Raw genomic sequence first — 114687 nt, forward strand, 5'->3', positions numbered from 1 at the left:
ATGCGCGACGCAATTCAGATCAACCAGCGGGTCCGCGAGAATGCGGAGAACCTCTCCGCCGCGCTCGAAAGCCATATGCTGAGCGTCTTCGCGCCCGACGCGCGCAAGGAGTTGCGGCGCTTCTCCGCCGGCGAGGCGGCCGAACTCCTCGGCATTTCCGCGAGCTTCCTGCGCAAGCTGCATTTCGACGGCAAGGTGCCCGAGGTGCATACCTCCCCCGGCGGCCGCCGGCATTACACCGCCTCCGACATCCGCGACATCCGGCGGGTGCTGGAGGCCTCGGCCAAGACGCCCGGCGCCTATCTCAAGGGCCGGCGCGCGGGTGACAAGGTGCAGGTCCTGTCCTTCCTCAACTTCAAGGGCGGCTCCGGCAAGACCACGAGCGCGGTCCATACCGCACAGCGCCTCGCGCTGAAAGGCTATCGCGTGCTCTGCGTCGACATCGACCCGCAAGCGTCCCTGACCACGCTCTTCGGCTATCGGCCGGAGGTGGATTTCCTCGAAAGCGGCACGATCTACGACGCGATCCGCTATGAGGATCCGGTGCCCTTCTCCGCCATCGTGCAGGAAACCTTCTTCACCGGGATCGACCTCGCCCCCGCCGGGCTGATGCTCCAGGAATTCGAACACGAAACCCCCCGCGCGCTGATGCACAACATCCAGCCGCCGTTCTTTTCGCGCATGGCCGCGGCGCTCCAGGAGGTCGAGTCGCATTACGACGTGATCATCTTCGATTGTCCGCCGCAACTGGGCTACCTGACCATGTCCGCGCTCTGCGCCTCGACCGGCGTGCTGATCACCATCGTGCCGAACATGCTCGACGTCGCCTCGATGTCGCAATTCCTGCAAATGAGCGCCGACCTGCTCGATGTCGTGTCAAATGCGGGCGCGGGGATGGATTTCGACTTCCTGCGCTTCCTGATCAACCGTTACGAACCCAACGACGGGCCGCAGCAACAGGTCGTCGCCTTCCTGCGCCAGCTGTTCAGCCAGGAAGTCATGGTCTCCGCCATGCTCAAATCCACCGCGATCTCCGACGCGGGGCTCACGCATCAGACCGTCTATGAAGTGGATCGCAGCCAGTTCAACCGCAACACCTATGACCGCGCGGTCGATTCACTAAATGCTGTCAATGATGAAATAGAATCCTTGCTCCAGACATCTTGGAGACGCTAATGGCACGCAAAGGCATACTTTCGACCCAGATCCCGCAGAAAGCGGATGCGAAACCGCAGGTGAAACCGCGCATGATGCCGCAGGGCGCCGTCGGTGCGCTGCAAAGCTCGCTGTCGCGGCTTCAGGAAAACGCGGTGCAGGACATCGACCCGACGCTGATCGACGAGGCCGGGCTCGAGGACCGGCTCGGCCTCGACTGGACGGCGCAACGGCAGCTCGAGGACTCGATTCGCACCTACGGGCAACAGGTGCCGGTGCTCCTGCGCCCCAATCCGGCCAGGCCGGGCCGCTATGAAATCGTCTACGGCCGCCGCCGGCTCATCGCGCTCAAGGCGATCGGCCAGCCGGTGAAGGCGATGATCCGGCAGCTCGACGATCAGGCGCTGGTGATGGCGCAGGGGCAGGAAAACACCGCGCGGCAGGACCTGAGCTTCATCGAGAAGGCGAATTTCGCGGCCCAGCTCCAGGAGGCCGGCTATGACCGGCAGACAATCGCCGCCGCGCTGTCCATGGACCTGCCGATGGTGAGCCGGATGCTCAAGGTGGGCACGGCGTTCAAGACCGAATTCCTGCGCAAGATCGGCTCCGCCCCCTCCATCGGGCGGGAACGCTGGATGCTGCTGGTGAAATGTTTCGAGGAGGATCCCTCCGCCCGGACACGGGCGCGGACCGCCACGGCACAGCTCGAATTTTCCTCCCTTTCCTCGGACGATCGGTTCGAGACCGTGCTGGCACGCGCCCAGGGCGGCCCGGCCCCCTCCCCTGCCCCGTCGGACAGCGTCAAGCGGCAGGTCATCGCGGAGGACGGGCAGACCCTTGCCGAGGTGAAGGCGACCCGCCGCGGCACCGCCGTGACGTTTCCGGCGCGGGAGGACGAGGGATTCGCAACCTGGATCGCGGAGAATGCCGACGATCTGGTTCAGGAGCTTCACGCCCGCTGGCAACAAGGCCGGGCGGAAGATTGAGGACAAGAGAGCAACAAGGAGGCACGTAGACGGACACAAAAGAAAAGCCCCCCAGGACAAACCCGGAAGGCCCTTCTAGAACTTAAGCACCTCTGGAATATCCCTTCCCCGCCTCTCCTGTCAACTCCGCTCGCGCGAGTGGGGCGTGGATTTTGTTGTCTTTCGTGAAAATTTCATGCGACATGCGACCGATTTCTCCATCGGGCGGCCGGTTTCGGCTTGCCTGCCGACAGGTTCCGCCGGACAGGCACCGGCGGACAGCCCGGACAAATGGGCCCTGCTCACCACCTTCACCGCGGCGGTTCCCGAATACGGGCTGTCGCATCGCGCGGTGACGGTGCTGCGCGCGCTGCTGAGCTTCTTTCCGAAACGCGAATTGCCAGCCGGCAAGGGCGCCGCCATCGTCTTCCCCTCGAACACCACGCTCTCCGAACGTCTCGGCGGGATGCCCGAGAGCACGCTGCGCCGCCATCTTCGCCAGCTCGTCGACACCGGCTTCATCGCGCGGCACGACAGTCCGAACGGCAAGCGCTTCGCCCGCGCGCTCGGCACGGAGATCCGCGCCGCCTTCGGCTTCGACCTCTCGCCGCTGGCCCGCCGCGCCGGGGAGTTGGCCCAGGTCGCCGCACGGCTGACACGACGGGCGGAGGAGATCGCGCTGCTGCGGGCGGCGATCCTCGCGCACCGCAACGACCTTCTGACGCTCTGCGAGGTTCAGGGCAGGGATCCCGCCGCCTTCGCCGCGCTCCTCGACTTCACGCGGCTGATGTTGCGGCGCAAGGTCGGGCCGGAGGAGCTTCGCGCCCTCGACACCCGGCTGTCCGCCACGATCGCCACGCTGGCGGCCCCGCAGGACCCTGTGGAAACGGCCGGGGAAATACCGTCGGAAACACCGGAAACGAGCGTCAGCAACAGCGAAAATGAGCGGCACATACAGACAGAAAAAAAATCTGTTTCTGACTCTGAAGGCCGGGGCAGGGACCGGACCCGTTCCGAGAACGACACCGGACCGCACCGGGCACCCCCGCTCCAGCTCCAGGACATCCCGACCACCTTCCCGACGTTCAGCGAATTCTTTCCCGAGAAGATTGTCAGCTGGCAAATGCTGCGCGACCGCACCGAGCTTCTCATTCCGATGCTGGGGATCGACAGGCCCGTCCATGTCGAAGCACGGCGGGGAATGGGCGAGGACACGGCAAGTCTCGTGGTCCTCTGCATCCTCGAGAGGTTCGCGGAAATCGACGCACCCGGCGCCTACCTCCGCCGCCTGTCGCGCCTCGCCGCGCGGGGGCTGTTCGACGTCGTCCCGATGCTCGCCGCCCAAAGGGCCCGCGTCGCGCAGGCCGCGGGGAAAATTGTCAGCTGACAATTTTTCGTCCGGGGGAGGCGCGCGGCGGGAGGTGCTGCATCAATTGTCAGCTGACAATTTTGCGGAGCGGTTGCAAAGGCCGGCCCGCGACAGCCGCGCCGGGCGCCATCGCAGGCCCCTGCGCCACCGGCCGAGATCGCGATTGTCAGCTGACAATTTTCAGGATGGATGAGATCTATTTCCACCGCCACCCCCTCCCGGACGGCCCACGGCCGGCCGAAATTGTCAGCTGACAATTTCTGGCTCCGACGAAAAATGCCCACGATCGCGACGGGACGACGCCGATTGTCAGCTGACAATTTTTGCGCGCGGGTGGGCCGGCCTCCGGCGCTGAGAGCGGGACCGGAGCTTCGTCAACCGCCAGAGCGGCGCTGACCACCGTGGCGATTGTCAGCTGACAATTTCACGACCTGCTACGGACAAAAGCCCCGGCCTTCTCCCCGGATCCTCGATAGCCCTGCGCCCGGTTGCGACGATTGTCAGCTGACAATTTTTCCGAACGGCCCACCCGCGCGGTGCCAGAAAGACATGGAGGGCAGCGGGGCAGGGCGCTCACTCCGCGGCGCCGAGCGCGGCGAGCAGGTCCTCGATTTCGTCCAGAAGCGTTCCGATCCGCTCGCGTCCGACCGCCTCTTCGATCTCCGCGAGGATCCGCGCGTTCTGCGGTGCGAGCCTGTCGAGAAAGCTTTGGCCCTCCGCGGTAAGGCTGACAATCCGTCGCCGCCGGTCCTCCGCCTCCCGCCGCGTGTGGAGGAACCCGCGCGCCTCGAGCCGGCGCATGATGCGGGTGAGGGAGGGGGCGAGCAGCCCCGCGCGGGTCGCGAGAGGGCCGGCCTCCGTCTCCCCGAATTCCGCGAGCACCCGCAGGACGCGCCATTGCGGCTCGGTCACGTCATGGGCGGCGAGCATCGGGCGAAAGCGATCCATCACGCCCTCCCGTGCCCGCAGGAGCGCGACCGGAAGCGTCCCGGAGATCCGGGGGGCGGACTCCGGCGGGGCTGTCCCGTGTTTCGGCGGTTCCTGCATCGCGACTCCCGGCCGGCTGACAATGATGGTAATTAACATGTTAACTAAATACGCGCACAGAGTCATCCGTCCTCGCGCGCCCGGCCGGTGCAGGGGAGTGGGGCAGGGGGGCAGCCACGAAAAAGGGCGCGGGATTTCCCCCGCGCCCTCACGCGTTCTCCCCGCGATCAGCTCCGCGGTTTCAGGTTCTGCGGATCGTAGAGCGGCGCATAGCCGACGCCCGCCACCTCGACGGGATAGACCTCGTCGAAATAGGAGATCTCGAGCTTGCGCCCCACCTCGCAATAGTCCCAGGGCAGGTAGGCGAGCGCGATGTTCCTGCCGATGCTCGGCCCGAAGGCAATCGAGGTCGTGTAGGAGCGGCGGCCGAGCGCGTCGACCAGCGTCTCCCCCGTCGCCGGGTCGAGCACCGGCTGGGACCCGACCGGATAGCGCGCGACGCCGGTGCTGTCGATATTGTCGGTCATCACCAGCGTGCAGAGCATGGCCGGCTGATGCGCGCGGGCGCGGTATTCGAGATGTTTCTCCTTGCCGCGGAACTCCGCCTCCTTGACCTTCGGCCGGGCGAGATCCGCCTCGTAGAGGTTGTATTGCGTGATCAGGTCGGCGTTCTGGAGCCGCAGCGACTTCTCCAGCCGCCGCGAATTCGCATAGGTCTCGACCCCCACCGCAATGATGCCGGTTGCCCGCAGCGCATCCCAGACGGCCAGCCCGTCCTCATAGCGCATGTGCAGCTCCCAGCCCTGTTCGCCGACATAGGAAATGCGGAAGGCGGAGACCTTCCTGCCCGCGATCTCGATGGTGCGGATCGCCGCAAAGGGGAAATTCTCCACCTCGAGCCTCTCCGGCTCGGCCACGACCTTTTTCAGCGTCTCGCGCGCGTTCGGGCCCCAGATGCCGATGGTGGTGTAATCCTCCGTCACGTCGGTGATGGTGACGTCGAGCCCGCGGTCCTGCGCCATGCGCCGCATGTAGACGAGGTCGCGCGGCCCCGCATCGGCGCCGTTCACGAGCCGGCAGCGGTCCTCCATGCGGAACACCGTGAAATCGGCGCGGACATTGCCCTCGTCGTCGAGCATGTGGGTATAGATCCCCTTGCCGATAGTCGCCTCCCCGCCGATCTTCGCGGCGCAGAGATATTCCATCAGCGCGACATGGTCCGGCCCGGCGATGTCGGTCATGTGGAAATGCGACAGGTTGATCAGGCCGCAATCCGCGCTCATCTCGAGCTGTTCGGCATTCGACACGCGCCAGAAATGGCGGTTGTCCCATTCGTTCTCCCGCACCGGCACCTGGTCGGCGTATTTTTCCAGCAGGTGCTCGTTGGCGGCATAGCCATGCGCCCGTTCCCAGCCGCCCAGCTCCATGAAATAGCCGCCGAGCTCCACCTCGCGCTCATGGAACGGCGAGCGGCGGATGCCGCGGCCGTTGGCGAAGGGTTCGCGCGTGTGCACCGGCGGGTTGTAGATCTTCGCCGCCGTCTCCTCGCAGCGGCCCCGGATGAACTCGGGGTCGAGCTGGAAATCGTTGAAGCGCGCGTAGTCGATCGCGTGGTGGTCGATATGGGTGCGGCCGTGGGTCATCCAGTCGGCAATGAGCTTGCCCATGCCGGGGCCGTCCTTGACCCAGATCGCGACCGCGTACCACAGGCCCCGCAGCTTGCGGCTTTCGCCCATCGACGGGCCGCCGTCGGTGGTGGTTTGCAGCAACCCGTTGAAGGAATGGCTTTCGTTGAAGCCGAGATCGCCGAGGATCGGGGTCAGTTCCATGGCGCGTTCGAGCGGTTCGATGACGTCCTCGAGCTCGAGATCGCGCTGCGAGGGCGACAGGCGCGCCTGGTCCTTTTCGAGGATCTCGCGCGGATGCACGAGGCGCGGGTTCTTCTCGTAGTAATAGCCCCATTCGATCTGGCCGCCCTCGGTCGATTTCGGATCGCCGGTGTCGCGCAGATAGGCGGAGTTGCCCTGGTCGCGCAGCAGCGGATAGCCGATCTCCTTGCCGGTGCCGGCGAAGGCGTCATAGGGCCCGAAGAAGGTCAGCGGGTGGTCGACCGGCATCACCGGAAGGTCTTCGCCCGCCATCTCCGCGATCAGCCGGCCCCAGAGACCGGCACAGACGACGACGTGATCGGCCATGATCGTGCCGCGGGTGGTCTTCACCCCGGTGATGCGCCCGTCCTCGGAGATCAGCTCGAGCGCGGAGGTGTTGGCGAAGGCGGTGAGCTTGCCGGCCGCCACGCCCGCGTCCACGAGCTTGCCCGCCACGGTCTGCGACCGCGGGATGACGAGCCCGGCGTCCGGATCCCACATCGCGCCCTGGATCTGGTCCTCCTCGAGCAGGGGGAATTTCTCCTTCGCCTCGGCGGCGGAGATCATCCGCACATTGGTGCCGAAGGCCCGGCCGGAATCGACCCGGCGCTTCAGTTCGGCCATGCGTTCGTCATCGCCCACGCGCGCGACCTCGAGCCCGCCGATCCGGGCGTAATGGCCCATCTTCTCGTAGAAATCCATCGAATACATCGTGGACCAGGTCGAGAGCAGGTCATGGCTCGTCGCATAGCAGAAGTCCGAGGCATGGGCCGTGGAGCCGATGTCGGTCGGGATGCCGGACTTGTCGATGCCGACGATCCCGTCCCAGCCGTTTTCGATGAGGTGATGCGCGACGGAGGCACCGACGATGCCGCCGAGGCCGACGATGACGACGTTCGCCCTGTTGGGAAATGCGGACATTTCTCTCATTCCTTCTTTTCGAGATGTCTGTCTGTTGGTCTGCGTGGCGGCGCCACGCGCGGGAGGCCGGGTCCATCGCCCGGCCCCGGAACCGACGAGAGCCGCGCAGGGGGAATGTCCCCTGCGCGGCCGGTCCATGTGTCGCGGATCTGATCCCCGCGCATTGTCATCCGTCCAGGTCCGGCACCGGCAGCCCCCTGCGCCGGCAGGCGGCGACAAGCGTGTTGTGCATCAGGCTCATGATCGTCATCGGTCCGACGCCGCCCGGCACCGGGGTGATCGCGCGGGCGCGCTCGGCGGCGGCGGCGAAATCGACGTCGCCCACGAGCAGCGTCCGGCCGTCGCGCAGCACGCGGCTCGTGCCGACGTCGATCACGGTCGCGCCCGGCTTGATCCATTCGCCGCGGATCATCTCCGCCTGGCCGACGGCGGCGACGACGATATCGGCCCGCGCGACCTTTTCGGGCAGGTCGCGGCTGCGCGAATGCGCCATGGTCACGGTGCAGTTCTCCGCCAGCAGGAGCTGCGCCATCGGCTTGCCCACGAGGATCGACCGCCCGATGACGATGGCATCGAGCCCGGCGAGGGAGCCGAGCGTTTCCCGCAGCAGCATGAGACAGCCGAGCGGCGTGCAGGACACGAGGCCCGGCAGGCCGGCGACGAGGTGGCCCGCGCTCAGCGGGTGCAGCCCGTCCACGTCCTTGCCGGGGTCGATCGCCTCGATCACCGCGCGGCTGTCGAGGGGGGAGGGCAGGGGGAGCTGCACGAGGATCCCGTCCACCGCCGCGTCGGCATTGAGCCCGGCGACGAGGGCGAGGAGTTCCTCCTGCGTCGTGTCGGCGGGCAGGCGGTGCTCGAAACTCTCCATCCCGAGCTTGCGCGCCATGCGGCCCTTGCTGCGGACGTAGATCTCGCTCGCGGGGTCGGTGCCGACGAGCACCACGGCGAGGCCCGGCGCGCGGCCGGTCCGGGCGGCGAAATCCGACGCTCCGGCCGCGATGCGGTCCCCGAGACCGGCGGCGAAGGCCTTTCCGTCGATGAGATGTGCGGTCATGCGCGAGAATCCTTTGCGGTTGCGGCGGAGGGGCAGGGGGCCGCCCCTCTCGCGGGCCGGGATCAGGGGATGAAGACCACGGTGCGGTTGTCGTTGAGCATCACCCGGCCCTCGAGGTGGAATTTCACCGCGCGGGCGAGGACGCGGGATTCGATGTCGCGGCCGGTGGCGACGAAATCCTCGGCGGACATGGAATGGCTCACGCGCTCGGTCTCCTGTTCGATGATCGGCCCTTCGTCGAGATCCGGCGTCACGTAATGCGCCGTCGCGCCGATCAGCTTCACCCCGCGTTCATGCGCCTGGTGATAGGGCTTCGCCCCCTTGAAGGACGGCAGGAAGGAATGGTGGATGTTGATGATCATGCCATAGAAGCGGTTCGACAGCTCGTTCGTCAGCACCTGCATGTAGCGGGCGAGGATGATGAGCTCGGCCCCGGTCTCCTGCACGAGCGCGGCGAGCCTGTCTTCCTGCTCGGCCTTGTTGTCCTTGTTCACCGGCCAGTAATGGAAGGGGATGCCCTCCTGTTCGGCCACCTTGCGCGCGTCCTCGTGGTTCGACACGATCGCGGCGACCTCGGCATCGAGCCAGCCGACCTTGATCTGGTAGAGCAGGTGCAGCATCGCATGGTCGAATTTCGACACCATGATGACGATCCTCGGGCGGCGCGTCTGGTCCTCGACCTTGAGCTTCAGGTCAAAGCGGTCCACCGCCGGTTTCAGCGCCAGTTCGACGGCGTCCTTGCTGGTCTGCTCGGGAAAGAGGCAGGCCATGCGCAGGAAGAACTTGTTGGTCTGGCGGTCCCAGAACTGGTTCGATTCCGCGATATTCGCCCCCCGCGCGGACATGGCGGAGGTGACGGCGGCGACGATGCCGCGCTGGTCGTCGCAGGCGATGCGCAGGATGTAGGAAGAAGAGCTCATTGTCTGCCGGTCCGTGTGAAGACGTTGGAGGGGGATCGTCATAGCTGGCGCTCCAGTTCGGGGACGACCTCGAAGAGGTCGCCGACGAGGCCGTAATCGGCCACCTGAAAGATCGGGGCATCTTCGTCGGTATTGATCGCGACGATGATCCTGCTGTCCTTCATGCCCGCGAGGTGCTGGATCGCACCGGAGATGCCGCAGGCGATGTAGAGATCGGGGGCGACCACCTTGCCGGTCTGGCCGACCTGGAGGTCGTTCGGGGCATAGCCCGCGTCCACCGCCGCGCGCGAGGCGCCGATGGCGCCGCCGAGCCTGTCGGCAAGCGGGGTGATGACCTCCCGGAATTTTTCCTCCGACCCGAGGGCGCGGCCGCCGGAGACGATGATCTTCGCGGAGGTGAGCTCGGGCCGGTCGCTTTGCGACAGGATGTTCTCGACGAAGCGGGACAGGTCCGCGCCCTCCGCCGGCACGTCCACGGCGGCGACCGGGGCGGACCCGCCCTCTGCCGCGGCGGCGAAGCCTGCGGTGCGCAGGGTCAGCACCCGGATCCGGTCGGTGGATTGCACCACCTCGACCGCATTGCCCGCGTAGATCGGGCGCTTGAACGTGTCGGGCGCGACGATCTCGGTCACCTCCGACACCTGCATCACGTCGAGCAGGGCGGCGACACGCGGGAGCACGTTCTTGCCGGTGGTGGTCGCCGGGGCGAGGATCGTGTCGTAGTCGCCCGCGAGCGACACGATGAGCGCGGCGGAGGGCTCGGCAAGGCGGTGTTCGAGCGCGTCGCTCTCCGCCACGAGCACCTTGCGCACGCCGGCGAGCTTCGCGGCGGCCGCGGCCGCGGCGGCGGCGTCCTTGCCCGCGATCAGGATGTCGATCTCGCCACCGATCTGCGCGGCCGCGGTGAGCGTCCTGGCGGTCTGGTCCGACAGGGTCGCGTTGTCATGGTCTGCAAAAAGGAGAATGGCCATGGAGGGGGTCCTTTCGGTCAGATGACGCCGGCTTCGGCTCTGAGCTTTTCGATCAGCTCGGCGGGGGTGGCGAGCCTGATCCCCGCCTGGCGCTGCACCGGCTCCTCGACGCGCAGCACGGTCAGGCGGCGCTCGACGGTGACGCCGAATTCCTCGGGCGTCTTCGTCTCGAGCGGCTTCTTCTTGGCCTTCATGATGTTCGGCAGGGAGGCATAGCGCGGCTCGTTGAGGCGCAGGTCGGCGGTGACGACGGCGGGGAGCGTGACCTCGATGGCCTGAAGGCCGCCGTCCACCTCCCGCGTGACCTTCGCCGTGCCGTCGCCGAGCGCGATCTCGGAGGCGAAGGTCGCCTGCGGCCAGCCGAGCAGGGCGGAGAGCATCTGGCCCGTCTGGTTGGCATCGTCGTCGATTGCCTGCTTGCCGAGGATCACGAGGCCGGGCGCCTCGGCGGAGACCACGGCCCGGAGCAGCTTTGCCACGGCGAGCGGTTCGACCGGACCCTCCGCGGCGATCAGGATCGCACGATCGGCGCCCATGGCGAGCGCGGTGCGCAGCACGTCCTGCGCCTGTGCCGGGCCGATGGAGACGGCGACGACCTCGTCGGCCTTGCCCGCTTCCTTCAGGCGCACGGCCTCCTCGACGGCGATCTCGTCGAAGGGGTTCATCGACATTTTCACGTTGGAGAGATCGACACCCGTGCGGTCCGCCCGGACGCGGATCTTCACGTTGTAATCGACCACCCGCTTCACGGGCACGAGTACCTTCATCTTCATCCTCTCTCTGTCGGAGCCCGACGCCGATCCCGCGGTGCCGGACAGGTCCGCGCCATTGGCGGGACCGTTTTTTGTTTCGGGTCGCGGGGGACATCGCCGGGGCGAGGCCTTTGCGGTCCCACCGGTCGTATGCCGGTGTTGGTCGTCCGATCCCGCCGGGCCGCTTTCCGCGACCGTCGCATTGCGGTATCGTGACAGGGAGCGTGGCGACTTTTTGCGTCGCGAAATAGAACATTTGCGTCGAAGCGGGATTATCGCTACGACACATGCTGCTCATCGCCCTCGTGTTGGAGATGCACAATGGTCACGATTCCCGAGTCTCGCGACACGCTCGCCCCGGTGCGGCCCGGCAGCCTGCGCGCGATGAAGCCGCGCGCGGAGGGACCGCGCCTGTCGGTCGGATTCATCCTTGCCAAGCGCTTCACGCTCTGCGCCTTCGCGAATTTCGTCGATGTGCTGCGGCTCGCGGCCGACGAGGGCGACCGCAGCCGCCCGATCCTGTGCAGCTGGACGGTGCTGTCGGACACGATGGACCCGGTCGCCTCGAGCAGCGGCATCACCGTGCAGCCGAAGGAGCGCCTCGGCGATCCGCGCCGGTTCGATTACATCGTCGTGGTCGGCGGGCTGATGGACGAAACGCCCAGCCTCGGCCCGGCCTATCACCAGTTCCTGCACCGTGCCGCGGCGGCGGGGATCCCGCTGGTCGGGGTGTGCACGGGGGCGTTCTTCCTGCACCAGGCGGGGTTGCTCGATGGCTACCGCTGCTGCGTGAGCTGGTTCCATCACTCTGATTTCCTTGAGGAATTTGAAGGGCTCGATCCGGTGGCCGACCAGATCTTCGTCGTCGACCGCGACCGGCTCACCTGTTCGGGCGGGGCAAGTTCGGCCCATCTTGCCGCCTATCTGGTGGACAAGCATGTCGGGCGCGCCCAGGCCAGCAAGAGCCTGCATATCATGATCATCGACGACGCGCTCCAGGCGGAGAAGCCGCAGCCGGGCCTGCCGCTCGATCTCAAGACGCGGGATCCGATCGTGCAGCGCGCGCTCCTGCTGATGCAGCAGAATATCGACACGCCGATCTCGGTGCAGGACATCGCGCAGAAGATGGGCAACAGCAAACGCCAGATCGAACGCCATTTCCGCCTCGCGCTCGACACCTCGCCGCAGGCGGCCTTTCTCGACATGCGGCTCGATTTCGCGCGCCACCTCGTCGAGAACAGCCAGAAATCGGTGGCCCAGATCGCGGTGGACTGCGGATTCTGCGATTCGTCGCACCTGAGCCGGATGTTCCGGCGCCGCTACGGCTGTACGCCGCAGTCGTTCCGCCGTCCCGTGGCGGTGCAGGACTGAGGGCGGCGCCGGCGTCTCTCCGCCGAGCGGGGGCGCGGGGCCGGCGCGACGCAGATCTCCTGTCCGTTTGCCTCATCCCTTCTCGCGGCGGGAGGTGCGCCGGCCGATGCTCCTCCGGAGCGGGGTGCGATCCCGCCAGCCAAAAGGGAGGAGAAAACATGAGTTCCAACAGAGGTGTCGTCTATGTCGGACCCGGCAAGGTCGAGGTGCGGGACATTCCCGATCCGGTGATGTCCGCGCCCGATGACGGGCGCAAGCTCGACCATGCGGTGATCCTGAAGGTCGTTTCGACCAATATCTGCGGCTCCGACCAGCATATGGTGCGCGGGCGGACCACGGCGCCCGCGGGCCTCGTGCTCGGCCACGAGATCACCGGCGAGGTGATCGAGAAGGGCAGCGATGTGGAGATGCTCGAGATCGGGGATATCGTTTCGGTCCCGTTCAACGTCGCCTGCGGGCGCTGCCGCTGTTGCCGGGAACAGGACACGGGCGTCTGCCTCACCGTGAACCCGGCCCGCGCGGGCGGGGCCTATGGCTATGTCGACATGGGCGGCTGGGTCGGCGGGCAGGCGCGCTATGTGATGGTGCCCTATGCCGATTTCAACCTGCTGAAATTCCCGGATCGCGATCAGGCGCTCGAGAGGATCCGCGATCTGACGATGCTGTCGGACATCCTGCCGACCGGCTTTCACGGCGCGGTCTCCGCAGGCGTGGGGGTCGGCTCGGTGGTCTATGTCGCGGGGGCGGGGCCGGTTGGGCTTGCCGCCGCGGCCTCCGCGCAGATCCTCGGCGCGGCCGTGGTGATGGTCGGGGATTTCAACAGGGAACGGCTCGACCACGCGGAGAAGATGGGCTTTGCCCCCGTCGACCTGAACGCGGGCGACCGGCTCGGCGAGATGATCGCGGAGATCACCGGCAGCCCGGAGGTGGACGCGGCCATCGACGCCGTCGGCTTCGAGGCGCGCGGCCATGCGGGCGGGGAACAGCCCGCCATCGTGCTCAACCAGATGATGGAGATCACCCGTCCGGCGGGCGATATCGGCATTCCAGGCCTTTACGTGACCGAGGATCCCGGCGCGGTGGACGATGCCGCGAAGGTCGGCAGCCTGTCGCTGCGCTTCGGACTCGGCTGGGCGAAGGCGCAGAGCTTCCACACCGGACAGACGCCGGTGCTGCGGTACAACCGCCAGCTCATGCAGGCGATCCTGCACGGGCGCCTGCCGATCGCCGACATCGTGAATGCGCAGGTGATCTCGCTCGAGGATGCGGCGCAGGGCTATGAGGCCTTCGACCACGGGGCGGCGAAGAAATTCGTGCTCGATCCGCACGGGATGCTGAAGGCGGGGTGAGATCCGGCCGGGCGGCCGCGTGCTGCGGTCGTCCCATTGCGCCCGTCATGTCGCGGCGGGGCGCAGGTCGGTCCTGGCGGGGCGGGACGCAGCGGCGCCTGCCCTCATCCTGCCCCGCGCGCGGGACAGGCCGGCTGGCGTCGGCTCAGGCCTTGTGCGGCGCGGGCGCGGAGATGTGGAAAAGGCGGGCGAAGGCGTTCTTCAGGGCGGCGGCGCGCTCGGCCTTTGCATCGCTGACGATCTTCGCATATTCGGTGCGGGTCATGGCTGTGCTCCAGGTTTCGTTTTCTGTTGAACGGAACATAGGGGCAGGGGCCGGGAGGCAGTAGGTACAATGCTGCATGGCGGAATTGCTGCGGCTGCATAATGCCGCGGATGCAGCGTCGGGGGGCGCGGCACCCACGCCCCCCGGAGGGTCTAGTTCATCGTCGAGGGCAGCCAGAGCACGAGCTCGGGGAAGGCCACCAGCAGGGCGACGAGGATCAGGTGGGCGATGACATGCGGGAAGGCGCCCCGGAAGACCTCGCCCACGGGCAGCCGCGTGTATTTCGAGATGACGAACACGTTGATCCCCAATGGCGGGGTGAGCACCCCGATCTCGCCCATCACGATGGTGATCACCGCGAACCAGATCGGATCGTAGCCGAGCTGGAGCATCAGCGGCGTGACGATCGGCACGGTCAGGATCAGCATCGCGATGAGATCCATGAAACAGCCGAGGATCAGGTAGATCGCCAGGATCGCGATCAGGATCGCGAGCGAGGGGATCTGTGAGTCGACGAGCCAGCCGACGAGCGACTGGGTCGCCTGGGTCATCGTCAGGAAGTAGACGAAGACCTGCGCGCCGAGGAAGATCATCGCGATCATGCAGCTCGCCTCGAGCGTCGAGACGCCGGCCTGCACGAACTGCCTGAAGCTCGTGCCGCGCAGCAGCGCGAGCAGGAAGGCGCCGAGCGCCCCCATGGCGGAGGCTTCGGTCGGCGTGCCGACACCGGTGTAGATCACCACGGTCACCATCGAGAACAGCAGGATGAAGGACCAGGCATGCCGCAGCGAGGCGATCTTTTCCCACCAGCCGTAGCTTTGCGCGGCGGGCGCGTGCTCGGGGTTGCGCCAGACGAGGAAGAGGATGGTGAGCATGATCGCGAGCGTCACGAGAATGCCCGGAACCACCCCGGCGATCAGCAGTTTCGCGACGCTCATGTCGGCAAGCAGCGCGTAGATGATCATCGCCCCGCTCGGCGGGATCAGCATCGCGAGCGTGCCCGAGATCGCCACCACGCCGGAGGCGAGCCGGGTGTCGTAGCCCTGTTTCACCATGCCGGGGATGGTGGTGGAGGCGAGGGTGGCCGCGGCCGCCGTGCTCGAGCCGGAGATCGCGCCGAAGGCCGCGCCGGTGAGCGCGGTGGCATGGGCGAGCCCGCCCGGCGTGCGCCCCATCCATTTCTTCGCGATGTCGAACATCTCCTCGCTGATCCCGCTCGCGACGATGAAATTGGCCATGAGGATGAACATGGGGATCATCACGAATTCATAGCTGTGCACGGCGCCGAGCGGCGTCGTGGCGAGGATCCCGGTGGCGAGCTGGAGCCCCCCGACGAGGTAGAGCCCGACGCCGCCCGCGAGCGCGAGCGCGACGGAGACCGGCAGGCCGACGATCAGCAGGACCGCCAGGAGCAGAAAACCAACAGTAATTTCCATCAGACGGCCTCTTCCGAATGCTCGCGTGTGTCCCCGTCCGGCAGGATCGAGATCGCCTGCGCGCTGTCGCCCGTGACCGCGGCGACGAGCTGGCTCACCCCGATATGCAGGGCGCGCAGGGTGAAAAGCCCCATCGCCAGGGCAAAGATCGCCTGTTCGGCCCAGATCGGCCAGGGCACCATGCCGGTGGCGACGAGTTTCTGGGACAGGCTGTCGCTCGCCATGAGGGCGATGCGGTGCGTCATGATCCAGAAGATCGGCGCGGAGGCCAGGAGCCCCAGCCCGATCAGCGCGTGGTAGAGCCGCCGCGGCATCATCATCGCGAAGAGATCGACGCCGATATGTCCGCCGCGCCGCAGCACCAGCCCCGCCGGCAGCAGCATCGCCGCCGGCAGCAGGTACATGGTCACGAGGTCGACCGTGAAGGTCAGCGGCCTGTTCATCGAATAGCGGCCGAGCGCATCGGCGGCGATCAGCACCATCATGACGAACAGCACGAGGCAGAGAAGGTACAGCAGCACCGTCTCCACCTGCCTGACCGCCGTGTCGAGGACGCCGCCGGGTCCGAACGGTCCGCGCGGCGGGGATCCTTGTTTCTCACTCATGTTCCAGCCTCCCTGGAAGGGGGCGCGGCGCGCGCGAGAGGCGCCCGCGCCGTCTGCATCACTCCGCGTTCACTTCGGCGGTGAATGTCTCGAGCGTCTCGGCCGCGGGCTTGCCGCGCGCCTCGAGCTGGTCGACCCAGTCCTCGGAGATGCTGGCGAGCGTCTCCTCGAGCTGTGCGACATCCTCCTCGGACCAGGTGTAGATCTCCATCCGGCCCGACTCCTGGAGGTCGCGGATCGCGCGGGCCTCGTCCTCGACGGAGAAGCGGCAGAAATTCTCCTCCGCGCGCTTGCCGGCCTCGTCGACCGCGGCCTTCACCTCGTCGGGAAGCTGCTGGTAGCGCGCCTCCGACATCATCGCGAAGACGCCGGGCGTTCCCATCGAATAGCCGGTGCTGCCGTAATGGGCGAATTCGTCATAGCCATAGGTCTCGACCGCGGCGAAGGACATCATCACCGCGTCGAGCGTGCCGCGCTGGAGCGATTGCGTCACCTCGGGGGAGGTCAGTTTCACCGGCACCGCGCCGAGCTCACCGACGGTGAGCTCCATCAGCCCGCCCGCGTTGCGCATCTTCAGGCCCTGGAGATCCTCGACCGAGGTGATCTGCCGGCGCGAGGCGGCGGCGCCATAGGGCGCGTAGACGTAATAGCTGATGACGCGCAGGCCCGCGGGCTTCAGGTCGCTTTCATAGAGCGGGCCGCCCGGTTCGCCGATGGCGCGGCTCGCGCGCGTGCCGTCGCAGACGTCCTCGACGAGGCCGGGCACCTCGAGAACGCCGAGCAGCGGCAGCTCGCCGCTGCTGACATAGCCGGTCCCGATCTCGGCGATGTCGACCGCGCCCGCCTTGACGAGGTCGATGAGCTGGCGCGCCTTGCCGGCCTGTTCGGCGGGGTAGAATTCGATCTCGACGGCGCCGTCGGAAAGCTCCTCGACCTCGTCGATGAAGACCTGGCTGCCCTGGGTGACGCCGTAATGCGACGGCGGCAGGAAGGTCGCGAGCTTGAGCGTCACGCTGTCCTGGGCCGACAGCGGTGCGGCGGACAGGCAGAGTGCTGCCACGAGAGATGTCCGAAGTTTGTCCATGTTTTCCTCCTCAAACTCCAGGTTTCGGCTGCCCCTCTGGGGCTGCCCCGGAGAGAAAGCAATCGCCGTGCCAATGCGGCGCGGAGGCGGGTCATGGAATTATTTCGGGGGGTATTCAGTTTTGGCTCGCAAATTGCTTTGCTGCGGTCAAGATGCCGCAGGGCGCTGCGACGGCCGGCCTTCGGGCGCGGGCGGGGCGACGGCGCGGCGGCGGCACGAACGGCAGAAAGAAGGAAATCCAGGTGAGATTCGGTGTTCCGAGGGAAGTGATTGAGGGCGAGGCGCGTGTTGCGCTGACGCCTGCGAGCGCGGTGCAGGTTCAGAAGCTGGGCTATGAATGCCTTGTCGAGAGCGGCGCGGGTGTGCGTGCGGGGTTTGCGGATGCGGAGTATGCGGCTGCGGGTGTTGAGGTGGTGGAGAGCGCCTCGGACCTCTGGGCGCGGAGCGACGTCGTCGCGAAGGTGCGGGTGCCGACGGAGGCGGAGCTGGGGCTGCTGCGCGCGGGGCAGACGCTGATCTCCTTCTTCAACCCCGGCGGCAATGCGGCGGGTCTGGAGGCGGCGAAGGCGGCGGGCGCGACGGTGATCGCGATGGAGATGGTGCCGCGGATCAGCCGGGCGCAGAAGATGGACGCGCTGAGTTCCATGGCCAATATCGCGGGCTACCGGGCGGTGATCGAGGCGGGGAGCAATTTCGGTCGGTTCTTCACCGGGCAGGTGACGGCGGCGGGCAAGGTGCCGCCGGCGAAGGTGCTGGTGGTGGGCGCGGGCGTCGCGGGGCTTGCGGCGATCGGCACCTCGACCTCGCTGGGGGCGGTGACCCGTGCGTTCGACGTGCGGCCGGAGGTGGCCGAGCAGGTGGAGAGCATGGGGGCGGAATTCGTCTATCTCGACTTCGAGGAGGAGCAGGGCGACGGGGCGGCGACGGGGGGCTATGCCTCTGTGTCCTCGCCGGAATTCCGCGAGGCGCAGCTGAGGAAGTTCCGCGAGCTCGCGCCGGAGATGGACATCGTGATCACCACGGCGCTGATCCCGAACCGGGAGGCGCCGGAGCTCTGGACCGAGGAGATGGTGGCGGCGATGAAGCCGGGTTCGGTGATCGTGGACCTCGCCGCGGAGCGCGGCGGCAACTGCAAGCTGACGGTGCCGGACGAGAAGATCGTGACGCCCAACGGCGTGACGATCATCGGCTACACCGATTTCCCGAGCCGGATGGCGACCCAGGCCTCGACGCTCTATGCGACGAACATCCGCCACATGATGACCGACCTGACGCCCGGCAAGGACGGCCAGGTGGTGCAGGACATGGAGGACGACGTGATCCGGGGGGCGACGGTGACCCATGCGGGGGAGATCACCTTCCCGCCGCCGCCGCCGAAGGTGCAGGCGATCGCGGCGCAGAGGCGCGAGAAGCCGAAGGAGCCGACGGCGGAGGAGAAACGCGCGCAGGAGGCCGCGGCCTTCCGGCGGGAGACGCGGACGCAGGTCGGGCTGCTCGCGGCGGGGGCGGTGCTGCTGCTGGGTGTGGGGCTGGTGGCGCCGGCCTCCTTCATGCAGCATTTCATCGTCTTCGTGCTGGCGGTCTTCGTCGGCTTCCAGGTGATCTGGAACGTGAGCCACGCGCTGCACACGCCGCTGATGGCGGTGACGAACGCGATCAGCTCGATCATCATCCTGGGGGCGCTGATGCAGATCGGCTCGGGGAGCTGGCTCGTGGTGGTGCTGGCGGCGCTGTCGGTGTTCATGGCCGGGATCAACATCTTCGGCGGCTTCCTCGTCACCCGGCGCATGCTCGCCATGTTCCAGAAATCCTGAGGCGGGAGAGAGACAATGGACTTCGGATTCACGACGGCGGCCTATGTGGTCGCGGCAGTTCTCTTCATCCTCTCGCTCGGCGGCCTGTCGGGGCAGGAGAGCGCGAAACGCGCGGTGTGGTACGGGATCGCGGGCATGGCGCTGGCGGTGTTCGCGACGCTGATCGGGCCGGGCTCGGGCCTGTGGCTGCTCTCCGCGCTCCTGATCGCGGGCGGCGGGGTGATCGGCTGGTATGTGGCCGGGAAGGTCGAGATGACCGGGATGCCGCAGCTCGTGGCGGCGATGCATTCGCTGGTGGGGCTCGCGGCGGTGTTCGTGGGCTATAACGCGCATCTGGTGATGGGGCGCGTGGCCGGGATGGATGCGGCGGGGCTGGCCGATCTCGGCACGTTCGCGGCGCTGGTGGCGCACAAGGCGCCGGTCGAGCTGACGATCCTGAAGGTGGAGCTGTTCCTCGGGATCTTCATCGGGGCGGTGACCTTCACCGGCTCGGTGGTGGCCTTCGGCAAGCTCGCGGGCAAGGTGAGCTCGAAGGCGGAGAAGCTGCCGGGCGGGCACCTGCTGAACGCGGCGGCGGCGGTCCTCTCGGTGCTGTGCCTGGTGTGGTACGTCAACACCGGCGGGGTGGTGCCGCTGCTGCTGATGACGCTCTGCGCGCTGTTCATCGGCTATCACCTGATCATGGGGATCGGCGGGGCGGACATGCCGGTGGTGGTGTCGATGCTGAACAGCTATTCGGGCTGGGCGGCGGCGGCGATCGGGTTCTCGCTGTCCAACGACCTGCTGATCGTGGTGGGGGCGCTGGTGGGCTCCTCGGGGGCGATCCTGAGCTACATCATGTGCAAGGCGATGAACCGCAGCTTCGTCTCGGTGATCCTCGGCGGCTTCGGCGGCACCGCGGGCCCGGCGATGGCGGTGGAGGGCGAACAGGTGGCGATCGACGCCGACGGCGTGGCGGCGGCGCTGGAGGAGGCCGACAGCGTGGTGATCGTGCCGGGCTACGGCATGGCGGTGGCGCAGGCGCAGCAGAACGTGGCCGAGCTGACGCGCAAGCTGCGGGCGAAGGGCAAGCAGGTGCGCTTCGCGATCCACCCGGTCGCCGGCCGCCTTCCGGGGCACATGAACGTGCTGCTGGCGGAGGCGAAGGTGCCCTATGACATCGTGCTGGAGATGGACGAGATCAACGAGGACTTCCCGGAGACGGATGTGGTGATCGTGATCGGCTCGAACGACATCGTGAACCCGGCGGCACAGGACGACCCGAATTCCCCGATCGCGGGGATGCCGGTGCTCGAGGTGTGGAAGGCGAAACAGGTCTTCGTCAGCAAGCGCGGCCAGGGCACGGGCTATTCCGGCATCGAGAACCCGCTGTTCTACAAGGACAATACGCGCATGTATTACGGCGATGCGAAGCAGTCCGTCGGGGAGTTGCTGGGGAAGATCGGGTGACGGGCCGCATGGCCGTCCCCGCCGCGACGGCAGGGGAGGGGGGCCGGCGGCCGTCCTCTCCTCCCCGTCCTTCCGAAGGCCGGCGGGCGACATGACCGGACCCGCCGCCCCGCCCCCGGTCACGGCGCGCCAGCGCAAGGTCTTCGCGATCCTCATGCTGACGCAGCTCATCGCGACGCTCGACAACCAGATCGTCGCCACCGCCCTGCCGACCATCGTCGGGGATCTCGGGCAGGCGGAGCATTTCAGCTGGCTCGTCTCCGCCTATGTGCTCGCGCAATGCGCGGTCATGCCGGTTTCCGGCAAGCTCGGGGACCTGATCGGGCGCAAGCGGGTGATGATCGCCTCGCTCTGCCTGTTCAGCATCGGGGCGGTGGGCTGTTCGGCGAGCTGGTCGATGTCGAGCCTGATCCTCGCCCGGCTGGTGCAGGGGCTGGGCACGGGGGGCATCCTCGTCACCGTCTTCGGGATGAATGCCGACCTTTTCCCGCCGGCGCAGCGGGCGCGCTACCAGAGCTATCTCAGCTTCGTCTTCGTCTTCGGCTCCTTCGTCGGGCCGACCTTCGGCGGGGCGCTGACCGACCTCGTGGGCTGGCGGGTGATCTTCCTGCCGACGCTGCCGCTGGCGCTGCTGGCCATCGCGGGCTTTGCCGTGCTGGTGCCGCGGATCGTGACGGGGCGCCAGCCGGTCATCGACTATGCCGGGGCGCTCGCCATCGCCATGACGGTGACGATCCTCGTGATCTGGACCGACAGCCTGCGGCTGTTCGGCAGCTTCCTCGCGCCCGAGAGCCTGTTTCTCGGCATCGCCGCCGGCCTCGGCCTCCTGCTGTCGGCGATCATCGAGCGCGGCGCGGCGGAGCCGGTCCTGCCGCCCGAGCTGCTGGCGAAATGGAATTTCGACTTCCTGAGCGTCGCGACCTTCTGTTCCGGGGCGGTGACCATCGGGCTCGTGACCTATCACGCCTATTTCCTCCAGATGGCGCACGGGCTCACGCCGGCGCAGTCGGGGCTGTTCTTCATCGCGCTGACCTGCGGCGTGAGCTGCGGCGCGCTGCTGGCCGGACAGCTCATGTCGCGGGACTGGCATTTCACCTTTCCGCTGCGTCTGTCGCTGATCTGGGGCGTGCTGACGCTCGGGGTCTTCTCGCTGCTGCCGGGAGGGACGCCGATCTGGCAACTGGTGGCGGTCTTCGTCGCGCAGGGCTTTGCCAACGGGCTGGCGATGAACGCGCTCGTCTTCGGCGCGCAGGTCACCGCGGGGGAGGGGGATATCGGCGCGGCGACCGGGGCGATCACGCTGATGCGGACCATCGGCTGCTCGATCGGGATCGCGGTCTACGGCTCGGTCATCGCGGTGGGCCTGTCGGGCGTGGCGCTGCCGGAGGGATGGGACGCCTCCGCGATCACGCCGGCGCTGCTGCGCGGGCTGCCGGCGGCGGAGCGGGCCGATCTCGTGGGGCATTACAGCGAGATCTTCGCCGCCCTCTACCGCGTGGCGGCGTTCCTTGCGCTGCTGGGTTTCGCCGCCGCCTGCCTCATTCGCCGTCCGGCGCGCTGAGGGGGGCGGGCGCGCCGTCCATCATGCCGGCGACATCCTCGGTGATCCGGGTCATGACCGGCAGGTAATCCGCGAGCCCCTCGCCACGCTTGAGCACATGCGACAGAAGCATGATGCCGAACACGCCGTGGATCTCCGACCTGCCGCGGATCGGCACGCTCGCGCCCCAGAGCACGCCCTCGTGCTGTTCCTGGTAATATTCCTCGTCGCTGATCGCGTAGCCGCGGGCGCGGACCTCGTCGAGCACGCGCAGCACCTCCTCGCGGTCGTGGGCGCGCTGGTTCCAGCCGCCGGGGCCGGGATGGGTGGCGAGGTGGTCGAGGATCGCGTCGCGTTCGGCATCCGGCACGGCGGCGAGATAGGCGAGGCCGGAGGAGGTGACGAGCATCGGGAAGCGGTATCCCGGCACCCGGTTCACCACGAGGCCGCGCGGCTTGCGGATCGCCTCCACGATCACCATCGCGTCGCCGTCGAAGGCGGCGAAGGTCATCGGCCAGGTGATGACGGTGCGGTATTTCTCCATCACGATCCCGCCGACCCGCGCGAGTTCGCGGTGGCGGTCGTAGCCGGCGGAGAGCTGGGTCACCTTGCGCGTGACCTCGTAGCGCGGGCCGTCCTCGATCCGGTGGACATAGCCTTCGCCGATCAGCGTCTCGAGGAAGCGGACCACCGTCGCCTTGTCGATCCCGGTATCCTCGTGGATCTCGCCCACCGTCGCGAGCTTGCGCAGGCTGACGGCGCGCAGCACCGCGAGCGCGCGTTCGACCGCGACGACCTGTCTGTAAGATGCCAAGGCGCGTCTCCTTCCTGTCTCTCTCCCGGCGCACAGGTGCCTGTGCATGCCGCCCTGCTGCCCGAAATGGCACAGGAAATGCAAGCCCAGAGACCATATTCCGCATCGGCGCACCAGACGCGAATTTTCTTGCCGGAGTGGAATATTTCACTTGGCAAAAATTTTGTGAAGTGGCATTTCACAATATGGGAGGGGGAGCAGGTCCCACCGGACTCGCACCCCGTGACATCGCGAACCGACCCGGACGCCGGAGCTTTCCGGCGCAGGGGGCGCGTTTGCCGAACGGAAGGACAGGCCCGACATGGCGCATTCCAAGCAGAAGACCTGGCTCATCACCGGCGCGGACAAGGGGCTCGGTTTCCAGACCGCGCGCAGCGCGCTCGAGCGGGGCGACACTGTCGTCGTGACCGTGCTCGCGGGCGATGGCGAGCACGAGCTGGCGGCGGCCTATCCCGACCGGCTGCGGGCCTATCACCTCGATGCCCGCGACCATGCGCGCATCGGTCCCGTCGTGGCGAAGGCCGAGGCGGATTTCGGCGGGATCGACGTGCTGGTGAACAATGCGGGCTACGGGCTCGTGGCGCTCGCCGAGGCGACGGGGGCGGAGAAGTACCGCAACCTCTTCGAGGTGAATTTCTTCGGACTGGTGGAGATGACCCGCGCCGTGCTGCCGGTCATGCGGCGCCAGCGCGCCGGCCATGTCATCAACCTGTCCTCCTATGGCGGGTTCATCGGCACGCCGGGGTTCAGCTTCTATGCTGCGAGCAAGTTCGCGGTGGAGGGCTATTCGGAATCGCTGTCGCGCGAGGTCGGGCATCTGGGCATCCACGTCACCCTGATCGAGCCGGGCGGGTTCCGCAGCGATTTCGCCGGCCCCTCGCTCGTGCAGGAGATCAACACGCTTGGGGAGGATTATGCCGAGGTGGCCTCCATCGTCGCGGACTACAGCGCTCGCCGGCACGGCAAGCAGCCGAACGACCCGGAGCTTTTCGGCGAGGCGCTCTGCGCGCTGGCCGATGCGGAGAAACCGCCGCTGCGCCTGCCGCTCGGCGAGGATGCCCACGGGGCGATCTCCGCGGATCTGAAGGCGGTGGCCGAGGAGCTCGAGCGCTGGAAGGATCTGTCCTTCTCGACCACGCGACCGATCTGACGCTTTCCCCCCGGCCGCGCCCCGGCGCGGGGCCGGGGGCCGTTCCAACGTGCAGGAGGAGGGCATGGCATGGACGCGAGGACATCGAAACCGGACCGGAGGAGCGGGGGGCTGCGCTTCAGCCAGGAAGGCATCGTCTTCCTGCTGACGCTCGCGATGTTCGCGGGGTTTTCCCTGCTGCTGCCGAAATTCCTCACCTCCGGCAACGTCATCGCGCTGATGCGCAGCGTCTCCGTGCTCGGCATCCTGTCGCTCGGCATGTGCATCGTGGTGATCGGCCGGGGCGTCGACCTGACCATGGTCGCGACGCTGGTCGTCGGCATGGTCTGGGCGGTGAAGCTCGCCAACGAGGGGGTGCCCTTCGGCGTCGCGCTGGGGTTCGGGGCGGGGCTCGTGAGCCTCTTCGGCCTTGTCGTCGGGCTGATCGTCGCCTTCGCGGAAATTCCCGCGATCTTCGCGACGCTCGCCATGGCGCCGGTGATCTTCGGCATCGGCAACCCGTTCCTGTTCAAGCAGGACACCCATAACGCCCCCGCCGGCATCGCGTGGCTGCGCGAACTGGGCTTTGGCATGAGTTTCGGCATTCCGAACACGATCTGGGTCTTTGCCGCCGTCGCGCTGCTCGTCCATCTGATGTTGCGCTACACGCGCTTCGGGCGCTCGATCCATGCGCTCGGGGACAATCCCTCCGCCGCGCGGCTCACCGGCTTTCCGGTGCGCCCGATCATCGTCGCGCAATATGTGATGACCGCGCTCGTCGCCTATCTCGTCGGGCTGGTCATCGTCGCGTCGAATTCCGGGATCAACTCGCGGCTCGCCTACACGACGCTGGTCTATGACGTGCTGCTGGTCGTGGTGCTCGGCGGGATCGGCCTCAGCGGCGGGCGGGGCGGGGTGCGCAACGTGCTCGTCGGCACCTTCTTTGTCGGCACGCTGCTGAGCGGCATGACCATCCTCAATCTCACGCATACGGCACAGAACCTGATCAAGAGTGTCGTGATGCTGATGGCGCTGGTGGCGGAGACCTTCGCCAATCCGCGCGACGAACAGACGTCCCAGCAGGGGGACATCTGACGCGACCGCCGCGTCCCGGCCCGAGGGACAGGGACGCGGACCATCAGGATTCCAGGGAGGAACAGATGAAATTCACTGCCAGTCTCGCCGGGGCGCTCGCGCTCGGCCTCGCCACCGGACCCGCGCTCGCGCAGCAGGAAATGACCAGCCAGACCCGCGACGCCTATCTCGCGGCGGTCGAGGGCAAGCGCGTCGTCTATATTCCCATGAGCATGACGACCGATCTCGTGCTGACATGGCACGCCTTTCTGAAGCGGCAGGCCGACGAGCTCGGCTATACGCTCGACGTGCGCGATCCGAACTGGAGCGCGGAGGCGGGGGCGCGGGCGTTGACCCAGGCGATCGGCGAACAGCCCGATCTCATCGTGCTGCAAAACCCCGACATCCAGGCCTATGCGCGCCTGATCCAGCGGGCGACGAAGGCGGGGATCAAGGTGGTCCAGCTCAATATGGAATCGCTGACGCAATCGGACGCCTATGTGGGCGCGGACTGGGTCGGGATCGGGCGGCGCGCGGGGGAGGCCGTGGCCGAGCGCTGTTCCGGGGGCAACGGGCCCTCCAACAAGGTGGCGGTGGTGTCCGGCGTGCCGACGGCGCCCGTGGACCTGTTCCAGCTCAAGGGGTTCCGCGATGCGCTCGCGGAGGCCGGGTCGGATGTGGAGATCGTCTCCGAACAGGCGGCGGGCTACGATCCGAGCAAGGCGCGGGCGATCACCGCCTCGGTGCTTCAGCAGCATGAGGATCTCTGCGCCGTGTTCGGCGTCTGGGACGGGCAGGATTCGGGCATCGGCGCCGCCGTCAAGGAGGCGGGTGTCGCCGATCAGGTCTTTGTCGTGACCTCGGGGGGCGGTGCCTCCACCTCCTGCGAGCGGGTCGAGGACGGCAGTTTCGACATGTTCATCGAATATGACGCGCGGATGCAGGGGCAGGCGCTGAACACGCTGGTCTCCGCCTTCCTCCAGGACGACGCCCCGGCGGGCGAGAAGAAGCTGGTCTACTATTCGCCCAACTTCGTCGTCACGCCGGAGACGCTGACCCCGTCCTCCTGTTTCACCGTCGGCGCGGGCGAGTGAGGCGCGGGAAGAGGAAATAGAAGATGTCCGCCACAAATCCGCTGGTCCGGCTCCGCTACAGGTTCTTTCCCGATCATGTGATCGGGGAGATCCTGTCGAAGCGGTGGTCCGACAACGCGATCCCCTTCGCCGCGCTGGTCGTCGCCCTCGTCGTGTTCGGCAGCGTCAACCCGCGCATGTTCACCGCCTTCGGCCTTTACGATATCGCGGGCCAGCTCGCCGAATTCGGGCTCGTGGCGATCGCGCTGTCGCTGGTGATGATCTCGGGCGGCATCGACCTGTCGATCGGCTCGGTCTTTGCGCTCTGCGCGCTGACCGTGCTGACGGCGCTCAACGTCTACGGGCTTCCGCTGTCCGCGGCGGCCGCGCTGACGCTCGGCGTCGGGGCCGCCTGCGGGGCGATCAACGGCTTTCTCATCGGCGTGCTGCGGCTCCGGGCCTTCCTGACCACGCTGGTGACGCTGGTCATGTTCCGGTCGGTCTACGAGATGGTGCTGCCGGGCTTTGCCACGCAGATCGTGCTCGGCATGCCCGACTCGCCGGTCTGGGACGCGCTCGGCTTCGAAGCGCTGCTCGGCCTGCCCTATACGTTCTACATCTCCGCCGCGCTCGCCGTCGTCTGGCACATCGTGCTGTCGCGCTCGCGGCCGGGCTGGCACATCGCGGCGGTGGGGGGTGCGCGGCGCTCGGCCTATAACGCGGGGATCCCGGTGCGGCGCGTGCTGCTGCTGACCTATGTGTCGTGCAGCATGATGGTCGCGGTGGCCGCCATCCTGTTCGGCGCGCGGATGACGAGCGTCGGGCTCGACACCGGGCTCGGCATGGAAATCTCCGTGCTCACGGCCGTGATCCTCGGCGGCACGACGCTCGGCGGCGGGCGCGGTTCGGTCGCCAAGGCGCTGATCGGCTCGGTGATCGTGCTCATCCTCACCAACGGGCTGTTGCAGCTCGGGGTGATCGGCACGGTTTCCTCGCTGATCCTCGGCGTCGTCCTTCTTGCGGCGGTCTGGCTCGACGTGCGCTGGGTCAAGAACCGGCAGAAGCTGATCGACAGTTCCTATGTCTCCCCCGCCTATATCCGCCTCGCCGACACGCTCGACGCGGAGGACGGGACGGCGGGCGTCTTTGCCGTCAACGACAGGCTGCGCACGGTGGAGACCATCGGCCTCGGCGAGGTCGAGGGGCCGGAGGACGTGGCCGTGGACCGCGCCGGCAACGTCTATTCCGGGTCGCGCCACGGCGAAATCCACCGCTGGCTCGCGCCGGACTTCAGGACGCATGAAATCTTCGCCCATATCGGCGGCGGCACCTTCGGGATGAATTTCGACAGGGACGACAACCTCGTGGTCTGTGTCGGCGGCATGGGCCTCTACATGGTCACGCCGGCGCGCGAGGTGGTGAAGCTCACCGACGAGATCACGCGGAGCTGGAATTCCGTCATCGACGACAGCCGCATCCGGCTGGCCGACGATCTCGACATCGCGCCGGACGGGCGGATCTTCTTCTCCGAGGCGTCGATCCGCTACACGGTCCACGACTGGCCGGTCGACATGATCGAGAGCCGGGGCAACGGGCGGATCATCTGTTACGACCCGCGCGACGGCTCGACGAGGACGGTGCTGCGCAACCGGATCTTTCCCAACGGGATCGTCTGTCTGCCGGACGGCCAGTCGCTGCTGTTCAACGAGACCTGGGCCTGCCGCGTCTGCCGCTACTGGTTCGACGGGCCGCGGAAGGGGCAGGTGGAGATCGTGCTCGACGGGCTTCCGGGCTATCCCGACAACATCAACCGCGCCTCGGACGGCAATTACTGGGTCTGTCTCGTGGGGATGCGCGGGCCGGTGCTCGACATGGCGATGACGCGGCCGGGCTTTCGCCGCCGCATGACCCGCCGGATCGCCCCGGCGAACTGGCTCTATCCCAACATCAACACCGGCTGCGTCATCAAGATCACGCCCGACGGCGAGGTGCTCGAATCGCTGTGGGACAGGGGCGGGGTCAATCATCCGATGGTGACCTCCTGCAAGGAACACGAGGGCCATCTCTATATCGGCGGGGTCAGCAACAACCGCGTCGGCCGCTGGAAGATCCCCGGTGCGGACCCGACCTGGTCGAGCCCGGTCGACTATTGGGGAGAGAGACCATGATCGCAGCGATACGCGACAGGATCGACGCCGTTCTCGGCCGCGGCGCGCACAGCACCGCCGTGCCGGTGATGGACGGACCGCTCCAGCCCAACCACGCGCTCGACAGGGCGGAGATCCTGTTCGACCTGCCGGGGCTCGACAATCTCGTGGCGCTCGGGGGCGGGGAGATCGCCTTTACCGCCGGACCCGTGCTCTACCGTGCGACGCCGGGCGGCGCGCCGGTGGAGATCGCCCGGTTCGAGGCGGAGGTGAGCTGCCTGGCGGCGGACGGGCAGGGCGGTTTCGCCGTCGGCCTCGACGGCATCGGCCTCGTCTTTCACGGCGGACCGCAGGACGGGCGCAGGATCGACAGGCTCGGGGATCGGCCGCTGATCTGTCCCACCGCACTTTGCCCGACACAGGCCGGCACGCTTCTCCTGGCCTGCGGTTCGGACCGGTTCGCCGCGTCCGACTGGAAACGCGACCTCATGGCACTGGGGCGCACGGGAAGCGTCTGGAGCGTCGATCCGGGGACCGGGGCCGCGACGCGGCTCGCCGGGGGGCTGGCCTATCCCTGTGGGCTGGCCCCGATGCCGGGGGGCGGGCTTCTCGTCAGCGAAGCCTGGCGGCACCGGCTCCTGCGGATCGACGCCACCGGGGGAGGGGAGGGGGACGCCGTGCTTCCGAACCTGCCGGGCTATCCCGCGCGGCTCCTCCCGGCGCGGGAGGGCGGCTACTGGCTCGCGGTCTTCGCGCCGCGAAACCAGCTCGTCGAGTTCCTCCTGCGCGAGCGGCGCTTTCGCGAGGACATGACGGCGCGGGTGGACCCGGCCTACTGGATCGCGCCCGCGCTCAGCTCCGGCGACAGTTTCCGCAAACCGCTCCAGGGCGGGGCGGTGAAACAGATGGGCATCCTCAAGCCCTGGGCGCCGGGCTGGTCCTACGGCCTCGTCGTGCGGCTCGACGCGGAGGCGCAGCCGGTCGCGAGTTGGCACAGCCGCACGGACGGGACGCATCACGGCGTCACCTCGGTCTGCGAGCACGACACGGGGCTGATCGTCGCCGCGAAGGGGCCGGGCCTTGCGCTGCGGCTCGACCGCGCGGCCCTGGCGCAAGGGGGGATGTGATGGAGACCGTTCTCGAACTCAGGGGCGCGACGAAGGATTTCCGCGGCGTCTACGCGATCCGCGACATCGACCTGAAACTCGGCCGCGGCGAGGTCCATGCGATCCTCGGGGAGAACGGCGCGGGCAAGTCGACGCTGATGAAGGCGCTTGCGGGCGTGCATCAGCTCAGCGCGGGCGAGATCCTCATGGAGGGCGCGCCGGTGACGATGACCTCGCCCTCCGCCGCGCTGAAACAGGGCATCGCGATGGTGTTCCAGGAGACGAACCTGGTCGGTTCGATGACCGTGGCGCAGAACATCTACCTGGGCGAGGAGAAATTCCTCAACCGCCTGCGCGGCCTCAACATCCGGGCGCAGACCTATCTGCTGTCGATGAATTTCGACGTCGATCCCACCGCGCTGGTGAGCACGCTCGGCGCGGCGCAGCGGCAGATGGTCGAGGTCGCGCGCGCCACCCACCACACGGCGAAGGTGATCATCTTCGACGAACCGACCGCGACGCTCACGCCGGAGGAGAAGCACCATTTCTTCGGCCTGCTCCGGCGGCTGAAGGCGCGGGGCGTGTCGATCCTCTTCATCACCCATGCGCTCGAGGAGGCGCTGGCCCATTCCGACCGGATCACCGTCCTGCGCGACGGCCGCAAGGTCGCGGAGGGGGCCGCCGCCGAATTCGACCGCGACAGGGTCATTCAGGCGATGGTCGGGCGCGGCCTGTCCGGCGAGCTCTACGGCGCGCGCAAGGGGGTCGAGCTTCCGATCCGCAAGGCGGGGCGGAAGCTGCTGAGCGTCGACAACCTGTCGATGGGAAAGATCGTGCGCAACAGCTCCTTCTCCGTCTATGGCGGGCAGGTGACGGGAATGTTCGGGCTGGTCGGATCGGGCCGCACCGAGACGATGAAGATCGTCGCCGGCGCCTTCAAGCGCAATTTCTTCCACGGCGGCGAGGTCCGGCTCGACGGCCGTCCCGTCCGCTACCGCGTGCCGCGCGGGGCGATGCGCGACGGCATCGTCTATGTCACCGAGGACCGCAAGCTCGACGGGTTCTTCGAGACCATGTCGATCCGCGACAACATCCTCGCCGGCCGGCTCGCGCAAGGCTCCAATCCCCTGTCCCTCGTGTCGATGGCACAGGCGCAGGAGCTTGCGCAGCACTGGACGAAGGCGCTCGACATTCGCGCGATCGACCCGTCCTCGAAGGTGATCGAACTGTCGGGGGGCAACCAGCAGAAGGTGGTGATCGCCAAGGCGCTGGTGCAGAAGCCGCGGCTCGTGATCTTCGACGAGCCGACGCGCGGGGTGGACGTGGGGTCGATCGTGGAGATCCACGGGCTCGTCAACCGGCTCGCGGACGAGGGCATCGCGGTGGTGCTGATCTCCTCCTACCTGCCGGAGATCCTGTCGCTTTCCGACCGCATCCTCGTGGCGCGGCAGGGCCAGATCGTCGAGGAGATGAACGCGGCGGAGGCCACGGAGGAAAGGATCATGTACGCGGCGGTGCACTGAGCCGATTCCCTTTCGCGCGCGGTTCTGCCAGACTCGGGGGGACGGAGGGTCCTGCCATGTTCGTTCGCCTCGAGAAGATCGACCCCGCGAAACGCCAGCGGCGGTTCTACGAGATGACCGTCGGGCGGGACCTGTTCGGGGAGTGGTGCCTGGTGCGCGAATGGGGCCGGATCGGCGCGGCCGGCGGGCGGCGCCGGGTGGACCGGCCGGGGTCGCGCGATGCGGCGGAGGCGGCGTTGGGCCTTCTGTCCGGCCGCAAGCGGCGGCGCGGCTACCGCCTGAGCCGGGCGGCGCCGGGCGGATCGGAAAATAATACATAACATCTCTTATCGGTATTATCCTTGCCGTCGCGGCGCCGGAGGGCCGGACGCGATTCGGCGGGGCCCGCCCTGTGGCCGCAGGCGGGTTTCGGCCGGAACGGTGCGGCCTGCGCAATTTCCGGGCGGTGTGCAAACCCGCGGCATGGTCGATTTTCCGCCCTTGTCCGGCACTGTCGCATTTCTACTGGCAGTTTGACTTAAGGCTTCTGCCAGAAACGGTGCGAGCCGCCAGAATTCGGGGATCGTCCCGGTTCGGCCGGGGCGGATGAAGAGCAGGTTACCTGCCGAGATCAACAGGGAGATCGAGGTGCGAATGACGGTCCTCGCCAAAGCCCGTGCCCCGCGCGGGCCCGATCGCATAGCCGGGTGCCGCATCCGGCCTGCGGCCCGGAGACGCGCCGGTGCCGCCGCGGGCGGCCGGTGTCGCAATCTTTCGGTTTGCAAAGCCCCCCTCCCCGATCCGCGCCGGGCCCGCGTCCCCGTCCTTCCCCGTCCGACAGGGCGCCCCCGGCGGGGCGGCCCGCGTCCGACACACGGCTCTTTGCCACCCAGCATCAGCGTAGGTATGTGAATCATGCGTGATACCGTCGACATTCAGGAGCTCGTGGAGCGCCGCGAGAGCTACAGGAGCCTCGAGGCGCCGTTCTACAATTCACCGGACATCTTCGCGCTCGACATCGAGGCGATCTTTGGCAGGAACTGGATCTTCGTTGCCGTCGAACCGGAACTTCCGGAGCCGGGCGATTGCGTCACCGTCGAGGTCGGCGGCGCCTCGATCCTGCTGCTGCGCGGGGATGACGAGGAGATCCGCGGCTTCCACAACGTCTGCCGCCACCGCGGCGCGAAGCTCGTGGACGAGAAATCCACGACGATCGGCAACATCGTCTGCCGGTACCACGGCTGGACCTACAACGAGGATGGCGAGCTGATCCTCGCCGAGCACATGGGCAAGGATTTCGACAAGTCCTGTCACGGGCTGCGTCCCGTCCATGTGCGCTCCGTCGCCGGTCTCGTCTTCATCTGCCTCGCAAAGGAGGCGCCGGGCGATATCGAGGATCTGGCGAAGACGATGGAGCCCTACCTGCTGCCGCATGACATCCGCAACTGCAAGGTGGCCTTCCAGTCCGACCTGATCGAGGAGGGCAACTGGAAGCTGACGCTCGAGAACAACCGCGAGTGCTACCATTGCGAGGGCAATCACCCGCAGCTCACCGTGCCGCTGTCCGAATTCGGCTTCGGCTTCTCGCCCGACGAGGTGGACGAGCGCCGGTCGGCGGATGTGGCGAAATATGCCGAGGACGTGAAGGCGAACCATGCCCGCTGGGAATCCTGCGGCCTGCCCTCGGCGGAGGAGGAGCACCTGTCGAACGTGACGGGGTTCCGCACCATGCGCCTGCCGCTGATGTGGGAGGGGGAATCGCACACGCTCGACACCAAGGTGGCGTCGAAGAAGCTGCTCGGCGATTTCACCGACGCAAAGCTCGGCGGGCTGAGTTTCTGGACCCATCCGAATTCCTGGCACCATTTCATGAGCGATCATGTCGTGACCTTCTCCGTGCTGCCGCTCTCGGCGGACCGCACGCTGGTGCGGACCACCTGGCTCGTGCACAAGGACGCGATCGAGGGGCAGGATTACAACCTCGACAACCTCACGCAGGTCTGGACCTATACCAACCAGCAGGATGCCGATCTCGTCCGCCTCGCGCAGCTCGGCACCCGGCAGCCGGCCTATCGTCCCGGCCCCTATTCGCAGTTCACCGAACCGCATGTGGAGGCGTTCTGCGCCTGGTACATCGCGCGCCTCGGGGATCATTTCGCCAAACCCAACGCACAGATGGCGGCGGAATGACCCGGACCGCGACACCCGACAGCGCACAAGGGGGCAAGGTGCAGCGAGAGGAGACTTTCACCGAGGCGACGCGCGTGCCGCTTTGGGATCCCGAACATGACGACGTGCTCGTGTGCCGCCAGGTCCGGCAGGAAACGCATGACGTGAAGACCTTCGTCTTCTCGGCGCGCGAGCCGCGCACCTTCCAGTTCTCGCCGGGCCAATACATGACCTTCGAGCTTCCGGTCGAGGGGATGCTGACGCGGAGCTACACGATCTCCGCCTCCGCCGCGCGCCCCTACCGGATCTCGATCACGGTAAAGCGCGTGCCGGGGCGGCCGGGGTCGAACTGGCTGCACGACTACATGGTGCCGGGCAAGGAGGTGAATGTCTCCGGCCCCTCCGGCGACTTCACCACGGATGCGACCAAGGACGAGAAGCTGCTGTTCATCTCCGCGGGCAGCGGCATCACGCCGCTGATGTCGATGACGCGCACGGCCTGCGACCTCGCCGAGCCGAAGGACCTGCATTTCGTCCATGCCGCGCGCACGCCGCAGGACATCATCTTCCGCCGCGAGCTCGAGCTTCTGGCGAGCCAGAACGCGGGCCTGCGGCTCGCCTTCACCTGCGAGACCTCTTCGGCCTCCGACAGCTGGGGCGGCTTTGTCGGGCGGCTCAACCTGACGATGCTCGGGCTGATGTCGCCGGATTTCATGAACCGCAAGGTCTTCTGCTGCGGTCCGGGGCCCTTCATGGACTGCGTGCGGACCATGCTCGCGGAGGCCGGGTTCGACATGTCGCGCTATTACGAGGAAAGCTTCGATTTCGGCGTGCTCACCGCGACCCCGATCCCGGAGCCGACGGTCGCCCCGGAGATCAGCGGCCAGACCTATCGCATCAGCTTTCCGAAGACCGGCCATGTCGTCGAATGCCATCCCGGCATGACCATCCTGTCGGCGGCGCGCGAGGCGGGGCTCCTGCCCCTGTCCTCCTGCCAGCGCGGGATCTGCGGCACCTGCAAGTCGAAGCTGCTCTCGGGCAATGTCGACATGAAGCACGGCGGCGGCATTCGCAAACGCGAGATCGAGCAGGGCAAGATCCTGATCTGCTGCTCGACCCCCCTGACGGACGTCGAGGTCGAACTCTGACGCCCTGATCCCATCCTCCCGCGACGGTGCCCGGCAACCCCGGCCCGCCGCGCGAGGCCCCCCGAAAGGCAAAAGAAGGGCGGTCCAACCAGCCCTCGAGAAGGGATTCGTCCCGCCCATCAACATGGAGGTTCATCTATGACTGACACACGCAACCTGTCCGGACCGGCGGAGACCCCGCCCGATCCCGTCCCGGAGGGACTGATCGAAACGGACTACAATCTCGGCCAGGACAATATCGAGGGCAGCATCGGTCCCGTCGCCTTCGACGTCCACAACCCGGTCTTCGCGATCTCCGCCCTCTCCGTCATCGCCTTCGTGATCTACACGCTGGCCTTCCCGGCGCAGGCGAACGAGGTGTTCACGGCGCTGTTCTCCTTTGCCACCAAGGGGTTCGACTGGTTCTTCCTCGGTGCGGCCGATATCTTCGTCATCCTCTGCCTCGTCGTCGTGGTCAGCCCCTATGGCAAGATCCGGCTCGGCGGCCGCGACGCGGTGCCGGATTTCAGCTATGCGAGCTGGTTTTCCATGCTCTTTGCCGCGGGCATGGGCATCGGGCTCATGTTCTACGGCGTCTCCGAACCGCTCAGCCATTTTTCCTCCTCGCTGGGCGGAGTGGCCGTGGGCGCGGATGGCCTGCGCACGGACTGGGCCCCGCTCGGCGCCGCGGCGACGCAGGAGGAGGCGGTCCGGCTCGGCATGGCCGCCTCGATCTTCCACTGGGCGCTGCACCCCTGGGCGATCTATGCCATCGTGGCGCTGAGCCTTGCGCTTTTCTCCTACAACAAGGGCCTTCCGCTCACGATCCGCTCCGTCTTCTACCCGATCTTCGGGGAGCGCGTCTGGGGCTGGCCGGGGCATATCATCGACATTCTTGCGGTCTTCGCGACGCTCTTCGGGCTCGCCACCTCGCTCGGCCTCGGGGCCGCGCAGGCGAATTCGGGCTTCAACAAGCTCTTTGGAATGCCGATCGGCCCCGGCTGGCAGGTGGTGCTGATCGTCGCGATCACCGCCATCGCGCTGTTTTCCGTCATCCGCGGCCTCGAGGCGGGGGTGAAGCTGCTTTCGGAGATCAACATGGGTGTGGCGGTCCTGCTGCTGGTCTTCGTGCTGATCGCGGGACCGACGCTGCTGCTCGCGAGCGACACGCTCGAATTCCTCGGCGCCTATCTGCAATATCTCCCGGCGCTGTCGAATCCGGTGGGTCGCGAGGACGTCAACTTCATGCAGGGCTGGACGTCGTTCTACTGGGCCTGGTGGATTTCCTGGTCGCCCTTCGTGGGCATGTTCATCGCGCGTGTCTCCCGCGGGCGGACGGTGCGCGAATTCATCATCTCCGTGCTGCTCATCCCCTCGCTCGTCTGCGTGATCTGGATGTCGATCTTCGGCGGCGAGGCGATCAGCCAGGTCGTGCGCGAGGGCTACACCGCCGTGCAGGAGGCCGAGCTGCCGCTCCAGCTCTTCGCGATGCTCGACGCGCTGCCGCTGGCGGGGATCACCTCGCTCATCGGAATCGTGCTCGTGGTCGTCTTCTTCGTCACCTCGTCGGATTCCGGCTCGCTGGTGATCGACACCATCGCCGCCGGTGGCAAGGTCGATGCGCCGATGCCCCAGCGCGTCTTCTGGTGCGTGTTCGAAGGCGTGGTCGCGATCGTGCTGCTGCTTTCGGCCGGCGGGCTGTCGTCGCTTCAGTCCATGGTGATCTCCACCGGGCTGCTGTTCACCGTCGTGCTTCTGGTGATGTGCGTGGCGATCTGGCGCGGGCTGGCGAGCGAGCCGCGCTGACTTCGGGGGACAGTCCCCGGTTCCCCGACCACCGCCGGGCGCGCATCGTCCGGCGGTGGCTTTTCCGTCTTTCCCCGCCCCGGCCGCCGGACTGTCCCATGAACCGCAGCACAGGATATGAGATTTGCGACAGGAGTTTGCCCCGGATCTGCCCGTTTCCGGGGCGGTTCATGCCCCCGGAAACGGGATCGGATCGCCAGAATACCGGGCCAAAACGACAAAAACATGACGGTGACGCATACCTTCGGCGCCTGTGGCGCAAAAGTCCGATTATTCGGACGGCGAAGGCGCGATCATTCCCCCGAACCCTCTCCTGAGAGAAAGCTGCACGATGACTCGCTTCAACGCATTCACCCTTTTGAAAAATGCCGTGACCGGGCACAGGAACTGGACCGAGCAATGGCCGGACAGCGAGCCCAAGGCCGAATATGACGTCGTCATCGTCGGCGCGGGCGGTCATGGCCTCGGCACGGCCTATTACCTCGCCAAGGAGCACGGCATCACCAATGTCGCGGTGATCGACAAAGGCTGGCTCGGCGGCGGGAACACCGGGCGGAACACGACGATCATCCGCTCGAACTACCTCTACGACGAAAGCGCGCGGCTGTTCGACCATGCCGTCGACCTGTGGGAGGGGCTGAGCCAGGAACTGAACTACAACGTGATGTATTCGCGCCGCGGTTGCCTGATGCTGGCGCATAACGTGCATGACGTGCAGAGCTTCAAGCGGCACATCCATGCCAACCGGCTCAACGGCGTCGACAACCGCTGGCTGACCACCGAGGAATGCAAGGAGTATTGTCCGCCGCTCAACATCTCGAAGGAGGCGCGCTATCCGGTGATGGGCGGTGCGCTTCAGGAACGGGCGGGCACGGCGCGGCATGATGCGGTCGCCTGGGGCTATGCCCGCGGCGCGGCGGCGCGGGGCGTGGACATCATCCAGAACTGCCCGGTGACGGCGATCCGGCGCAACCCGGACGGCTCCGTGGCGGGCGTCGAGACCGCGAAGGGCTTCATCCGCGCGAAGAAGGTCGCCGTCTCCGCCGCCGGGCATACCTCCGTCGTGATGCAGACCGCGGGCGTGCGCCTGCCGCTCGAGAGCTATCCGCTCCAGGCGCTCGTCTCCGAGCCGGTGAAGCCCTGCTTCCCCTGCGTCGTGATGTCGAACGCGGTCCATGCCTATATCAGCCAGTCCGACAAGGGCGAGCTGGTGATCGGCTCGGGCACCGACCAGTATACGAGCTACAGCCAGCGCGGCGGCCTGCCGCTGATCGAGCACACGATCGCCGCGATCACCGAGGTCTTTCCGGTCTTCAACCGCATGCGGATGCTGCGCAAATGGGGCGGCATCGTGGATGTGACGCCGGACCGCTCCGCGATCATCTCGAAGACGCCGGTGCAGGGGCTCTATGTCAACTGCGGCTGGGGCACGGGCGGGTTCAAGGCGACGCCGGGCGCCGCGCATACCTTTGCCTGGACCGTCGCGAAGGACGAACCCCATCCGATCAACGCCCCCTTCACCCTGGAGCGGTTCCGCACCGGCCGCCTCATCGACGAGGCCGCCGCGGCCGCCGTGGCGCATTGAGGAGAGACGCCGATGCTTTTGATCCATTGCCCCTATTGCGGGGAAACCCTGCCGGAAGCCGAATTCGCCTATGCCGGCGAGGCGCATGTGGCGCGTCCCGAGGCGCCGGCGTCGCAGACCGATGAGGAATGGGAAAGCTACCTGTTCATCCGCACCAACGTGAGGGGGCCGCATTACGAACGCTGGCGCCATGTCCACGGCTGCGGGCGGTTCTTCAACGCGGTGCGCGACACGGTGAGCGATCGCTTCCACACCACCTACAAGGCGGGCGATCCGCGTCCCGACCTCTCGGCACTCCTGGAGGAGCAGAAATGAGCAGCTATCGCGTGCGCGGCAAGGGGCGGATCGACGCCTCCCGGCCCATCGTCTTCACCTTCGACGGCAAGCCCTACACGGGGGTGAAGGGCGACACGGTCGCCTCCGCGCTCCTGTCCCACGGGGTGCATCTCATGGGGCGGTCGTTCAAGTACCACCGCCCGCGCGGTGCCGTCGCGGCGGGGTCTGAGGAGCCGAACGCGCTGATCGGCACCCGCCGCGGGCCGGGCCGGTTCGAGCCGAACACCCGCGCCACGGTGCAGGAGATCTGGTCCGGGCTCGAAACCGGGTCGCAGAACAAGTATCCGAGCCTGAAATGGGACATCGGCGCGGTGAACGATGCGGCCTACATGCTGTTTTCCGCGGGGTTCTACTACAAGACCTTCATGTGGCCGAAGAGCTTCTGGCACAGGGTCTACGAGCCGTTCATCCGTGCCGCCGCCGGGCTCGGCGTCGCGCCGACGGAGGAGGACCCGGACAGCTATGCCTCGCGTTACCTGCATTGCGACCTGCTGATCGTCGGCGCCGGACCCGCCGGGCTTGCCGCGGCGCGGGCGGCGGCGGGCACGGGCCTGTCGGTGGTGCTGGTGGACGAGAACGCGGAGATGGGCGGCACGCTTCTGTCCGAGCCGCAGGTGCGGATCGACGGCACGCCGGCGTGGGACTGGCTCGACGGCGAACTCGCCGCGCTGAAGGCGGCGGGCGTGAAGCTGATGACCCGGACCACCGCGATCGGCTATTACCACGAGAACATGATCGGCCTGGTCGAAAAGCTGACCGACCACCTGCCCGAGCTGCCCGAAGACACGCCGCGGGAGCGGATGTGGCGGGTGCGCGCGAAACAGGTCGTTCTGGCGCAGGGCGCGCTGGAGAAGCCGCTGGTGTTCCATGGCAACGACCGTCCGGGCGTGATGCTCGCGGGCGCGGCGCAGACCTATCTGAACCGCTTCGGCGTGAAGGTCGGGGATGCGCCGGTGGTCGTCACCTCCCATGACAGCGCGTGGTATGCGGCCTTCGACCTCCAGGATGCGGGCGCGCATGTCCAGGCCATCCTCGACACCCGCGCGACGCCGCGCGAGGACCTTCAGGCGGAGGCGCGGGCGCGGGGCATTCCGGTGAAGCTGTCGCACACGGTGACGGCGACGGCCGGGCGGCTGCGGGTGAAGAGCGTGCGGGTGAACCCGGTGAACGGCACCCATGTGGGTGCGGGCCGCTGGATCCGCTGCGACGCGCTGCTGATGTCGGGCGGATGGACGCCCTCGCTGCATCTGTTTTCCCATACGAAGGGCAGCCTCGTCTGGGACGAGGACCGCACCACCTTCCTGCCGGACGAGACGCCCGAGGACTGCGTCATCGCGGGCGCGGGCCGGGGTCTCTGGGGGGTCGAGGCGGCGCTGCGCGACGGGGCGGAGCGGGCGGCCGAAGCTCTCGCCGCCCTCGGCCAGTCCGCCGCAGGCACGCGCCACCGCGTCGCCGACGACCGGACGGGCACGGGCGTGACGATGCGCGAACTGCCGACCGACCGCAATCCGGGCAAGGCGAAGGCGTTCGTCGATTTCCAGAACGACGTGACCGCGAAGGACCTGCGCCTCGCCGTGCGCGAGGGCATGCGTTCGATCGAGCATGTGAAGCGCTACACGACGAACGGCATGGCGACCGACCAGGGCAAGATGTCGAACATCAACGGGCTGAACATCGCCGCCGACGCGCTTGGCAGGAAACAGCCGCAGGTGGGGCTCACGACCTTCCGCCCGCCCTATACGCCGACCAGTTTCGGCGCCTTCGCGGGTTATCACCGCGGCGCGCATTTCGAGGTGGTGCGCAAGACGCAGATCGACGGCTGGGCCGAAGAGCACGGTGCGGTGTTCGAGCCGGTCGGGCAATGGCGCCGGGCGTGGTATTTCCCCAAACCGGGCGAGACCATGGACCGGGCCGTGGCGCGCGAATGCGCGGCGACGCGGGCCTCTGTCGGCATCTTCGACGCCTCCACGCTGGGCAAGATCGAGGTGGTCGGCCCCGATGCGGTCGAGTTCATGAACCGCATGTATACGAACCCCTGGACCAAGCTCGCGCCGGGCCGATGCCGCTATGGCCTGCTGCTGGGCGACGACGGCTATATCCGCGACGACGGGGTGATCGGGCGCATGGGCGAGGACCGCTTCCACGTCACCACCACCACCGGCGGTGCCGCGCGGGTGCTGAACATGATGGAGGATTACCTCCAGACCGAATGGCCGGAGCTGAATGTCTGGCTCACCTCCACGACGGAGCAATGGTCCACCGTCGCGCTCAACGGGCCGAATGCGGCGAAGCTGCTCGCGCCACTGGTCGAGGGTGTGGAGCTGACCGAGGAGGCCTTCCCGCACATGTCCTGCGTGGAATGCACCGTCGCGGGCTTTCCGGCGCGGCTGTTCCGCGTGAGCTTCACCGGCGAGATCGGGTTCGAGGTCAACGTCGCCGCGCCCTATGGCCGCCAGCTCTGGGAAAAGCTGTGGGAGGCGGGCCAGCCCTACGGCATCACCGCCTACGGGACGGAGACCATGCACGTGCTGCGCGCCGAGAAGGGATATATCATCGTCGGCCAGGACACGGACGGCACGGTCACGCCCTATGACGCGGGCATGGGCTGGGCCGTCGGGAAGAAGAAGCCCGATTTCGTCGGGATGCGCGGGCTCGCGCGGCCGGACTTGCAGGATGCGAACCGCAGGCAGCTCGTGGGCCTGCTGACCGAGGACGGCAGCAAGCTCGAGGAAGGGGCGCAGATCGTCTTCGATCCGACACAGCCGATCCCGATGAAGATGGTGGGCCATGTGACCTCCTCCTACGACACCGGCACGACGGGACGGCCGATCGCGCTGGCGCTGGTCGAAGGCGGTCACGCGAGGGAGGGGGAGACGGTCCATATCCCCATGCCCGACCGCACCATCGCCGCGAAGATCACCGGGACGGTCTTTGTCGATCCCGAAAACAGCCGCCTGAAAATCTGATCGGAGGTCAGACATGTCCAAGCATATCTCTTCCCTCGCCCCCTCGGTCGCGGCGGATGCGTCCATCGTGGCGGAGACTTCGGCCGCGCGCGTGGCGGTGTCGCCGCTGACCGGCCGGATCTCGCTGCGGGCGCGCGGCGATCTCGCGGCGTTCGACGCCGCGCTCGGCATCGCGCTTCCGACACGGATCGGGGCGCGGGTCGGCGCGACCGGGATCGAGGCGGTCTGTCTCGGCCCCGACGAATGGACCCTGCTCGTGCCGCTCGACCGGATCGGGCAGGTCGAGGACGCCCTTGCCGCGCTCTACCCCGCCCGGCCCCATGCGGTGACGGAGATCACCGGGCGCGAGGTGACCTTCGCGATCGAGGGGCCGCGCGCCGCGGACCTGCTCACGATCGGCTGCCCGCGCGACATCGCGGCAATCCCCGTGGGCGAGGCGCGCCGCACGCTGTTCGACGGGGCGACCGTCGTGCTCTGGCGCGATGCGGCGGACCGCTTCCGCATGGATGTCTGGAACAGCTTCGTCCCCTTCCTTGCCTCAACCCTCGAGACCGGCTGCAAGGAACTTGCCGCCGAAGCCGTATGACAAAGGATCATCCGCATGTTTGACCGCCTGCAAAAACACGAGATCGCGGACGCCGAGATCGCCTCGGCCATCGCCGAGGAGCTGGAGCGTCAGCAGACCCAGATCGAGCTGATCGCCTCCGAGAACATCGTGTCCCCCGACGTGATGGCCGCGCAGGGCTCCGTTCTGACCAACAAATATGCCGAGGGCTATCCGGGCAAGCGCTATTACGGCGGCTGCGAATTCGTGGACAAGGTCGAGACCGTGGCCATCGACCGGCTGAAACGCCTGTTCGGCGCGGAATATGCCAATGTCCAGCCGCATTCCGGCGCACAGGCCAACCAGGCCGTGTTCCTTGCGCTGCTCGAACCGGGCGACCGGATCATGGGCCTGTCGCTCGCCCATGGCGGCCACCTTACTCATGGTTCGCCCGTGACCATGTCGGGCAAGTGGTTCGACGTCGTCTCCTACGAGGTCGATGCGGAGACGCATCTGATCGACATGGAGAAGGTGCGGGAGAAGGCGCTCGAGACCCGGCCGAAGCTGATCGTCGCGGGGGCCTCCGCCTATCCGCGCCGGATCGACTTCGAAGGGTTCCGCAGGATCGCGGACGAGGTCGGCGCCTGGCTGATGGTGGACATGGCGCATTACGCCGGCCTGATCGCCGGGGGCAGATATCCCAATCCGGTGCCGCATGCCCATGTCACCACCTCCACCACGCACAAGACCCTGCGCGGCCCGCGCGGCGGCGTGATCCTCACCAATGACGAGGCGATCGCGAAGAAGCTCAACTCCGCCGTCTTCCCCGGCAACCAGGGCGGGCCGCTGATGCATGTCATCGCCGCGAAGGCCGTGGCCTTCGGCGAGGCGCTTCAGCCTGCCTTCGCCGATTATGCCGGCCAGGTGATCGACAACGCGCAGGCGCTGGCCGATGTGCTGAAGGTCGGCGGCCTCGGCATCGTCTCCGGCGGTACGGACAGCCATATGGTGCTCGTCGACCTGCGTCCGAAGGGCGTGACCGGCAAGGCGGCGGAAATCGCCCTTGAACGCGCGGGCCTGACCTGCAACAAGAATGCGATCCCGAACGACCCGGAAAAACCCTTCGTCACCTCCGGCATCCGCCTTGGCACCTCCGCCGGCACGACGCGCGGGTTCCGGGAGGCCGAATTCGAACAGGTGGGGTCGCTCATCCTGCGGGTGCTCGACGCGCTGGCGGAGAACGCCGGGGGCGATCCCGAAGTCGAAGCCGCGGTGCGCGCCGAAGTGCGCGCCCTCTGCGACGCATTCCCGATCTACGGAGCCTGAATGTTCCTGTCGGTGTTCGACGTCTTCAAGATCGGCATCGGGCCCTCGTCCTCGCATACGATGGGCCCGATGGTCGCGGCTGCGCGGTTCATCGACGACCTGCGCGCGGGCAAGGGCAAATATCCCGGCTGCGGTCCGCTTTCGCGGCTGTCGGCCACGCTCTACGGGTCGCTTGCCTTCACCGGCAAGGGCCACGCGACGGACCGCGCCGTGATCCTCGGGCTTTGCGGGCTGCTGCCCGACACGCTCGATCCCGACGCGGCGGAAGGGCTGGAACAGGCGGTGCGCGAGGACCGGAAGATCCGGCCCGAGGGGCTGCCGGAGCTGGATTTCGATCCGGCGCGGGATCTCGTCTTCGACTACGGTCCGGCGCTCGAGGGCCATGCCAACGGGATGATCCTGCGCGGCCATGACAGGGACGGGAACATCTACTACGCCCAGACCTATTACTCGGTCGGCGGGGGGTTCATCATGACCGACCGCGAACTCGAGGCGGCCGCGACCGGGGCCTCGCTGCATGATGAGCAACAGGCGCGGCACTTCCCCTACCCCTTCGGCAGCGCGCGGGAGATGCTGGAGATGGGCCGTGCGGCGGGCCGGAGCATCGCGGAGATGAAGCGCGCCAACGAACGCAAGGTCCATGGCGCCGATCTCGAGCCGAAGCTCGACCGCATCCTCGCGGCGATGAACGACTGCATCGACCGGGGGCTGTCGCAGGAGGGCATCCTGCCCGGCGGCCTCAACGTGCGGCGGCGGGCGAAGGGCATCCACGAGTCGCTGATGGCCGAACAGGGGCTGAACGTCACCGCGCCCCATGTCGTCAACGACTGGATGAGCGTCTATGCGATGGCGGTGAACGAGGAGAACGCCGCCGGCGGGCGGGTCGTCACCTCCCCCACCAACGGCGCGGCGGGCGTGGTGCCGGCGGTGATGCGCTATTACCGGCATCACTGCACCGGCGCGACGGAGGCGAAGCTGCGCGATTTCCTTCTGGTCGCGGCGGCGATCGGGGGGCTGATCAAGCACAATGCCTCGATCTCCGGCGCCGAGGTCGGCTGTCAGGGCGAGGTCGGCTCCGCCGCCGCGATGGCCGCCGCCGGTCTCTGCGCGGTGCTGGGCGGCACGAACGAACAGGTGGAGAATGCCGCCGAGATCGCGCTCGAACACCACCTGGGCATGACCTGCGACCCGGCGGCGGGCCTCGTGCAGGTGCCCTGCATCGAACGCAATGCGCTCGGCGCGATCAAGGCGGTGTCGGCCGCCTCGCTGTCGCTGCGCGGCGACGGGCGGCATTTCATGCCGCTCGACAACTGCATCCAGGTGATGCTCGAGACCGGGCGCGACATGAACCTGAAATACAAGGAAACCTCCACCGGCGGCATCGCGGTCAACCTGCCGGAATGCTGAGTGGGGCCGCGCGGGCGCGTTCCCGCGCGGGCCGCGTCACGTCTCCTGCCCCGGCGGGTCGATCAGCCGGGCCATTTCCTCGTAGACCTTGACCACCGCGACCCCGTCCTCGCTGCCATAGCCCTTGCAGCGGGCGAGCTGGTACATCTGCTGCGCGAGCGTCGCCATCATCATCGGCACGCCGAGCGACTTGCCGAGCTCGATCTGGTGGCCCATGTCCTTGAAGGTCACGTCGAGCCGGATGCCATCGAAATCCCGTTCGAGCCAGCGCGGCCCCATGTATTGAAACGCGACGCTGTTGCCCGTCGCCTCCCCGATGAGGGAGACCATCTGTTCCGGGTCGAGCCCCGCCTTCTGCCCGAGCACGAGCGCCTCGGCAACCGCGACCCAGCCGACCTGGACGAGCATGTTGTTCACGAGCTTCATCGCGAGCCCCTGCCCCGCGTCCCCGAGGTGGATCACCTGGGCCGTCATCGCGTCGAGCACCGGGCGGCAGGCCTCCAGATCCTCCGCCGCACCGCCGACGAAGGCCTTCAGCGTGCCCTCGCGCGCGCCCTTCTCCATGCCGCTCACCGGCGCGTCGATCAGCCCGACGCCGAGCGGCCGAAGCTCGCGGGCGAAACCGCGCACCGCCTCGGGGTCGATCGTGCTCATGCAGATGATGCGGTCGCCCGGCTGTGCCTGCCGCGCGATCCCCTCGGCCCCGAAGATCACCTCTTCCACCTGCGCGGTCGTGTCGACCATCAGGACGGTGATGCGGGCCTTTTCCGCCACCGCCGCCGGGCTGTCCGCGACCTGCGCGCCCTCCGCGGCGAGCGCCTCGCAGCGCGCGGGGGCGATGTCGCGCACGATCAGCGGAAATCCCTTTCTGAGGATATTGGTGGCCATGTGGATGCCCATCATGCCCAGACCGATGAATCCGACGCTGTCTTTCCTGTCCATGCTGACCTCTCCTTCCTGGTGGTCCGGTGCCGGCGGGGTCTCAGCCGGCATGTTCCGAATAGGTGACGCCCGCCATCGCGCCGATCGTGTCCGCGATCCGGTCGAGATTGGCACCGGGTCCGTGTTCGTGGAGGCTGGTCTGGAACAGGCCGCGCACGACATTGGCGATGGTCATGGGCGCGCCGACCTTGCTGCCGATGTCGCAGGCGAGGCGCAGGTCCTTGACCATCAGGCTCATCGCGAATTCGGTGGTCGGGCTGTCGCTGCGCAGCGCCGGCAGGATGCGTTCCGCCCCGCCGTTCCAGCCCGCGCCCGCGTTGACCGGCCCGATCATCCGGTCGAGCGTCAGCCCCGACAGGCAGGCGGCCGCGACGCATTCGAGCGTGATCGCGCGGTTGCAGCTCGCCACCGCGTTCTGCACGAGCTTTGCCGCGTGCCCGGTCCCGACCGCGCCGCAATGGACGATGTTCGGGCTGATCTCGGCAAGCATGGGACGGACCCGGCCGAAGGCAGCGGGATCGCCGCCGCAGATGATCGCGATCGTGCCCGCCACCGCGCCGCGCGTGCCGCCCGACACCGGCGCGTCGAGCATCGTCACCCCGCGCGTGGCGAGTTCCGCCGCGATCTCCTGCGTGATCGAGGGATCGCCGGTGGTCTGGTCGAGCAGGATCTTTCCGGGAGAAAGCCCCGTGGCCAGCCCGTCCGGGCCGAAGACGACCTCGCGCACGATCTCGGACGTCGGCACGCAGGTCATCACCACGTCGCAGGCGCGGGCGAGCGCCGCGGGCGTGTCGGCGGCGGTGGCCCCGGCCGCGACGAGCGCGGCGACCTGCGCCGGGTCGGTGTCGTAGACCATCACCGGGCGCGACAGCAGCAGCCGCCGCGCCAGCGCGCCGCCCATCCTGCCGAGGCCGACATAGCCCACGGTCAGGGTCTCCGCTTGCGCCGGGTCCGCCATGTCGGGCGGCGGCGATCCGGCGTCCGGCGCGAAATCCGCGCCCGCCATATGGGCGACCTGCGCGGCGAGGTCGTCGACCGTCGCGGCCGGCCCCAGGCGGTTGAGCGTGGCGCGGGCGAGACCCTGCGCGAGCCGCGCGGCCATCAGCGGCGCGCCGGTGCGGTTGCCCGCCGCGACCGCCGCGTCGAGCGTCCCGAGCGCGTCGGCGAGCGGCAGGTCGCTGCTGCCCCGGCCTGCGGCGAGGCGCGGCAGGACGATCCGGGAGATGCGGTTGCGCCCGGAGCCCTTGCTGATCACCTCCGCCATGCTGTGCAGGTCGAGCCCGAACCGGCGCCCCATCGCCACCACCTCGAGCGAGGCGATCCGCGTCGACAGCGCCAGCGTCTCGGTCAACCCGTGCATCGCCGCCGCGTCGCCCGGCACCGTGCCGCAGGCGAAGACCGAAAGATCCGGCGCCTCCACACGCGCGCCCAGCCGGTCACAGGCCGCCTCGGGCCCGGCGATCAGGAGCGAGGGCGGGCAGTCCGGCACATCGGTGAAATGCGCGGCGAACACCGCCTCGACCAGGGTCGCGTCGCGGGCGGCAAGGGCGCGCGCACGTTCCGCCAGCGTGTCGCGATCCGCCCCGGTCATGTCGACCACCAGCCCGCCCGCGGCAACCGGCGGCGGCGTGGTGAACGCCGCGGCGTCGGTGGCGACCAGGATATCGCCGGGACCTTCGAGCGCCGCGCGCAGCGGGTCCGGCAGGGGCCTCCGCCGGCCGGCCGCGCCGCCGCTCATGCCTCGCCCTCGAAGAGCGCGAGCCCCGCCTTGCCGGCGTTCACCGCGCAGGGCCAGCCCGCGTAGAAGCCGACCTGCACCACCAGCCCGCGCAGCTCGTCGGCGGTCACGCCGTTCTCCACCGCGCGGCGCATGTGATGGGCGAGCTCCTCGTTCTTGCCCAGGGCGGCGAGCACGGCACAGGTCACGAGGCTGCGGTCGCGCGGGCCGAGTTCGGGCTGTTTCCAGACGTCGTTGTAAAGCACCTCGTCGCGCAGCCGCCCGAGCTGCGGGATAGCCTCGTACATGCGGGCGTTCGCGGATTTTTCCATGTCGTGTTCCTCCCTTAGGGTCAGCGGATGGACCGGACGCTCAGCCGTCCGGGGTGAATTCCGTACCGGATTGCGCGGCGACGAAGCCCGCGATCTCGTCGAGCTTCGCACCGGGGGCGAGCGTGTTGGAGGCGGCCTGGAGCATCGCGCGGGCCATCTGGCCGAACTGGAGCGGTGCGCCGGACTGCTGGCCCAGCCCGGCGGCGAGGTTCAGGTCCTTCAGCATCAGGTCGAGCGCGAAATCCGCCGGCGGTCCGCCCGCGGCGATGTTGCGCAGCATGACCTCGCTCGAGCGGCTGCGCGCGCCGCCGCTGTTGAGCACGTCGGTCATCACGTCGAGCGAGAGCCCGTTCTTCACCCCCATCGCCACGCCTTCGAGCATGGCGAAGCGGTTGCAGGTGGAGATCATGTTGTTGATGAGCTTCATCACCTGTCCCGCGCCGATCCCGCCGCAGCGGGTGACGTTCGGGCTGATCTGCGCGAAGACCGGCGCGAGGCGGTCGAGCGTTTCCGCCTCGCCGCCGGTCATGATCGCGATGGTGCCCGCCTCGGCGCCGCGCGCGCCGCCGGAGACCGGCGCGTCCACCATGGCGACGCCCGCCTGCGCGAGCTCCGCGGCCATGGCGCGGGTCTCGATCGGGTCGCCGCTGGTCTGGTCGACGACGATCTTTCCGGCGGTGAGCCCCGCGCTCGCGCCGCCCTCGCCGAACAGCACGCGGCGCACGTCGGCGGAGCGCGGCACGCAGATCATCACCACGTCGCAGATCCGCGCCAGCGCCTCGGGCGAGGCGGCAGGCGTCGCGCCGAGCGCCTCGAACTCCGCGCGCGTGCCGGGGTTGAGGTCGAAGACATGCAGCGGCCGCGACAGCAGCAGCCGCCGCGCGAGCGCGCCGCCCATGGCACCGAGGCCGATATATCCGGTTACGAGATCCGTCATGCGTCGTCGCCTTTCTCCTGGTCTTCCGCCGCGCCGCTGTCGATCATCGTGCGGCAGATGTCCTCGTAGATGCGGATGATGCCGGTCGCATCCTCGCTGCCCATCCCGTTCGCGCTGCCCATGCGGAAGACCTGGAGCGCGAGGGCCGGGAGCAGGAGCGGCACGCCGAAGGATTTGCCGAGCGAGAGTTCCAGCTCCATGTCCTTGACCGAGATGTCGAGGCGGACGCCGTCGAAGTCGCGGCGGATGATCCGGTCGGCGCGGTACTGGAAGGCGGCGCTGTTGCCGGTCGAGCGGCCGATCACCTCCTTCATCACCTTCGGGTCGAGCCCGGCCCTGTGGCCGAGCATCATCGCCTCGATCGCAGCGATGGAGCTGACGTGGTAGAGCATGTTGTTGATGAGCTTCATCGCGAGCCCCTGGCCGATGCCGCCGACATGGATGATCTCCCGCGTCATCGGGTCGAGCACATGGCGGCAGGCGTCGAGCGTCTCCGCCGCGCCGCCGACATAGGCGCGCAGCGTGCCCTCGGTCGCGCCCCTGATCATGCCGACCACCGGCGCCTCGATCATGCCGATCCCCTGCGCGGCAAGCGTGTCGTGCATCTCCCGCACGCTCAGCGGGTCGATGGTGCTCATGCAGATGACGATATCGCCCGGCCGGGCGGCGCCGACGATCCCGCCGGGGCCGACGATCACGTCGCGCGACTGCGCGTCGGTGTCGACCATGGTGATCACGATCCGCGCCGCGGCGGCGACGTCGGCGGGGCTTTCCGCGACGGCCGCGCCCTCGCCCGCGATCTCGGCGGTCTTCGCCGGGTCGATGTCGCAGGCCACGAGCGGCAGCCCGGCCCTGCACAGGTTGCGCGCCATGCCCATGCCCATCTGGCCGAGGCCGATGAAGCCGATCCTGTCGGCGCGGGTCGCCCCGCCGGTGTGCTGCGTGGTTTCAGTGCTCATCGGGTCTTCCCCTTGCGTGGTTGCCGCGGCTCTGGACTGTCGGCGGACCCGCGCGGGATGCGGCGCGGGGCCGGTGGGGCCGGGCGCGGACGACGGCCCCGCGCCCGGCGCCCGGCGGTCACTCGGGCTTGACCGAGGCGGGCAGGCCGTCGTTGTAGTCGCCCCCGGTGGCCGCCCCGATATAGTCGGGCTTGCGTTTTTCGATGAGGGCGGAGAGGCCCTCGCGGAACTCGGCGCTCGACATGGCGAGCACCTGGCCGAAATCCTCGTAATCCATCATCTCCGCGAGGCTGGTCTCGAAGGACTTGAGCATGATCTGCTTGGCCAGACCCATCACCTCCGCCGGACCCTCCGCGAGCTTCGTGGCGAGCGCGAGGCCCTCGGCATCCACCTCCTCGTCGGGGACGACCTTGAGCGCGACGCCGTTCTCGACCGCCTCCTCGGCGCTCCAGGTCGCGCCGGTATAGAGGAAGTTCCGGGTGCGGGAGAGGCCGATCATCCGCGGCAGGGTGAACATCGTCAGGCAGTCGGGGACCACGCCGAGGCGGAAGAAGCCCGCGCCGAACTGTGCCGAACTGCCCGCGATCAGCACGTCGGACATGAGCGCGAGGCCCATGCCGCCGCCGATCGCCATGCCGCGCACGCCGCAGACAACGGGCCGGTTGAGCGAGACGAGCGGCGGGAACAGCGCCGCGGCATGGCGGAAGCGGCGGTGCACCGGCCAGGGATCGGCGGCCTTGGTGAGCATGCGCAGGTCGCCGCCGGCGCAGAAGGTCGGCCCCTTGCCGGTGAGATAGACGGCGCGCACGGTGTGGTCGTCCTCGATCTCGCGCACGATGTCGCGCAGCGAATAGCGCATCTCGCGGGTCAGCGAGTTGCGCGCCTTCTCGTTGTCGAGCCGGATGACGAGGACCGGACCGACCTTTTCGGTTTCCACATGGGGATAGGACTTGATCATCTCCGCCCCCCTTATTGCGCCGCGGCGAGCTTCACGCCGGTGCTCGACCGGCTGCGGTTGCGCCCGCCGTCGACGACGATATCGGCGCCGGTGACATAGGCGCCCGCATCCGAGCAGAGGAAGACCGCGGCATTCGCGATGTCGCTCGTGCGGCCGAATTCGCCGAGCGGGATGGAGGAGAGTTCGAGCTCCTTGCGCCCGGCCTCCTCATAGATGCGCTTCACGCCCTCGGTGTCGCCGATGGCGCCCGGCGCGATGGTGTTGCAGCGGATCCCGTCCGGCCCCCATTCGCCGCAGAGGGTGCGGATGAGCGACATGATCCCCGCCTTCGCCGCCCCGGCATGGGCGCAGCCCGGCCAGCCCTCGAGCGCGCGGGTGGTGGAGATCGCGATGAAGCGGCCGCCGAATTTCGACGCTTTGAGCGCGCCATGGGCGGCCCTGGCGCAATAGAACGTGCCGTTGAGGTCGATGTCGATCACCGTCTTCCACGCGTTCACCGACATTTCCGCGGCCGGAACGACGAAATTGCCCGCCGCATTCGCCACCATGATGTCGAGCGCGCCATAGGTGTCGACCGCCGTCTTCACGGCGCGTTCGACATCCTCGTAGTTGCGCACGTCGGCCTGGACCGCGATGGCCTCGCCGCCGAGCTCCGTGATCTCCTTCACCGCGCCTTCGAGGCGGTCGGGGTTCCGGCTGGCGAGGACGAGTTTCGCCCCGGCGCTGGCAAAGGCTTTCGCGATCCCGAACCCGATGCCGCCACCGCCGCCCGTGATGATCGCGACCCGGCCTTTCAGCGCATCCTCTTTGAAGGTCATGTCATTTGCTCCTTGAACACTTGCGTTTCCGTCCCCCGGAGGGCGCGCCCGCGGCCCGCGTCCGGCAGTTCGGTGAAAGCACAGCAATCCGGGTGCCAAAACCGCCCGTCGGGGCGCGGACGGGTCAGGATTTCGCGTCCTCGAGCACCATGGCCGCGCATTTCTCTCCGACCATGATGCAGGGCACGTTCGTGTTGCCCGAGGGGATCGTCGGCATGATCGAGGCATCCGCGACGCGCAGCCCGGCGATCCCGTGCACCCGGAGCCGGTCATCGACCACCGCCATCGGATCGTGCCCCATGCGGCAGGTGCCGACCATGTGGTGCGTGATCTGGCCGGTGCTGCGCAGGAAGTCGAGGATCTCCTCGTCGCTCTGGATCGAGGGGCCCGGCTGCAACTCCTCCGCGATGGTTCCGGCGATGGGATCGGCGGCGATGATCTCGCGTGCCTTGCGCACCGCCTCGACCGCGACGCGGCGGTCGGTTTCGGTCTGGAGAAAGCGGAAGTGGATCGCGGGCGGTTCGGCGGGATCTGCGGAGCGGGCATGCAGGCTGCCGGTGCTCTCCGTCCGCTGCACATGGCTATACATGAAGAAGCCCTCGATCGGCGACATCTTGCGGTCCTCGCCGCGCTTCAGCTCGATCAGGTAGGGCGCCACGACCATCATGATGTCGGGATTCTCCAGATCGGGACGCGAGCGGCAGAACACCCGCATCGTGCCGATGCCCTGGGAGATGAAGCCGGTGCGGAACAGGCCGTAGCGCAGGATTTCCCTGAGCAGGCCGAGGCCGCGCCCCATTTTCGCGATGGAGATCCCCTCGCGGTTGAAGCGCCATTTCAGGATGCCCGCATAGTGGTCGCGCAGGTTCTCCCCCACCCCCGGCAGCTCGTGCACCGGCGCGATGCCGATCTGCGACAGGATCTCGGGATTGCCGATGCCCGACAGTTCGAGGAGCTTCGGGGAATTCGCCGTCCCGCAGCAGACGATCACCTCGCGCGAGGCGCGCGCCTCGTGCTCGCGCCCGTCCTCGCCGCGGTAGCGCACGCCGACGCAGCGCCTGCCCTCGAGGATCAGCGCCGAGGCCTCCGCCCCGGTGACGATGGTGACGTTGCCCCGCCTGCGCGCCTGGGCCAGGTATTGCGTCGCGGTGCTGCTGCGCATGCCGCGATGGACGGTCTGCTGCGCCATCGCCACGCCGTCCTGCGCCGCGCCGCTGTAATCGGGATTGCTCGGGATGCCGACGGCATTGGCGGATTTGATGAACAGGTCGTAGAAGGGAGAGATCTTTGCCGCCTCCGTAACCCTGATCGGCCCGGAGCGCCCGCGATAGGCATCCTCTCCGAGCGTGGTGCTTTCGAGCTTCTTGAGGAAGGGCAGCACGTCGTCGTAGCTCCAGCCGCGGCAGCCCATCTGCGCCCATGTGTCGTAGTCGAGCTTCTGGCCGCGGTTGTAGACCGTGCCGTTGATCGAGCTCGATCCGCCGAGCATCTTGCCGCGCGGCACGTAGATGTTGCGGTTGGCGAAACTCTCGTGCGGCTCGGAATAATAGCGCCAGTTCACCTTGGGATTGTTGACGAGAAAGACCGTGCCCGCCGGCGGCTTGGTAAAGACGTACCCCGGTCCCTTGGTGCCCGCCTCGAGGCAGAGCACCCGGTATCTGCCGGATTCGCTGAGCCGGCCGAGGACCGCACCGCCCGCCGAGCCGGAGCCGACCACGATGAAATCATATGCGTCGGATGTCATGGATATGCCTTTCCTGAATATACGTCCTGTTTCCCCGTCCGTCCCGGCTCAGCCCCCTGCCAGTTCCGGCGCAAGCCGGTAGGCGCGGCAGGCCGTTCCGGCGAAGAGCGCGGTTTTCTCCGCCTCCGTATGGCCGGCGGCGAGGCGCTTGTAGGTGTTCCACAGCGTGCGGTAGGACACGCCGCAGCGGTCCACGGGGAAATTGCTCTCGAACATGCAGCGCGCCGGGCCGAAGGCCGCGATGCAGGTTTCGACGAAGGGCCGCCAGGCTTCGGCAAGCTCGTCGGAGCGCGGCGGGCGGTCGCGGTCGATGAAGTCGAAGCCCATGCCACGCATCGCGAGCCCGCCGATCTTCATGTAGAGGTTCGGCCGTTCGGCCAGCGCCCGCACGCCGTCGCGCCAGAGGCGGAAGGTCTCGTCGAGATCCCGCGCATAGGGACCGTGACGCGCGAGGCCGGCGATGTGATCGACCACGATCACCGTGTCGGGAAAGGCATCCGCGAGAGCGAGGAGCTCGGGGATCTGCGGATGATAGATATGCGCGTCGAAACTCAGCCCGAGCGGCGCGAGATGGGCGAAACCGCGGCGGAACTCGCCGTCGCCCAGCAGGCCGCGCGGCGGCGGCACCTTCAGCATGTTGACCTCGGGGTCGGCGTCCCAGCCCGCCATCTGGCGGATGCCGCGGAACCGGTCCGGCGCGCGGGCGGCGGCGGCCAGAAGCACCTCACGCGCCCGGTCCCCGAGCCGCAGGTCCACCCGCCCGACGATCCCCGCGCAGGCACGGATCCCGCCATGCCGGCCGCTGGCGAATTCCGCCGCGACGCCGTTCACGTATTCGATTTCCCCGAGGCTCGCGAAGTCCGGGTCGCCGCCGGTGCGATACATGGAGCTGCATTCCATGTAGACGGTCGCGCGGATGCGGTGGCCGTCGGTGAGGTCCGCCAGGAGCTCGGGCAGGAAATAGGGCGCCTTGCGCTGCCAGAGGTGGTGATGCGCGTCGACGATCGGGCGGTCGGGGTCGATCACCTCCTCGACGGTCAGCGCGAGCCAGTCGTCGTCCCATTCGTGCAGCGGCGGCAGGCCGCGGTTGCTCGTCGCGTGACCCCTCCGCGGGGGCCTGGCCGGAGGTGGCATGTCGGTCATGGCAAACTCTTCTGTCCATGTCGTCGGGGATGGGACCCCCGGCGCGTGGCGCCGGATGTCCCGCTGGTGCGATGGGGCGCGGCGCCCTCAGATGCTGAATTCGCGCTTTTCCGTGGTCCGCTCCCAGGGCATCGCGATGCGGGCCGCGACCGAGACGCCGTAGTTCAGCAGGGCGGCCAGCGCGACGATGGCCACGAGCGCGGCAAAGACGCCGGCCGTGTTGAAATCGCCCGCCGCGCTCGACAGCAGGAAGCCGAGGCCCCGGTTGGAGGCCATCAGCTCGCCCACGACCGCGCCGATCAGCGCATAGGGCACGGAGATCCGCAGCCCGGCAAAGACCCAGGTGATCGCGGAGGGGATCACGACCTTGGTCACGACATGCCCTTCCTTCGCGCCCATCAGCTTGAGGATCGCGATCATCTCGCGGCTCACGCTGCGCACCCCGGTGTAGGTGTTGAGGAAGACGAGGAAGAAGCAGATCGTCGCGGTGAGCACGATCTTCATCTCGAGCCCGATCCCGAACCAGAGGATGAACAGCGGCGCGAGCGCCAGTTTCGGCAGGCTGTAGAAGGCCATGATGAACGGGTCGAGCACCTCCGCCAGCCGCTTCGCCCGACCGAGCAGAAGCCCCACGGCGATCCCCACGGCGGCGCCGAGAAGGAAGCCGAGGAAGGCCTCGAAGGCGGTGATGGCCGCGTGATAGAAGAGATCGCCGTTCGAGATCCAGCGGCCGAGCACATCGGCGACCTTGCTCGGTTTCGAGATGAAGAATTCCGCGATCAGCGCACCGGAGGCGAATTCCCAGGCGAGGATGACCGCGACGAGGATCACCAGGCGGATCAGGATCAGTTTCATGGCTTACACCGCCTCCTCTTCTGCGATATCCGGGGCCATCTCGTCCCAGAGTGTCGCGGTCAGTTCGACATAGCGCGGGTCGTGGCGCAGCCGCATGAGATCGCGCTCGCGTTCGAGCGGGATGTCGAGCACCGTGCGGATCGTGCCGGGACCGCGCGTGAAGATCGCGCAGCGATCGGCGAGCGCCACCGCCTCGTCGAGATCGTGGGTGACGAAGAGCACCGTCTTGCCCAGCGAGTGCACGATGCTGCGCAGCTCCATCTGCATGCGCAGGCGGAGCTGCGCATCGAGCGCCGCGAAGGGCTCGTCGAGCAGCAGTGTCTCCGGGCTGTAGGCCAGAAGCCGCGCCAGCGCGCAGCGCTTGCGCATCCCGCCGGAGAGCTGCGAGGGATAGCTGTCGACGAATTTCGTCAGGCCCACGAGATCCGCGAGTTCCGCCACCCTGTCCCGGCGCTCGCCGCGGGACAGGCCCGCGATCTCGAGCGGCACGGCGATATTCGCCGCCACCGTGCGCCAGGTCAGAAGGTGGTCGTTCTGCGTCATGTAGCCGACATGGCCGTTGTAGCCCTCCACGGGGTTGCCGTCGTAGAGAACCTTCCCGCCCGAGGGCGGGAAGATTCCGGCGATCATGTTGAGCAGGGTCGACTTGCCGCAGCCGGACGGCCCCACGAGGGTGATGAATTCGCCGCGCTCGACCGTCAGGTTGATATCCCGCGAGGCCTCGACCGGGCCGTTGGGGGTCACGAAGGTCTTTGAGGCGTTTTCGAAGACGATGAGATCTGTCACTGGATCATCCACCCGCGTCATTCGAGCAGCGCCGTCGCGGCAGTCGTCGCCTCGTCGGTGACCGTCTCGGAGATGAGGTTCTCGTCGATCTGCTGGTCCGAGAAGCGGTTGTAGAAGGCGATGACGTCCCGCATCGTCTGATCGTCCATGTCGAGCGTCGTGGGCACGCTCATGGTCTGGTCCTCCCACACGCGCTGGAACAGGTCGCGGTCCATGTCGGAATAATAGCCGTCGTACACGGCCTGCCCGACCTCGGCGTTGCGCTCCGGGTCGTGAACCGCATCCATCGCCATCTTCAGCGCCGCGGCCAGCCGTGCCGCGGTGTCGGGGTTGTCCTCGAGCCAGCCGTCGCGGGCCATCATCCCGATGTAGAAATAGCCGTCGAGCGCGGGCAGCTCGCCTGCCGCCATGTTGATGAGGATCACGCCGTCGACTTCCTGTTCGGCGATGTGGATATGCGGCGGCGAGGTGGAGAAGCCGTCGATCTGGCCGGCCTGCATCGCGCTCATGTAGGTCGCCGCGTTGTTGCCCATGGCGACGAGTTCCACGTCGCGGTCGGGATCGAAGCCCGCCTCCGCGATCACATAGCGCGCCGCCTGGTCGGCGCCGCTGCCCGGACCGGAGATCGCGATGCGCGCGCCCTTGAGCGCGGCGAGCTTCTCCTCGAGCGGACTGTCCTTGGTGACGCCATGTTCCTCGGCCCAGTCACGGGTGACGACGATGCTGCTGGTGAGCTGCCGCACGATCGGGGCGAAGATCTTGATCGGAACGCCCTGCTCGCGGGACTTGAAGGCGGTCGCGGTGGAGCCGAGGTAGACATCCGCATCCCCGCTCACCATCGCGGCGAGCGCCTTGGAGCCGGAGCCGGTGCGCACCTCCTCGATCTCGAGGCCGAGATCGTCGAAATAGCCCATCGTGTTCGCGGCGAAATAGGTCAGGAACGCGAAGCTCTTGGTGGAGTGGCTCATCACCACCTTCTGATCCTGGGCGGCGGTCGGGGCGGCTGCCGCCAGGCCGGTGAATACGACCGACATGACCTTGCATGCCGTCATCAGTCTTGTCTTGAACATTTGATCCTCCCTGTTCGTGGCCCGGCGACATATCCTCCTTGCCGGGCCAGCCTCCGCCCCTGGCACGGGGCGGACAGGGAGGACTGACGCAAGTGCGGTGCCATGCTGCGCGTGGCATCGTCCGGGAGGGACAGGGCGGGGTTTCGCGCCGTGTTACCAGCGGGTTCTCAGGCGGGAGAAAACCGTCGGTGCGGTGAACATCACGATGACGTAGCGGGTGACATGGGCGATGGTGACATAGGCCACGCTTTGCCCGATCGCCAGCGCCAGAAGGCTCATTTCCATCATCCCGCCGGGCGCATAGCCGAGGAACGCCTCGAAAAAGGCGATGTCCGCGGCCTGGAGCGCCACCACCGCGATCGCGGCGGAGATTGCCAGCGCGATCAGCGACGAGATCATCCCGTGCAGCATGCTGAGCGCGGCGGAGGCGAAGGAGACGCCGGCGAAGCGGGCGCCGACGCCCGTGCCGAGGACAAATTGCGCGGACAGGGACAGGAGTGTCGGCGGCCCGCTCTCCACCGCGCCCGCGAGATGCGCCGTCGCGCTCAGGAACAGCGGGCCGAGCAGGTAGCGCGCGGGAAAGCGCAGCACCCTGCCGAGGAAGGGTCCGGCGACGGCGCAGCCCAGAAGGACGAGGCCGCCGGCGGGGGAGATGTCGCTCAGATGGGTGACCGGCCGCGGGATCGCGCGGCCCGAGACGCCGAGCATCAGCACGAGCGTGAGCGCGAGGAACAGCACCGACACGAGGATGCGCATCGAATGCGAGAGCGCGATTTGCCGCGTGTCGCCGCCGTATTCCTCGCCAAGGATGATCATGTCGTTGAGCCCGCCCGGCACGCTCGAGAAGAAGGAGGTGACGGGGTCGCGCCGGGCGATCCTTCGGAAATAGGCATAGTTCACGCCGCTCGAGAGGGCGACGTAGAACGGGATGAGGCCGAGCGAGAGCGCCCAGGCGCCGGCATTGCGGAAGATCTCCGGCAGGAAGGCGGAACCGAGCATCACCCCGAGCACCGGCAGCGCGATCGGCCGCAGCACGTCGGGGCCGAGGATGGGCGCGCCGGCAATGGCGAAGACGGCGTTGAACAGCATCGGGCCGAGGAACCACGGCAGCGGGCTTCCGATCCACTGGAAGCAAAAGCCCCCGACGAGGCCGAGGGCGGCGGCGAGCCCGTATCCGGTGAGGCGCGGTCCTATGGTGTCACTCTTCATCTGCGGGGTCGGACATGGCCCCGGCCGCGCCGGGCTCCAGCGCGCCATGGGTGATCGGGGCGGCGGCGAAGGCCGCGAGAATGGGGCGGATGCGGCCGAGGAAGCGGTCGCGCGAGCGCGGCGTCGGCAGCACATAGAGGTCGCCCGCCTCGATCCCGGCGAGCGCGGCCTCTGCCAAAGCCTCGGGCGTCAGCACGGCGGAGAGGTCGGGGCCGCTGCCGATCCTGCTGCGCTCGTCGGCATTGCCCTCGGCCTCGAACACACCGAGCGCGCGCCGGCCCATGTCCGTAAGCACGACGGAGGGACAGAGGAGCGTCACGCCGATGCCGCCGTGGCCCGCGAGGTCGAGATCGGCGCGCAGCGTCTCGGTGAGGGCGACGACCGCATGCTTGGCGCTGCTGTAATCGGCCGAGCCGGGCACGGTCGAAAGCCCGGACATCGAGGCGGTGGTCACGACGGTGCCGCTGCCCTGGGCGATGAACTGCGGCACGAATTCCTGAATGCCATGCACCACGCCCCAGTAATTCACGTCATAAAGCGCGCGCCAGCTGTCGCGGTCGATGGTCCAGACCGGCTGCATTCCGGGATAGATCCCGGCATTGTTGACGAGGATGTCGACGCGGCCCTCGGTCGCGAGCACCGTCTCGCGCAGGCGGCGCATGTCCTCGGGCCGGGACACGTCGGTCGGGACCGTGCGCACCGAATGGCCCGCTGCGGCGAGCCGGGCGGCGGCGGCGTCGAGCGTCCCGGTGTCTCGGTCGGCCAGCACCACGCGCAGCCCGCGGCCGAGGAAGGCCGCGGCGAGCGCGAAGCCGATCCCCGCCGCCCCGCCGGTGACGACGGCGACCTGTCCGGGGTGCAGGACCGCGCCGCTCATCGTTTCAGCCTTTCCGCGAGTTCGCCGATCACGCCGCGCCGGAACAGCATGACGCAGAGGACGAAGACGAAGCCGGTGATCACCGGCGCCGGGAAGGAGGAGGTCGCGAGGAAGCTCTCGAGCCCGACGACGATGGCCGCGCCGGCGAGCGGACCGTAGAACCGGCCGATCCCGCCGAGCAGCGTCATCAGCACCACCTGCCCGGAGAGGTGGAAGCTCACGTCCTCGAGCACCGCGAACTGGAAGACGAGCGTCTTGGTCCCGCCGGCGAGGGCAGCGATCACGGCAGAGATGACGAAGGCCGCGAGCTTGTAGCGGGCGACGTCGTAGCCGAGCGAGATCGCGCGGTTCTCGTGGTCGCGGATGGCGCGCAGCACATGGCCGAAGGGCGAATGCACCGTGCGCCACAGCACGAACATGCCGAAGATGAAGACGCAGAGCACGAAGACGTAGATATTCGCGGGCACGCCGAGGTCGATCAGGCCGAAGAGATGGCCGCGGGGCACGCCCTGGATGCCGTCCTCGCCATGGGTGAAGGGCATCTGATGCGCGATGAAGGAAACCAGCTCGGCCATGGCGAGCGTGATCATCGCGAATTCGATGCCCTTGCGCCGGATCGCGAGCAGGCCGATCACCGTGCCGAGCGCGGCGGCGACCACCATGCCGGTGCCGAGGGCGGCGAGCGGGCCGAAGCCCCAGACCTTCGCGGCATGGGCGGTGAGATAGGCCCCCGCCCCCCAGAAGGCGGCATGGCCGAAGGACAGCAGGCCGGCATAGCCGAACAGCAGGTTGAAGGTCGCCGCGAAGAGCGCGTAGCACATCAGCTTCATGACGAAGACGGGGTAGATCACCTGCGGGGCGAGGCCCAGAAGGATCAGGATGAGGACGGTGCCGATCAGGGTGCGGCGGTCGCCGCCGCGTATGACCCGGTTGCCGGAGGTGACGCTGGTATCGGACATGGTTCAGCCCTCCCGTGCCGCGTAGCTGCTGGGCCGGATCAGCAGGACCGCGGCCATGACGATGAAGATGACGATATAGGAGCCCTGGGGATAGATGACCTTCGTGAGCCCCTCGACGATGCCGAGCGCATAGCCCGCGACGATCGCCCCGCGGATCGAGCCCATGCCGCCGATCACCACGATCCCGAAGACGAGGATCAGCAGGTTGGAGCCCATGTGCGGGCTGACCTGGAACACCGGCGCGGCCAGCACGCCGGCGAGACCGGCGAGCCCCGCGGCCCCCGCGTAGGTGAGCGTCACGAGCAGCGGCACGTTGACGCCGAAGACCTGCACGAGCGGCGCGTTCTCCGTCGAGGCGCGCAGATATGCGCCGAGCCGGGTGCGCTCGATGAAATACCATGTGGCGAGGCAGACGGCGAGCGAGGCACCGACGATCCAGAGCCGGTAGATCGGGAAATAGATGCCGGCGATCTGCACCGCGCCGCGCAGTTCGGGCGGCGGCGGATAGGGGCGGCTCGAGGAGCCGAACCAGTAGCGGAACAGCCCCTCGAGGATGAGCGTCAGCCCGAAGGTGAGGAGCAGCCCGTAGATCGGATCGAGCGTGCGCAGGCGCGAGAGCATCGTGCGTTCGATCACCGCGCCGAACAGGCCGACGGCGAGCGGCGCCAGGATGAGCGCGGCCCAGTAGTTGATCCCGAACCAGTGCAGCGCGAGATAGGCCGAGAAGGCCCCGAGCATGTAGAGCGCGCCATGGGCGAAGTTGACGATATGCAGCATCCCGAAGATCACCGCCATTCCGAGCGACAGCAGCGCATAGAAGGAGCCGTTGATCAGCCCGACCAGCAATTGCCCGACGATCATGGTCGTGTTCATGGTTCAGACCTCCAGATATGTTCCGAGCGCGTCGGGATCGGCCGCCACCTCGTCACGGGTGAGTTCGGCCACGACCGCGCCGTTCTCGAGCACGAAGAAGCGGTCCGCGATCCGGGCGGCGAAGCGGAAATTCTGTTCGACGAGCAGGATGGTGTGGCCCATCTCCTTGAGCCTGGTCAGCAGCTTGCCGATCCGCTCGACGATCACCGGGGCGAGACCTTCGGTCGGCTCGTCGAGCAGCAGCACGTTCGCGCCGGTCCTGAGCACCCGCGCGATGGCGAGCATCTGCTGTTCGCCGCCCGAAAGCTGGGTGCCGGAACTGTCGCGGCGCTCGTACAGGTTGGGGAACATCTCGTAGATCTGTTCAAGGCTCATGCCGCCCTCCGCGACGGCCGGGGGCAGGAACAGGTTTTCCTCGACGCTCAGGCTGGCGAAGATGCCGCGCTCCTCCGGGACATAGCCGATCCGGGTGCGCGCGACCCTGTGCACCGGCAGCGCCATGAGATCCTGTCCGCGCAGGCGGATCGCGCCCTGCCGCTTGCGGATCAGCCCGACGATGCTGCGCAGCGTCGTGGACTTGCCCGCGCCGTTGCGCCCCAGGATCGTGACGGTCTCGCCCTCGTGCAGGTCGAGCGTGACGCCGAACAGGGCCTGGCTTTCGCCATACCACGCCTCGAGCCCCTCGACGGTCAGGATGGGATCAGCGGTCATCGTCATGCCTCCGTGCCGATATAGGCTTCGCGGACCTGCGGGTTTGCGGACACCTGCGCATAGCTGCCCTCGGCGATCACCTCCCCGCGCTGGAGCACCGTGATGCGGTCGCAGAGGTTGCGCACCACGGACAGGTTGTGTTCCACCATGAGGATCGTGCGGCCGTCGGAGATGCGCCGGATCAGCTCCACGACCCGCTCCACATCCTCATGCGCCATCCCCGCCATCGGTTCGTCGAGCAGCAGGAGGTCGGGATCGACCGCGAGCGTCGTGGCGATCTCGAGCATCCGCTTGCGCCCGTAGCTGAGGTTGACCGCCAGCGTGTCGCGCTCCGCCGCGAGCCCGACCTCCGCCAGGAGCTCCGCGACCCGCGCGTCGAGCCGGTCGAGCCGCGATTCCGGGCTCCAGAACTGGTACGCCAGCCCGGCCTTGCGCTGGAGCGCGACGCGGACATTCTCGTGCACGCTGAGATGGGCGAAGGTCGCGGAGATCTGGAAGGAGCGGATCATGCCGCGGCGCGCGACCTGCGTCGGCCCCGCGCCGGTGATGTCCGTGCCGCGATATTCGATGCGGCCCTCGGTCGGCTTCAGGAAGCCCGACAGCATGGAAAAGACGGTGGTCTTGCCCGCGCCGTTCGGGCCGATCAGCGCATGGATGCTGCCCTCCTCCACGCGGATGTCGACGCCCTTCACCGCGACGAAGGCGCCGAACCGGCGGCCCAGGCCGCTGACGTTCAGGATAGGTGCGGGTGCCGCTCCGCCGGGCGCGGCGCGGGATCGTTCGGCTGTGCTGACCATCGTCGAACTCCGGAAAGGTGGTGGTGAGGCGAACGGTCCGCGGACCGTCCGTCCCACGGGTTTCAGTTGCCGACGAGCGGGCAGCCGCTGTCCTCGGGTGCGACATTGGCGACCTCGCCCGGCAGCACCTCGATCACGTCGAAATAATCCCCGGGCCCTTCGGACTGGTCCGGCGCCTTGATCCGCGCGAGATACATGTCGTGGGAATGCAGCCCGTTGTCGAGGATGTGCCCGCTGCTCGCGAAGGCGTCGTTGATCTCCTGCTCCTTCAGCCAGTCGAGCACGGTGTCGGCGTCATCCGTGCCGGTGGCGTCCACCGCCTTCAGGTAGTTGAGCGCCGCCGAATAGGTGCCGGCCTGAAGGCTGCTCGGGGTGGTGCCGTGGCGCTCCGCGAAGGCCTCGAGCCAGGCGCGGCCTTCCTCGTTGCGGTACATGTTGTATTGCGACAGCACCTGCACGCCCTGCATCACGTCGAGGCCGTTGGCGTCGATCACATCCGTCGTCAGCGCGGCGGCGAGAAGCTGCACCCCCGGCGTGACGCCGAATTCCATCGCCTGCCGCACGGCGGTGCCGAGATCGGTGCCGGCATTGGCGAGCATGATGCCCTTCGCGCCGGAGGCCTGTGCCTGGAGCAGGTAGGAACTCATGTCGGGCGTGTTGAGCGGATGACGCACCACCCCGACGATCTCCCCGCCCATCCGTTCGATGGAATTCGTGAAGGTCTCGATGATCGAATCCCCCAGGGCGTAGTCGACCGCGATGATGAAGAAGCTGTCGAGCCCCTCGTCGATCATCTGCTGGGTCACGACCTTGTCCGCCGCGGAGAAGACGCTGTATTGCCATTGCACCGAACGCGGCGCGCAGTCCTCGCCGCTCAGCGCCGCCGAGGCGGAGGTGTGCAGCACAAGCTTGTTGTTGTTCTTCACCAGCTCGTTGACCGCAAGGCTCACCGCCGAGTTGCCGATGTCCATGATCACGTCCACGCCGTCCGCATCATACCATTTGCGCGCGATGCTCACGCCCACGTCGGGTTTGTTCTGGTGGTCGGCGAAGACGATCTCCACCGGCACGCCGGCGACCTCGCCGCCGAATTCCTCGGCCGCCATGCGCGCGGCCTCCACGGAGCCCTCGCCCGCCATGTCGGCATAGAGGCCGCTGCGGTCGTTGAGCACGCCGATCCGCACCACCCCGTCGGAGATCGCGTCCTGTGCCGTCGCCGGGCCGGCCGCGCCGAACAGCGCGGCGGCAAGGGCGATCGGGCTGAGAAGGGTCGTCTTGGTCATTGGATGTCTCTCCCTGTTGTCTGGCGTCCCTGTCATCCGCAGGGCTGGTCCTCCTCGCCCGCGCGATGCGCCATTTCCGGGACACCCCCGGTCTCAAGCAATGGACGTGCCATATCGCGCCGCGCCGGTCCGGCGGCCTGCCGGGGCGAAAAGGCACGCGGATTGCATCTCCCGGCACGGCTCCGCGGCAGCGGCGGGGGCGTTTGGGCGAGGAGGAGGCGCGCAGGTCATGGATGGGCGGCAGGACGAGACGATCTGGGGCGGGGTCCACGCGCCCGACGAGGACTTTCTGGCACGGGCGCGGCCCGAGGCGCCGCTCGAGCCGGATTTGCCGATCGTGGACACGCATCTGCATCTGTGGCGCCTGTTTCCCGACAGGCCCTATCTGTTGCCCGAACATGCCGCGGACATCGCGGCCTCGGGCCACAATGTCACCGGCTCCGTCTATGTCGAATGCGGCGCCTTCTATCGCGCCGGGGGGCCGGAGCACCTCCGGCCCGTGGGCGAGACGGAATTCGCCGTCGGGCAGGCAGCGATGGCCGCGAGCGGTCGGCTGACCCGCGCGAAGGTGGCGCAGGCCATCGTCGGCCATGTCGATCTGACCCTCGGCGACCGGGTCGAGGAGGCGCTTGCCGCCCATCTCGAGGCGGCGAACGGGCGGTTCCGCGGGGTGCGCGACCGCGCGAAATGGGATGCCGATCCGGTGGTGAAGGGTAAGTGGAGCGCCGATGCGCCGCACCGCTTCGTCGATCCGCGCTTTGCCGAGGGGCTGCGCCGGCTGACGCGGCTGGGGCTCAGTTTCGATGCGAGCATCTATCATCCGCAACTGCCCGACGTGACGGCCATGGCGCGGGCGCATCCGGAGGCGAATATCGTGCTGATCCATACGGCAAGCCCGGTCGGCCATGCCTCCTATGCCGGGCGGGAGCGCGAAAACCTCGCGGACTGGACGCGCTGGATGAAGGAGCTTTCCACCTGCCCGAACGTGTCGGTGAAGCTCGGCGGCATCCTCATGAACCTGGCGAACTGGGATTTCACCACGGCGGAACGGCCGCTGACCTCGGAGGAACTGGCGGACCTGTGGCGGCCCTATCTCGAACCCTGCCTGGAGATGTTCGGGGCGGCGCGCTGCATGGTTTCCTCCAACTTCCCGGTGGACCGGGTCGGCTTTCCCTATGGCACGGTCTGGAACATGTTCAAGCGGATCGCCGCCGGCTGTTCGGAGGAGGAAAAGCGCCTGATTTTCAGTGGCACGGCCGAGCGCGTCTATCGCCTCGCCGGCTGAGCGCCGCCGGTGGCAGCGAATTTGCACGGCCCTCCCGAGGATCGCCCGCCCGACGGCGATCCGCAACAAGGGAGAGTAGAATGATGAAATACTGGAAAATGGCCGTGGCGCTCGGCTGCGCGGCGCTCGGCGCGGTGCAGGGTGCCGCCGCGCAGGAGGCGCTGAAGCTCAAGGTCGCCTCCTTCGTCCCCGAAACCCATCACGTGGCGATGCAGGGCACGACCTACTGGATGGACCAGGTGAGGGAGACGCTCGGTGACGCGGTCGAGTTCGAATATTATCCCGCCCAGCAGGCGGGAAAGGCCGCGCAGCTTCTGGAGCTGCTGAAGGCGGGCGCGCTCGACGTGGTCGAGGTCGGGATCGGCTATCACACCGACAAGCTGCCGCTGATGGGCGTGCTGGAGATGCCGGGCCTCGTGCGGAACGCCTGCGAAGGCGCCTATGCGCTGCGCAGCATGTCCGATCCCGGCGGCCTGATCCAGACCAACGATCTCGCGCCGCTCGGCGTGCGGCCGCTGTCCTATCTCGTCTTTCCGCCCTATTCCGCGATCACCCGCGTTCCCGTCCGCTCGCTCGACGATTTCGACGGGCTGAAACTGCGCACCGCGGGCGGCGCGATGGAACTCGAGGTCTCGACCCTCGGCGGCGTCCCGGTGAAGATGTCCTCGCCCGACATCTACCAGTCGCTGTCGCGCGGCACGCTCGACGGGGTGATGTTCACCTACCTGAGCACCGATCAGTACGACCTGAACGACGTCGCGAATTACGGTGTCACCGGCTACGGCTTCGCCTCCACCGCGGTGCTGCTGCTGATGACGGAGCAAAGGCTCCAGTCCCTCCCCGAGGACGTGCGCGCGGCCTTCCTCGAGGCGGGTGTCGCGACCGACGACAATTATTGTTCCTTCGTCGACGAGAACGAGGCGGCGACGCGCGATGAGCTCGTCGCGAACGGGTTCGAGGTCCACGAATTCAGCGAAGAGGAGGTCGCGCGGCTCGACGAGATGCTCACCGTCGTGTCCGAGGACTGGACCTCGACGCTCGACCGGCGCGGCAAGCCGGGCTCCGAGGCGCTCGAGACCTTCCGCGGGAAGCTCACCGAAGCGCGCGGAGAGTGACACGCGCCGGCCCGGCCTCGCGCCGGGCCGGATCGCCGCAGCCGGTCAGCCCGGCTTGCGGAAGGTGCGGTAGATGTTCACATAGCCATGTTCGACGCGCTTGCCGGCATGGCTTTTCGCCACTTCGGGATCGAGCGGGGCAAAGCCCATCCCCTGCACCAGCCGGTGCATGAAACCCGCCCGCGCCGTCACCGCCACCGCATCGTGCAGCGCGTCTTCGTCCCAGCCCGCGGCAAAGACCGCGTCGGCATCCTCCTGCCGCATCCCGTTCGGATCGGCCGCGAGCTTGCGCACGAAGGCGAGGAGCGGACGCAGCCTGTCGTTCACCGGGGCGCTGTCCGGGTCCTCGAGAAGCGCCTCGAGCGTGCCGCGCGGGATGCCGCGGGCATAGGCCACCTCGGAATGGCCGGTATAGACGAAATCGCAGCCCATCACCCCCGCGGCATAGGCGAGGATCAGCTCGCGCTCCGCCTGGGACAGGGGCGAGGGCCCGTTCATCAGCGCCTCGCTCATCTCCGAAAACGGCCCGTAGACCTCGGGATGGCGTTTGAAGACATGCGGCGGCCCGGCGTTTTCGGGCAGCGATTTCAGGAAGGGCATCCGTCTCTCCTTGCAACAGGGGCATCGGCGGGCGGCGGCCCGGCCTCAGCCGTGATACTGGTCGTCCGTGACGTGTTCGAGCCAGGTCACGGCGCTTCCGTCCACCGATTCCGTCACGGCGATATGGGTCATGGCCGTGGTCGCCGTCGCGCCGTGCCAGTGTTTTTCCCCCGCCGGGAACCAGACGGAATCGCCCGGCGTCACCTCCTTGCGCGGGCCGCCCTCGGTCTGGACCCAGCCGCGCCCGGCGGTTACGATCAGGATCTGGCCCGCCGGATGGGTGTGCCAGGCCGTGCGCGCGCCCGGTTCGAAGGTGACGAGCCCGGTGGAGACGCGGCCCGGCGCCTCCGACCCGATCAGCGGATCGCGGCGGACGGTCCCGGTGAAGCTCTCCGGCGGCGCCCAGCTCGAGGGGCCGGATCCGGCCTTGTTGATTTTCATCGCGTGTCTCCTTTCCGTGTCGATGTCACGCCGCATCCTCGGCGGCGATGCGCAAGGCGAGCGAGGCGCGGTAGCGCGGATCGCCGGTCAGCGCGTGGATATGGTCGAGCGTCGCGACGACCCGGCCGAGGCCGATCTCGCGCGCCCAGCCGATCGGCCCGCGGGGGTAGTTCACGCCATGGCGCATCGCGGCGTCCACCGCGCCGGCATCGGCCACGCCCTGCATGACCGCCTCGAAACCTTCGTTGGCGAGCATCGCGACGGTGCGCAGCACCACGAGCCCCGGCCAGTCCGGCAGATGCGTCGCCGCGATCCCCTGTGCCGCCAGCGTGGCGACGAAGCGCGCGATCGCCGCCTCGGGCACGTCGGGCGAGGCGGCAAAGCCCAGGCGCGTCGTCTCGCCGGGCACGATGAGATCGTGGACGATCGCTGGCGCGCCTTCGGCCGTCGCCACCGCACGGGCGCGCCGCCCGTCGGAGGGCAGGATCCTCACCCCGTCGATCTCGCCGGGCTCCCCGAGGGCAAAGCCCTCCGCCCCGGTCCCTTCCGCCGTCTCGGTCCGCGGCGCGGGCGCCTCCGCCCCGGTGCCGTAGTCGTAGAACCCGCGCCCGCTCTTGCGTCCGAGCCGCCCGGCGTTCACCAGTTCGAGCTGGATCTGCGAGGGCCGGAACCGAGGCTCCTGGTAATAGGCGTCGAAGACCGACTGGCTCACCGCGTAATTCACGTCATGCCCGATCAGGTCCATCAGCGTGAACGGCCCCATGCGGAACCCGCCGCCTTCGGTGAGCAGCGCGTCGAGCGTCGCCGGATCGGCCACCTGCTCCTCGAGGAGCCGCAGCGCCTCGGCATAATAGGGCCGGGCCACGCGGTTGACGATGAAACCCGGCGTCGATTTCGCATGCACCGCGACCTTGCCCCAGGCCTCGGCCGTGTCGAACACCCTCTGCGCCACGCCGGGCGCGGTCGCGACGCCGGAGATCACCTCCACGAGCTTCATGATCGGGGCGGGATTGAAGAAATGCATGCCCACGACCCGCTCCGGATGCTCGAGATCGCGCGCGATCGAGGTGACGGAGATCGAGGAGGTGTTGCTTGCGAGGATCGCCTCCGGCCCCACGATCCCCTCGAGCTCGGCGAAGACCGCCCGCTTGACCTCGAGCTTCTCGACGATGGCCTCGACGACGAGCGCGACGCCGCGGAAATCGGACAGGTCGGCCGCGACCCGGATCCGTCCCACCAGCGCCTCCACGGCCTCCGCCGTCATCTTCCCGCGGGAGACGAGCTTTTCCAGCCCTTCTGCCACGCGCGCCCTGCCGGTGTCCGCCGCGCCCCCGACCGCATCGTAGAGCAGCACCTCATGGCCCGCCGCCGCCGCGAGCTGCGCGATCCCCGCGCCCATCGTCCCGGCGCCGATCACGCCGATCTGTCCTGTGGTGTCTATCCCGCTCATGCCCCTGCGTCCCCTGCCTTCCCGGTTGTCAGAATGATCTTGCCCCGCGCCGATCCGGTGGACAGCGCGCGGAGCGCCTCGGTGATCCGGTCGAGCGGCAGCGTCGCGCTGATCCTCGGCGCGAGCCGGCCCTCGCTCCAGAGCGCGAAGATATGCGCCTGCGCGTCCCGCACCCGCTCCGGCTGGCGCGCGCGGTAATCCGTCCATTGCAGGCCCGAGACCGAGATGTTTTTCACCAGCAGGTAATTGCCCGCAAAGCTCGGGATCTCGCCGGAGGCGAAGCCAACCACCACGAGCCGCCCGCACCAGGCCATCGTGCGCAGCGCCGCCGCGGACAGCGCGCCGCCCACCGGGTCGATGACCACATCCGCGCCTTGCCCCTCCGTGGCCGCCATCACCGCCGCGCGTAGCCCGTCGCGCAGGTTCTCCATGCCGGAATCCACCGTGGCATCCGCCCCGAGGGCGCGGGCGAAGTCCGCCCCCTCCGCCCCGCGCGTCGCCGCGATCACCTGTCCCGCGCCGAGCGCCTTCGCGAGCTGGACCGCGGCCATGCCGATCCCGCCCGTCGCGCCAAGCACCAGCACGCGCTCGCCCGGCGCGATCCGGGCGCGGTCCGTGAGCGCGAAATAGGCGGTCTGGTATACGAGCCCGAAGGCGGCCGCGACCGTGCAGGGCATCTCCTCCGGCATCGGAAAACAGAATTCCGCCGGGGCCACGAGCTTTTCGGCATGGCTGCCGTACTGCGGCAGGACGAGCACCTTCTGCCCTTCGCGCGGCGCCGTGACCCCGGCGCCGACCCGGCTCACCCGCCCCGCCCCGGCAAGGCCGGGCGAAAAGGGAAAGGGCGGCTTCTTCTGGTACCTGCCCTCGATATAGAGGATGTCGGGATAGTTCGCCTCGCTCGCCTCGATGTCGACGACGACCTCGCCGGGACCGGGCGCCGGATCGGGCAACGTGCCGGTCCGCGCCTCCTCGAAGGGCGTGAAGGACTGGACGACGACCCCCTTCATTCGCTTTTCGCCCTTATTTTTTGTATTGTTGGTGCTCTTTGTGGAGCGAAAGCGGTTTGTCCTGTGATTTTGAAGATGTTGTTGGAGATTTCGCAATGGCGCGCGAGGCCGCCGCGTGTGACGCGTTCGATGGGGCCGTCGGGGTATCCGAGGCCCATGCGGCAGGTCCTGTCGATTTCTTCGGCGGCGGCGAGGCCGTCGTCGAGGAAGCGCAGGGCGTCGTTGTATTTGGGGCGCACGAGGCGGTCGACGATGCGGCCGGGGCGGTCGGCGCAGGTGACGACGTCGAAGCCTGCGCAGTCGAACACGGCGCGGGCGGCGGCGAGGGCGGCGGGGTCGGTGGCGGGCTGTCGCACCAGTTCGATGAGGTTGGAGGGCGGGTCGTCGCCGTTGCGGTAGCGGGCGAAGCCGACGGCGTTGGAGCCCTCGCGGCCCATGTCCTCGCCGGTGTGCAGGCCGAGGCATTCGGTGTCGAGCTCGACGAGCACGGCGGTCTTCGCGGGGTCGGGGGCGAAGCCGCTGCCGAGGTGGATCGTGACCTCCGCCGCGTCGCCGTCGCGGGCGCCGGCGAGGAAGGGATCGCCGGCGGGGAAGGAGCGGCTTTCGCCGGCGGAGCGCAGGCTGTAGGCGGGGGCCTCGACGGCCTTTTCGGGCAGGCGGCCGGTGAGCAGCCCGCCGCCCGACTTGGTGCCGAGCCGCCCGGCGGCGACCATCCGGCGGCAGAGCGGCGGCACCGCGGCGCGCGGGTCGAGCGTGATCGGGTAGAAGGCCTCGCCGAGCCGCAGCTGGGTGTCGAGCCCGATCAGGTCGAGCAGCGTGCAGGGCCCCATCCTGTAGCCGAGCGCGGAGCGGATCGCGAGGTCGATCTCCTCGGCGGAGGCGAGCCCGGCCTCGATCGCGCGGATCACGTCGTTGTTGAACGGCACCAGCAGCGCGTTGAGGATGAAGCCGGGCTTGTCCTGGGTCTCCACCGGGCTCTGCCCGCAGGCCTCCGTCCAGGCCCAGGCGGCCCTGAAGGTCTCGTCCGAGGTGTTGAGGCCGCGCGACATCTCGATCAGCTTCATCACCTGCGCCGGCAGGCAGAAGTGCATCCCCACGACGCGGTCGGCCCGGCCCGAGCCGGCGGCGATCTCGGTGATCGACAGGGTCGAGGTGTTGGAGGCGAAGATCGTGCCCTCCTTGCAGATCCGGTCCAGCTTGCCGAACAGATCCTTCTTGATGTCGAGATCCTCGAAGATCGCCTCGATCACCAGGTCGCACTCCGCCAGATCGGCCAGATCGGTCGTGTCGCTCATCCGGGCGAGCGTGGCCTCCCTGTCCCCGGCGCTCATCCGGCCCTTCTCGACCGAGGTGCCGAAGAACGTCCCGGCCGCCCTGCGCTGGCGCGCCAGCGCCTCGGCGGACATGTCGAAGCAGACGGTCTCGAACCCGCCGCGGGCCGCGACGATGGCGATGCCCGCGCCCATGGTGCCACCCGCACCGCAGATGGCGACTTTCCTGATATCGGTCATTTCCTGATAAAACTCCGTCCGATGAGCTGGCGGTGGACCTGGTTGGTCCCCTCCCAGATCTGGGTGATCTTCGCGTCGCGCATCAGCCGCTCCGCCCGGTAGTCCCGGCAATAGCCGTAGCCGCCGTGGACCTGCACGCATTCCGTGGCCATCCGCATCGCCAGGTCCGAGGCGCGCATCTTCGCCACCGAGGCCTCCATGCCGAACTCCTCCGCCCCGCCGTCGACCAGGCCGGCGACATGGTCGAGCCAGCTCTCCACCAGCACGAGCTCGCTGGCCAGGTCCGCCAGCATGAACTGGTTGCCCTGGAAGTCGAGCACCCGCCTGCCGCCCTGGACCCGGTCGCTGCCATAGGCGACCATGTCGCGGAACGCCGCCCGCGCGATGCCGAGCGCATGCGCCGCCACCGAGGGCCGCGAGCGGTTGAGCGAGCCCAGCAGGATCTTCAGCCCCTCGCCCGGCTCCCCGACCAGGTTGGCGCGCGGCACGCGGACGGTGTCGAAGGACAGCGCGCAGGTCGAGGAGCCGTGGTGGCCCATCTTCTTCTCTTTCGAGATCACGCTGAACCCCTCGGCCCCCTTCTCGAGGACCAGCACGGAGATCGCCTTCTTCGGCTCCGCGATCCCGGCCCATTTGCCGAACAGCAGGATCCGGTCGGCCACGTCGCCATTGGTGATGAAGATCTTGCTGCCCTTCACCACGATCTCCTCGCCCTCCGGCGTGAAGGAGGTCTTCATCCCGGTCGCGTCCGAGCCGGCGGTGGGCTCGGTGATCGCCAGCGCGCCCAGCCCGCCCTCGGCGATGGCCGGCAGCAGGCGCGCCTTCTGCTCGGCGCTGCCGTATTCGATCAGCGGCTTCATCCCGTGGTAATTCGTGGCATAGATGATCCCGGTCGAGGCGCAGGCCTCCGAGAGGATCGCCACGATCTCCAGGTAGAGCCGGTAGGACATCGGCATGCCGCCATATTCCTCCGGCACGAAGACCGCGTTCAGCCCGAGCGCGTTGATCGCCTCGACATTCTCCCAGGGGAATTCGCCGGTCGCGTCCACCCGCTCCGCATTCGGCGCGATCACCTCGTCGCTCATGCGCTGCACCTGCTCGAGGATCGCGCGCTCCTCGTCGTTCCAGCCGCGGCCTTGCAGCATCCGCTCATGCATGTTCATCAGTGGTTCATCCCCTGTGCCCCGTCGATGTAGATCGTCTCCCCGGTCAGAAAGCCGATGTCCTCCCCGAACAGCGCCGCGACCAGCCGCGCCACGTCCTCGGGCCGGCCCGGCGCCCCCGTCGGGATCCGGCTGCGCATCCAGGCGCGCACCTTCTCGCGCGCGAGGTAGTCGCGGTTCAGGTCGGTCTCGATATAGCCCGGCGCCACCGTCAGCGCCCGGATCCCGTCGCGCGCCCATTCCACCGCCATGCAGCGCGTCATCGCCGCCACCGCCGCCTTGGAGGCGCAATAGGCCAGGTTGTCGGGCACGCCCAGCTTGTCGAAGAACGAGCCGATGTTGACGATCGTGCCGCCGCCTCCCGCGCGCAGGTGCGGATAGGCCTCCCGCGCCGCCACCATCACCGCCGTCGCGTTCAGCGCCATCGTCTCCTCGAAGCTCTCCACGCTCAGCGCCGCGATCGGCCCGCCGATATGCACCCCCGCATTGTTCACCAGACCCGCCACCGGGCCCTCCGCCGCGATCGCCGCAAAGGCCGCGGCGACCGCCGCCTCCTCGGTCATGTCGCAGGCGATCTGCCGCCCCGCCGGCCCCCGGCCCGAGCGCGACAGGCAGACCACCGGATGGCCCCGCCCCTCGAGCTCCGCGGCAATCGCCGCCCCGATCCCCTTCGACGCCCCCGTGACCACGATCTGTCCCTCAGCCATCCCTGAACTCCGGTTTGCGTTTCTCCTCGAAGGCGGCCATGCCCTCCTCCGCATCCGCCGTGCGATAGGCCAGCGTCGAGAGATCCGCCTCGGTCTCCAGCCCCGCCTGAAGCGCCGTGTCCCCGGCCCGCTGCACCGCCCGCCGCGCCAGCTCCAGCACCGGCAGGCTGTAGCGCGTGAACCGCCCGGCGAACGCCCGCCCCGCCTCCAGCAGGTCGCCCTCCGCCACCGCGTTCACCAGCCCGATCCGCTCGGCCTCCGCCGCCGGCACGGTGCGCCCGGTCAGGATCAGCTCCAGCGCCCGCGCCTCCCCCACCAGCCGCGGCAGCCGCTGCGTGCCGCCATAGCCGGGGATCAGCCCCAGCTTGATCTCCGGCAGGCCGAACGCCGCCTGCGGCGCGGCCAGCCGGAAGGTGCAGGCCATCGCCAGCTCCGCCCCGCCGCCGAAGGCATAGCCGTTCACCAGCGCCACGGAGGCCACCGGCAGCCGGTCCAGCTTCGCGAAGACCGCCTGCCCCAGCTCCGCCCCGTGCTTCTGCTCGGCCAGCGACCGGTGGCGCAGCTCCTTGATGTCGGCGCCGGCGCAGAACGCCTTCTCCCCCGCCCCGGTCACCAGCAGCGCCCGCACCCCCGCCATCGCCGCCACCGCGTCCAGCGCCGCGCCGATCTCGTCCAGCACCGCGAAGGACAGCGCGTTCAGCGCCTCCGGACGGTTCAGCCGCAGCACGGCAAGCCCGCCCTCCCGCTCGAGGTCTACTGCCATCCGTTCACACCCCCTGTTTCCGCGCCCCGTAGCGCACCGGCTCCGGCGACAGCGCGCCCCGCGCCACCATCTGCGCCAGCTCGCGCTTGAGGATCTTCCCGCTCGCCGTCAGCGGCAGGTCCTCCACCGCCGCGAACCATTCCGGCATGTCGAATTTCGACAGCCCCTCCCGCGCCAGATGCGCCAGCATCTCCGCCGCGCCCACATCGCCGATCACCGCAAGGCACACCTTCTCCCCCAGGCGCGCGTCCGGAACCCCGAACGCCGCCGCCTTCTCCACCCGCGGATGGCTCAGCGCCAGCGCCTCGATCCGCGACGGGAAGATGTTGTGACCGCCCCGGATGATCAGGTCCTTGATCCGCCCCTCGATCCGCAGGTTGCCCTGCCCGTCGAACGAGCCCAGGTCGCCCGACAGCAGGTAGCCGTGCCGGTTCATCGTCCGCTCCGTCGCCGCCTGGTTGGCAAAATATCCCAGCATCATCGCCGCGCCGCGCCCGCCGATCTCCCCCGACTGGCCGGGCGCAAGCTCCCGGTCCGGATCCTCCGGGTCCCAGATCCGCACCTCATAGGCCGGACCGCCCCGCCCGCAGGTCCGGATCCACACCTCCGGCGGATCCCCCGGATGGGTGTATTGATGCGACGAGCATTCCGTCATCCCGTAGATGTTCTGCGGCGCGATCCCCTGGTCTACGAAGGCCTTCGCCACCACCTCGGGGATCGGCGCCCCCGCCATGTAGAAGGTCTGCACCTGCCCCAGACGCTCCAGACCCCGCCGCTTCTGCTCGGCCAGGATGTCCATCGCATGCGTCGGCACCCCCAGAACATAGGTCGCCCCCGTCTCCGTGATCCAGTCCAGCCGGCTCATCCCCTCCGGCGGGTCGTCCATCACCAGCGTCCCGCCGCACACCAGCCATTGCCCCAGCGCCACCCAGGCGATGTGATGCGAGAACGGGCTCAGCGTCAGGATCACCGACTGATCCGACAGCGCCCAGTCCCGCGCCAGGTCCCGCGCATTCGCCAGAAGCGTGTTGCTCGAATGCATCACGCATTTCGGCCGCCCCGTCGTCCCCGAGGTGAAGGCCAGGTAGACCACGCTGTCCGGGTTGCCATGCGCCACCCGGTTCACCTGCGTGATATGGCCCGGAAACCGCTCCGGCGTATAGACCTTCCCCAGGCTCGGCACCTCCGACAGCATCGCCTCGAAGTCCCGCTCCGCCCGGTCCGCGCCCCAGCCCGGCTCCGTCACCAGCGCCCGCGCCCCCAGCTCGTTCAGAAGCTCCACGATCTCGGCGCAGGTGTAGCTGCGGTGCAGCGACGGGTTGCAGGCGATCCCCTCCCGCGCGCAGGCCAGGAAGGTGATCACCACCTCCACACGGTTCGACATCCACACCGACAGACGGTCCCCCGCCACCAGGCCCTCCTCCACAAGGTTGTCGGCCATCGCGTCGACCCGCGCCTTCAGTCCCTGCCAGTCCAGGAACACCCGCCCGTCGCGCAGCGCCATCGCCTCCGGCCGCGCCTGCGCATGCCGCGCCAGAAGCCCGTAGAAGGTCTCCCCCCGCCACAGCCCGGCCTCGTAATAGCCCCGCGCCGTGCCCGGATCGTGAAGTGTCAGGAACGGTTTCATCCTCTGCCTCCCCTGCTCACTGGCCGAATTTCGACGGGTCCGGACGCCGCCGCCCGCTGAAGCTCTCGCTGAGCTCCCCGTGCTCCGCAGAGCGCAGGTATTGCGTCAGAAGAAGGTCGTGCGTCACCCGCGACAGGCCCCCCACACCGCCGTGGCGCGCGTTGAACGCCCCCTTGATCGCCGCCAGCGCAAAGGACCCCCGGTCCGCGATCTCCAGCGCGAACTCCCGCGTCTTCTCCGCAAGCTGGTCGTCCGGAACCACCCGGTTGATCATCCCGATCTCCAGCGCCTCCGCCGCCGTCATCTTGCGGTTGCAATACCAGATCTCCTTGGCCCGCTTCTTGCCCACGAGATCCTCCAGATACCACGTCCCGTAGCCCGCATCGAACGACCCCATCATCGGACCCACCTGCCGGAACACCGCGCTCTCCTTCGCGATCGTCACGTCGCAGACCACCTGCAACACGTTGCCGCCCCCCACCGCGAACCCGTTCACCGAGGCGATCACCGGCTTCTGGAGCTTGTCGATCGCCTCGTACATCTCCAGAACCGGCAGCGTCCCCGCATACAGCGTCGTCTGCTCCATCCCGTCCTTCTGGCCCCCGATGCAGAAGAACCGCTCCCCCGCCCCCGTCAGAACCACCACACGCGTCCGCGTCTCCCGACGGATCCCCTCGATACAGTCCCGGATCTCGTGACACATCCGCGCCGTGAACATGTTCCCGTGGTCCGGACGGTTCAGCGTGATCACCCCCACAGGGCCCTCCTCGAAATACTCGATCTCTTCAAAACCCATCCCGAATTCCCTCCTTAAACGCGTGGTGCCCCGCCGCCGGGGGCTCTTGCCCGACCCTTACGCAAGGGGCGTGCCAGAACCGGGGAAGGCGGGAGATTTCCGGGCGTGGCCGCGCCGCCGGTCGCGGCGCGCGTGGCACCGGATTTGCGCCGTTCGGGGGGCGATCCCACTGTCCGGACTGGAGACGAGATGTATTGTGAATGCATGCACGAATTCGCCGCGCCCCTGGTGCACGAGGAGCGGGAAGAGGCCGCGCCGACAGGCAGCGAGGTGCTGTTGCGCATCACCGCCGCGGGGCTGTGCCACAGCGATCTGCACATCCACAGCGGGGAGTACGATCTCGGCCATGGCCGGCGGCTGGACTTCGCCAGCCGGGGGCTCGAGCTGCCGGTGATCCTCGGCCACGAGATCGCCGGGGAGATCGCGGCCTGCGGCCCGGAGGCGACGGGGCTCGACCCCGCGCGCACCTATGTCGTCTATCCCTGGCAGGGCTGCGGCGGCTGCCGTGTCTGCCTCGAGGGGCGGGAGAATTTCTGCCCCACCCCGCGCAACCTCGGCTTCCACACGGATGGCGGGTTCGCGAGCACGCTGCGCGTCGCGCATCCGCGCTACCTGTTTGACATCGGCGATCTCGATCCGGCGCGGGCGGCGCCGCTGGCCTGTTCCGGCCTCACCTCCTTTTCCGCGCTCAAGAAGGTGGAGGAGACCATCGCGGAGGTGCCGCTCGTCCTCATCGGCGCCGGCGGGCTCGGGCTCATGTGCATCGGGCTGACGCTGGCGCTCGGGGGGCTGCCGCCGGTGGTGGTGGAGATCGACCCGGCCAAGCGCGAGGCGGCGCTCAGGGCCGGCGCGGGACATGTGGTCGACGGCACCGCGCCCGACGCGCTGGCGCAGGTCCGGGAGGCCGTCGGGGCGGTGGTGCCCGCGGTGATCGACTTCGTCGCCGCGCCCGCGACGGCGGGCCTGGCCTTCGACCTGCTGGGCAAGGGCGGCAGGATGGTCCTCGTCGGGCTGTTCGGCGGTGCCTCCGACTGGCCGCTGCCGCTCATCCCGCTCAAGGCGGTGAGCATCCTCGGCTCGGTCGTCGGCAGCCTGCCGGAATTCCGCGAGCTGGTCGACCTCGCCCGCGCGGGAAAGGTGCCGCCGGTGCAGACCACGCTCTATCCGCTCGCGGAGGCGAATGCGGCGATGCGGGCGCTCGGGGAGGGGCGCGTCGTCGGGAGGGCCGTGCTCGTGCCCTGAACCCGGAGAGATCATGCAACGAGGGAGGAGACCCACATGAAGACCACCATCAGACACCTGTTCGCGGCAGGCTGCGCCGCGGCGCTCGTCGGCGCGGGACCCGTGGCCGCGGCGGAACAGCTGACCTTCGCCGTCGGCTTTCCCTCGGGCAGCACCGTGGTGCAGAGCCTCGAGACATTCGTCGAGAAGGCGAAGGAGTACGGCGGGCCGGAGATCAAGCTCTTTCCGCTCTCGCTGCTCGACCTGAAACAGACGGGACCGGGGCTGCGGGACCATATCGTCGACATGGGCTATGTGATCATGCCCTACCATCCGGCGGAATATGCCAACAGCAATCTCGGCGCGGATCTCAACATGCTGGCCACGGTGGGCGAGCGGATCGAGGCGCCGGGCTTCGCGATGACCGGGGCGCTGACCGAATACATCATGCTCGACTGCCCCGAATGCGTCGCGGAATTCGCGCGCCAGCAACAGATCTACCTGGGCGGCATCTCGACCCATGACTACGCGCTCCTGTGCACCACGCCGATCCGGGAGGTCGCGGATCTCCAGGGCAAGAAGATGCGTGTCGCCGCGGACAACTGGGGCCGGTGGGCCGAGGCGATGGGAGCGACGCGGGTCAGCATCTCCGCCAACGAGACCTATGAGGCGCTGAGCCAGGGCGTCGTGGACTGTACCGTGGTGCATGCGGCGGACCTTCTGGACCTGCAACTCATGGACGTGACGAAATACATCACCCTCGGCGTTCCCGGCGGCCTGTTCGCGGGCGTGGGCGCTGCGAATATCAACATCGACACCTGGCGCGGGTTGTCCGCGGAGGCGCGGGCCGCGCTTCTGAAGGCGGCGGCCTACAACAGTGCGGATCTGTCCAACAACTACTATCTCCGCCCGATGGAGGCGCTCGAGCAGGCGCGCGCGAACGGGATCGAGATCATCGAGGCCGGACCGGAGCTCACCGAGGCGACCGAGGCCTTCGTGGCCGAGGACACGGCGGTGATCGCGGAGCTCTTCACCGACAATTACGGGGTGGAGAACGCCGGGGAAAAGGTCGCGACGATCCGCGCGCTGGTGGAGAAGTGGAAGGGCCTGACGAGGGATGTGCGCGATGTCGAGACGCTCGCGCAGATCTACGAGGAGGAGATCTTCTCGAAGATCGACCCCGCCACCTACGGGATGGAATGAACCGCGGCCCTGGCCGGGGCATCCCGGTCGGGGTCCGTTATTGCAGGACCGGGCGGGGTGCCGTGCCGGTCCGGCCGCGGTCACCGCACATAGGCGGTTCCGGGGCTGCGCAGCGCGTGGCGGGTCATCACCGCGACAAGATGCGCCCGGTATTCGGCGGAACCGTTCAGGTCGGCGATCATGCCGCCCGCGTCGGGTTCCATCCCCTCGACGGCCTCCGGCGTGAAATCGGCGGCCAGCGCCGCCTCGGCCTCGGTCCAGCGGAAGACGCCGTCATTGCCCGCGCCGGTGACGCCGACGCGCACCCCGGTCCCGCGACGGCTCACGAAACTGCCCGCGACGGGATAGCGCGAGGCCTGGCTGCACAGTTTGGCATAGCCCGCGAAGTCCGGCAGCGGGAAGGAGAAACGCAGGATGATCTCCCCCTCCTCGAGGGCGGTGCCGAACAGCCCGTCGAAGAAGTCGTCGGCCGGGATGCTGCGCCGGTCGGTCACCACATCGGCACCGAGCGACAGCACGGCCGCGGGATAGTCCGCCGAAGGATCGTTGTTGGCGACGGAGCCGCCCATCGTGCCGACATGGCGGACCTGCGGGTCCGCGATGCTGCCGGCGAGCGCGGCGAGGGCGGGAATGGCTTCCTTCACCGCCTCCGATGTCGAGGTCTCGAAATGCGTCGTCGCCGCGCCGATCTCGAGCCGGTCGCCGGTGCGCCGGATGCCGTTCAGCTCGGGAATGGCACGCAGGTCGATCAGGACATCGGGCGCGGCGAGGCGGTTCTTCATCGTCGGAATGAGCGTGTGCCCGCCGGAGACGAAGCTCGGGTTGTCGAACTCCCCGAACAGCCCGGCGGCCTCCGCGAGCGTCTTCGGCCGGCGATAGGCAAATTCGTACATATACATCCCGCGGCCCTCCTATGTCCGCTTCGCGCGGTGTTTTCCCGCCGCGTCGAGCACCGCCTTCACGATATTGGTATAGCCGGTGCAGCGGCAGATATTGCCCTCGAGCTGTTCGCGCACGGTGTGCTCGTCGAGCTCGCCGTCGTAGCGGCGGATGAGGTCGGTGCCCGCCATCACCATGCCGGGCGTGCAGAAGCCGCATTGCAGGCCGTGGTGCTGCTTGAACGCCTGTTGCAGGTCGGAGAGTTCCCCGCCCTGCGCCAGCCCCTCGATCGTGGTGACCTGCGCGCCGTCCACGGCGGCGGCGAGGATGGTGCAGGATTTCACCGCCCGCCCGTCGAGATGGACGGTGCAGGCGCCGCATTGCGTGGTGTCGCAGCCGACATGGGTGCCGGTCAGCCCGGCATGGTCGCGCAGGAAATGCACGAGCAGCGTCCGGTCCTCGACATCATGGGTCTGGAGCTCGCCGTTTACAGTGATGCTGATTTCCGTCATGCACTCTCCTTTCCTGCCGGGCGCCGGGGCTGTCTTACCCCGAGGCCTTTTCCGCGAAACAGCCGAAGAATTCGCCGGCCAGCTTGTCCGAGGTCGACTTGATCAGGCGCGAGCCGAGCTGCGCGAGCTTGCCGCCGACCTTCGCATTTACCTCATAGCGCAAAATCGTGTCGTCTCCGTCCTCCGTCAGGTGGACATCGGCGCCGCCGGTGGCGAAGCCCGCGACGCCGCCCTTGCCCTCGCCGGTGATGGTGTAGCTCTCCGGCGGGTTGAGGTTGCTCAGGGTGACCGCCCCCTTGAAGGTCGCGCCGACCGGGCCGATCTTGAGCTTGACCGTGGCGGCGAAACCCTCCTCCGCGCTGCCCTCGAGTTCCTGGCAGCCGGGGATGCAGTCGCGCAGGACCTCCGGATCGTTCAGCATTGCCCAGACCTTCTCCCGTGGCGCGGGAATTCGATATTCACCCTGAAGATCCATTCTGTTCTCCCTCAATCTTTCAACTCGGTGCGACATGCGCAAGCCGGCCCATGCCCGTCACGCCGCGGTGCCGCAAACCCCGTGCCACCCGTGCCACCCGGCGGCCCGGTCCGGTGCGCGCGGATGCAGAGCCCCTGTGACGAAATCCGGCACGGGCGGCGCGGATGGCACGGCGATTGCGGCTTGCCGCGCTGCAAGATGACTGCTTCGGCGCGACCCCCGCGGGCCGGCGGCCCCAGGCCCCCCGGAGTGCCGTATCGACCCGGCCGCCGGCTGATTGTACGAAACCAGAAAGACGAGACATGAACACAATGGACAGCCAGACCTTCGCATATGACGATATCGTCGTTCCCCCGCTCGACAAGATCTTTCGCGCGGAAAGCGTGGCGATCGTCGGGGCGTCTCCCAAGCCCGGCGCGCGCAACCGCATCGTCAAGGTGCTGATCAAGCACGGGTTCGAGGGCCGGATCTATCCCGTCTCCCCCAGCGCGGACGAGGTCGAGGGGCACAAGGCGTACAAGACCCTCGCGGATCTGCCCGAGGTGCCGGACGTGGCGCTGATCATCACGCCCGCGGCGACCGTGCCGGGCCTGATCGAGGAATGCGGCGAAAAGGGAATCACCTGCGCCATCGTCTACAGCGCCGGCTTCGAGGAGATCGAGAGCGGCAAGGACCTCGCGCGGCAGCTCAAGGAGGCGGCGCGAAAACACAATGTCCACGTCCTCGGACCGAACGGCCAGGGCGTCTGGTCGATCCGGGCCAGGACGATGCTCACCTTCGGCGCTGCGGCCATCGGCCTCGACAGCCTGCGCCATTCCCCGATCGCCATCGTCAGCCAGTCCGGCGCGCTCGCCGGCGCGATCGGCAACTACCTCCAGCGCAACGGCCTCGGCTGCTCCTATATCGTCAGCGTCGGCAACGAGACCTGCATGGACGCGCTCGACGCGCTGTCCTGGGTGATCGAACAGGACGACGTGCGGGTGGTCGCGCTCTATCTCGAGGGGCTCGACAATGCCGCCCGCCTCATCCCCATCGCCGCCCGCGCGCGTGCCCGCGGGGTGCAGATCGTCACGCTGAAGGCCGGCCGCTCCGCCTTCGGCCAGGAGGCCACCGCCTCCCACACCGGCAAGATCGCCTCGCCCTACGGCATCTACAAGGACGTGCTCGACCAGGCCGGGATCATCATGGTCGAAAGCCTGGGCGAGGCCATGGCGGCGGTGGAGGTGCTGTCCTTCATGCCCGATCCGCGCGTCTCCGGCGATCCGCTGGGCGGCATTTCGGTGATGAGCTCCTCGGGCGGCGCCGGTGCGCTCCTTGCCGATCACAGCGACGAGCGGGGCCTGCCGATGGCGACCTTCAGCGACGCCGCCGCCGGGAAGCTCGAGGAGATCCTGCCCGAATTCGCGCGAAAGGCGAACCCGGTCGATCTCACCGGCCAGATCCGCTCCTTCCCCAACCTCTTCCGCGACACGCTCGCCGTGCTCAACGACGATCCGCGCACCGAGGCCATCGTGGTGCAATTCGCCTCGAGCGGCTTGCGCGACCTGATCGACAACGGCGAGGATTTCAAGACCGCGGCCAGGACCAGCGGCCTGCCGATCATCATCACCTTCGCGCAGGAAAAGGTGGACCTGTCGGTGAAGGAGGAGTTCATGCAGGCGGGGATCCTGCTGTCGGACGATCCGGCGAACACGATGCGTGCGCTGAAATGGCTCTATGACCGCACCCGCTTCAAATCCATCGAGATCGCCGCGCGCGACAGGACCGCCGCCACGCTGACCCCGCCGGAAAGCTGGCAGGAGATGATGGACTTCCTCGAAGGTGCCTCGGTCACCCCGGCGAAATGGCGCATCCTCGGCCCCGAGGACAAGGCCGCCGATGTCTGCAAGGATCTCGCCTGGCCGCTGGTGGTGAAGGTGCTGCCCGACGCCGCCGGGCACAAGACAGAGCTTGGCCTCGTGAAGCTCAAGGTGCAGACGCCCGAGGACGTGGACGCCCATGCCGCCGAATTCCGCAGGATCCTCGACAAGCCCGACATGGGTGTTCTCGTGCAGGAAATGGTGACCGACGGCGTCGAGGTGGTGCTCTCCTGCCTCGGCAACACCGATTTCGGCCCGGTGCTGTCGATCGGCTCCGGCGGCGTGGCGATCGAGCTCTATCGCGACGTGACCTATCTGGCCCTGCCGGTCACGCCGAAACAGGTCGAGGACGGGCTGAAGAAGCTGAAGCTCTGGACCCTGCTGCAAGGTTTCCGCGGGGCGCCCAGGGCCGATATCGACGCGCTGGTGAAGGCGGCCGTCGGCTTTGGCGACATGATCCTGCGCACGCCCGCGCTGGCCGAGGCGGAGGTGAATCCCGTTCTCGTGCGCCCCGAGGGCAAGGGGCTCGTCGCCGTTGACTTCCTCGGCACCACGCGCGAAGAGGCGTGACAGATCTGACTGCCCGGAGGCCATCGTGCCTCCGGGCGGCTGTTTCGGACGGACCTCCCGGCCGTCCCCTCGGAAGGATGCGTCATGACCGCCCTGCCTGCCGCCCCGGTCGGACGGCCCCTGATCGGCATCGCCATCGTCGCCTTCGCGGTGATGAACTTCGCACTCGGCGACACGCTCACCAAGGCGCTCACCGAACGGTTTCCGGTGCCCGCGATCATCGCGGCGCGCTTCTGGATCAACTTCGTGCTGCTGGTGATCTTTCTCGGCCCGCGCCACGGCGCGCGGCTGTGGCGCACCACCCGCACCTGGCTCGTCGTCCTGCGCGGGTTGATCCTCGCGATGGGATCGCTCTCGATGGGCTTCGCGCTGCGGCTCATCCCGGTGGGGGAGGCCACCTCCCTCGTCTATCTCGCGCCGATCGTCGTCATCCTCCTGTCCACCCCGATCCTCGGCGAACGTCCCACCCGCGTGAGCGTCGCCGGCGCGGCGGTCGGGTTCTGCGGCGTCCTGCTGATCGCGCGGCCCGGCTCGGGCCTCAATCCCGAGGGCGTCCTGTGGGCGCTGACCGGGGTCGTGGTCACCGCCTTCTACCACCTGACGACGCGGCTGCTCGCCCGCACCGAAACCGCCGTCTCGATGCAGTTCTACAGTGCCCTCGTCGGCGCGCTGGTCTTCACGCCGCTCTCGCTCGCCGGACCGGCGGTGCCGATGCCCGACGGGCTCGACCTCGCCCGGCTGATGGGGGTGGGGGTCGCGATGACGGCGGGCCATTACCTCTTTACCCTGGCCTATCGGGAGGCGCCCGCCACGCTGATCGCGCCCTTCACCTACCTCCAGCTTCTCTGGGCGGTGATGCTGGGCTGGCTGGTCTTCGGCCACGTGCCCGACTGGATCAGCACCGCGGGCATCGCGCTCATCGCGGGATCGGGGGCGGCCATCGCGGCCACCGGCCACATGATGTCCCGCCGCGTGCCCCCGCCGCCGGCGGGATAGGCCGCGCGGCGCCGGTCACTCCGCGGGCGTCTGCGGCACGACCTGCGTGCCGGACATCCGGTCCACGATCCGCGCGACCTCGTTCACCTGTGCATCGCGGCCGATCTCGTTGATGCACATCGTATAGAATTCGCGCACGAGGTTGCCGAAGATCATTGTCACGTCGGAGGCGATGCCGAGCTCGGTCGCGAGCTTCACATCCTTGTGCGCGAGGCCCAGCGTGAAGCCGGAGGCGAGATTGCCGGTCAGCACGCGCGGCGCCATCGTGTGTTCGAGGAAGAAATTGCGCGCCGACCCTTTCGAGAGGATCTCCACCGCCTTCTCCGGCGCGAGGCCGTTCTTCGCGGCCAGCGCGACCACCTCGAAGGTCATGAGCCGCTGCGCGGAAAACAGCAGGTTGTTGGCGAGCTTCGCCACATAGCCCGTGCCGAAGGCGCCGGCATGGATGACGTTCGGGCTGATCGTGGACAGGATCGGCTCCACCCGGTCGAACTGCGCCGCCGTGCCGCCGACGAGCATCGCGATCGTCCCCGCATTCGCCCCTTCCGGTCCGCCGGAAACCGGGGCGTCCACCATCTCCACCCCGCCCTGCGACAGCCGGCCGGCAAGGCTGCGCGACAGGACCGGATCGCCGGAGGTCTGGTCGATCACCAGCGTGCCCGCGCGCATCTCCGCCGCGATGCCCTCCTCGCCGAAGAGCAGCGCCTCGACATGCTGCGAGGTCGGCAGGCACAGGAGGATGACGTCGCACTCTCGGGCGAGCGTGGCGGCGTCCGGCGCGATCTCCGTCCCGCGCTCTGCCATCTCGGCGCAGGCCGCCGGGCTGCGGTCATGGACCAGCAGCGGATATTTCAGCGACAGCCGCCGCGCCAGCGGTCCGCCCATGTTGCCAAGCCCGATATATCCGATACGCATCGCGATCCCCCTGCCCTGTCTGTCTTCATGTCGTGCCGGCGGCGAAGGTGCCGCCGCCGGACCGCCGCGACGCAGGCCTATTCCGCGCCCTGCAATTCGCGCGCGACATCGCTCATCCGCGGATTGCGCAGGTCGCTCGTGCCGTGGTGGCGGTCGGCGAGCTTGTAGCCGAGCGCATCCTCCGCGATCACGATCTTCTGGACGTTCGCCGTGCCTTCGCCGGTGTAGAACATGTCCGAATAGGCCTTCAGGTAGGAAATCTTGTATTCCGTCGAAAGCCCGTAGCCGCCGAAGATCTGCTGCGCCTTGTCCGCGACGCTCTTGGCGGTGAGCGAGGCGTGGTATTTCGCGATGGAGGCGATCCGGTTCGACGGCAGGTTCGCATCGAGGCATTGCGCGGCGTGATAGACCAGCGTCCGGCTGGCCTCGATCTGGGCCGCCATGTCGGCGATGTCGGACTGGATCATCTGGAACTTGCCGATCGGGCTGCCCTTGATCACCCGCTCGTTGGCATATTTCACCGCCTCGTCAAAGGCCGCGCGGGCGATGCCCAGGGCCTTCGCCGCGACCGTCACCCGCCCCGGCTGGAGCGCGCGCATCGCGATCTTGAACCCGTCGCCTTCCTTGCCGATCAGGTTTTCCGCGGGCACCACGAAATCGTCCAGGAACAGCGCGTTGGTGCGGAAGGCCTTCGACAGGCCCAGCATCGGCACGGGCTGGGCCGTCCAGCCCGGATATTTCTTCGGCTCGACGATGAAGGCGGAGACACCCTTCGCCCCCGCGTCGGGATCGGTCTTGCACACCAGCACGCCCACGTCGGTCTCATTGGCGAGCGAGGCCCACATCTTCGACCCGTTGATCCGATAGACGTCGCCGTCCCGCCTTGCCACGGTCTTCATCGCGCCCAGCGGGTCCGAACCGCCGCCCGGTTCGGACAGGGACATCATGCCGATGGTCCGCCCGGCCAGAAGGTTCGGCACGTATTTCATGACCTGTTGCGGCGTGCCGCCGTAATAGATGAAATTCGGGCAGGTCGAGCTTTGCTGGTTGAGGCAGGCGGCAAAGCGGATGTCGTTGCGCGCCACTTCCTCCTGGATGACCACCGCAGCGAGATAGCCGAGGTCGGTGCCGCCCACGGATTCGGGAAAGACCGCGCCGAAGAACCCGGCATCGCCCGCCTCGATGACCAGATCGCGGGGCGCCTCGCCGCGCTCCTCATAGCCGTCCATCACCGGGTTGACCCGTGTTTCCATGAACCTGATGACGCTTTCGCGGATTGCCGGAATCTCCTCCGGGAAAAATTCGTCCATTCTTGCACTCCTTGTCCTGGCTCCGCGCCCGGCGGGCGCAGGTTGCGAATTGATGATCGGCCGGTCGGCGGAACCGCCGCCGCTGCGGCGCGGTCCCGTGGTGCAGCGGCGCGATTTTCCTTGCCGGACCTCTCTCCTCCCGGCCCCGTCTGCCGACCCCTGCATGTTCCGGAGGCGCGCGGCGGCGGCCCCCGCGCCGGGACCGACACCGAGACCGCCGCGATCCGGAACGCTTGGAAAGTCGCAATCGCCATGCCATAGAGGGCGCACACCGGTGCCGGCAGTCCCGAGGGCGCCCGCTGCGCGCGGCGCTGCCGGCTGGCATGGCGATTGCGGGAAAATCCGGCACATGCGCCACATGCGCGTGCCCTCAGTCGCCCGCTCAGCGGATGGACCGATCGTTCGCCGGCAGGGACACCCGTCCCGCCGGGGCGCCGCTCCCCCCGCGTCTCCGATGCCATCGGAACCGGTCCCATTCCGCCCGTGCCGCGCCGGCGCGGGTCCCCGTAGTCAAGGTTTCGATGCCGCAAACTGTCCGATCTCTGAAGACCGCCTTCGTCTATCTCCTCGCCGCCGCCGGCGGATATCTCTTTTTCAGGCTCGGCCTGCCGCTTCCCTGGATGATCGGCCCGCTCGTCGCCACCGCCGCGCTCACCTTCTCGGGGCTGATGGACGTGCGGATCCCGGTCCAGACCCGCCCCTTCGGACAGGGCATCGTCGCCTCCCAGGTGGGGCTGTCCTTCTCCCCCGCCGTCTTCGCCTCCCTGCTGCAAATGGCGCCGCTGCTGATCGGCATGGCGCTGGTGATCATCCTGGTCGGTTTCGCCATCGCTCTCCTGCTGTCCCGCATGGCCCGGATCCGCCTGTCTTCGGCCCTGATCGCGACGCTGCCGACGAGCCCGGTCGAAGCGGCCGTGATCGCGGAGCGCTACGATTTCCCGCCCGCGCCGATCATCCTGTCGCAGACCATGCGGATCTCCACCGTGGTCGTGCTGATCCCGATGGCGATCTTCTTCATCGACGGGGAACTCGGCCGCTCCGCCCGGCCGATGAACACCGTCTTCGACGTTCACAGCCTCCTGGTGCTTCTCGTCCTCTGCGTGGCCGGCATGTTCGTGTTCCGCAAGCTGAAGATCTCCAACCCCTTCTTCCTCGGCCCGCTCGCCCTGAGCTCGGCGGTGACCGCGGCGGGGATCGAGCTGGCGCCCTATCCCTCCGTCGTCCTCTGGGGCGCGCAGGTGGTCCTCGGCACCTGGCTCGGGTCCAACTTCCGCCGGGCGCTGTTCACCTCCGCCGGGCGGCTGGTCTTTGCCTCGGTGGTCTCGACACTGCTGTTCATCGTCGTCGCCGCCCTGATCGCGGCGGGGATCGCCTGGCTGCTGGACATGCCCTGGGAGCTGCTGGTGCTCGCCTCGACCCCCGGCGGGGTGACGGAAATGGCGCTGACCGCGAAATTCCTCGAAATGGACGTCGCGCTGATCACCGCCTTCCACATCACGCGGATCTTCATCGTCGTGCCGAGCATCCCCTTCCTCATCGACTGGCTCTATCTCCGCGAAGGCCGCTGAGGGTCCGCCGGGCTCCGGCACGGGGTTTGCGCTGATCCTCCCCAGATCTGCTGTCCGGGGGAGAACACATGGACGCCACCACCATCCGCCTTGCCGAAACTGTCGCGCGCCTGACGCCGGATGTCCTCACGGAGGACACCGTCACCCAGGCAAAGCGCCGGATCGTGGATGCCATCGCCTGCGCCATGGGCGCCTTCGACGAACCGTTCTGCGCCCGGATGCGGGAGATCGCCGGACGCTGCGGCGGGGGCGACACCGCCCGGATCTGGGGCACGGAGCTGCGCAGCTCGGTCGAGATGGCGGGCTTCTGCAACGGCGCGACGCTGCGCTATCTCGATCTCAACGACACGTTCCTCGGCGCCTCCGCGGGCCATCCGAGCGACATGATCCCGGCCCTCATCGCGCTGGCCGAGGCGGAGGACACCCCCGGCGGAACGCTCATCGCGGCCATCGTGGCGGCCTACGAGCTTTATTGCGGCCTGTGCGACGCCACGGCGCTCGGTCCGAAGGGGCTCGACCAGTCCACCGCGGCCGCGCTCGGGGCGGCGGGCGGGGCGAGCCGTCTCCTTGGCCTGGACGTCGCGGCCACCGGCAATGCCATCGCCCTCGCGGTCGGGGCCAATCTCAACCTCTACAACGTGCGCTGCGGCACGCTGTCGGACTGGAAGGCCTGCGCCGGCCCGAACGCGGCGCGCAACGGCGTCTTCGCCGCGCTGCTCGCGCGCGAGGGGATCACCGGGCCGACCGCGGTCTTCGAGGGCAAGGGCGGGCTCGGCACCGTGCTCGGCCCTTTCGGGCTCCGCGAGACCGCGCCGGACAGGCCGCGGCTGCTCGAGACCCGGCTGAAGGCCTATCCCGTCTGCTATCACGGCCAGTCCGCCGTCGATGCCGCGCTGGACCTTGCCGGCCGGATCGGCACGGCCGCGATCGCGCGGGTGCGGATCGACACCTATGAGGCGGCGGTGCGGATGATGGGGGCGGATCCGACCCGCTGGGCCCCCGAGACGCGCGAGACCGCCGATCACAGCCTGCCCTTCACCGTGGGGGTCGCGCTGACGACCGGACGGCTGACGTCCGGCGACTATGCCGCCGGCCGCCTCGCCGACCCGGAGCTGCGCCGCTTCATGCAGAGGATCGAGGTGCGCGAGGACCCGGAGATGACGCGGGCCTACCCGTCGCGCAACCGGACCCGGATCACCGTCACGACCGCCGGAGGGGAGGAGTTCACCGCCAGCCGCGACCATCCGAAGGGCCATCCCGACAACCCGCTGTCGCAGGCCGAGCTTGCCGGGAAGCTCGAAAGCCTCTGGCCGGTGGACCGCCTGCCGGCGGCGCAGGTGCATCAGGTGCTCGCGGCGGTCGAGGGACTGGCGCATGCGCCCTCGGTCGCGCCGCTCGTGGACGCGCTCTGCCCGCCCCGCTGAACGCCGGGCGCGGCCTCAGAAGTCGATGACGACCCGCCGCGCCTGTCCCGAGGCGAGAAGCTCGAACCCCTCGTTGATCTGTTCGAGCCCGATGCGATGCGAGATGAGGTTGTCCTGCGTGAGCCTGCCCTCGACATACCAGTCGATGAGATCGGGGAATTGCGACAGCGACTTGATGTTGCCGAGATAGGATCCCATCACCGAACGTCCCGCCTGGATGGAGCGCGGCCGCATCGGGATCGTGTCCGTCATGCTGCCCGGCATGATCCCGATGAGCACCGTGGTCCCCCATCCGATCCGGGTGCAATCCACCGCCTGCTGCGCCAGCACCGGATGGCCGACGCATTCGAATCCGTAATCCGCCCCGCCGCCGGTGATCTCGCGGATCGCCTCCACGACGCCGTCGCCCTCGAAGTCGCGGGCGTTGAGGAAATGGGTCATGCCCGCCCGGCGCGCCGGGGCTTCCTTGTCGGTATTGGTGTCGATACCGATGATCGTCGTCGCCCCCGCCAGCCGCGCGCCGTCGATGACGTTGAGTCCGATGCCGCCCAAGCCGAAGATCGCGACCGAAGAGCCGGGTTCGACCCGCGCGGTGTTGAGCGCCGCGCCGATGCCGGTGACGCCCGCGCAGCCCATGCAGCACACCTGGTCGAGCGGCGCGTCGGACCGGATCTTCGCGACGTGGAAGGCGCGGACGGTCATGAACTGCGCAAACGTGCCGAGGTTGATGAAGGAGGTGACCGGCCGCCCCTTCCACGAGAAGGGCGCGCGCGGATGCGGCTTGAAATATTCGTCGCAGAGGTTGCTCTTGCTGCTGCGGCAGGCCGGGCAGGTGCCGCATTCCGGCATGGCCAGCGGGATCACCGCGTCACCCGGTTTCAGCCGGGTCACGCCGGGGCCGACCTCGCGCACGATGCCCGCGCCCTCATGCCCGAGGATCACGGGGTAATTCGGCCAGTCGCGCGATCCGTCGATCAGCATCTGGTCGGTGTGGCACAGGCCCGCGGACCGGATCTCGATCAGCACCTCGCCCTCGCGCGGGCCGTCGAGATCGACCTCGTCCACCACCAGCGGCTGAAGCTGTCCGGTGGCGATCGCGGCTTTGACTTTCATGGTGACCCCCCTTTCGAAAACCGAAGGCGCGCGGGACCGCCGCGCGCCTCCCCCTGTCGTCGTCTCAGCCGGCGATGCGGCCCGCGTTCGACGGCATCCCGTCGAGCACCACCACCTTCGTCTCGAGATAGGGGTGCAGCCCCTCGGTGCCGCCCTCGCGCCCGAGGCCCGATTGCTTGAACCCGCCGAAGGCGAGGCCAAGCTCGGCACGATAGCTGTTCTGCCCGACCGTGCCGGAGCGGATCTCGCGCGCGACCGAATAGGCCTTGTCGAAATCGTTGGTGAAGACGGAGGCGTTCAGGCCGAAATTCGTGTCGTTCGCCACGTCGATCATCTCGCGTTCCCCGTCCACCGGAATGACCGACAGCACCGGACCGAAGATCTCCTCGCGCGCGATGGTGAAGCTGTTCTCGACGTTGCCGAAGACGGTCGGCTCGACGAAATAGCCGCGGTTGAGATGCGCCGGGCGGCCGCCCCCGGTGGCAAGCACCGCGCCCTCGTCCTTGCCCTTGGCGATATAGCCCTCGACCCGGTCGCGCTGGCGGCTCATGGCAAGCGGCCCCATCTGGCAGGCGCTCTCGAAGGGGTCGCCCACGTTCACCGTGGCGAAATTGCTGCTCAGCGCCTCCACGAGATCGTCATGGCGCGACCGCGACACGAGGATGCGGGTCAGCGAGGCACAGACTTGCCCGGTGAGGAAGGTCGCCTTTTCCGTGATCGTGCGGGCCGCCGTCTCCACGTCGTAATCGTCGAGGATCAGCGCGGGGGACTTGCCGCCGAGTTCGAGCGTCTGCCGCGCGATGCGCCCGCCGCAGATCGCGCCGATCTTCATTCCCGCCACGGTCGAGCCGGTGAAGGCGATCTTGTCCACGCCGGGATGGGCGACGAGCTTTTCGGAGACCTCGCGGTCGGCGGTGAGGATGTTGACCACGCCCTCGGGCAGGCCGGCGGCATGGGCCGCCTCGGCAAGGATATAGGCGGAGCCGGGCGCCTCGGGCGAGGCCTTCACGATCACGGTGCAGCCCGCGAGGAGCGCCGGCGCCACCTTGCTCGTGATCAGGCCGGGCGTGCCGTTCCAGGGCACGATCGCCCCCACCACGCCCACGGGTTCCCGCACCAGGAGCGCCAGCTCCCCGCCCGAGGCGGAGGGGTGCCGTTCCTGGAACGGATAGGTCGCGGCCAGGTCGGCATAATAGCGATAGGTCGCGGCGATGGAGCCCATCCGCGCCGCCGCGATGGAATGCAGCACGCCCGACTCGGTCGTCCAGATCCGCGCATGCCGCTCGGCACGCTTGTCGAGTTCGTCGGCGAGGCGACGCAGGTAATCCGCCCGCTCCTCATGGGACATGCGCGGCCACGGGCCCCGGTCGAAGGCGCGGCGGGCGGCCTCGACGGCGCGGTTCACATCCGCTTCCTGCGCCTCCGCCACCACCTCGAAGACCTCCTCTGTCGCGGAGTTCAGGACGGTGATCTGCGCCGTGCCCGACGGAGCGGTCCAGGCGCCGTCGATGTAGAATTTTTCCGGGTTTTCAATGATGTCATGGACGGTCATTCCGATGTCCTCTCCTTCGGTGGGCCGGGCAGTCGCGCGCCGGACGGTGGCGGTCCCGCCGCCGCTTTCGCGGCGGCGTCATTTGAGCAGCGAGGGCAGGTAGGTGACGATCTCCGGGAACACGATGACCGCGAGCACGATGAAGAGATCCGCCAGCAGGAACCAAAGGATCCCCCTGAAGATCGTGCTGAGGCTCGCGGAATTCCCGACCACCCCCTTCAACACGAAGACGTTGAGCCCGATGGGCGGCGTGATCATCCCGATCTCCAGGTATTTCGCGAGCAGCACGCCGAACCACAACAGGTCATAGCCGGTGTCCTTCAGGATCGGCAGCAGGATCGGCAGCGTGAGCAGCATCGCCCCGATGGGATCGAGGAACATGCCGAGCAGCAGGTAGACGATGGTGATCGCCAGCAGCAGCACGTACCGGTTCGCCCCGAGGTCGCTGACCATCGCGGCGAGCGCGTCGCCCGAGCCGCTGAAGGCGATGAAGCGGGTGAGCATGTTGGCCCCGATCGCGATGATGAAGATCGAGCCGGAGACCATCAGCGTCTCGTAGAGCGAATCCCACATCCGCTTCCATGTCAGCGTGCGCTTGATCAGCGCGATCAGGACCGAAAGCGACGCGCCGACGGCGCCCGCCTCGGTCGGGGTGAACATGCCGCTGAACAGCCCGCCGAACACGCCGATGATGAGCAGGAGCACCGGCCAGATCTCCGCCAGCGCGCGCAGCCTCTCCGACCAGCTCGCGTCAGAGTCCGAGCGTGGCGCGAGATCGGGATTGAGCATCACCCGCACCATGATGACGGCGACATAGGCAACCATCGTCAGGACGCCGACGCCCACCCCGCCCAGGAACAGCGCGCCCACGGGCACCTGGGCGATGATGCCGTAGAGGATCAGCAGGATCGAGGGCGGGATCAGCGCGCCGATCGTGCCCGCCGCCGCGATGCTCCCGGTGGCGAGCGCCGCATCGTAGCGCGATTTCATCATCTCCGGGATGGCGATCCGCCCCATCGCCGCCGCGCAGGCGAGCGAGGAGCCGGTGACCGCGGCAAAGCCCGTCGCCCCGAACACGCCCGCGATCGCGAGCCCGCCGGGCAGCCGTGCGAGCCACAGCCGGGCGGCGTCGAACAGTCCTTTCGTCAGCCCCGCATGGAAACAGACGAAGCCCATGAGCACGAACATCGGCACGGAGCTGAGCTGCCAGGAGGCGGCGAATGTGTAGGGGATGAGGCCAAGCGATCCCCAGGCGGCACTTTCGCCGACGAGGATCCAGAGCCCCGAGAAGGAGACGAGGATGAGCGAGAGGCCGATGGGGATCCGCAGAAGGATCAGCATCAGCAGGACGGCGATGCCCGCATATCCGATTTCAGCTGGCGTCATTTCTCCTGCGCCTCCCGGTTTTCCTCGGATGTGGCGACCTCGTTGGCGCGCTCGTAGCTTTCCGCGAGGCTTTCACGCTTCAGGTCGAAGCGGCGGCCGAGCAGCTTGCTCAGGATCATGAGCGCCATCAGCCCGGTGCCCACCGGCACGATGTAATAGGACGGCCAGGTGATGATCTTCACCCGTTGCTCGGTCTCGAACGCCCCGACCGAGAGCTTGTCGTTGGCCACGGAAAAGGTCTTCCAGGTGAAGGCGACGAAGACCACCAGCCCGATCACCAGCGCCAGCGCCGTCAGCATCCGCTGGACGCGCTGCGGGAAGTGTTCCGCGACGAGCTCGACGTCGATATGCCCGTTGCGGGCCTCGACGACGCAGAGGCAGAGGAAGGTCACCACCACCATGTAATAGTTCGACACCAGCGCGGTGGTGCCGGGGAGCGGCCGTGAAAAGACGAACTTGGACACCACGTCGGCCGTCACGTGCACCATCATCAGGACGACCACGATCGCCCCGATGAAGGTCGCGATCCGCGACAGGCCCATCACGAACCTTTCGAACTTCGCTATCATCTTGCCCTCCTCGCAAGGGATGTCGGCGGACCGCCCGGACCGGGCCGGGCGGCGCATCGGATCAGCTCACTGCATCGCGTAGGCTTCGGGGTCGAGCTTCGAATAGATCTCGTCCCAGTAGATCTGGTGCAGGGCCTCCGCCGACTCCACGTCGGCGGTCAGATCCTTCCACTTGGTGATCAGGTCGGCCACGACGACGGATTTTTCCTCCGCGTCGGAGACGCCGTATTTGGAGACGAATTCCTGGATGATGACCGGCTTGTCCTCTTCGACGAAGGCCGCGGAAGCCTCGAGCAGCTCGTCCGAGGGCTCGTGGATCTCGATCCCGGCCTCGCTGGCGATGTCCATCGCCTCTTCGGAAGCCTGGACATAGGCCCAGGTGCCCTCCGCGACGAGATAGGCGGCGGTGTCGATGAGGCCCGCGCGCTCCTCGGACGTCATGTCGCGCCAGGTGTCGATATTGGTGTTGGCATCGCCCACGCCGGGGAACACCCCACCCGGAACCGCCGTGGTCATGTCGGTGACGACGTCGGTGAGCTGGAAATTCACCAGTTCGGTCGGCGCGAAGAACACGCAGTCGACCACGCCCTGCGACAGCGCGTCATAGGCCTCGTTGGCAGAGATCGTGACGCTGGTCGCCCCCATCGCCTCCGCCCAGCGGGCCCAGCTCGGCGCCGCGGTGCGCACCTTGAGGCCGCGGAAATCCGCCTTCTCCACGACCGGCCGCGTGCATTGCGTGATGTAGACGCCGGTCGAGTGCCCGCCCAGGTAGACCTGGTTCTGGGTGGCGAATTCCGCCACGCATTCCGGGCAGTGCAGCATCACGTATTCGGACACCGCCCCCGCCATGGCAAAGCTCGCCACCGCGGCCTCGGTGTCGGCGGTCGCGAGCATGTTCATCGCCGCGGCAAGGTTGCTGTTGGCGAATTCGGCGGGCTGGTACTGATAGGTCGCCCATCCCATGTCGACCATGTGGTCGGCGATGCCCTGCGGCGTCTGCCGCAGATCGAGCAGCGACATTGGGAAGAGCTTGATGTTGAGCCCGTGGTTTTCCTGCGCGTAGGTCACCACCTTCTCGAGCGCATTGACGGGCGTGCTGCCCGTCGGAAAACCGATCGCGTAGGTCAGATCCCGTGCCGTGGCCGGTGCGGCGGCGGCAAGCCCCGCCATCGTCCCGATGGCCATCGCATGTCTCAGCGTAGTTCCCGTAGTTCCCATGTGATCTTCCTCCCTGTGAATGTCGCCCCCGGCACATCCGCGCCGGCTGATCCGGCCCTCCCTCCGCTGCGCGGCCCGTCCCTCCCGGTCCGCGCCGGACGTCGTGACCCGGCACTCCGGGAGCACGCAAACGCTGTGCCAGCCCTCCCGCCCGGACCGCCGCGCCGCCATTCCGCCGCCGCGGCCGGTCCCGCGCAGGGATCTGCCGGGTCCGTGGCACAGCGTTTGCGCGCCCCCGAGCGTCGCCCCGAGACGGGCCGGGCAGCAGAAACACGGGAAAGGCAAGGCATGGAAGAATTCGATTTCGTCATCGTCGGAGCAGGCTCCGCAGGTTGCATCGTTGCCTATCGCCTGGCGGAGAAGGGCCACAGCGTCTGCGTGCTCGAGGCGGGGCCGGAGGACCGCAACATCTACATCCGCATCCCCGCCGGGATCGTGAAGACATCGACCAACGACAGGCTGCTGTGGAAGTTCGAACACCAGCCCGCGCCCAACACGAACAACCGCACGATCCCGCTCATCCAGGGGAAGATGATCGGCGGCGGCAGCTCGCTCAACGGCATGGTCTACAGCCGCGGACAGGCGGGCGATTTCAACCTCTGGGCCAGCCGCGGCGCCGAAGGCTGGGACTACCACAGCGTCCTGCCCTATTTCCGCAAGTACGAACGTTTCCGCGACGGTGATGCCGACCCGGCCTATCGCGGCCGGGAGGGGCGGGTGCAAACGAGCCGCCAGCCGCGCCGCGATCCGCTGTGCGAGGCGTTCATCGCCGCGGCGCAGGCCGACGGCATCCCCGCCAATCCGGATTACAACGGCCGCGTCCAGGAGGGCGTGGGCTACGCCCAGGCCACGATCCATCGCGGCCAGCGGTCGAGCTCGGCCCGCGCCTATCTGCACCCGGCGCGCCGGGAACTCGGCGTGCGCGTCATCACCGGCGCGCAGGTGCGCCGTGTCCTTGTCGAGGACGGTCGTGCCACGGGTGTGGAATTCTCCCGCGAGGGCAGCGACCGGGCCGAGACGGTCACCGCCCGGCGCTGCACCATCGTCAGCGCAGGCACGGCCAACACTGCGAAACTGCTCCAGCTTTCCGGCATCGGTCCGGCGGCGCTGCTGAAGGAGCACGGCATCCCGGTGCTGCGCGACCTGCCGGTGGGGGAGAATTTCTCCGATCACTATGCCTGCCGCGTCGTGGCGCGGGTGAAGCCGCGCTACAAGACCGTGAACCAGCTCTCGCGCGGGCTGAACCTCGTGGGGGAGGTGGCGAAATGGCTGCTCGACCTGCCCTCCATCCTCGGCATGAGCTCGATGTCGGTCTACGGTTTCTGCAAGATGCAGCCGGGCACCGCCGACAACGATTACTGCGTGACCTTCACCCCGGCGAGCCTCAAGGCCGGTCTGACGCGCAAGCTCGACGATTTCCCCGGCGTGACCTCGGGCGGCTGGCGGCTGCGCCCGGAGAGCCGCGGCCATGTCCGCCTGCGCTCGGCGGACTGGCGCGACGCGCCGCTGGTCCAGCCCAACCACCTGGGCGAGGAGAGCGACCGGGCGATCACCATCGCTGCGATCCGGCGCTGCCACCGGATCCTGACGGGCGCGGCGATGCGCGACTATGTCGAGGTGATGGAACTGCCGAAGACGCCGCCCGCGACGGAGGACGAATGGCTCGACTACGTCCGGCAATACGGCTCCACCGCCTATCACCTCGTCGGGACCTGCACGATGGGGGCCGCCGACGATCCGAAGGCCGTGGTCGATCCGCGCCTGCGCCTGCGCGGCATCGAGGGGCTGCGGGTCATCGACGCCTCGGTGATGCCGACCACGCCCTCGGGCAACACCAACGCCTCGACCACGATGATCGCGGAGAAGGCCTCCGACATGCTGCTCGAGGACTATCCGCGCACCTGACACCGACCGCCACATTCCGAAGGGAGACCCGCCATGACACCCCCTGCCTGGGAGCTTTTCGCCGTCTGCTATGCCCGCCAGCCGGAGCGCCGCCCGGCGCATCTCACCTATGTCGACGGCCGCGAGGCGGAGAGCACGACGGGCTTCGACTATTTCTTCTGGTACGCGGTGCAGGGGGAGCGTGTCGTCGTGATCGACACCGGCTTCTCGGAAGAGGCGTGCCGCAGGCTCGGGCGCGCGTGGGCGGGGGATCCCGCGACGCTGCTGGCGCGCGCCGGGATCGACGCGGGCGCGGTGCGGGACGTGATCCTGACCCATGCCCATCCCGACCATGTCGGCAATCTCGACCAGTTCCCGAACGCGACCTTCTGGATCCATGCCGAGGAGATGCGCGCGCTGACCGGGGAGGAAATGAGCTTCGACTTCTTCCGCCACAGCTATCACGGCGAGGACGTCTGCGCGCTGGTGCGCCTGCTCCACGCCGGCCGCCTGCGGATCATCGCCGAGGACGGCGCCTTCGCGGAGGGTCTCGACCATATCCTGATCGGCGGCCATGCGCCCGGACAGATGGCGCTTCGGATCGAGACGCGGCGCGGTCCGGTCCTGCTCGCGAGCGACGCGGTGCATCTCTTCGAGGAGATGGAGGGCGAGCGCCCCTTCTTCGTCTTCCACGACATGCGCCGGATGCTGCGCGGGCTGCGGACCTGCCGGCGGCTCGCCGGAAGCGACGACCGCCTCGTTCCGGGGCACGATCCGCGGGTGACGGAGATCTATCCCTGCCCGGTGCCGGGGATGGAGGGCATCCTGCTCGACCTCGGGGAGGCGCCGGCCGGGCCGTGATAGGCCCGCCCCCTCCCCCCCGGCGCGCGCCGGCCGTGGCACAAATATTGCGCGGCACCCGGCCAAACCCCTTGGTTTCGGAGCCGATTCCTGCTCCGATACGGGCGTGCCGTCCGAAGGGTGCCGAAACAGCGAGGAAGGAACGAAGATGAAGTTCAGTCCAGGAGAAGCCAATCCCCGTCACGAGGACGACCGCCTTCTGACCGGGCACGGCCGGTATTCCGACGACGTCAACCTGCCCGGACAGGCCCATGCGGCGATCGTCCGGTCCCCCTATGCCCATGCCGCGATCAACGGCATCGACGGCGAGGCGGCGCTCGACATGCCCGGCGTGCTTGCCGTGCTGACCGGCGCGGACTGGGTGGCGGACGGTCTGGGCGAGGTCGCGAATCCGGGTATCGTGATGAAGACGCCGCTGCTCCGGCCGGACGGCGTGCCCTTTGTCAATCCGGGGCGCCGGCCGCTTCCGACCGACCGCGTGCGCTATGTCGGCGAGCCGGTCGCGATGGTGGTGGCCGAAACCGCCGCCGCCGCCGCGCTCGCCGCGGAGATGGTGGAGCTCGACCTCGACCCGCTGCCTGCCGCGACCGCCACGGCCACCGCCCGCGACGCGGAGGCGCCGCTGGTCTGGGAGGACTTCCCGCGCAACGAGGTCTTCGTCTATCGCGCGGGCGATGCCGATGCGACGGCGAAGGCGCTCTCCGCCGCGCCGCGTGTCGTGACCGACCGGCTGGTGATCAACCGCATCCACGCCAACCCGATGGAGCCGCGCTCCTGCACCGGCGATTACGACGCCGGCCGGGACCATTACACGATCTACGGCGGGGTGCAGCGTTCCTTCTCCTTCCGCGACATGCTCGCGCGGGAGGTGTTCCGCGTGACGCCCGATCAGGTCGACGTGGTGCCGGGCGATGTCGGCGGCTCCTTCGGGCTCAAGGGTTCGATGAACATGGAAATGCCGCTCGTGGGCTGGGCGTCGAAGCGGCTCGGGCGGCCGGTCAAGTGGACCGCCACCCGGACGGAGATGCTGACCGGCGACGACCACGCCCGCGACGTCATCATCGAGGCGACGCTCGCCTATGACGACGACGGCCGGTTCCTCGGCTTCAGGGCGGAGGCCACCTCCAACATCGGGGCGTTCGCGGGCTTCTTCGGCCTCGCCCCCGCGATCCTCAACCTCGGCTCCATGGCCGGGCCCTACACGATCCCGGCGATGCATGTGGAGGCGGTCGGCGTCTGGACCCACACCGGGCCGGTCGCGCCCTATCGCGGCGCGGGACGACCCGAGGCGGCCTATGTCATAGAGCGGATGGTCGATCAGGCCGCGCGAGACCTGCACATGGACCCGGTGGAGATCCGCCGCCGCAACCTGATCCCGGCGGAGGCCCTGCCCTACCGGACCGCCCTGACCTTCACCTACGATTGCGGCGAGTTCGAGGCCGTGCTCGACAAGGCCATCGCCGCCGCCGGTTACGCGGGCTTTGCCGCCCGCCGGGCCGAGGCGGAGGCGCGGGGCAGGCTGCGCGGCATCGGCGTCGCGATGTGCATCGAGACGGCCGGTTCGGCGGGGTACGAGACGACGGAGCTCAAGTTTGCCGAGGACGGCACGGTGCGGGTGCTCGCTGGCACCACGAACCACGGACAGGGGCATTCGACCCTGTTCGCGCAATATGTCTCGCAGCGGCTCGGCTATGACGGCGCCGAGATCTCCGTGGTCGAAAGCGACACGCGCGTGATCGCGGACGGGGTCGGCACCGGCGGCTCGCGCACCGCCGCCTTCGCCTCCGCCGCGGTGGAGGACGCCATCGCCAAGGCGGTGGAAAAGGGCCGCGGGATCGCCGCGAACCTGTTGCAGGTCGGTCCCGAGGATCTTTCCTTCGCGGAGGGTGTCTATACCGTCTCGGGCGCCGAACAGCATGTCACCTTCCAGGAGGTGGTGCGCGCCGCCTTCTCCCCCGACATGCTGCCGGCGGGGACGGAGGCCGGCTTTCACGTCTTCGGCCGCAGCGAGCTTTCGGGACCGAGCTTTCCGAACGGCTGCCATGTCTGCGAGGTGGAGATCGACCCGGAGACCGGCGCGGTGGAGGTGATTTCCCATGTGCTCGTCGACGATGTCGGGTTCGAGATCAACCCGATGATCGTGAAGGGCCAGCTCCACGGCGGCGTGTTGCAGGGCGCGGGCCAGATCCTGATGGAGGACATGGTCTATGACGAGGACGGCCAGATCCTGACCGGCTCCTTCATGGATTACGCGATGCCGCGGATTTCCGACTATTGCTCGATCGAGGCCGGGAGCCATCCCGTGCCGACCGCGACCAACCCGACCGGGGTCAAGGGCGCGGGGGAAAGCGGCACGGTCGGCTCGATGCCCGCGCTCGCCAATGCGATCGACAACGCGCTGGCGCAGCGCGGGGCGAAACTGCCCGACATGCCGATGACGCCCTCGCGGATCTGGACCGCCCTGCGCGACGCGGCGCGCGGACAGGACGCCGCGTGAAACCGGGCGCGGCGTGACAAACGGCGGCGGGACGGAACCCCGCCGCCCTCCGTCCTCACACCTGCGGGATCACTCCTCCCGGTCGGGGGCGGCGCGGAAGCGGGAGAAGTCCGGCTTGCGCTTTTCGAGGAAGGCGGTGGTGCCCTCCTTCTGTTCCGTCTCCCGGTAATCGTCCGGCACCATCCAGCGGCGCAGGCTGTCGCCCTGGCCGAGAAGGTCCTGGAATTCCTGGACGAAGGTGGCCTTGTAGACCTTGAGGCAGGTGGGCGCGACGGCAAGGAGTTCGTCGCACCATTTCTTCACCTCCGCATCGAGATCAGCCATCGGCACGACCGCGTTCACGAGGCCCCAGTCGAGCATCTGCTGCGCCGAATATTTCCGCCCGAGCATCCACATCTCCCGCGCGCGCTTCTGCCCGACCACGCGGACCAGGTAATTGACCACCGGCCCGGAGGTCGGATAGGCGACGCGCGGCTCGCTCTGGCCGAAGATCGCGTGATCCGCGGCGATGGTGAAATCGCAGAAATAGGCGAAATGGTTGCCCCCGCCGATGGCATAGCCGTTGACCCGCGCGATGATCGGCTTCGGGCACTGGCTGAAGGTCAGGTAGGGCGGCGCGAATTCCCGCGGGCCCGTGTGCCCCATCTTGCCCTCGCGCTGTTTCGACACGTCCGCCCCCGCGCAAAAGGATTTCTCGCCCGCGCCGGTGAACACCACCACCCCGACCACGGGATCCTTCCCCGCCATGTCGAGCGCCGTCTCGATCTCCCGCATCGTCTGCGGCGTGCAGGAGTTCAGCTTTTCCGGCCGGTTGATCGTGATCGTCGCCACATGCCCGTCGATCTCGTAGAGGATGTCTTCAAATGTTGCAGCCATGGTCCGCCCTGTCCTGATTGTCTCGTCGACCGGGGGCGGCGCAATCCCTGTGCCACGGGGCGGGCACCGAAACGGGGCGTCTGTCCCCCGAGCAGACGACATATGACCACGATGTGAACAAAATATCGCGTCCTGTGTGGTCAACGAAGACGATTCCCGGCTTGCATGCGGGCTGCCCTGTTTCTACGCTGACAGGAGGGAGGACCTTCATCCATGACGACAGAAGAGACGATCAGTATCCAGGGTGTCGCTCTCAACGACAGCCAGGGCGCCCTTGTCACCAGCTTCGGCGTGGCCACGGATCCGCGGATCCGCGAAATGCTCTCGGATGCCGGCTGGTTCCGGGAGGCGGTGGAGACGCGGATGCGTCCTGTCCTGCTGACCGACCGGGACCTCATCGCACTCACGACGGAGATCGCCGGCGGCTACCTGACCATCCTGTCGGACAGCCCGAGCGAGGTGGTGCTCAGCTTCGTGCTGAACGTGCCCTTCGCCTATGACATCTTCAACCACATCCTGTCGGATCCCTACGACGCGATGGCGGTGGTGGACGCGAAACAGAAGGTCGCATTCATCTCCCCCGTGCACGAGAAATTCTTCGGCCTCCAGAACGGCGAGGGCATCGGCAAGAAGGTGCGCGACGTGATCGAGAATACGCGCCTGCACCAGGTCGTGCGCACCGGCATTGCCGAGGTCGGCCAGATCCAGCACATGCAGGGCAACGAGCGCGTCGTTTCCCGCCACCCGATCCGCCACAACGGCAAGGTCGTCGGCGCCATCGGCCGCGTGATGTTCAAGGGCCCGCAACAGCTCGACGCGATGTCGAAGCGCATCCGCGACCTCGAAAGCGAGATCGCCGCCTACAAGAACCAGTCGCGCCAGAAGATCCGCGGCGAGGAATTCCTCGACATGATCATCGGCCAGAGCCTCGCCATGCAGTCCGTGCGCGAACAGATCCGCAAGATCGCGCCGCTCGACATCCCCGTGCTCATCCAGGGCGAAAGCGGCACGGGCAAGGAGCTCGTGGCGCAGGCGCTGCACATGCTGAGCGCCCGCCAGAGCGGACGGCTGGTGACGGTCAACGCCGCCGCCCTGCCCGACTCGCTCGTGGAAAGCGAGCTCTTCGGCTACGAGGCCGGCTCCTTCACCGGCGCCGACCGCAAGGGCCGGCCCGGCAAGTTCGAACAGGCCGACAAGGGCACGATCTTCCTCGACGAGATCGGGGACATGGCGCTCGACACCCAGTCGAAGCTTTTGCGCGTGTTGCAGGACCGGATGGTGGAACGGGTCGGCGGCAGCACCCCCAAGCACGTCGATTTCCGGCTGTGCAGCGCGACGAACCGGGATCTGGAGACCTTCGTGCAGGAGGGGCGCTTCCGCCTCGACCTGTTCTACCGGATCAGCCCGGTCGTGATCGCCCTGCCGAGCCTCGGGGAGCGGCTGGAGGACATCCCCCTGCTGATCAACCATTTCGCCGAAGATCTGGCGAAGCAATACAACCGCGTGATCCCGGAGATCGACCCGGACGTGCATTCCTTCCTCATGGAGCAGGACTGGCCGGGCAACGTCCGCCAGCTGCGTCACGTCATGGAACGCGCCTTCGTCTTCTGCGAGCGCGGCCGGCTGAGCGTCGCGGATTTCCAGTCGCAGACACCGGGCGTGAAACCCGCCGCCGCCCCGGCCGCCGAGCTCGCGGCACCGCAGGCGAGGACCGGCTCGCTCAAGGACAGCCTCGACGCGCTCGAGGCCAAGCTGATCCACGACGCGATCATCCGCTTCAAGGGCAACAAGAAGAAGGCCGCCGAACATCTCGGCGTGTCCCGCTCCTATCTCTACAAGAAACTCGAAACCCTGCGCGAACCCTCCGCCTGAGGGAACACGCCGTCAGCCTTCGGAGGAGCCCTCTCCCAGGCGCGGCGCATGGCGCGGGCCGGGCTCCGCCCGCAGCGGTGCACAGACCGGGATCGGAAGCGCCGGGCTGCGCGTGCCCGCACCGTTCTCGATCTCGCCCGCGAACAGGCCACGCGCGGTGAAATGGGGATCTCGCATCGCCTCCTCGAGCGTCTGAAGGACGGTGCAGCAGCAATCCGCCTCCCCGAAGATCGTGCTCCAGTGGGCGGAAGGTTCGGCCGCGATGCGACGCGCCACGGCGGCACGGGTCGCCGCCGGATCGGCGGCATCCTCGCGCAGCGCGGGGTCGAGCCCGATAGCCTCGCAGAACCGCACCCAGAACTTGTCCTCGATCGGCGCGGCCGCAAGGATCCGCCCGTCCGCCATGGGATAGAGCGCATAGCGCGGCGAACCGCCGGTCACGAGCGCGTCGCCGTTGCCGGGCCAGTTGCCGCCGAACCGCCCATCGGCCTGCGCCCAGTAGGTGAAGGGAAACAGGTTCTCCGCCATCGCGATGTCGAGCCAGGCCCCGTCCCCCGTCCGGTCCCGCTGGCGCAGCGCGAGTAGGATGTTGACGAGCGCGGGATAGGTCCCGCCCGCGATATCCGCGATCAGCGCCGGCGGCAGGACCGGCGCCCCCTCCGGCCCGTGGCTCAGCGCCAGCAGCCCCGCATCGCCCTGGTAATTGAGATCGTGCCCGGCACGCTGCGCCCGCGGCCCGGTCTGGCCATAGCCGGTGATCGAACAATAGATGATGTCGGGCTTCTGCGCCCGCACCTCGTCGTAGGACAGGCCGAGCCGCGCCATCACGCCGGGGCGGAACTGTTCGATGAGGATATCCGCCTCCGCGATCAGCGGCGCGAGCCGCGCCCGCCCCTCCGGCGATTTCAGGTCGACGGCGAGGCTTTTCTTGCCTGCGTTGAGCAGATGGAAATTGCCGCTGTCCTCGCCCCATTTCGGGCTGTAGCTGCGCATCTCGTCGCCGCGGGCCGGGTTTTCCACCTTGATCACCTCCGCCCCCGCCTCGCGCAGGAACAGGCTCGCCATCGGCCCCGGCAGGAGCGTCGAGAAGTCGAGCACGCGAATGCCGTCGAGCGCCCCCTTCATTCGCTTTTCGCCCTTATTTTTTGTATTGTTGGTGCTCTTTGTGGAGCGAAAGCGGTTTGTCCTGTGATTTTGAAGATGTTGTTGGAGATTTCGCAATGGCGCGCGAGGCCGCCGCGTGTGACGCGTTCGATGGGGCCGTCGGGGTATCCGAGGCCCATGCGGCAGGTCCTGTCGATTTCTTCGGCGGCGGCGAGGCCGTCGTCGAGGAAGCGCAGGGCGTCGTTGTATTTGGGGCGCACGAGGCGGTCGACGATGCGGCCGGGGCGGTCGGCGCAGGTGACGACGTCGAAGCCTGCGCAGTCGAACACGGCGCGGGCGGCGGCGAGGGCGGCGGGGTCGGTGGCGGGCTGTCGCACCAGTTCGATGAGGTTGGAGGGCGGGTCGTCGCCGTTGCGGTAGCGGGCGAAGCCGACGGCGTTGGAGCCCTCGCGGCCCATGTCCTCGCCGGTGTGCAGGCCGAGGCATTCGGTGTCGAGCTCGACGAGCACGGCGGTCTTCGCGGGGTCGGGGGCGAAGCCGCTGCCGAGGTGGATCGTGACCTCCGCCGCGTCGCCGTCGCGGGCGCCGGCGAGGAAGGGATCGCCGGCGGGGAAGGAGCGGCTTTCGCCGGCGGAGCGCAGGCTGTAGGCGGGGGCCTCGACGGCCTTTTCGGGCAGGCGGCCGGTGAGCAGCCCGCCGCCCGACTTGGTGCCGAGCCGCCCGGCGGCGACCATCCGGCGGCAGAGCGGCGGCACCGCGGCGCGCGGGTCGAGCGTGATCGGGTAGAAGGCCTCGCCGAGCCGCAGCTGGGTGTCGAGCCCGATCAGGTCGAGCAGCGTGCAGGGCCCCATCCTGTAGCCGAGCGCGGAGCGGATCGCGAGGTCGATCTCCTCGGCGGAGGCGAGCCCGGCCTCGATCGCGCGGATCACGTCGTTGTTGAACGGCACCAGCAGCGCGTTGAGGATGAAGCCGGGCTTGTCCTGGGTCTCCACCGGGCTCTGCCCGCAGGCCTCCGTCCAGGCCCAGGCGGCCCTGAAGGTCTCGTCCGAGGTGTTGAGGCCGCGCGACATCTCGATCAGCTTCATCACCTGCGCCGGCAGGCAGAAGTGCATCCCCACGACGCGGTCGGCCCGGCCCGAGCCGGCGGCGATCTCGGTGATCGACAGGGTCGAGGTGTTGGAGGCGAAGATCGTGCCCTCCTTGCAGATCCGGTCCAGCTTGCCGAACAGATCCTTCTTGATGTCGAGATCCTCGAAGATCGCCTCGATCACCAGGTCGCACTCCGCCAGATCGGCCAGATCGGTCGTGTCGCTCATCCGGGCGAGCGTGGCCTCCCTGTCCCCGGCGCTCATCCGGCCCTTCTCGACCGAGGTGCCGAAGAACGTCCCGGCCGCCCTGCGCTGGCGCGCCAGCGCCTCGGCGGACATGTCGAAGCAGACGGTCTCGAACCCGCCGCGGGCCGCGACGATGGCGATGCCCGCGCCCATGGTGCCACCCGCACCGCAGATGGCGACTTTCCTGATATCGGTCATTTCCTGATAAAACTCCGTCCGATGAGCTGGCGGTGGACCTGGTTGGTCCCCTCCCAGATCTGGGTGATCTTCGCGTCGCGCATCAGCCGCTCCGCCCGGTAGTCCCGGCAATAGCCGTAGCCGCCGTGGACCTGCACGCATTCCGTGGCCATCCGCATCGCCAGGTCCGAGGCGCGCATCTTCGCCACCGAGGCCTCCATGCCGAACTCCTCCGCCCCGCCGTCGACCAGGCCGGCGACATGGTCGAGCCAGCTCTCCACCAGCACGAGCTCGCTGGCCAGGTCCGCCAGCATGAACTGGTTGCCCTGGAAGTCGAGCACCCGCCTGCCGCCCTGGACCCGGTCGCTGCCATAGGCGACCATGTCGCGGAACGCCGCCCGCGCGATGCCGAGCGCATGCGCCGCCACCGAGGGCCGCGAGCGGTTGAGCGAGCCCAGCAGGATCTTCAGCCCCTCGCCCGGCTCCCCGACCAGGTTGGCGCGCGGCACGCGGACGGTGTCGAAGGACAGCGCGCAGGTCGAGGAGCCGTGGTGGCCCATCTTCTTCTCTTTCGAGATCACGCTGAACCCCTCGGCCCCCTTCTCGAGGACCAGCACGGAGATCGCCTTCTTCGGCTCCGCGATCCCGGCCCATTTGCCGAACAGCAGGATCCGGTCGGCCACGTCGCCATTGGTGATGAAGATCTTGCTGCCCTTCACCACGATCTCCTCGCCCTCCGGCGTGAAGGAGGTCTTCATCCCGGTCGCGTCCGAGCCGGCGGTGGGCTCGGTGATCGCCAGCGCGCCCAGCCCGCCCTCGGCGATGGCCGGCAGCAGGCGCGCCTTCTGCTCGGCGCTGCCGTATTCGATCAGCGGCTTCATCCCGTGGTAATTCGTGGCATAGATGATCCCGGTCGAGGCGCAGGCCTCCGAGAGGATCGCCACGATCTCCAGGTAGAGCCGGTAGGACATCGGCATGCCGCCATATTCCTCCGGCACGAAGACCGCGTTCAGCCCGAGCGCGTTGATCGCCTCGACATTCTCCCAGGGGAATTCGCCGGTCGCGTCCACCCGCTCCGCATTCGGCGCGATCACCTCGTCGCTCATGCGCTGCACCTGCTCGAGGATCGCGCGCTCCTCGTCGTTCCAGCCGCGGCCTTGCAGCATCCGCTCATGCATGTTCATCAGTGGTTCATCCCCTGTGCCCCGTCGATGTAGATCGTCTCCCCGGTCAGAAAGCCGATGTCCTCCCCGAACAGCGCCGCGACCAGCCGCGCCACGTCCTCGGGCCGGCCCGGCGCCCCCGTCGGGATCCGGCTGCGCATCCAGGCGCGCACCTTCTCGCGCGCGAGGTAGTCGCGGTTCAGGTCGGTCTCGATATAGCCCGGCGCCACCGTCAGCGCCCGGATCCCGTCGCGCGCCCATTCCACCGCCATGCAGCGCGTCATCGCCGCCACCGCCGCCTTGGAGGCGCAATAGGCCAGGTTGTCGGGCACGCCCAGCTTGTCGAAGAACGAGCCGATGTTGACGATCGTGCCGCCGCCTCCCGCGCGCAGGTGCGGATAGGCCTCCCGCGCCGCCACCATCACCGCCGTCGCGTTCAGCGCCATCGTCTCCTCGAAGCTCTCCACGCTCAGCGCCGCGATCGGCCCGCCGATATGCACCCCCGCATTGTTCACCAGACCCGCCACCGGGCCCTCCGCCGCGATCGCCGCAAAGGCCGCGGCGACCGCCGCCTCCTCGGTCATGTCGCAGGCGATCTGCCGCCCCGCCGGCCCCCGGCCCGAGCGCGACAGGCAGACCACCGGATGGCCCCGCCCCTCGAGCTCCGCGGCAATCGCCGCCCCGATCCCCTTCGACGCCCCCGTGACCACGATCTGTCCCTCAGCCATCCCTGAACTCCGGTTTGCGTTTCTCCTCGAAGGCGGCCATGCCCTCCTCCGCATCCGCCGTGCGATAGGCCAGCGTCGAGAGATCCGCCTCGGTCTCCAGCCCCGCCTGAAGCGCCGTGTCCCCGGCCCGCTGCACCGCCCGCCGCGCCAGCTCCAGCACCGGCAGGCTGTAGCGCGTGAACCGCCCGGCGAACGCCCGCCCCGCCTCCAGCAGGTCGCCCTCCGCCACCGCGTTCACCAGCCCGATCCGCTCGGCCTCCGCCGCCGGCACGGTGCGCCCGGTCAGGATCAGCTCCAGCGCCCGCGCCTCCCCCACCAGCCGCGGCAGCCGCTGCGTGCCGCCATAGCCGGGGATCAGCCCCAGCTTGATCTCCGGCAGGCCGAACGCCGCCTGCGGCGCGGCCAGCCGGAAGGTGCAGGCCATCGCCAGCTCCGCCCCGCCGCCGAAGGCATAGCCGTTCACCAGCGCCACGGAGGCCACCGGCAGCCGGTCCAGCTTCGCGAAGACCGCCTGCCCCAGCTCCGCCCCGTGCTTCTGCTCGGCCAGCGACCGGTGGCGCAGCTCCTTGATGTCGGCGCCGGCGCAGAACGCCTTCTCCCCCGCCCCGGTCACCAGCAGCGCCCGCACCCCCGCCATCGCCGCCACCGCGTCCAGCGCCGCGCCGATCTCGTCCAGCACCGCGAAGGACAGCGCGTTCAGCGCCTCCGGACGGTTCAGCCGCAGCACGGCAAGCCCGCCCTCCCGCTCGAGGTCTACTGCCATCCGTTCACACCCCCTGTTTCCGCGCCCCGTAGCGCACCGGCTCCGGCGACAGCGCGCCCCGCGCCACCATCTGCGCCAGCTCGCGCTTGAGGATCTTCCCGCTCGCCGTCAGCGGCAGGTCCTCCACCGCCGCGAACCATTCCGGCATGTCGAATTTCGACAGCCCCTCCCGCGCCAGATGCGCCAGCATCTCCGCCGCGCCCACATCGCCGATCACCGCAAGGCACACCTTCTCCCCCAGGCGCGCGTCCGGAACCCCGAACGCCGCCGCCTTCTCCACCCGCGGATGGCTCAGCGCCAGCGCCTCGATCCGCGACGGGAAGATGTTGTGACCGCCCCGGATGATCAGGTCCTTGATCCGCCCCTCGATCCGCAGGTTGCCCTGCCCGTCGAACGAGCCCAGGTCGCCCGACAGCAGGTAGCCGTGCCGGTTCATCGTCCGCTCCGTCGCCGCCTGGTTGGCAAAATATCCCAGCATCATCGCCGCGCCGCGCCCGCCGATCTCCCCCGACTGGCCGGGCGCAAGCTCCCGGTCCGGATCCTCCGGGTCCCAGATCCGCACCTCATAGGCCGGACCGCCCCGCCCGCAGGTCCGGATCCACACCTCCGGCGGATCCCCCGGATGGGTGTATTGATGCGACGAGCATTCCGTCATCCCGTAGATGTTCTGCGGCGCGATCCCCTGGTCTACGAAGGCCTTCGCCACCACCTCGGGGATCGGCGCCCCCGCCATGTAGAAGGTCTGCACCTGCCCCAGACGCTCCAGACCCCGCCGCTTCTGCTCGGCCAGGATGTCCATCGCATGCGTCGGCACCCCCAGAACATAGGTCGCCCCCGTCTCCGTGATCCAGTCCAGCCGGCTCATCCCCTCCGGCGGGTCGTCCATCACCAGCGTCCCGCCGCACACCAGCCATTGCCCCAGCGCCACCCAGGCGATGTGATGCGAGAACGGGCTCAGCGTCAGGATCACCGACTGATCCGACAGCGCCCAGTCCCGCGCCAGGTCCCGCGCATTCGCCAGAAGCGTGTTGCTCGAATGCATCACGCATTTCGGCCGCCCCGTCGTCCCCGAGGTGAAGGCCAGGTAGACCACGCTGTCCGGGTTGCCATGCGCCACCCGGTTCACCTGCGTGATATGGCCCGGAAACCGCTCCGGCGTATAGACCTTCCCCAGGCTCGGCACCTCCGACAGCATCGCCTCGAAGTCCCGCTCCGCCCGGTCCGCGCCCCAGCCCGGCTCCGTCACCAGCGCCCGCGCCCCCAGCTCGTTCAGAAGCTCCACGATCTCGGCGCAGGTGTAGCTGCGGTGCAGCGACGGGTTGCAGGCGATCCCCTCCCGCGCGCAGGCCAGGAAGGTGATCACCACCTCCACACGGTTCGACATCCACACCGACAGACGGTCCCCCGCCACCAGGCCCTCCTCCACAAGGTTGTCGGCCATCGCGTCGACCCGCGCCTTCAGTCCCTGCCAGTCCAGGAACACCCGCCCGTCGCGCAGCGCCATCGCCTCCGGCCGCGCCTGCGCATGCCGCGCCAGAAGCCCGTAGAAGGTCTCCCCCCGCCACAGCCCGGCCTCGTAATAGCCCCGCGCCGTGCCCGGATCGTGAAGTGTCAGGAACGGTTTCATCCTCTGCCTCCCCTGCTCACTGGCCGAATTTCGACGGGTCCGGACGCCGCCGCCCGCTGAAGCTCTCGCTGAGCTCCCCGTGCTCCGCAGAGCGCAGGTATTGCGTCAGAAGAAGGTCGTGCGTCACCCGCGACAGGCCCCCCACACCGCCGTGGCGCGCGTTGAACGCCCCCTTGATCGCCGCCAGCGCAAAGGACCCCCGGTCCGCGATCTCCAGCGCGAACTCCCGCGTCTTCTCCGCAAGCTGGTCGTCCGGAACCACCCGGTTGATCATCCCGATCTCCAGCGCCTCCGCCGCCGTCATCTTGCGGTTGCAATACCAGATCTCCTTGGCCCGCTTCTTGCCCACGAGATCCTCCAGATACCACGTCCCGTAGCCCGCATCGAACGACCCCATCATCGGACCCACCTGCCGGAACACCGCGCTCTCCTTCGCGATCGTCACGTCGCAGACCACCTGCAACACGTTGCCGCCCCCCACCGCGAACCCGTTCACCGAGGCGATCACCGGCTTCTGGAGCTTGTCGATCGCCTCGTACATCTCCAGAACCGGCAGCGTCCCCGCATACAGCGTCGTCTGCTCCATCCCGTCCTTCTGGCCCCCGATGCAGAAGAACCGCTCCCCCGCCCCCGTCAGAACCACCACACGCGTCCGCGTCTCCCGACGGATCCCCTCGATACAGTCCCGGATCTCGTGACACATCCGCGCCGTGAACATGTTCCCGTGGTCCGGACGGTTCAGCGTGATCACCCCCACAGGGCCCTCCTCGAAATACTCGATCTCTTCAAAACCCATCCCGAATTCCCTCCTTAAACGCGTGATCATTCAGTCCGCATCATGGGCGGTGCGCAGCGCGCCCAGCACGGCCTCCGTATCCGCGCCCAGAGGCGGCGGCAGGCGGCGGCCGTAGCTGGCCTGCCCGTCGATGCGGATGCCGAGCCCGATCTGCGGCGCCACGCGCCCGGTTTCGTCCTCGAGCCCGTAGAACAGGCCGCGCTCCTGAAGGTGGCGGTCGGAGACGACCTCGTCCACGCGGTTGATCGGCCCGGCGGGCACGCGCGCGCCGGCGAAGAGCCGCAGCCAGTCGTCGCGGGTGCGGCTGCGCAGGATCTCCTGGATGCGCGCGACGATCGCCGGGCGGTCGCGGCGCCGGTCGGCATTGGTGCGGAACTCGGGCCGCGCGCCATAGTCGGGATCGCCCACCGCGTCCCAGAACCGCTTCCAGATCGCGTCCGAGCCGAGGCCGAGGGTCATCGGCAGGTCGGCGGTGTCGAAGGGCTGGTAGATCGCGATCACGCTGTCGCGCCCGCCCGAGCGGGTCGGCACGTCGCCGGAGCCGAGATAGGGCGAGATGCGGCAGGTCAGGAAGCGGGTCATGCTCTCGACGAGGCTCACGTCGATGAGATGCCCCTCGCCGGTCCGGTGCCGCCCGAGCAGCGCGGCGATGGTCGCCATCGCGGCATCCTGCCCGGCGAGCATGTCGGCGGCGGGCGCCCCGATCTTCTGCGGCTCGCCCCCCGCCGCGCCGGTGATGTCCATGATCCCGGAATATCCCTCCGCGATGAGGTCGTAGCAGGTCAGGTCGGCCCGCTCGCCATCGAGCCCGAAGCCGGTGATCGAGACGAAGATGAGATCCGCGCGCTCCTTGCGCAGCGTGTCGTAATCGAGGCCGAGCTTGCGCTGCACCGCGGGCGGCTGGTTCGTCACGATCACGTCCGCCCCCCGCACGAGTGCGAGAAGATCCTCGCGCCCCTGCTCGGTCTGGGCGTCGACGACGACGCTGCGCTTGTTGCGGTTGACGGCGGTGAACCACAGCGCCTGCTCGTCGTGGAAGGGCGGTCCCCAGCTGCGCGCGTCATCCCCCGCGGGGCGTTCGATCTTGATGACGTCGGCGCCGAAGTCGGACAGGAGCATCGTCGCGTAGGGACCGGCCACCGAGGTGGTGAGATCGAGCACCGTCACCCCCGCGAGCATGTCGAAAGACTGGCCGGCCGGATGCACCGGCAAGCTCTCGAACGGCAGCCGTGCCGTGGTGTCCGCGGGCTCATTCCTGGTCTGGGTCATTGTGCCGTTGCCTCCTCGTTGTTGGGTGGAGCCTCCGCAATCCCCGTGCCAAACTCCGCGGCACCGGCTCCGACGGCGGCAAAGGCCGCCCCCGCGGGCGGGGCCCGCGGGTGGTACGGGATTTGCGCCGTGGCGGGCGGAGCGCACAGGCACGGACACAGGAGACAGAGGATGAACGCGGACCGGACGGAGACCGATTTCAGCCGCACCCAGGCGCCCCGGCCGGACTGGCTGGCGCGCGCGGAGCCCGAGGAGCCGCTCGAGCCGGATCTGCCGATCGTCGATGCGCATACCCATCTCTGGGACCATCCGACGGGCTATCGCTATTTCGCGGAGGACCTCGCGCGCGACATCGCGGAATGCGGCCATCGCGTCACCGACACCGTCTTCGTGGAATGCAACTCGATGTATCGCGCGGAGGGCCCCGCGCATCTGAGAAGCGTCGGAGAGACGGAATTCGCCCTCGGCCAGGCCGCCATCGCGGCGAGCGGGAGATACACCGGCGCGCATATTGCCGGGCGCATCGTCGCCCATGCCGACCTGACCCTCGGGGAGGCGCTTCCCGAACTGCTCGACGCGCAGCAGGCCGCCGGGAACGGCCGTGTCGCCGGGGTGAGGATGCGGGCGAAATGGGATCCCGACCCGGTGGTGAAGGGCGCGGTCAGCGCCGAGACGCCGGGGCTCTACCTTACGGAGGAGGTCCGCGCGGGGCTGCGCGCGCTGGCCCGGCGCGACCTGGTGTTCGAGGCGAGCATCTACTCGCCGCAGATCCCCGACGTGACCGCCCTCGCCCGTGCGGTGCCCGAGGCGCGGATCGTGCTCATCCATTCCGGCAGTCCGGTCGGCCACGGCAGCTATCGCGGCCGCGGCGACGAGGTCCATGCCGCCTGGAGGCGCGACATGGCCGAACTCGCGCGTTGCCCGAACGTCTCCGTCAAGCTCGGCGGGCTGCTGATGACGCTCGCCGCCTTCGATTTCGGGAGGGCGGAGCGGCCGCCCCGCTCCGAAGAGCTCGCCCGGCTCTGGCGGCCCTATACCGAACCCTGTCTCGAGATGTTCGGGGCGGACCGCTGCATGGTCGCCTCCAACTTCCCGGTGGAAAAGGCCGGCTGCACCTACGGGAGCCTCTGGAACATGTTCAAGCATATCGCCGCCGGCGCCTCCGCGGCGGAAAAGACGGCGCTGTTCAGCGGCACGGCGCGACGCGTCTACAAGATGTGACAGTTTTTCTCCTGGATGTCCTCGAAACGGACAGGGCATGAAAAAGGCGCCTCCCGGCGGGAGCGCCTTTCCCGTGTTCCCTTGTGGCGCCGACCCGCTCAGGCGGCGCCGCGGCCCATCTGGCGCAGGCCGGTCTTGCCATGGTGGCGGTCCGCCTGCTTGTAACCGAGCGCATCCTCCGCGATCAGGATCTTCTGGACGTTCGCCGTGCCCTCGCCGGTGAACATGAGATCGGCGTATTTCTTGTAGCGCGAGATCCGGTATTCGCTCGACAGCCCGTAGCCGCCATAGATCTGCTGCGCCGTGTCGGCACAGAATTTCGCGGTGGTGGAGGCGTGGAACTTCGCGATGGAGGCGATGCGGTTGGTCGGAAGCTCCCGATCCATCGCCTGCGCGGCCTGGTAGACGAGCGCGCGGCTCGCCTCGATGGCGACGGCCATCTCCGCGATCTGGCCCTGGATCATCTGGAACTTGCCGATCGGGCTGCCCTTGATCACCCGCTCGTTGGCATAGCGCACCGCATCCTCATAGGCGCCGATCGCGATGCCGAGCGCCTTTGCCCCGATCACCGCGCGGCCGCCCTGGAGCGCGCGCATGATGATCTTGAACCCTTCGCCCTCGTTGCCGAGCAGGTTCTCCGCCGGCACGGTGAAATCGTCGAGATAGACCGCCGCCACGCGGAAGGCGTTCGACAGGCCGACGTCGATCGCCTGGGCGGTGTAGCCGGGGAATTTCTTCGGCTCGACGATGAAGGCCGACACGCCGCGCGCACCCGCCTCGGGGTCGGTCTTGGCAAAGAGCACGCCGACATCCGCCTCGTCGCCGAGCGTCGCCCACATCTTCGAGCCGTTGAGCTTGTAGACATCGCCGTCGCGGCGCGCCGTGGTCTTCATCGCGCCCGCCGCGTCCGAGCCGCCGCCCGCCTCGGTCAGGGCCATCATGCCGACGATATTGCCGGCGAGGAGGTCGGGAACGTATCTGTCGATCTGGTCCTGCGTGCCGCCGAGATAGATGCAGGCCGGGCAGTTGCCGCCGTTCTGGTTGAAGCCGCCGAAACGGATGTCGGCGCGGGCGATTTCCTCGATGATGACCGCCGCGGCGAGATAGCCCATGTCGCTGCCGCCGACCTCCTCGGGGAAGGTCGCGCCGTAATACCCGGCCTCGCCCGCCTTGCGGATCAGGTCACGCGGCAACTCGCCGCGCGCCTCGACCTCGTCCATCACGGGGACGACCTCGGTCGCCATGAACCGGCGGATCGAGTCGCGGATCGCGGGGATCTCCTCGGGAAGCATTTCATCCATCATCAGATGTCCTCTCTGGTTGACCTCGGCCTCCGCACGGGCTGCGGGCGTCCGACCTGCGGACCACCCCGGACAGGATAGCACATCCCGTCCCCGCCGCGCCAAAGCCCGGTTGAATTCTCTGAGGACACGGGCGCGGCCGCGCCGGACCGCCCCATATCCCGCCCCGCTCCAAGCAAACCCCATGCCAAAGGGAAAGTCCCGCGCAAGTTTCCCCTTCTGGCACGGCGTTTGCTTTGATCCGGCCGACAGACGCGGGCCGTCCGATGTGTCCGCCGGGGGAAACCGGGCCACGCGCCCCGAAACACAGTGAAGGATCGTTATGACATTGCGCAACAAGGCCGTCATCGTCGGTGTCGGCGAAAGCGATATCGGGCGCCTGCCCCACATGACCGGACTGGGCCTGAACGCGCAGGCGGCGCGCCGCGCCCTTGCCGATGCGGGGCTGAAGCATACCGACGTGGACGGGCTGCTGACCGCCTATTCCTTTACCGAACCCTATTTCATGCTCGGATCGGTGCTGGCCGAATATCTCGGCATCTCCCCGAAATACGGCGGCTCGCTCGTGGTCGGCGGCGCCTCCCCGACGGCGATGCTGCACCATGCCGCACAGGCGGTGAGCACGGGTGCCGCCGAGGTGGTGCTGGTCTGCGCCGGCGAGAACCGGGCGACCGGCATGTCGCGCGACGACGCGGTGAGCGCGCTCTCCGCCGTCGGCCACCCCTATTTCGAGGCGCCCTATGGCATCGGCATCCCCTCGCTCTACGCGATGGTCGCCACCGCCTACATGGAGAGATACGGCACCAAACGCGAGGAGATGGCGGCCGTCTCCGTCACCTTCCGCGACAATGCGCTGAAACACCCGAACGCCCAGATGAAAACCCCGCTGACGCTCGACGAGGTCATCGCGTCCAAGCCGATCTCCGACCCGCTCTGCATGTACGACTGCTGCCTGATCTCGGACGCCGGCGGCGCCTTCGTCGTCACCACGCCCGAGCGGGCGAAGGACCTGCCGGGGCG

97 protein-coding genes (1 of these 97 only partly in view) are annotated in these 114687 nt (G+C 68.3%); 38 read left to right on the plus strand and 59 right to left on the minus strand.

Translation table 11 applies throughout. From position 1 onward, the window contains the following. The 3 genes from repA (at position 1) to repC (ending at position 3507) form a co-directional block, all read left to right on the plus strand. Positions 1–1176, plus strand: a complete 1176-nt coding sequence (repA, locus tag P73_RS22130; RefSeq protein WP_043872104.1) for a plasmid partitioning protein RepA — start codon at positions 1–3, stop codon at positions 1174–1176. Continuing rightward, positions 1176–2141 carry a plasmid partitioning protein RepB gene (gene repB / locus P73_RS22135; RefSeq protein ID WP_043872105.1) on the plus strand — a complete coding sequence of 322 codons (966 nt, stop codon included), beginning with the start codon at positions 1176–1178 and terminating at the stop codon, positions 2139–2141. Before repA ends, repB begins: the two co-directional genes overlap by 1 nt. A 175-nt stretch (positions 2142–2316) precedes the next feature. Beyond that, positions 2317–3507, plus strand: a complete 1191-nt coding sequence (gene repC / locus P73_RS22140) for a plasmid replication protein RepC (RefSeq protein ID WP_052453624.1) — start codon at positions 2317–2319, stop codon at positions 3505–3507. Positions 3508–4062: 555 nt separating this feature from the next. On the opposite strand, the gene hpaR is transcribed toward repC, so the two are convergent. From hpaR to P73_RS22170, 6 genes are all read right to left on the minus strand, one after another. Further along, positions 4063–4536 carry a homoprotocatechuate degradation operon regulator HpaR gene (hpaR, locus tag P73_RS22145; RefSeq protein ID WP_052453625.1) on the minus strand — a complete coding sequence of 158 codons (474 nt, stop codon included), beginning with the start codon at positions 4534–4536 and terminating at the stop codon, positions 4063–4065. Positions 4537–4703: 167 nt separating this feature from the next. After that, positions 4704–7265, minus strand: a complete 2562-nt coding sequence (locus P73_RS22150) for a GcvT family protein (protein ID WP_043872106.1) — start codon at positions 7263–7265, stop codon at positions 4704–4706. Between the two features lie 166 nt (positions 7266–7431). Then, complete coding sequence (folD, locus tag P73_RS22155) at positions 7432–8319, minus strand: bifunctional methylenetetrahydrofolate dehydrogenase/methenyltetrahydrofolate cyclohydrolase FolD (protein ID WP_043872107.1); 888 nt, start codon at positions 8317–8319, stop codon at positions 7432–7434. A 62-nt stretch (positions 8320–8381) separates the two neighbouring features. Further along, positions 8382–9239: a formyltetrahydrofolate deformylase gene (gene purU, locus P73_RS22160; protein WP_043872108.1), complete on the minus strand. Its 858-nt coding sequence runs from the start codon at positions 9237–9239 to the stop codon at positions 8382–8384. 38 nt (positions 9240–9277) lie between these two features. Further along, positions 9278–10210 carry an electron transfer flavoprotein subunit alpha/FixB family protein gene (locus P73_RS22165; protein WP_043872109.1) on the minus strand — a complete coding sequence of 311 codons (933 nt, stop codon included), beginning with the start codon at positions 10208–10210 and terminating at the stop codon, positions 9278–9280. Positions 10211–10227: 17 nt separating this feature from the next. Next, positions 10228–10977 carry an electron transfer flavoprotein subunit beta/FixA family protein gene (locus tag P73_RS22170; protein ID WP_043872200.1) on the minus strand — a complete coding sequence of 250 codons (750 nt, stop codon included), beginning with the start codon at positions 10975–10977 and terminating at the stop codon, positions 10228–10230. Positions 10978–11346: 369 nt separating this feature from the next. Between P73_RS22170 and P73_RS22175 the strand changes: the two genes are divergently transcribed. After that, complete coding sequence (locus P73_RS22175) at positions 11347–12333, plus strand: GlxA family transcriptional regulator (protein WP_139267221.1); 987 nt, start codon at positions 11347–11349, stop codon at positions 12331–12333. Between the two features lie 158 nt (positions 12334–12491). Further along, a complete protein-coding gene (gene fdhA, locus P73_RS22180) occupies positions 12492–13682 on the plus strand; it encodes a formaldehyde dehydrogenase, glutathione-independent (protein ID WP_043872111.1) in 1191 nt (396 codons plus the stop codon). A gap of 417 nt (positions 13683–14099) precedes the next feature. Here the strand turns inward: fdhA and P73_RS22185 are convergent, their stop codons facing one another. Genes P73_RS22185 through P73_RS22195 form a run of 3 tightly spaced genes read right to left on the minus strand, consistent with a single transcriptional unit; the run spans position 14100 to position 17072 of the window. Next, on the minus strand, positions 14100–15383 hold the full coding sequence (locus P73_RS22185; RefSeq protein ID WP_043872112.1) for a TRAP transporter large permease: 1284 nt from the start codon (positions 15381–15383) through the stop codon (positions 14100–14102). After that, positions 15383–15988 carry a TRAP transporter small permease gene (locus P73_RS22190; RefSeq protein ID WP_043872113.1) on the minus strand — a complete coding sequence of 202 codons (606 nt, stop codon included), beginning with the start codon at positions 15986–15988 and terminating at the stop codon, positions 15383–15385. Before P73_RS22190 ends, P73_RS22185 begins: the two co-directional genes overlap by 1 nt. A 58-nt stretch (positions 15989–16046) precedes the next feature. Continuing rightward, positions 16047–17072 (minus strand): TRAP transporter substrate-binding protein, encoded by a 1026-nt coding sequence (locus P73_RS22195; protein ID WP_043872114.1) that lies wholly within the window; start codon positions 17070–17072, stop codon positions 16047–16049. Between the two features lie 242 nt (positions 17073–17314). Between P73_RS22195 and P73_RS22200 the strand changes: the two genes are divergently transcribed. The 3 genes from P73_RS22200 (at position 17315) to P73_RS22210 (ending at position 21896) form a co-directional block, all read left to right on the plus strand. Next, positions 17315–18886 (plus strand): Re/Si-specific NAD(P)(+) transhydrogenase subunit alpha, encoded by a 1572-nt coding sequence (locus tag P73_RS22200; RefSeq protein WP_043872115.1) that lies wholly within the window; start codon positions 17315–17317, stop codon positions 18884–18886. 15 nt (positions 18887–18901) lie between these two features. Next, entirely contained in the window at positions 18902–20335 is a 1434-nt protein-coding gene (locus P73_RS22205; protein ID WP_043872116.1) for an NAD(P)(+) transhydrogenase (Re/Si-specific) subunit beta, read from the plus strand. A 91-nt stretch (positions 20336–20426) separates the two neighbouring features. After that, positions 20427–21896, plus strand: coding sequence for an MFS transporter (locus P73_RS22210; RefSeq protein ID WP_043872117.1), 1470 nt, complete (start codon positions 20427–20429; stop codon positions 21894–21896). Here the strand turns inward: P73_RS22210 and P73_RS22215 are convergent. Beyond that, complete coding sequence (locus P73_RS22215) at positions 21874–22689, minus strand: helix-turn-helix domain-containing protein (protein WP_052453626.1); 816 nt, start codon at positions 22687–22689, stop codon at positions 21874–21876. The genes P73_RS22210 and P73_RS22215 overlap by 23 nt on opposite strands. Positions 22690–22990: 301 nt before the next feature. On the opposite strand from P73_RS22215, the gene P73_RS22220 reads away from it, so the two are divergent. From P73_RS22220 to P73_RS22295, 16 genes are all read left to right on the plus strand, one after another. Continuing rightward, positions 22991–23839 carry an oxidoreductase gene (locus P73_RS22220; protein WP_043872118.1) on the plus strand — a complete coding sequence of 283 codons (849 nt, stop codon included), beginning with the start codon at positions 22991–22993 and terminating at the stop codon, positions 23837–23839. 69 nt (positions 23840–23908) lie between these two features. Further along, the gene (locus P73_RS22225; RefSeq protein ID WP_052453627.1) at positions 23909–24913 is read left to right on the plus strand and encodes an ABC transporter permease; all 1005 of its coding nucleotides are present in this window, start codon (positions 23909–23911) and stop codon (positions 24911–24913) included. A 65-nt stretch (positions 24914–24978) separates the two neighbouring features. Next, the gene (locus P73_RS22230; RefSeq protein ID WP_043872119.1) at positions 24979–25986 is read left to right on the plus strand and encodes a sugar ABC transporter substrate-binding protein; all 1008 of its coding nucleotides are present in this window, start codon (positions 24979–24981) and stop codon (positions 25984–25986) included. Between the two features lie 23 nt (positions 25987–26009). Continuing rightward, positions 26010–28133: an ABC transporter permease gene (locus P73_RS22235; RefSeq protein WP_043872120.1), complete on the plus strand. Its 2124-nt coding sequence runs from the start codon at positions 26010–26012 to the stop codon at positions 28131–28133. Next, positions 28130–29239: an SMP-30/gluconolactonase/LRE family protein gene (locus P73_RS25805; RefSeq protein ID WP_043872121.1), complete on the plus strand. Its 1110-nt coding sequence runs from the start codon at positions 28130–28132 to the stop codon at positions 29237–29239. The genes P73_RS22235 and P73_RS25805 overlap by 4 nt, the downstream gene beginning before the upstream one ends. Next, complete coding sequence (locus P73_RS22245; RefSeq protein WP_043872122.1) at positions 29239–30741, plus strand: sugar ABC transporter ATP-binding protein; 1503 nt, start codon at positions 29239–29241, stop codon at positions 30739–30741. Before P73_RS25805 ends, P73_RS22245 begins: the two co-directional genes overlap by 1 nt. Positions 30742–30797: 56 nt before the next feature. After that, positions 30798–31061 carry a WGR domain-containing protein gene (locus P73_RS22250; RefSeq protein ID WP_052453628.1) on the plus strand — a complete coding sequence of 88 codons (264 nt, stop codon included), beginning with the start codon at positions 30798–30800 and terminating at the stop codon, positions 31059–31061. Positions 31062–31635: 574 nt separating this feature from the next. Next, the gene (locus P73_RS22255) at positions 31636–32910 is read left to right on the plus strand and encodes an aromatic ring-hydroxylating oxygenase subunit alpha (RefSeq protein WP_043872123.1); all 1275 of its coding nucleotides are present in this window, start codon (positions 31636–31638) and stop codon (positions 32908–32910) included. Next, a complete protein-coding gene (locus tag P73_RS22260) occupies positions 32907–34037 on the plus strand; it encodes an FAD-binding oxidoreductase (RefSeq protein WP_043872124.1) in 1131 nt (376 codons plus the stop codon). The genes P73_RS22255 and P73_RS22260 overlap by 4 nt, the downstream gene beginning before the upstream one ends. A 138-nt stretch (positions 34038–34175) precedes the next feature. Next, positions 34176–35822: a BCCT family transporter gene (locus P73_RS22265; RefSeq protein ID WP_043872125.1), complete on the plus strand. Its 1647-nt coding sequence runs from the start codon at positions 34176–34178 to the stop codon at positions 35820–35822. 331 nt (positions 35823–36153) lie between these two features. Beyond that, on the plus strand, positions 36154–37407 hold the full coding sequence (locus tag P73_RS22270) for a sarcosine oxidase subunit beta family protein (RefSeq protein ID WP_043872204.1): 1254 nt from the start codon (positions 36154–36156) through the stop codon (positions 37405–37407). 12 nt (positions 37408–37419) lie between these two features. Beyond that, positions 37420–37722 carry a sarcosine oxidase subunit delta gene (locus tag P73_RS22275; protein WP_043872126.1) on the plus strand — a complete coding sequence of 101 codons (303 nt, stop codon included), beginning with the start codon at positions 37420–37422 and terminating at the stop codon, positions 37720–37722. Next, positions 37719–40709, plus strand: coding sequence for a sarcosine oxidase subunit alpha (locus P73_RS22280; protein WP_043872127.1), 2991 nt, complete (start codon positions 37719–37721; stop codon positions 40707–40709). The genes P73_RS22275 and P73_RS22280 overlap by 4 nt, the downstream gene beginning before the upstream one ends. 13 nt (positions 40710–40722) lie before the next feature. Continuing rightward, positions 40723–41295, plus strand: a complete 573-nt coding sequence (locus P73_RS22285) for a sarcosine oxidase subunit gamma (protein ID WP_043872128.1) — start codon at positions 40723–40725, stop codon at positions 41293–41295. A 15-nt stretch (positions 41296–41310) separates the two neighbouring features. Next, the gene (gene glyA, locus P73_RS22290; protein ID WP_043872129.1) at positions 41311–42579 is read left to right on the plus strand and encodes a serine hydroxymethyltransferase; all 1269 of its coding nucleotides are present in this window, start codon (positions 41311–41313) and stop codon (positions 42577–42579) included. Then, positions 42580–43986 carry an L-serine ammonia-lyase gene (locus P73_RS22295; RefSeq protein WP_043872130.1) on the plus strand — a complete coding sequence of 469 codons (1407 nt, stop codon included), beginning with the start codon at positions 42580–42582 and terminating at the stop codon, positions 43984–43986. 36 nt (positions 43987–44022) lie between these two features. Here the strand turns inward: P73_RS22295 and P73_RS22300 are convergent, their stop codons facing one another. The 19 genes from P73_RS22300 to P73_RS22390 form a co-directional block, all read right to left on the minus strand. Next, positions 44023–44928 carry an NAD(P)-dependent oxidoreductase gene (locus P73_RS22300; protein WP_043872131.1) on the minus strand — a complete coding sequence of 302 codons (906 nt, stop codon included), beginning with the start codon at positions 44926–44928 and terminating at the stop codon, positions 44023–44025. A 40-nt stretch (positions 44929–44968) separates the two neighbouring features. Then, a complete protein-coding gene (locus P73_RS24655) occupies positions 44969–46666 on the minus strand; it encodes an NAD(P)-binding domain-containing protein (protein WP_052453629.1) in 1698 nt (565 codons plus the stop codon). Next, a complete protein-coding gene (locus P73_RS22310) occupies positions 46663–46977 on the minus strand; it encodes a carboxymuconolactone decarboxylase family protein (protein ID WP_043872132.1) in 315 nt (104 codons plus the stop codon). Before P73_RS22310 ends, P73_RS24655 begins: the two co-directional genes overlap by 4 nt. Before the next feature lie 40 nt (positions 46978–47017). Beyond that, positions 47018–47914: an NAD(P)-dependent oxidoreductase gene (locus P73_RS22315; protein ID WP_043872133.1), complete on the minus strand. Its 897-nt coding sequence runs from the start codon at positions 47912–47914 to the stop codon at positions 47018–47020. Further along, positions 47911–48873, minus strand: a complete 963-nt coding sequence (locus P73_RS22320; protein ID WP_043872134.1) for an NAD(P)-dependent oxidoreductase — start codon at positions 48871–48873, stop codon at positions 47911–47913. Before P73_RS22320 ends, P73_RS22315 begins: the two co-directional genes overlap by 4 nt. A 118-nt stretch (positions 48874–48991) precedes the next feature. After that, positions 48992–49831 (minus strand): enoyl-CoA hydratase/isomerase family protein, encoded by an 840-nt coding sequence (locus P73_RS22325; RefSeq protein ID WP_052453630.1) that lies wholly within the window; start codon positions 49829–49831, stop codon positions 48992–48994. An 11-nt stretch (positions 49832–49842) separates the two neighbouring features. Further along, entirely contained in the window at positions 49843–50649 is an 807-nt protein-coding gene (locus P73_RS22330) for an SDR family oxidoreductase (protein WP_043872135.1), read from the minus strand. A gap of 124 nt (positions 50650–50773) precedes the next feature. Further along, positions 50774–52393, minus strand: coding sequence for a GMC family oxidoreductase (locus tag P73_RS22335; RefSeq protein WP_043872136.1), 1620 nt, complete (start codon positions 52391–52393; stop codon positions 50774–50776). A gap of 48 nt (positions 52394–52441) precedes the next feature. Next, positions 52442–53536 carry an amidohydrolase family protein gene (locus P73_RS22340; RefSeq protein ID WP_245629303.1) on the minus strand — a complete coding sequence of 365 codons (1095 nt, stop codon included), beginning with the start codon at positions 53534–53536 and terminating at the stop codon, positions 52442–52444. Positions 53537–53623: 87 nt separating this feature from the next. Then, positions 53624–54391: an ABC transporter permease gene (locus tag P73_RS22345; RefSeq protein WP_043872137.1), complete on the minus strand. Its 768-nt coding sequence runs from the start codon at positions 54389–54391 to the stop codon at positions 53624–53626. 3 nt (positions 54392–54394) lie between these two features. After that, positions 54395–55198: an ABC transporter ATP-binding protein gene (locus P73_RS22350; RefSeq protein ID WP_043872138.1), complete on the minus strand. Its 804-nt coding sequence runs from the start codon at positions 55196–55198 to the stop codon at positions 54395–54397. Then, positions 55195–56247, minus strand: a complete 1053-nt coding sequence (locus P73_RS22355) for an ABC transporter substrate-binding protein (RefSeq protein ID WP_043872139.1) — start codon at positions 56245–56247, stop codon at positions 55195–55197. Before P73_RS22355 ends, P73_RS22350 begins: the two co-directional genes overlap by 4 nt. Before the next feature lie 153 nt (positions 56248–56400). Beyond that, positions 56401–57456, minus strand: a complete 1056-nt coding sequence (locus P73_RS22360; protein ID WP_074743318.1) for an AbrB family transcriptional regulator — start codon at positions 57454–57456, stop codon at positions 56401–56403. Beyond that, the gene (locus P73_RS22365) at positions 57446–58333 is read right to left on the minus strand and encodes an SDR family oxidoreductase (RefSeq protein WP_052453633.1); all 888 of its coding nucleotides are present in this window, start codon (positions 58331–58333) and stop codon (positions 57446–57448) included. The genes P73_RS22360 and P73_RS22365 overlap by 11 nt, the downstream gene beginning before the upstream one ends. Beyond that, a complete protein-coding gene (locus P73_RS22370) occupies positions 58330–59292 on the minus strand; it encodes a branched-chain amino acid ABC transporter permease (protein WP_043872140.1) in 963 nt (320 codons plus the stop codon). The genes P73_RS22365 and P73_RS22370 overlap by 4 nt, the downstream gene beginning before the upstream one ends. A 3-nt stretch (positions 59293–59295) precedes the next feature. Then, positions 59296–60165 carry a branched-chain amino acid ABC transporter permease gene (locus P73_RS22375; RefSeq protein ID WP_043872141.1) on the minus strand — a complete coding sequence of 290 codons (870 nt, stop codon included), beginning with the start codon at positions 60163–60165 and terminating at the stop codon, positions 59296–59298. 3 nt (positions 60166–60168) lie between these two features. After that, on the minus strand, positions 60169–60876 hold the full coding sequence (locus P73_RS22380; RefSeq protein ID WP_052453634.1) for an ABC transporter ATP-binding protein: 708 nt from the start codon (positions 60874–60876) through the stop codon (positions 60169–60171). 2 nt (positions 60877–60878) lie between these two features. Beyond that, on the minus strand, positions 60879–61673 hold the full coding sequence (locus P73_RS22385) for an ABC transporter ATP-binding protein (protein WP_052453635.1): 795 nt from the start codon (positions 61671–61673) through the stop codon (positions 60879–60881). Positions 61674–61735: 62 nt separating this feature from the next. Then, on the minus strand, positions 61736–62956 hold the full coding sequence (locus P73_RS22390; RefSeq protein ID WP_043872142.1) for an ABC transporter substrate-binding protein: 1221 nt from the start codon (positions 62954–62956) through the stop codon (positions 61736–61738). 229 nt (positions 62957–63185) lie between these two features. On the opposite strand from P73_RS22390, the gene P73_RS22395 reads away from it, so the two are divergent. Both P73_RS22395 and P73_RS22400 read left to right on the plus strand, forming a co-directional pair. Beyond that, positions 63186–64241, plus strand: a complete 1056-nt coding sequence (locus P73_RS22395) for an amidohydrolase family protein (RefSeq protein WP_052453636.1) — start codon at positions 63186–63188, stop codon at positions 64239–64241. An 80-nt stretch (positions 64242–64321) separates the two neighbouring features. Next, on the plus strand, positions 64322–65356 hold the full coding sequence (locus P73_RS22400) for a TRAP transporter substrate-binding protein (RefSeq protein WP_043872143.1): 1035 nt from the start codon (positions 64322–64324) through the stop codon (positions 65354–65356). 45 nt (positions 65357–65401) lie between these two features. Here the strand turns inward: P73_RS22400 and P73_RS22405 are convergent, their stop codons facing one another. Genes P73_RS22405 through P73_RS22450 form a run of 10 tightly spaced genes read right to left on the minus strand, consistent with a single transcriptional unit; the run spans position 65402 to position 75424 of the window. Beyond that, on the minus strand, positions 65402–65956 hold the full coding sequence (locus P73_RS22405; protein WP_052453637.1) for a carboxymuconolactone decarboxylase family protein: 555 nt from the start codon (positions 65954–65956) through the stop codon (positions 65402–65404). A 45-nt stretch (positions 65957–66001) separates the two neighbouring features. Continuing rightward, a complete protein-coding gene (locus P73_RS22410; protein ID WP_043872144.1) occupies positions 66002–66397 on the minus strand; it encodes a (R)-mandelonitrile lyase in 396 nt (131 codons plus the stop codon). A 25-nt stretch (positions 66398–66422) separates the two neighbouring features. Further along, positions 66423–67847: a 3-hydroxyacyl-CoA dehydrogenase NAD-binding domain-containing protein gene (locus tag P73_RS22415; RefSeq protein ID WP_043872145.1), complete on the minus strand. Its 1425-nt coding sequence runs from the start codon at positions 67845–67847 to the stop codon at positions 66423–66425. Continuing rightward, on the minus strand, positions 67844–68857 hold the full coding sequence (locus P73_RS22420) for an NADPH:quinone oxidoreductase family protein (protein WP_043872146.1): 1014 nt from the start codon (positions 68855–68857) through the stop codon (positions 67844–67846). The genes P73_RS22415 and P73_RS22420 overlap by 4 nt, the downstream gene beginning before the upstream one ends. Continuing rightward, entirely contained in the window at positions 68854–70368 is a 1515-nt protein-coding gene (locus tag P73_RS25255; protein ID WP_074743320.1) for a 3-hydroxyacyl-CoA dehydrogenase family protein, read from the minus strand. The genes P73_RS22420 and P73_RS25255 overlap by 4 nt, the downstream gene beginning before the upstream one ends. Continuing rightward, entirely contained in the window at positions 70365–71531 is a 1167-nt protein-coding gene (locus P73_RS22430; RefSeq protein WP_043872147.1) for an acyl-CoA dehydrogenase family protein, read from the minus strand. Before P73_RS22430 ends, P73_RS25255 begins: the two co-directional genes overlap by 4 nt. Continuing rightward, complete coding sequence (locus P73_RS22435) at positions 71531–72238, minus strand: SDR family NAD(P)-dependent oxidoreductase (protein ID WP_043872148.1); 708 nt, start codon at positions 72236–72238, stop codon at positions 71531–71533. Before P73_RS22435 ends, P73_RS22430 begins: the two co-directional genes overlap by 1 nt. Beyond that, positions 72231–73001 carry an enoyl-CoA hydratase/isomerase family protein gene (locus P73_RS22440; RefSeq protein ID WP_043872149.1) on the minus strand — a complete coding sequence of 257 codons (771 nt, stop codon included), beginning with the start codon at positions 72999–73001 and terminating at the stop codon, positions 72231–72233. Before P73_RS22440 ends, P73_RS22435 begins: the two co-directional genes overlap by 8 nt. Positions 73002–73005: 4 nt before the next feature. Then, positions 73006–74628, minus strand: a complete 1623-nt coding sequence (locus tag P73_RS22445) for a class I adenylate-forming enzyme family protein (protein ID WP_043872150.1) — start codon at positions 74626–74628, stop codon at positions 73006–73008. Positions 74629–74644: 16 nt separating this feature from the next. After that, positions 74645–75424, minus strand: coding sequence for an enoyl-CoA hydratase-related protein (locus P73_RS22450; protein WP_043872151.1), 780 nt, complete (start codon positions 75422–75424; stop codon positions 74645–74647). 189 nt (positions 75425–75613) lie between these two features. Between P73_RS22450 and P73_RS22455 the strand changes: the two genes are divergently transcribed. Then, complete coding sequence (locus P73_RS22455; protein WP_043872152.1) at positions 75614–76666, plus strand: alcohol dehydrogenase; 1053 nt, start codon at positions 75614–75616, stop codon at positions 76664–76666. Between the two features lie 36 nt (positions 76667–76702). Next, entirely contained in the window at positions 76703–77848 is a 1146-nt protein-coding gene (locus P73_RS22460) for a C4-dicarboxylate TRAP transporter substrate-binding protein (protein WP_052453638.1), read from the plus strand. Positions 77849–77928: 80 nt separating this feature from the next. Here the strand turns inward: P73_RS22460 and P73_RS22465 are convergent, their stop codons facing one another. Genes P73_RS22465 through P73_RS22475 form a run of 3 tightly spaced genes read right to left on the minus strand, consistent with a single transcriptional unit; the run spans position 77929 to position 79714 of the window. Beyond that, positions 77929–78747, minus strand: a complete 819-nt coding sequence (locus tag P73_RS22465) for an FAD binding domain-containing protein (RefSeq protein ID WP_338032927.1) — start codon at positions 78745–78747, stop codon at positions 77929–77931. Between the two features lie 12 nt (positions 78748–78759). Beyond that, on the minus strand, positions 78760–79239 hold the full coding sequence (locus P73_RS22470) for a (2Fe-2S)-binding protein (RefSeq protein WP_043872153.1): 480 nt from the start codon (positions 79237–79239) through the stop codon (positions 78760–78762). Positions 79240–79273: 34 nt separating this feature from the next. Next, positions 79274–79714, minus strand: coding sequence for an SRPBCC family protein (locus P73_RS22475; protein WP_043872154.1), 441 nt, complete (start codon positions 79712–79714; stop codon positions 79274–79276). 302 nt (positions 79715–80016) lie between these two features. Between P73_RS22475 and P73_RS22480 the strand changes: the two genes are divergently transcribed. Both P73_RS22480 and P73_RS22485 read left to right on the plus strand, forming a co-directional pair. Next, entirely contained in the window at positions 80017–82143 is a 2127-nt protein-coding gene (locus P73_RS22480) for an acetate--CoA ligase family protein (RefSeq protein WP_043872155.1), read from the plus strand. Positions 82144–82227: 84 nt separating this feature from the next. Continuing rightward, positions 82228–83139, plus strand: a complete 912-nt coding sequence (locus tag P73_RS22485; protein ID WP_052453639.1) for a DMT family transporter — start codon at positions 82228–82230, stop codon at positions 83137–83139. 15 nt (positions 83140–83154) lie between these two features. On the opposite strand, the gene P73_RS22490 is transcribed toward P73_RS22485, so the two are convergent. Beyond that, positions 83155–84054, minus strand: coding sequence for an NAD(P)-dependent oxidoreductase (locus P73_RS22490; RefSeq protein WP_043872156.1), 900 nt, complete (start codon positions 84052–84054; stop codon positions 83155–83157). A 77-nt stretch (positions 84055–84131) separates the two neighbouring features. Next, positions 84132–85364 (minus strand): acyl-CoA dehydrogenase family protein, encoded by a 1233-nt coding sequence (locus tag P73_RS22495; RefSeq protein WP_074743322.1) that lies wholly within the window; start codon positions 85362–85364, stop codon positions 84132–84134. Between the two features lie 521 nt (positions 85365–85885). On the opposite strand from P73_RS22495, the gene P73_RS22500 reads away from it, so the two are divergent. Then, positions 85886–86932 (plus strand): AbrB family transcriptional regulator, encoded by a 1047-nt coding sequence (locus P73_RS22500; protein WP_052453640.1) that lies wholly within the window; start codon positions 85886–85888, stop codon positions 86930–86932. Between the two features lie 68 nt (positions 86933–87000). Continuing rightward, positions 87001–88356, plus strand: coding sequence for an MmgE/PrpD family protein (locus P73_RS22505; RefSeq protein WP_052453641.1), 1356 nt, complete (start codon positions 87001–87003; stop codon positions 88354–88356). Positions 88357–88371: 15 nt separating this feature from the next. On the opposite strand, the gene P73_RS22510 is transcribed toward P73_RS22505, so the two are convergent. The 5 genes from P73_RS22510 to dctP all read right to left on the minus strand — a co-directional run bounded on the left by P73_RS22510 (position 88372) and on the right by dctP (position 94194). Next, on the minus strand, positions 88372–89469 hold the full coding sequence (locus tag P73_RS22510) for a zinc-binding dehydrogenase (RefSeq protein ID WP_043872157.1): 1098 nt from the start codon (positions 89467–89469) through the stop codon (positions 88372–88374). A 64-nt stretch (positions 89470–89533) separates the two neighbouring features. Further along, complete coding sequence (locus P73_RS22515) at positions 89534–91021, minus strand: aldehyde dehydrogenase (RefSeq protein ID WP_043872158.1); 1488 nt, start codon at positions 91019–91021, stop codon at positions 89534–89536. Positions 91022–91099: 78 nt separating this feature from the next. Next, positions 91100–92407 carry a TRAP transporter large permease gene (locus P73_RS22520; RefSeq protein ID WP_043872159.1) on the minus strand — a complete coding sequence of 436 codons (1308 nt, stop codon included), beginning with the start codon at positions 92405–92407 and terminating at the stop codon, positions 91100–91102. Beyond that, positions 92404–92976: a TRAP transporter small permease gene (locus P73_RS22525; protein WP_158401973.1), complete on the minus strand. Its 573-nt coding sequence runs from the start codon at positions 92974–92976 to the stop codon at positions 92404–92406. The genes P73_RS22520 and P73_RS22525 overlap by 4 nt, the downstream gene beginning before the upstream one ends. 66 nt (positions 92977–93042) lie before the next feature. Beyond that, positions 93043–94194, minus strand: a complete 1152-nt coding sequence (dctP, locus tag P73_RS22530; protein ID WP_158401974.1) for a TRAP transporter substrate-binding protein DctP — start codon at positions 94192–94194, stop codon at positions 93043–93045. A gap of 288 nt (positions 94195–94482) precedes the next feature. Between dctP and P73_RS22535 the strand changes: the two genes are divergently transcribed. The 3 genes from P73_RS22535 (at position 94483) to P73_RS22545 (ending at position 99436) form a co-directional block, all read left to right on the plus strand. Next, positions 94483–96099, plus strand: coding sequence for a GMC family oxidoreductase (locus tag P73_RS22535; RefSeq protein ID WP_043872161.1), 1617 nt, complete (start codon positions 94483–94485; stop codon positions 96097–96099). Between the two features lie 33 nt (positions 96100–96132). After that, positions 96133–96939, plus strand: coding sequence for an N-acyl homoserine lactonase family protein (locus tag P73_RS22540; protein WP_043872162.1), 807 nt, complete (start codon positions 96133–96135; stop codon positions 96937–96939). A gap of 148 nt (positions 96940–97087) precedes the next feature. Then, entirely contained in the window at positions 97088–99436 is a 2349-nt protein-coding gene (locus P73_RS22545; RefSeq protein ID WP_043872163.1) for a xanthine dehydrogenase family protein molybdopterin-binding subunit, read from the plus strand. Positions 99437–99505: 69 nt separating this feature from the next. Here the strand turns inward: P73_RS22545 and P73_RS22550 are convergent, their stop codons facing one another. Continuing rightward, entirely contained in the window at positions 99506–100312 is an 807-nt protein-coding gene (locus P73_RS22550; protein WP_043872164.1) for an enoyl-CoA hydratase-related protein, read from the minus strand. Between the two features lie 213 nt (positions 100313–100525). Here P73_RS22550 and P73_RS22555 point away from each other — a divergent pair, with 213 nt between their 5' ends. Further along, positions 100526–102184 (plus strand): sigma-54 interaction domain-containing protein, encoded by a 1659-nt coding sequence (locus P73_RS22555; protein ID WP_043872165.1) that lies wholly within the window; start codon positions 100526–100528, stop codon positions 102182–102184. 12 nt (positions 102185–102196) lie between these two features. Here P73_RS22555 and P73_RS22560 read toward each other — a convergent pair whose 3' ends face one another. The 8 genes from P73_RS22560 to P73_RS22595 are packed head-to-tail and all read right to left on the minus strand — an operon-like array spanning position 102197 to position 111145. Beyond that, positions 102197–103309 carry a CaiB/BaiF CoA transferase family protein gene (locus P73_RS22560; protein WP_043872166.1) on the minus strand — a complete coding sequence of 371 codons (1113 nt, stop codon included), beginning with the start codon at positions 103307–103309 and terminating at the stop codon, positions 102197–102199. Beyond that, on the minus strand, positions 103306–104820 hold the full coding sequence (locus P73_RS25260; RefSeq protein ID WP_074743320.1) for a 3-hydroxyacyl-CoA dehydrogenase family protein: 1515 nt from the start codon (positions 104818–104820) through the stop codon (positions 103306–103308). Before P73_RS25260 ends, P73_RS22560 begins: the two co-directional genes overlap by 4 nt. Then, positions 104817–105983: an acyl-CoA dehydrogenase family protein gene (locus P73_RS22570; protein WP_043872147.1), complete on the minus strand. Its 1167-nt coding sequence runs from the start codon at positions 105981–105983 to the stop codon at positions 104817–104819. Before P73_RS22570 ends, P73_RS25260 begins: the two co-directional genes overlap by 4 nt. Further along, the gene (locus P73_RS22575; RefSeq protein WP_043872148.1) at positions 105983–106690 is read right to left on the minus strand and encodes an SDR family NAD(P)-dependent oxidoreductase; all 708 of its coding nucleotides are present in this window, start codon (positions 106688–106690) and stop codon (positions 105983–105985) included. Before P73_RS22575 ends, P73_RS22570 begins: the two co-directional genes overlap by 1 nt. Continuing rightward, entirely contained in the window at positions 106683–107453 is a 771-nt protein-coding gene (locus tag P73_RS22580; protein ID WP_043872149.1) for an enoyl-CoA hydratase/isomerase family protein, read from the minus strand. Before P73_RS22580 ends, P73_RS22575 begins: the two co-directional genes overlap by 8 nt. A gap of 4 nt (positions 107454–107457) precedes the next feature. Continuing rightward, positions 107458–109080, minus strand: a complete 1623-nt coding sequence (locus tag P73_RS22585; RefSeq protein ID WP_043872150.1) for a class I adenylate-forming enzyme family protein — start codon at positions 109078–109080, stop codon at positions 107458–107460. Positions 109081–109096: 16 nt separating this feature from the next. Next, positions 109097–109876, minus strand: a complete 780-nt coding sequence (locus P73_RS22590; RefSeq protein WP_043872151.1) for an enoyl-CoA hydratase-related protein — start codon at positions 109874–109876, stop codon at positions 109097–109099. A gap of 30 nt (positions 109877–109906) precedes the next feature. After that, positions 109907–111145 carry a CaiB/BaiF CoA transferase family protein gene (locus P73_RS22595; RefSeq protein ID WP_074743324.1) on the minus strand — a complete coding sequence of 413 codons (1239 nt, stop codon included), beginning with the start codon at positions 111143–111145 and terminating at the stop codon, positions 109907–109909. A gap of 171 nt (positions 111146–111316) precedes the next feature. On the opposite strand from P73_RS22595, the gene P73_RS22600 reads away from it, so the two are divergent. Further along, on the plus strand, positions 111317–112366 hold the full coding sequence (locus P73_RS22600; RefSeq protein ID WP_043872167.1) for an amidohydrolase family protein: 1050 nt from the start codon (positions 111317–111319) through the stop codon (positions 112364–112366). A gap of 98 nt (positions 112367–112464) precedes the next feature. Here the strand turns inward: P73_RS22600 and P73_RS22605 are convergent, their stop codons facing one another. Further along, positions 112465–113670, minus strand: a complete 1206-nt coding sequence (locus P73_RS22605) for an acyl-CoA dehydrogenase family protein (RefSeq protein WP_052453643.1) — start codon at positions 113668–113670, stop codon at positions 112465–112467. Positions 113671–113989: 319 nt separating this feature from the next. Here P73_RS22605 and P73_RS22610 point away from each other — a divergent pair, with 319 nt between their 5' ends. Beyond that, a protein-coding gene (locus P73_RS22610; RefSeq protein ID WP_043872168.1) for a thiolase C-terminal domain-containing protein crosses the window boundary here: on the plus strand, positions 113990–114687 show its 5' portion. 469 nt of this gene lie beyond the right edge of the window; the window shows 698 of its 1167 coding nt (coding positions 1–698); its start codon is at positions 113990–113992; its stop codon lies off the right edge, out of view.

The sequence above is a fragment of the Celeribacter indicus genome, from assembly GCF_000819565.1.
In the GTDB taxonomy this organism is placed as follows: domain Bacteria; phylum Pseudomonadota; class Alphaproteobacteria; order Rhodobacterales; family Rhodobacteraceae; genus Celeribacter; species Celeribacter indicus.

Excerpts from the sequence above, each read along its gene's own strand:
- P73_RS22585 (WP_043872150.1), bottom strand. The coding sequence starts at position 109,080 with ATGAAACCGTTCCTGACACTTCACGATCCGGGCACGGCGCGGGGCTAT.
- P73_RS22345 (WP_043872137.1), bottom strand. The coding sequence starts at position 54,391 with ATGAAACTGATCCTGATCCGCCTGGTGATCCTCGTCGCGGTCATCCTC.
- P73_RS22150 (WP_043872106.1), bottom strand. The coding sequence starts at position 7,265 with ATGTCCGCATTTCCCAACAGGGCGAACGTCGTCATCGTCGGCCTCGGC.
- P73_RS22440 (WP_043872149.1), bottom strand. The coding sequence starts at position 73,001 with ATGGCAGTAGACCTCGAGCGGGAGGGCGGGCTTGCCGTGCTGCGGCTG.
- P73_RS22505 (WP_052453641.1), top strand. The coding sequence starts at position 87,001 with ATGGACGCCACCACCATCCGCCTTGCCGAAACTGTCGCGCGCCTGACG.
- P73_RS22430 (WP_043872147.1), bottom strand. The coding sequence starts at position 71,531 with ATGAACATGCATGAGCGGATGCTGCAAGGCCGCGGCTGGAACGACGAG.
- P73_RS22365 (WP_052453633.1), bottom strand. The coding sequence starts at position 58,333 with ATGAGCGGCGCGGTCCTGCACCCCGGACAGGTCGCCGTCGTCACCGGC.
- P73_RS22385 (WP_052453635.1), bottom strand. The coding sequence starts at position 61,673 with ATGGTCAGCACAGCCGAACGATCCCGCGCCGCGCCCGGCGGAGCGGCA.
- P73_RS22580 (WP_043872149.1), bottom strand. The coding sequence starts at position 107,453 with ATGGCAGTAGACCTCGAGCGGGAGGGCGGGCTTGCCGTGCTGCGGCTG.
- P73_RS22220 (WP_043872118.1), top strand. The coding sequence starts at position 22,991 with ATGGCGCATTCCAAGCAGAAGACCTGGCTCATCACCGGCGCGGACAAG.
- P73_RS22575 (WP_043872148.1), bottom strand. The coding sequence starts at position 106,690 with ATGGCTGAGGGACAGATCGTGGTCACGGGGGCGTCGAAGGGGATCGGG.
- P73_RS22380 (WP_052453634.1), bottom strand. The coding sequence starts at position 60,876 with ATGACCGCTGATCCCATCCTGACCGTCGAGGGGCTCGAGGCGTGGTAT.
- P73_RS22340 (WP_245629303.1), bottom strand. The coding sequence starts at position 53,536 with ATGACCGACATGCCACCTCCGGCCAGGCCCCCGCGGAGGGGTCACGCG.
- P73_RS22350 (WP_043872138.1), bottom strand. The coding sequence starts at position 55,198 with ATGACGCGGGTGGATGATCCAGTGACAGATCTCATCGTCTTCGAAAAC.
- P73_RS22205 (WP_043872116.1), top strand. The coding sequence starts at position 18,902 with ATGGACTTCGGATTCACGACGGCGGCCTATGTGGTCGCGGCAGTTCTC.
- P73_RS22170 (WP_043872200.1), bottom strand. The coding sequence starts at position 10,977 with ATGAAGGTACTCGTGCCCGTGAAGCGGGTGGTCGATTACAACGTGAAG.
- P73_RS25260 (WP_074743320.1), bottom strand. The coding sequence starts at position 104,820 with ATGACCGATATCAGGAAAGTCGCCATCTGCGGTGCGGGTGGCACCATG.
- P73_RS22225 (WP_052453627.1), top strand. The coding sequence starts at position 23,909 with ATGGACGCGAGGACATCGAAACCGGACCGGAGGAGCGGGGGGCTGCGC.
- P73_RS24655 (WP_052453629.1), bottom strand. The coding sequence starts at position 46,666 with ATGAGCGGCGGCGCGGCCGGCCGGCGGAGGCCCCTGCCGGACCCGCTG.
- P73_RS22195 (WP_043872114.1), bottom strand. The coding sequence starts at position 17,072 with ATGGACAAACTTCGGACATCTCTCGTGGCAGCACTCTGCCTGTCCGCC.
- P73_RS22495 (WP_074743322.1), bottom strand. The coding sequence starts at position 85,364 with ATGGACGAATTTTTCCCGGAGGAGATTCCGGCAATCCGCGAAAGCGTC.
- P73_RS22510 (WP_043872157.1), bottom strand. The coding sequence starts at position 89,469 with ATGAAAGTCAAAGCCGCGATCGCCACCGGACAGCTTCAGCCGCTGGTG.
- P73_RS22190 (WP_043872113.1), bottom strand. The coding sequence starts at position 15,988 with ATGAGTGAGAAACAAGGATCCCCGCCGCGCGGACCGTTCGGACCCGGC.
- P73_RS22390 (WP_043872142.1), bottom strand. The coding sequence starts at position 62,956 with ATGACCAAGACGACCCTTCTCAGCCCGATCGCCCTTGCCGCCGCGCTG.
- P73_RS22250 (WP_052453628.1), top strand. The coding sequence starts at position 30,798 with ATGTTCGTTCGCCTCGAGAAGATCGACCCCGCGAAACGCCAGCGGCGG.
- P73_RS22335 (WP_043872136.1), bottom strand. The coding sequence starts at position 52,393 with ATGACATCCGACGCATATGATTTCATCGTGGTCGGCTCCGGCTCGGCG.
- P73_RS22175 (WP_139267221.1), top strand. The coding sequence starts at position 11,347 with ATGAAGCCGCGCGCGGAGGGACCGCGCCTGTCGGTCGGATTCATCCTT.
- P73_RS22470 (WP_043872153.1), bottom strand. The coding sequence starts at position 79,239 with ATGACGGAAATCAGCATCACTGTAAACGGCGAGCTCCAGACCCATGAT.
- P73_RS22465 (WP_338032927.1), bottom strand. The coding sequence starts at position 78,747 with ATGTATATGTACGAATTTGCCTATCGCCGGCCGAAGACGCTCGCGGAG.
- repB (WP_043872105.1), top strand. The coding sequence starts at position 1,176 with ATGGCACGCAAAGGCATACTTTCGACCCAGATCCCGCAGAAAGCGGAT.
- P73_RS22490 (WP_043872156.1), bottom strand. The coding sequence starts at position 84,054 with ATGCGTATCGGATATATCGGGCTTGGCAACATGGGCGGACCGCTGGCG.
- P73_RS22400 (WP_043872143.1), top strand. The coding sequence starts at position 64,322 with ATGATGAAATACTGGAAAATGGCCGTGGCGCTCGGCTGCGCGGCGCTC.
- purU (WP_043872108.1), bottom strand. The coding sequence starts at position 9,239 with ATGAGCTCTTCTTCCTACATCCTGCGCATCGCCTGCGACGACCAGCGC.
- P73_RS22285 (WP_043872128.1), top strand. The coding sequence starts at position 40,723 with ATGTCCAAGCATATCTCTTCCCTCGCCCCCTCGGTCGCGGCGGATGCG.
- P73_RS22295 (WP_043872130.1), top strand. The coding sequence starts at position 42,580 with ATGTTCCTGTCGGTGTTCGACGTCTTCAAGATCGGCATCGGGCCCTCG.
- P73_RS22525 (WP_158401973.1), bottom strand. The coding sequence starts at position 92,976 with ATGATAGCGAAGTTCGAAAGGTTCGTGATGGGCCTGTCGCGGATCGCG.
- P73_RS25805 (WP_043872121.1), top strand. The coding sequence starts at position 28,130 with ATGATCGCAGCGATACGCGACAGGATCGACGCCGTTCTCGGCCGCGGC.
- P73_RS22410 (WP_043872144.1), bottom strand. The coding sequence starts at position 66,397 with ATGAAAATCAACAAGGCCGGATCCGGCCCCTCGAGCTGGGCGCCGCCG.
- P73_RS22265 (WP_043872125.1), top strand. The coding sequence starts at position 34,176 with ATGACTGACACACGCAACCTGTCCGGACCGGCGGAGACCCCGCCCGAT.
- glyA (WP_043872129.1), top strand. The coding sequence starts at position 41,311 with ATGTTTGACCGCCTGCAAAAACACGAGATCGCGGACGCCGAGATCGCC.
- P73_RS22460 (WP_052453638.1), top strand. The coding sequence starts at position 76,703 with ATGAAGACCACCATCAGACACCTGTTCGCGGCAGGCTGCGCCGCGGCG.
- P73_RS22330 (WP_043872135.1), bottom strand. The coding sequence starts at position 50,649 with ATGACCTTCAAAGAGGATGCGCTGAAAGGCCGGGTCGCGATCATCACG.
- P73_RS22300 (WP_043872131.1), bottom strand. The coding sequence starts at position 44,928 with ATGGACAGGAAAGACAGCGTCGGATTCATCGGTCTGGGCATGATGGGC.
- P73_RS22545 (WP_043872163.1), top strand. The coding sequence starts at position 97,088 with ATGAAGTTCAGTCCAGGAGAAGCCAATCCCCGTCACGAGGACGACCGC.
- fdhA (WP_043872111.1), top strand. The coding sequence starts at position 12,492 with ATGAGTTCCAACAGAGGTGTCGTCTATGTCGGACCCGGCAAGGTCGAG.
- P73_RS22550 (WP_043872164.1), bottom strand. The coding sequence starts at position 100,312 with ATGGCTGCAACATTTGAAGACATCCTCTACGAGATCGACGGGCATGTG.
- P73_RS22395 (WP_052453636.1), top strand. The coding sequence starts at position 63,186 with ATGGATGGGCGGCAGGACGAGACGATCTGGGGCGGGGTCCACGCGCCC.
- P73_RS22405 (WP_052453637.1), bottom strand. The coding sequence starts at position 65,956 with ATGCCCTTCCTGAAATCGCTGCCCGAAAACGCCGGGCCGCCGCATGTC.
- P73_RS22535 (WP_043872161.1), top strand. The coding sequence starts at position 94,483 with ATGGAAGAATTCGATTTCGTCATCGTCGGAGCAGGCTCCGCAGGTTGC.
- P73_RS22230 (WP_043872119.1), top strand. The coding sequence starts at position 24,979 with ATGAAATTCACTGCCAGTCTCGCCGGGGCGCTCGCGCTCGGCCTCGCC.
- hpaR (WP_052453625.1), bottom strand. The coding sequence starts at position 4,536 with ATGCAGGAACCGCCGAAACACGGGACAGCCCCGCCGGAGTCCGCCCCC.
- P73_RS22375 (WP_043872141.1), bottom strand. The coding sequence starts at position 60,165 with ATGAACACGACCATGATCGTCGGGCAATTGCTGGTCGGGCTGATCAAC.
- P73_RS22445 (WP_043872150.1), bottom strand. The coding sequence starts at position 74,628 with ATGAAACCGTTCCTGACACTTCACGATCCGGGCACGGCGCGGGGCTAT.
- P73_RS22455 (WP_043872152.1), top strand. The coding sequence starts at position 75,614 with ATGTATTGTGAATGCATGCACGAATTCGCCGCGCCCCTGGTGCACGAG.
- P73_RS22520 (WP_043872159.1), bottom strand. The coding sequence starts at position 92,407 with ATGACGCCAGCTGAAATCGGATATGCGGGCATCGCCGTCCTGCTGATG.
- P73_RS22595 (WP_074743324.1), bottom strand. The coding sequence starts at position 111,145 with ATGACCCAGACCAGGAATGAGCCCGCGGACACCACGGCACGGCTGCCG.
- P73_RS22370 (WP_043872140.1), bottom strand. The coding sequence starts at position 59,292 with ATGTCCGATACCAGCGTCACCTCCGGCAACCGGGTCATACGCGGCGGC.
- repA (WP_043872104.1), top strand. The coding sequence starts at position 1 with ATGCGCGACGCAATTCAGATCAACCAGCGGGTCCGCGAGAATGCGGAG.
- P73_RS22570 (WP_043872147.1), bottom strand. The coding sequence starts at position 105,983 with ATGAACATGCATGAGCGGATGCTGCAAGGCCGCGGCTGGAACGACGAG.
- P73_RS22435 (WP_043872148.1), bottom strand. The coding sequence starts at position 72,238 with ATGGCTGAGGGACAGATCGTGGTCACGGGGGCGTCGAAGGGGATCGGG.
- P73_RS22270 (WP_043872204.1), top strand. The coding sequence starts at position 36,154 with ATGACTCGCTTCAACGCATTCACCCTTTTGAAAAATGCCGTGACCGGG.
- P73_RS22310 (WP_043872132.1), bottom strand. The coding sequence starts at position 46,977 with ATGGAAAAATCCGCGAACGCCCGCATGTACGAGGCTATCCCGCAGCTC.
- P73_RS22555 (WP_043872165.1), top strand. The coding sequence starts at position 100,526 with ATGACGACAGAAGAGACGATCAGTATCCAGGGTGTCGCTCTCAACGAC.
- P73_RS22245 (WP_043872122.1), top strand. The coding sequence starts at position 29,239 with ATGGAGACCGTTCTCGAACTCAGGGGCGCGACGAAGGATTTCCGCGGC.
- P73_RS22485 (WP_052453639.1), top strand. The coding sequence starts at position 82,228 with ATGACCGCCCTGCCTGCCGCCCCGGTCGGACGGCCCCTGATCGGCATC.
- repC (WP_052453624.1), top strand. The coding sequence starts at position 2,317 with ATGCGACATGCGACCGATTTCTCCATCGGGCGGCCGGTTTCGGCTTGC.
- P73_RS22185 (WP_043872112.1), bottom strand. The coding sequence starts at position 15,383 with ATGGAAATTACTGTTGGTTTTCTGCTCCTGGCGGTCCTGCTGATCGTC.
- P73_RS22500 (WP_052453640.1), top strand. The coding sequence starts at position 85,886 with ATGCCGCAAACTGTCCGATCTCTGAAGACCGCCTTCGTCTATCTCCTC.
- P73_RS22235 (WP_043872120.1), top strand. The coding sequence starts at position 26,010 with ATGTCCGCCACAAATCCGCTGGTCCGGCTCCGCTACAGGTTCTTTCCC.
- P73_RS22540 (WP_043872162.1), top strand. The coding sequence starts at position 96,133 with ATGACACCCCCTGCCTGGGAGCTTTTCGCCGTCTGCTATGCCCGCCAG.
- P73_RS22475 (WP_043872154.1), bottom strand. The coding sequence starts at position 79,714 with ATGGATCTTCAGGGTGAATATCGAATTCCCGCGCCACGGGAGAAGGTC.
- P73_RS22275 (WP_043872126.1), top strand. The coding sequence starts at position 37,420 with ATGCTTTTGATCCATTGCCCCTATTGCGGGGAAACCCTGCCGGAAGCC.
- P73_RS22280 (WP_043872127.1), top strand. The coding sequence starts at position 37,719 with ATGAGCAGCTATCGCGTGCGCGGCAAGGGGCGGATCGACGCCTCCCGG.
- P73_RS22590 (WP_043872151.1), bottom strand. The coding sequence starts at position 109,876 with ATGGGTTTTGAAGAGATCGAGTATTTCGAGGAGGGCCCTGTGGGGGTG.
- P73_RS22165 (WP_043872109.1), bottom strand. The coding sequence starts at position 10,210 with ATGGCCATTCTCCTTTTTGCAGACCATGACAACGCGACCCTGTCGGAC.
- P73_RS22325 (WP_052453630.1), bottom strand. The coding sequence starts at position 49,831 with ATGATCAAGTCCTATCCCCATGTGGAAACCGAAAAGGTCGGTCCGGTC.
- P73_RS22560 (WP_043872166.1), bottom strand. The coding sequence starts at position 103,309 with ATGAAGGGGGCGCTCGACGGCATTCGCGTGCTCGACTTCTCGACGCTC.
- P73_RS25255 (WP_074743320.1), bottom strand. The coding sequence starts at position 70,368 with ATGACCGATATCAGGAAAGTCGCCATCTGCGGTGCGGGTGGCACCATG.
- dctP (WP_158401974.1), bottom strand. The coding sequence starts at position 94,194 with ATGGGAACTACGGGAACTACGCTGAGACATGCGATGGCCATCGGGACG.
- P73_RS22255 (WP_043872123.1), top strand. The coding sequence starts at position 31,636 with ATGCGTGATACCGTCGACATTCAGGAGCTCGTGGAGCGCCGCGAGAGC.
- P73_RS22415 (WP_043872145.1), bottom strand. The coding sequence starts at position 67,847 with ATGAGCGGGATAGACACCACAGGACAGATCGGCGTGATCGGCGCCGGG.
- P73_RS22315 (WP_043872133.1), bottom strand. The coding sequence starts at position 47,914 with ATGACGGATCTCGTAACCGGATATATCGGCCTCGGTGCCATGGGCGGC.
- P73_RS22355 (WP_043872139.1), bottom strand. The coding sequence starts at position 56,247 with ATGTTCAAGACAAGACTGATGACGGCATGCAAGGTCATGTCGGTCGTA.
- P73_RS22360 (WP_074743318.1), bottom strand. The coding sequence starts at position 57,456 with ATGAAGAGTGACACCATAGGACCGCGCCTCACCGGATACGGGCTCGCC.
- P73_RS22260 (WP_043872124.1), top strand. The coding sequence starts at position 32,907 with ATGACCCGGACCGCGACACCCGACAGCGCACAAGGGGGCAAGGTGCAG.
- P73_RS22450 (WP_043872151.1), bottom strand. The coding sequence starts at position 75,424 with ATGGGTTTTGAAGAGATCGAGTATTTCGAGGAGGGCCCTGTGGGGGTG.
- P73_RS22605 (WP_052453643.1), bottom strand. The coding sequence starts at position 113,670 with ATGATGGATGAAATGCTTCCCGAGGAGATCCCCGCGATCCGCGACTCG.
- P73_RS22210 (WP_043872117.1), top strand. The coding sequence starts at position 20,427 with ATGACCGGACCCGCCGCCCCGCCCCCGGTCACGGCGCGCCAGCGCAAG.
- folD (WP_043872107.1), bottom strand. The coding sequence starts at position 8,319 with ATGACCGCACATCTCATCGACGGAAAGGCCTTCGCCGCCGGTCTCGGG.
- P73_RS22320 (WP_043872134.1), bottom strand. The coding sequence starts at position 48,873 with ATGAGCACTGAAACCACGCAGCACACCGGCGGGGCGACCCGCGCCGAC.
- P73_RS22480 (WP_043872155.1), top strand. The coding sequence starts at position 80,017 with ATGAACACAATGGACAGCCAGACCTTCGCATATGACGATATCGTCGTT.
- P73_RS22515 (WP_043872158.1), bottom strand. The coding sequence starts at position 91,021 with ATGACCGTCCATGACATCATTGAAAACCCGGAAAAATTCTACATCGAC.
- P73_RS22600 (WP_043872167.1), top strand. The coding sequence starts at position 111,317 with ATGAACGCGGACCGGACGGAGACCGATTTCAGCCGCACCCAGGCGCCC.
- P73_RS22420 (WP_043872146.1), bottom strand. The coding sequence starts at position 68,857 with ATGAAGGGGGTCGTCGTCCAGTCCTTCACGCCCTTCGAGGAGGCGCGG.